A 113,759-nucleotide genomic window follows, 5' to 3' on the forward strand; every position below is an offset into this window, starting at 1 on the left:
AAACAGTGTCGAGTCCCAGCGGGATAAGACTTTCCCTACTTCATCAAGGCCCGCGCACGGCGCGGGCGCGCGCCGCCTCTACGGCGCGGCCCGCCTCCTGTCTTCGCCCCGGCTGGCCGCGCCCGGCGGCGCGCTCGGCGGCTGCGGGCATGAAGCGGGGAGACACCCTCTGTGGCTGGGACGGTCGGCTCCACGGCGACCTCTCTAGTCGGGCAGAAGGCCGGGAATCGTGGGGTTGGCTAGACCGCGTGAGCGTGAGAAATAGACCAGCCAACCCTTAGAAGTCATTTCGATCGAACGACGACGCTGGTCTGATTCTTCCCGACTACTTGTGACCAGTCCGAACCGTTCGAGATCCACGACATTTTTGCGCATGTGCGTGCGGTCATTGAAGCCAAGGTCTTGGTGATCACCCGGGGAACATGCCCCACCGATACCGGCGAGATCGTCGAGCAATCGCCACATTCGCGGCTGAAGGCGAATATCCCGTTCGTATTTCATCGCCAAACTGGCTAGCCACTCTCTCGCAGCTGACTCAATTTCGTCAGGTGCACTTTCAAGGAAAAATTCCGGCTCCAGGCCGAACGAAAAGTCCTGGGAATAGCTCAATGAGTCCCGTAGATTCTGGTGGCTCACTTCGTAGATGTGCTCGAAGGCTTTCGCAGAGACTGGCGCAGAAGCGGAGTCGCCAACACTGTAGTGTCGAAGTCGGGCCTCGATGAGCTGCGGAATGTAGGAGTCTGGAACGGGAGAGATATCGATAGGATCAGACAGGACGCCGTTCATCCGAGGCGTCGCAGCCACACTGCGTGCAATCCCACGAGCCCCGCAGATAACCCAGCGCGTACCAGGCAGCTGCAGGACTGGATCCCGGATCTCCTCCATGACACGTTGAGCTTCGCTGGAGACGTCGATGAGCTCCAGGTTGTCAATGAGCCCTACAAAGCCCCCAGAGCCGTCAGGAAAAGCATCGCCGAGCCACCTCTTGACCGCCGATCTAAATCCTGCCTGAGTATATCCCTGAGACGTATTAGCAGCAATTCCAGCCGATCCAGTGAGCCCCCCGAAGGGGCTACTGAACCCACCGCCGCGGGCCCTGAGGACGGGTGAGTTCAGCCAAAGGTTGAGATCTTTAGTGCGAGGCACCGAACGTCCGGCGTTCTTTAGCGTCTTCTCATGCTCAAGAAAAGCTCGCGCAATGCCGAAGTAGCAGGAACTAACGAACTCTTCCGCATCCTCTTTGACCTGAAGGGGTTCAGGTAAGGGCAGATATAGCTGTTGGCTTCGTCCTCGCGTGAAATCCTCGCTCGCAACCCATGTGGCGACCGATACGAGACTGGTCTTACCTACGCCGTTTGGGCCTTCCAGAACAACATGCATGTCGCTTTCCCGGATCCGACGCAGAAGCGCACGAAGTTCTACGTCTCGCCCGACGAGGAGCTCCCGTCCATCTTCGCTGCCCGGGAGGGGCTTCACGACGTACGGATTACCTTTGAAGCCCAGGCTGAGCCAGAAGTCCAACGGGCGCTCCTCTCGCGCGGACCGGGGCCCCATTCTATGCGGTGCCTACCGGAGTTGAGGGGCAAACCGATTGGCTAGTGGACCGGAGAACGTGGCCGCGCGCGATAGACACGAGCGCCCTCCCTGGGGCCGTCTCCGGGCCGTGGAAGGGCGCTCAATGGTGACCAACGTCGACAGCTGCCGACAGTTCAGCAGCAGGCCACGGCGTTGATCCATCAGGTGGCCGCAGGTCACGGCCGCCGTTGATCAGTTGTGGCTGCGCTGAGCCAGCCAGCACACAGGTCCGTAGGTGTGGACGACTCTGTCGCGGCGAACCGCCCCGACTGGCTAAAGGGTGTTGCAGAAAGCCGTGATCAGGCAGGCCGGAGCGGGTGTCCGGGCCTGTGCGGTCATGCGGCGAGGGCGAGGTTGTGCATGCGCGCGACGGCCTGGACGGCGTGGTGGAGGCCGTCGCCGCGTTGCCGGCAGTCGCGGAGGATCTTGTAGTTCTTCATGCGGGAGAAGGTGTGCTCGACGCGGGCGCGGACCTTGCGATGCTGCGCATTGTCCTCCTCCTCGCCCTTCAGCAGGGGCCGTCCGGGGCGTTTGCGGTGCGGGACGATCAGGCCGGTGTTGATGTAGGCGCCGTCGCCGAGGACCGTCACGCCTTCGCAGTGCTGGGCCAGGCCGGAGTCCCGCCAGGCTTTCGCGTCCGCGGTGTTGCCGGGCACCGGCCGGGCGGTCGCCACCACCAGCCGGGTCTCGGCGTCCACGATGACCTGCACGTTCGCCGAGAACCGGTAGTTACGGGAGGACGCTCCGACCGTGCGGTCGCGGACCGGGACGAGGGTGCCGTCGACAATCCACAGCCGGTCGGTGGCATCGGCGGGAGACCGGGCCGGCTCGAGTGCAAGCAGCGGGCCGAGCCGCTGGATCACCCGGCACACGGTCGCGGGCGAGATGCCGAACAGCGGGGCGAGTTGCCGCATGGTGAGGTTCGTGCGGTAGTACACGGCCACCCCAGCACCCGCTCGGCCAGCGGAAGCCGCCACGGACGACCCCAGCCACATCCCTCGCCACCGCGTTCCCGGACTGCTTTCAGCAGCCGACCGAACTGGTCCGTCCGCAGCCCCGTGAACGTCTCCACCCACACCCGCTCGGCCCTCAACACCCCAGCCATGCAACGGATATGCCCAGATCACGGCCTTCTGCAACACCCTTTAGGCCTCCCGGAAAGTCTAAGGACGCGATCTGGTCCACCCGCCGAGGCCGCCGTGCTACAGCCATGTCGGTGGTTGCCGTATGGCTAGGAAATAGTCACGCGCGACTGCCAGGGGATCAGTCGTGGGTGGCCCGCGCCGCAGGAGTGACGGCGCGTACGTGCCGACCAGACGCCGCGCTCGGCGCGCTGGATTGATTCTGTCGGACCTAGATCACGCGCGAGGGTTGCGCGCATCAAGGACGAATGGAGCCCAGCTGACGCGCTTCTTGACCTCTCGATCGTCTAGCCAGTCCTTAGCACTGAATAGTCCACCAAAGGCCGCTCCTGCGCCTGGGATAATCTGGTTCAGAATCGCAACTGCCGTGGGGACGCCATAAGTTCTCAACTTACCCTTACCCTTGATGAAGCGATCAAGAACGTCGCGCGCATGCCGATCAGCCTGCGCTGCCACTTCTGCCGCTAGGGCTTTGAGGTCTTTGCCCTCAACGTCGGTTTCCGCGAGCAAGTTGCGGAACTCGGCGATGCGTTCGTGAGATCGGAGATCATTAATACTCTCATGGAAAGCCCCCTGCGGGCCTAGATGATCCAAAGTATGGATGCCGGTGATTTGCTCCGCCAAGACTAGTCGATCCCCCACTCGAGGGTTTTCTTGAATTAACCCTGCCGCTCCTGACGCGTAGCTGTTGAAGATCACGTCAATGTTGAAATCCAGCGCTGCTGCAATGCCAATATCTGCAACTACGTTTTCGAAGCGCAGTCCGGAAGCGTTAAACGCCCGCCCGGAGAGGCGGAAGGTGGCGAGCTGTTGACTGTGGTGATCGGGCGTGAACTCAAATGGAACCGCTTGGGTGATACGTTCTATCGCCCGATGCATTCCTCTGTTAGCGATTCTATCCCGCCGAATCATCTCGCCTTCGGGGATCCCATGCGCCATATGCGTGAATTGCTCCAGCGCGACGCTGGCGCGCTCCATGAGGAGTGGCTCATCCTCGATGAACTTAATGAAGTGTTCATTCTGGAGATCACTCGGGCATAGCTCCCTACAGATAAACCAAATCTCATCGTAAGAGAGAACCAGGCCGGTGACGTTCTCTAAAACCGGATTAGGGAATGCACCTGATGGAATATTCAGGTGATTCTTGTAGTCGTAACAAACCGGTCCTGTGAGCCCCACCAATGCTCGCTTCACTCGCGCCTCCCTAACTGTAATGAGCCTCCCACTACCGTGCAGACGCGCGTGCGGCGTTGCCGGTTCCCCGTCACGGCGGTGCTCGCTCACGCTGCGGCCCACGGCAGTGACGGCAGCGTTGAGTACGTGGCGATGCCTTGAAGAACAGCCCGACGATGGCGGCGACAACGCCCAGCACCGTGCCGATAGTCGCGCACAGCGCGTTCGTGCTCCGCTATCCGAGGTAGCCCAGAGTGACGATCAGGGGCGCCAGCGGCTACGCCGCCACAGCGTCCGTACGGCAGGTGTCGCGCATCCCGAGCCGCCGGCGTTCCGCATCAAGGGAGCCGTACTCCAGAGCGGCATGTTGCCCGACAACAGCTGCAAGGCCGATTGCGACGCCCCTCCCGGCGGTTGATCGTCCGTCCGTGCGCCTGGGCGGCGACCCCGAACGATCGACTGGTGGACCCACGGCAGTGACGGCAACGACGGCGGACGGCAGCTGGGCAGCCGGGCATGGTCGCAGCAGGGTGCCATTGGCCCGCACCACCAGGGCATGCCCGCATCTTCTAAGCACTTGGTCAACGACCACGCGGCCACAACCGACCGAGGCCGTGCCAGGTGCGTGCCAGATCGTGCGGGGAACGACGGGAAATGGCGGGGGCCAAGCCGGCGGTCAGGCAGGCCGCTTTGCCACTTCGCCTCAGGTCAGTGCAGCAACTTCCGCCAGAGGACACAAGCTTCCCAGGTTGAGGGCTCAGACCCCGTGATCGCGGGCCAGCCTCCGCGGCTTGTTGAGGAGCTCGTCGTGGAATTAGCCAGTCGCCATGCGCCCAGTCGCTCGCAGAACATACGCAATTACTGAGGCAAGTCGCACGAACAGGTAATCCACAGCAGCGTCGTTGGGTATGGCAATTTGACTGTGCTCATGGTGCCTGATACCGAACTTGTTGCCGATATCCGTCAATCTTCTAAACTCCGCCTCAAGTTCATCACGGTACGGCGCAGAGCCAAAGGATGATCTGTCCAGAAGCTCACTAACCGATGTCTTTTTATCCTTGCTCGCACCAAACTCCAGGGTCTTCAGTCGTTCGAATCCATCCCATAGTTTTTCAACCGCATCGCGCCGATGTTCCGGGCGCCTCGAAGTAAAGCGGACCATCGCATCAGTCAGTTTGGCATTCAGCTCGGGGTCTTCGGTCTCTGGCCGGAATTCGGAGATCACGCTTCGTGCTTCCGGCGGTGCGATTCTCCGGACCTGCAGATCATCGTCTAGCGTGAAAGCTATTCCGTTCCTGGCGAAGAGAAAATTTACACTGCTCTGGAACTCGCCTTGCCCTTTGGATCGGCCGCGAGAGCGATCACTGAAGGAGTAATGATGGTGCTCGCCATTCCATGGGTGCAGCGAACGGTGAGTCGGATCTTCAATATGGTGAGAAATGAACTCAACTACGTCTAGTGCAGTGGCAGTATCTGGCACCCAACCGGTCGCTAGAAGGTCCGTCATGCGGAAAGGATTTACGCTACTGCGAATCTCCATTCCGAATAGATCATCATCACCGGTGCACTCCATTGCGCAGGAGACGAGATCGGGAACGTGTGCGGTTAGAGAATCAAGGAAAGCCTGCTCGTTTACACCGGTAATTACGCTATGTCCAGTACGATCGTCCGAGCAGTCGTAAGCAGGAAAGGCTCGTGCGAGATAGCCATCGCCGATGTATCGGCGGATCAAAGCTACAAGGCCTCGCCACGTCGCGTGCGAGATCTCCTCGGCGACGCGCGGTTTGCCGCGCCCTATACGGTCGGAGTAGAAGGTCCCATCAGCCATGGCCCAACCATGCCAGCAGTCGTCGCCAGCCTTCAACGAAGATGTGCCTCCGGAGCCGTTGCCGTGGCGACTGTCAGTAAGAGGAACTGACGAGATGCCGCGTTTCTGCCCTGCTGGGGACCTTCCAGTCTCAGACTGTTAGAGGTGCTCTTCACGGGCCGCTCAGAGCCAGCCGGGCCGAGGGGGAGCCACCGTTGGACAAGGATGCACACCTGGGGGAAGGCCATGAGCGAGTGGATCGTTGCTTACAACCTGAACGGCGGAGACCCCGCCAATCCCTCGTACTACGACGATGACGAGTTGGACCCGGAGGAGGCCGAGGCTCGTGCGGAGGAGCGTCGACAGAAGGACGGTCATGATGATGCGCTCCGACACCAGCGCGAGCTCCGCCGAAACGGACTGTTGTGACAGAGAGACGTCGCGGACGCTGCATGCCAAGCGCGCATGGGTTGTTCAGCTCTGCCGTCCGTGAGTGTCTAACTGCGTGACAACGCCGACGCACGCCGGAGAACAGGCCCGGACGCTCATGGACCATCAGCGCTGCTGAGGAGCGGGCCAGCCCAAGGCAGCGCCCCCGCCCAAGTTGCTTCGGGACGAAGAGGTCTCTTCCTTTTTGGCTGGTGGAAGCCGAGGGCGGATCGTGGGCCGTCCCGGCCGTCCACGGTCACCCGACACTGACCGGCAGCGACAGACGCCCACGGCATCTGAACTGGTCAGAACCGTGGGCTTCTTCAGTCCCGCTGGCCAGCGGAGCCGGTGATCAGTAGACGGGCTTCTGAGCACTGACAGGAGGGCCACCTCAGGGACGCCGCCTTGACCATGCCCTTTAGGACTGGAGTTCGCTCACCGCCAGGAGATGACCGCGGCTGGTTGCCAGGCGGACCACGTCTCGTAGGGCTCGGGTCACTTCGGTCAGCATGAGCCGCAGGTCATCGCGGCCGGCGTCCTGGTCGCCGAGGACTCCCGCGGCCCGTTCCAGAAGATCGGTTGCCATCCCGAGCTGTACCGCTTCGATGTTGTCCGCCAGGCGGGACATGTAGCCGCCGCTGTCATCGGTGCTCAGGTAGCAGGGCTTACCGTCCGGGCCCGACCACGGGAGGAGTCGTAGTTCGTTCTGCGGCGTCATCTGTGCGCCCGCCTTTCTTCGATCACGTGGTGGGTGCTGAAGACGGCGTCGACACGATCCCCAGGGAACACCAGTAGTGCCGCCTCAATGACTCGCCCGGTGTTGTCTGCCGCAACGCGGGTGATCGCGAGAACGGCCAAGGCTGTGTTGATCCGCAGGGTCGACGCCTCATCCGGCGTTGGGAGACGGGCGGACACCATCTCGTGCACCTCGGCCGGCGGCGGGTCCGGCACACAGAAACTGGCCTCCGCCCACGCCCGTGAGGACCGGTTGCTGCGCGCCGTAGTCGGTGTTAGGTCTCGCGGTACGTAGACGCGGGCCAGGCTGTGCGGGGACTCTCCCTCGTAGCTGAGTCTGAGGAATTCGGTCAGTGGGCTTCCGTCGTCCACCTTCAGCAGCGCTGTCAGGTGGCCCCGCGCGGGCAGCACCGTAGTTCGGACCGTCACGCGCAGGCCCACGTCTGCGGCAGTCCGAGGATCCAGCGTGCCCCATCCACCGACGTACGTGACCTTGCGCAGCGGGCGGCGGACGAAGTTGCCCTTGCCGTGGATCTTCTCGACGAGGCCTTCTCCCTGGAGTACGGCCAGAGCGCTTCGCAGTGTGGCCGTGCTGACCTTGTACCGGTCGGCCAGGTCGGACTCGGACGGGAGCCGTTCACCGGGTCCGATTCGGCCGGTCGTGATCTGGCGTCTCAGGTCGTCAGCGACGACGAGGCGGCGTGACGTCATGGGCTGGGTCACCGCCTTCTCGTCATCCGCACGGCGACGAGCCGGGTTCGCCCGTTTATGGTCAGCAGCTCTCCCGACTCGAACAGGAGTTGCTTCGCGCCCTGGGGAAGCTGGAAGAGGTCGCTCACCCGGCAGGCCCGACCACCAACTTGGATGATGTCGCCCCGCAGAACGGTGGCCGCCGTGATCTCGACGTTGGATGCCAGCGCACCCCCCGGAACCCAATTGCTCACCGCTTCACCGCCGGTCGCGTGCAGTGGTCCGGCGCAGGGTGGCAGGAGCAGACGCAAGCCTCGTAGATCACCGGCAGGTCGACCGGTGCAAGGGATGGCGACGCTTCCGCGCAGGCTGTGTGGGTGCCGACCCGGCATGCGGTCGACAGGTAGGCAGCAGCCGCGGTTTCCGAAGCGTGGAGGCGTTGACGACTCGGCATCAGCGAACACCTGCCAAAGCCGAGAAGGCCTCCGCCGACAGTCGCGGCGCCACGACCACGGAACGCTGGAGTACACGCTGGCGCTCCCAGGCCAACACGTACGGACGGACGAGCACGTTGTCCTCGCCCAGGAGCAGGTGAAGGCGGTCAGCGGTGTCCGGCATCCAGCCCGGGACGGCCGGCGGTTCTACGGCGAGCGCGGGAGGCGTCGCCACAGCCGTTCGGGACGGCGTTAAGGCTCGGCGGTGCCTGCCCTTGGGGAAGTACCGCGCTCTGGCGAGCGAGACGGCACGACGGATACGGTTGAGCACGCTGCTCAGCTCCTATCGCTGATAGCTCGGTCCCCCGACATCGCCCGTCGTGGGGGCCGCTTTGCGTACGACCGCCCAAAGGGTGCGGCCGTTCAAGCTGGTGGCGTGGAGCCCGAATCGATCGGCCTCCGCCAGGATTTCCAGGACCTCCCGCCATGACTCGGCGGAGAGCGATTCCGGCACCTCCGCCTCCACCGACATGCACCGGTCGTGCTCCTCCACACGCGTGGTGAGCCCGACCGCCGATAACCGGGCGGCGATGGCCTCCGCGCTCACTCGCGAAGCGGGCACAGGGAAGCCTCCGTCACTCGGCGATCACTTTGAGTGAAGCTAGTTAACTAGATTAGAGCTAGTGGACTAGATTTTCCATATGCCTGAGCAGCCGCCCTATCTCCGCATCGCCGACGAGCTACGGCAGCGGATCGCGGAGCACGTGTGGGAACCGGGGGACCGGCTTCCCTCCCGCGCGCAGATCGGCCAGGAGTACGGCGTAGGCGAGAACGTCGTCCGCAGGGCTCAGGAGCTGCTGATCTCCCAAGGCGTCTTGGAAGGCCGAGCCGGTTCGGGCACCTACGTCGCCGAGCCCCGGCAACGCGTGCGCGTGGTGCGGTCGTCCGCGCGCGAGCAGCCCGAAGGGTCGCCCTTCCGGGCGGACATGAAGGCCGTCGGCAGGCAGGGCGACTGGGAGAGCAGGACCGACGCCAAGGTGCCGGCCCCGGCGGAAATCGCCGCCCGGCTTGGGATCGGCGAGGGCGAGCTGTGCGTCCGGACCGCGTACGAGTTCCTGGCCGACGGCAGGCCCGTGCAGCTCTCGACCAGTTGGGAACCGTACGACCTCACCGCCGGGACTCTCGTCGTGCTCCCCGAGGGAGGACCGCACGCAGGCGCGGGCGTCGTGAACCGCATGGCCGCGATCGGCATCACCATCAGCCATGCTGTGGAGCAGCCGGAGCCCAGGCAGGCGACCGCCGAGGAGGCGTCGCTACTCGGCATCCAGAAGGCCGCGCTGGTCACACACATCCGACGGACGTACTACAGCAACGAAGGCCGGCCCGTCGAAACGGCGGACGTCGTGGTGCCCGCGGCTCACTGCGAGATCGTCTACGAGATCCCGATCAACCGCTAGCCCAGCCTTGGGTACGCCGTATGGCCGACGACGCCCAGCTCTGTCCCGAGTGCAGCCAGCCACTGAAGTCCGGCGGTCTTGTGCTGTCCAAGCAAGACGACGACGGCCGGAGGGCCTGCCGGTCTCTGTGGCAGTGCATCGACCGGCATACCTGGTGGCAGTGGGCGGATCGGCCGGAGGAGGCATTGGAGGTCTGTTTAGTCCCGGAGCTGTTTCGCTGACATCAACGAGGCCGGACGGCGGCATACAGCAGCGCCCCCGGACGACCGTCGGACCAGCCGCCGATGGTCCCAGGGGCGGGCGTAGATCGAACTCCTAAAGCGGGTGTCGCAGGTTCGAATCCTGCCGGGGGCACAGAGAAACACCTGGTCAGAGGCCCTGTCGTCCTAGTTGACGGCAGGGCCTCCGGGTTTTGCAGGCCGACCCGACGCGGGTACGACGACATGATCGACCGACCGTCTCGGGGCCTTGGTGAGAGCCCCCCGTCCCGGCCCCTCACGCTCCAGGTCGGCGGGCGCCCACCAGCCCGGTCTCGTAGGCGACGATGACGAGCTGGGCGCGGTCGCGCGCACGCAGCTTGGTGAGCAAGCGTCCGATGTGGGTCTTGACCGTGGCCAGGCTCAGGTGGAGGTGTTCGGTGATCTCCGTGTTGGACAGACCTCGCGCGATCAGGCCGAGCACCTCCAACTCCCGGTCGGTGATTCCGTCCAGTGAGCGGACGGGCGGGCGCGCAGGCTCTGGGCGGCGGGCGAACTCCGCGATCAGGCGGCGGGTCACCGAGGGGGCGAGCAGCGCCTCGCCCGCTGCGACGACGCGGATGGCGGTGAGGACCTCGGGCGGCGGGGTGTCCTTGAGCAGGAAGCCCGCGGCGCCGGCGCGCAGGGCGGCGTAGACGTACTCGTCCAGGTCGAAGGTGGTGAGGATGAGGACGCGGACGCCGGACAGGGCCGGGTCCGTGCAGATCTGCCGGGTCGCCTCGATGCCGTCGAGGTCCGGCATGCGTATGTCCATCAGCACGACGTCCGGCCGTTCGCGGCGGGCGAGTTCGACGGCCTCCACTCCGTTCGCGGCCTCGCCCACGGCCGTCATACCGGGAGTGTGATCGACGAGGACCCGGAAGCTGCCGCGCACCATTGCCTGGTCGTCAGCGATCAACACCCGGACGGGGGGCACGACGGTCGTGGTCATTGGTTCCCTTCGGCCGGCAGGCGGACGGACACGGCGAAGCCGCCCTCCGGCCGGGGGCCCGCCTCGAAGCTGCCGCCGTACATCATCGCCCGCTCCCGCATCCCCAGAAGGCCGTGCCCGCCCGAAAGTCCGTGGGCCGCCGGTCTTGGTGCGGACGGTTTCCCCTCGTCCGTGATGTCGATGCGGACCTCTCGCCCTTCCACCTCCACCGTCACCCGGCAGCGGGTCGGGGCTGCGTGCCGGACCACGTTGGTGAGGGCCTCCTGGACGATCCGGTAGATGGTCAACTGTGTCCCCTCGGCCAGGCCCTCCACGGCGCGCACCGTCAGATCGACGTCCACCCCTGCCCGGCGTGCCTCCTCGGCCAGCAGGTCGAGTCGGTCGAGATCCGGTGCGGGTCCCAGGGGCGCGCCCTGGGTGCGCAGCACACCGAGCGTGCGCCGCATGTCGGCCAGCGCGGAACGACTCGTCTCCTCGATGACCTTGAGGGCGGCCCGTGCCTCCCGCGGGTCGGCCTCCGCCACATGCCCGGCGACGCCCGCCTTGACGGCGATCAGGCTGAGGTTGTGCGAGACGATGTCGTGCAGCTCGCGGGCGATCCGCAGACGTTCCTCGTCCAGTGCGCGCTCCGACCGGCGCCGCTGTTCCCGGGCGGCCTCGGCCCGGCGGCCGCGCACGGTGAACCCCATGCCCCAGGCCCCGCCGATCACCAGGAGTACGAGCCCGGCCACCCCTACGGCGCCACGCCAGTCCTCGGCGGGAGTGACCACCGCTTCCCCGAGGTAGACAGCACCGCACGCCACCGGCAGCGTCACCGCGAGCGCGGGCACGGACCGGCGGGCGGGCTCGGCCAGTCCGACGAGATAGGCCGCGAGCCCGGCGGCGGCGTACGGCTCACGGGGGATGTCGAGGAGCGATGCCGTGGCCAGGGCGGCCAGTACGGCCACCAGGACCGCGAGCGGCCATCGGCGGCGTACGGCGACCGGCAGGCCGACCATGGCCGCGATCAGACAGCCGAGCCAGAACGGGCCTGTGTAGACGGGCTGGCCGTCGTCGGCGGTCAGCCGGGCGAAGCCGATGTACACGGCGGTCAGGGCCAGCGCCGCGCCGAGGTCGAGGGCGTGGAGATGGCGCTGCCGCTTGGGCTTCATCGTCCGACCGTACTTGGACATGTGCACTCAACCGGCCTGTCCCAGCAGCACCATCAACCCAAGCGTCACCAGGATCAGCGGCATCCAGCGGAGCACCGCTGCCCGGCTGGGGCGGGGCGCCGCACACAGCAGGGTCAAGCCCAGCGGCACCAGTGCGGCGCACAGTCCGGCCAGGGCCACCAGTGACAGCGGGGTGGTCCCCTTGAGTACTCCGAGGGGCAGTGCCGCGGTGAGACCGAGTGCGGCGGCGCGGGCCGGGCCGAGCACCCGGGTGCGCCAGGCGCCGAGGGCAAGGACGATCCACCCGGCGAGGATGGCGAGGTTCAGCGTGGCGAAGACGTGGAAGGCCCCGTAGCCGGCAGAGACCGCTTCGGTGGCGGGCCCGACCCCCTGGGAACGCACCAGCTGAAAGGCCAGATGGTCCACCCCCGCGTGGAAGGTGCGCGCGAACAGTCCGAGCATCACCAGAACCCCGCCCCACAGGCCCCAGCCGGCGCTCCGCACCCCGATCCGTGCGGCCAACACCGCCACTGCGGGCCAGAGCAGCAGGCTGCCCGCCGCGAAGAGGCCGTATGCGGTGGCCATCAGGGTGGGGTGCCGCTCGTACGCGGCGAGTTGGTCGGGGTAGAAGAAGTGGAAGCGGGCCCGCAGCAACGCGCCGGTCAGCATCAGGAGTGGGCCGAGCACCATGGCGGTGCCGCCCACCCAACGTCCGGGGAAGCCGGTGGCCTCCCACCGCTCCACAGGCAGCGCGCCACGCAGGCGGGCGCCGATCGTTGTGACCGGGGCGGCCATGGACGTCGTCGGGTTCGTCATGCTGACGACGATGCCTTCGCCGTCCCCCGCAGGGCGTCGGACCATGAGCTGAACCGCGGGGTCAGACCTGGGTATGACCCTTCGGGTCACCGAACAGGCACCTGCTCCGGTCCGGCGCGTGTGCGTGCCGTGCTCCCGAGCGGCGGCGTCGCTGACATCAGCGACACCTGTCCCTGCGTCAGGGGGCGTTGCCAACGTCCGCGGTGTCGCTGAGCCGCCCGGCGGATCCGTACGGGGCTCAGGACGTGCTTCCCCGGCACACCGTCCCCGCGGCCGGGGTGCGGCCCGTGCGGAGGTATGTGTCGACCGCCTTCGTGACGCAGCGGTTCTGCGGATAGGTGCCGTGGCCCTCCTCCTCGGCGGTCAGGAGGACCCCGACGCCGTCGCCCAGGGCGCGGGCCATGTGGCGGGCGCCGGGGTAGGGGGTGGTCGGGTCGCCGGTGCCGCCGACCACCAGGACGGGGGCAGCGCCTTCGGCGTTCACCTGGAGCGTGGCGCGCTCGCCGTCGAACGGCCAGTCGTAGCAGAGGTAGACGCCGGCGGACCAGGCCTCGCCGAAGACGGGCGAGGCGGCCTTGACGCGGGCCTCGTCCCGGTCGAGGCGTTCGAAGCCGGGGCGCAGGCTGGAGTCCGCGCAGGTGATCGCGGTCCGGGCGACGCGGCTGTTGTCGCGCGGGGTCGCCGCCCGGTCGGCGGAGCCGGTGTCGTCCGCGCCCTTGCTCAGCGGACGGCCGTCGTTGTCGTCGATCAGCGCGGTGAGGGCCTTGGCGAGCGGCTCCCAGCCGTCCGTGCCGCGGACGAGGTGGTCGCCGACGGCGTGCGCGAGGTCGTCGGCGTCGAGGTTCCTTCCGGCGCCGGCCGGGGCGGGCTTCTTCTTCAGGCGGTCGGCCAAGCCCGCCATGCGCCGCTCGGCCTCCTCGGGCCCGTCGCCGGTCGGGCAGTGGCGGATACGGGCCGCGCAGTGCGCAGCGAACCGGTCGAACGCCGCCTGGACCGCCTTGACCTGCGACACCTGCTGCTCGCTGAGGTCCTCGGTCGGATCGACGGGCGCTTCCAGGACGAGCCGTCCGACGTGCGACGGGTACAGGTGGGCGTAGACCGCGCCGAGCGCCGTTCCGTACGAGACGCCGAAGTAGTGCAGCCGTTCGTCGCCGAGGAGGTAGCGCATCAGGTCGAGGTCGCGCGCGGTGTGCGAGGTGCCGATGAACGGGAGGATCGCCCCGGAGTGCTCGGCGCAGGCGTCGGCCCCGGCGTAGCCGGTGTCGTCCGCGGTCTTCCCGCAGCGCACGGGGATGGTCGCGCCGACGCCGCGCGGGTCGAAGGAGACCAGGTCGTAGCGGTCGAGGAGCGGCTCGTACTGCTTGAGGCGTTCGGGCAGTCCGCTCACGCCGGACACGCCGGGGCCGCCGAAGTTGAGAACGAGCGAGCCGATGCGCCGGGCGTTCGGGCCGGTGGCCTTGCGGCGGATCAGGGCGACGTCGATCGTCCTGCCGTCCGGCTTCCGGTAGTCGAGGGGGGCCTTCATGGTGGCGCAGTCGTAGCCGGTGCGCGCGGTGGGCGGCGAGGTGCAGCGGGACCAGCGGAGGTGCTGGCCGGTGGTGAGCGCGGTGGGCAGACCGGCGGGCGGGTTGCTCGCGGTGAGCTCCGTACGCGGTTGCGCACTCCGGCCGGGAGCGTCGTGCTGGAGCCAGGCGCCGACGGCGCCGATCGCGGCGAGGAGGACCCCCGCGACGACGAGTGCACCGGCCGAGAGGCCCGGTCTGCTGCTTTTCGTCGGATGTGCGCCACTCATCGAAATCCCCGCGCTCCCGCCCCTGGACGCCCGCCCCGTGCCCGCACGCCCGTACCCGTACCCGTACCCGTGATCGTCCGACCGTCCGATCGTCGAATGCGTGCAGGCTACAAGCCGCCTCCGACAGCACGGCCGACGCCCGGCGTTCACGGGGTCATGCCGTCGGTGGTCAGTAGTGGCTCGTCACTACGACGTAGAGGCAGGCAACGGCCGCGGCCGTGCAGAGGAGGGCGACGGTGATCAGCGTGCAGCCGAGTGCTCCGGTGGTCCAGGCGATGGTCGACCAGGCGCGCCGGGTCGCTCGGGCGGCTCGCCGGGCTGCTTGCTGGTATTCGCTGTCGTCGTCCATCTCCGGGTCAGGAGAGCACGCGAGGGCGTGAAAGTCACCTGGGTGCTCGCCCCGGGTGAGGCCCCGCGCTTTCGTGGTACCGGGCACGGGCCTTCCTCACGGCGTCGAGTGCGGCGCCCGCGCTCGCGCCGTCGACGTTGAGCGGGGGGTTCAGCCGGGAGATCAACTCGCGTTCCACCGGGAGCGGGTCGGGGTGTTCGGCCCACGTGAGGGTCAGGTGCTCGTGCATCCATGCGGTGAGACGTTCCTCGTCCTCCGGGACGAGGACCACCCGGTCCGTCCGCACCGTCCGGTAGCCCTCCGTGGGCATGAGCAGGCCCGCCAGTGTGCGTCGCAGCGTGGAACTGCCGGAGTGTCGCAAGTGGTTGGACGTGATCCGGCTGCGCAGGCGGGTGGCCTTGCCGAGGTACAGCAGCCGGCGCCCGGGATCCGCGGGGTTCACCGGTCCCGGGAAGGAGGGGAGCACGCTGGGCGGGGCCCACCAGGCGTACAGCCCGGCGGTCCTCGGCAGGGCGGCCGCGGCCTCGGACAGTGACCGCGGTGAGGTGAACAGGGCTTCGCCGGTCGGTCGTACGGCTGTTTGCTCCGACATGGCCGCAGGATACGGGCGCGGGTGGAGGCTTACGGAGGTCTTCTTCGGATCAGGTCTCACTGCCTGCTCAGCGCCCGCGACACCCCCGCCGTCACCGTCGTCGCCAGGATCCAGCCGGATGCGATCAGGGTGTACGAGAGCCACTGGCCGGGGCCCCGGGGGGCGAAGGCGGGTTCCTGGCCGAAGGTGACGATGGGGACGAGGAGGTCGAGGGTGTAGAAGACGGCGTTGAACGGGGGTGCCTTGCCGGGGTCGAGGGGGTCCGGGGTGTGCAGGGCGAAGTAGAGGGCGCCGCCGGCCAGTAGGGCCAGGAGCCAGAGGCCGGCGCGGAGGGGGCGGTAGCCGTAGCCGACGGCGGCGTCCTGGACGTGGCCCCAGAGGCGGGTGTGGGCGGGGAGGCCGGCGCGGCGGTGGCGTTGTTTGGCCAGCAGGACCGTGCGGGCCTCGTCGTCGTGGCCGAGACGCCGGTAGGCCGCCGCCAGTTGCTCGTAGGGCTGGGGGAGGTAGCCGCCGGGTGAGCGGCGGATCCAGCGGATGCGGTCGGTGGCCGGCAGGGGGGTGGCCAGCGTGTCGTACGTCGTGTCGGTCAGGCGGAGGTCGGCGGGCCAGGTGTCCCGGTCGTCGTGGAGCGTGCCTAGGTGGGCGCCGCGGGCGTCCACCGTTCCGTCGACCGGGCGCCGGGTGCGCAGGTCCGTCTCCCGGGCCTGGACCGCCCGCAGGGACAGGGCGGTGCCGCCCGGGTGGGTCAGTTCGGCGTCGCGGAAGCTGAGTTCCGTGCCGACGCGGGTGCCGTCGAGTTTCACGGCGCCGTCGACCGTGAGACCGAGGCCCAGGTCGAAGTTGCGGGCGACGGTGACGTCCACCGCCTCCAGGGCGACGTCACCGGTGTTGCTCAGCCGGGCGCCGCAGAAGCCGATGGCCGCCCCGACCGTGGCGCCGGAGAGGATGAGCCGGCCCTCCGCGCTGAAGCCGGGGTGGCAGGTGAAGTCCTCGGTGACGCGCACGTGGTAGGCGTCCAGGGCGTGGCGGCCGGGGGCGTGGAGCGAGACGCCCTCCAGGTCGAACTCGCCGTCCACGGCCGCGCCGGACAGCCGGAACGTCCCCTCCACGGCCAGGCCGGTGCACAGTGCGTCGCCTCCCACCTGGGCGTGGACCGCCGATATCGCCTCGCCGTCGGGGAAGGAGATCTTCGTGTGGCGCAGGTCCAGGTCTCCGTTGATCTGGGTGCGGGAGAGGACCAGGGGACCCGTGAGGCGGCAGTGGGTGAGGGTCAGTCTCGCGTCGATCTGTGCCGTGTCCGCCACGAGTCCGGGCAGGGTGCAGCCCGTCATGGCCAGTTCCCGGGTCCGGGCGCCTTTCAGCAGCGGTGCCTCGTCGAAGCGGCAGTCGGTCAGGACGACCGGTGCCGTGATCTCCGTGAACCGGAGGTCCAGGAGGCCCGTGATCCGCGCACCGGTCAGCCGGAGTGCGGGGCGGTCGCCCGGCCCGCCCGCGTCGTTGGCGCCCAGCAGCAGGGCCGCGACGACTTCGGACCGGATCGTTCGGTCCGGTGCCGCCGGGTCGTGCGGGGCGCCCGGGGCGTTCGACGCACCCGGGGCGCCCGGAACTTCGACGGGGCGGCCTTGCGGGTAGGCGTCCCACAACCGGCGTTCGTGGGCGTTGAGTTCGTTGAGGCGCACGAGTGACGATCTTCCTGGGGCCGCTGCCCGCCGGGCAAGCCCCCTTTTCTCCCTTCCGCCGCCTCGCCGGTCCCGTCAGACACTCATCCGCCCCGTCAGGCCCTCGCCCGCCCCGTCAGGCCCTCGTCCGCCCCCTCAGGCCCTCGCCTGCGCGCCCACCGTCACGTGCTCGCCCGGTGCGCACCGCAGCAGGCGGGAGGTGTGGCCCCTGCGGCCGGCCTCCGTGAGGAAGTCCTCCAAGGGGAAGCGGAAGACCGTGTAGTCGTTGTAGTGGACGGGCAGCGCCTGGCGCGGGCGGAGCAGGTCGAGCAGGCCGGCGCCCTGCTCGGCGTCCATGGTGACCACGAGACCGCCGGGCAGGGTCGTGCCGCCGAGGTGCAGGACGGCCAGGTGGATGTCCGGGTGCCGTACGGCGATCTCGCGCAGGCCGTCGTACATCAGGGTGTCGCCGGAGAGGTAGAGGACGAGGCGGGTCTCGCCCGTCCGGTCGCCGAACTACAGCAGGCTGCCCATCACCGGCGGCAGCAGGAAGCGGGCGGAGCCGGGCGCATGGCGGCCGGGGAGCGCGGTGACGCGGACGGTGGAGTCGCCGCGGTACACGGTGTACCGCTGCCAGGTGTGCAGGCCGGCGGCGCGGCGGAAGCCGTACAGGCCCTTCAGGAGGCGGGAGCCGTGCGGGGTGGTGATGAACGGCAGACCGCGGTCCAGGCCGCGGCGGGCCACCCGGTCAAAGTGGTCGCCGTGGAGGTGGGAGAGGACCACGGCGTCCAGGTCCCCGTGCGGCAGTTCCGTCACGTCGAGGGCCGGCTCGGTGACCCGGCGCGAGACCAGCCCGTAGCCGAGGTGGGCCCGCTGGCCGCGGTGGAGGAAGTTGGGGTCCGTCAGGAGGGTCAGGTCGCCGTAGCGGATCAGCAGGGTCGCGTTGCCGATGAACTGGATGTCCGCGACGCCCTTGGGCGGCTTCCCCGGCGTCGGCGGGTTCCCCGGCTCCGGCGGGTTCCCGGGTTCCGGCGGCTTCCCCGGCACCGGCGGGGTGGGTGAGTGGTGCGGCACGGCCGGCTCCTTCCGTCGCTCGCGACTCCCCCGGGTACTGCCACGGGTGCTCGCAGGGCCCGGAGTCACACTTCCGGTCGGGCCGGATCGCACGTCTCCCGGGTCAGGCGGACCGCCCCCGGGTCAGGCGGACCGCCGAGGCCAGGAAGAAGACGCCGCCGAGGAAGGCGTAGCCCGCGAGGCTGCCCAGCGACGGGTCGTCGGCGCCCGCCCGCGTGACGAACGAGATGCCGGCGAGTGTCGAGATGGCGCCGCTGACGATCATCGGCCACTGACCGCCCAGCCGGCGGCGGACGGCACCCGCGACGAGCTGGACGATGCCCGCGGTGACGGCCCACGCGCCCCAGACGCGCAGGACGGCCGGGATGCCCGAGGTGGCGGCGAGGGCGAGGGCGAGGACCGTCAGGGAGCTGATCGCGATGTTCGCGTACAGGGGGCCGGCCGGGCCGCCGTTCGCCCGCGCCGACCGGACGTCGACGATCGCGGCGCCGACGTCGAACAGCGGATAGACCAGCAGGAGCGTGGTGCTGAGCGGGCCCAGTGTGTCGGCGGTGGCGAAGAGCAGGGCGGCCCATACGGCGGCGAACGCGAAGCGGACGAAGTACAGCTTGCGCAGGGTGACGGGGACGCCGGCGGGCGGGGCGGCGGCGATCGGGGGTGCGGTGTCCACGGGAGTGCCTTTCGGTGAAGGAGAGAGAGCGAGGTAGAACGTTCGGTCTTGTCGTGCAGTCAAGGGCCTCCCGCCACCCCTTGTCAAGACCGAACGTTCTACCTCGCCACCTTGATACGGTGGTCCCATGAGTCCGAGCGCGGAAACCCGTCCCCCCTCCGAAGCGCGAGCCCGGCTGCTCGGCACCGCCACGAAGATCTTCTACTCGGAGGGCATCCACTCCGTCGGCATCGACCGGATCACCGCGGAGGCGCAGGTCACGCGGGCCACGCTGTACCGGCACTTCTCGGGCAAGGAGGACCTGATCCTCGCCTACCTCGACCAGGCCGACCGGGGGATCCGGGCGCAGGTGGCCGCGGCCGTGAGCGGTACGCCCTCGGCCGCCGGGCAGGTCCGGGCCGTCGCGCGGTCCATCGTCGACGGGATCCGGTCCCCGGGTTTCCGCGGCTGCGCCTTCCTGAACGCCGTCGCCGAGTACCCGGACCCGGAGCACCCCGTGCACCGGGCGGTGCTGGCCCACCGGCAGTGGTTCCTGGACACCGTCACCGGGCTGTTGGCGCGGGTGGGCGAGGGCCGGGCACCCGTGGACGCCGCCGGACGGCACCTGGTCATGCTGCGGGACGGCGCGATGGCGGCCGGGTGCCTCTTCGACCCCGAGCTGATCTCCGAGACATTCCTGCACGGCGTGGAGGGTGTCCTGAGAGACGTCTCGGAAAAATCTTCCGCCTGACCCCTCCCGCCGTGTCGAGAACGCGCGTCCGGCTCCGTCCCAGGGGTGAAGGCGGCCACAATGGGCCGCATCAGCACCGAGGAGACGACGCATCATGGCCAAGTACCTGCTGCTCAAGCACTACCGAGGCGCCCCGGCACCGGCCAACGACGTGCCGATGGACCAGTGGACGCCGGACGAGGTCTCGGCGCACATCCAGTACATGAACGACTTCGCGGCCCGGCTCGAGAAGACCGGCGAGTTCGTCGACGGGCAGGCACTCGCCCCCGAGGGGACATGGGTGCGGTACGACGGTGAGGGGCGGCCGCCGGTCACCGACGGGCCGTTCGCCGAGACCAAGGACCTCATCGCCGGCTGGATGGTGATCGACGTCGACGACTACGAGCGCGCCGTCGAGCTGGCCGGGGAGCTGTCCGCCGCCCCGGGCGCGGGCGGGAGGCCGATCCACGAGTGGCTGGAGCTGCGTCCGTTCATGGGCGCGCACCCGACCGTCACGGAGTGACCTCCCGATGGACGCGGCTCCGGCGGACGGGGATTCGGTGGACGAGGCTCCACCGGACAGGGCTCCGATGGACGAGGCCCTGATCCGGAGCCTCACCCCCGGCGTGCTGACCGTCCTCGTCCGCCGCGGGGCCGACTTCGCGGCGGCCGAGGACGCGGTCCAGGACGCGCTGGTCGAGGCGGTCCGCGGCTGGCCGGCCGACCCGCCGCGGGACCCGAAGGGATGGCTCGTCACCGTGGCCTGGCGGCGGTTCCTCGACGCGGCCCGCGCCGACACCGCCCGCCGGCGGCGCGAGGACCGCGTCGAGGAGGAGCCCGCGCCCGGACCGGCACCGGACGCGGACGACACGCTCCAGCTGTACTTCCTGTGCGCGCATCCCTCGCTGACCCCGTCCTCCGCGGTCGCGCTCACCCTGCGCGCCGTCGGCGGGCTGACCACCCGGCAGATCGCGCGGGCGTACCTGGTGCCCGAGGCGACGATGGCGCAGCGGATCAGCCGGGCCAAGCGCACCGTCGCCGGTGTCCGGTTCGACCGGCCCGGCGATGTCGCCACCGTGCTGCGCGTGCTCTACCTGGTCTTCAACGAGGGCTACTCCGGTGACGTCGACCTGGCCGCCGAGGCCATCCGGCTCACCCGGCAGCTCGCGGCCTCCGTCGACCATCCCGAGGTGGCGGGGCTGCTCGCGCTGATGCTGCTCCACCACGCCCGGCGCGCGGCCCGGACGGCGCCCGACGGCAGCCTGGTGCCGCTCGCCGAGCAGGACCGCGGCCGTTGGGACACCGCGTCGATCGCCGAGGGGGTGGAGATCCTTCAGGCGGCGCTCGCCCGGGACCGGCTGGGCGAGTTCCAGGCCCAGGCCGCGATCGCCGCCCTGCACGCCGACGCGCCCACCGCCGGGGAGACCGACTGGGTGCAGATCGTGGAGTGGTACGACGAGCTGGCGCGGCTGACCGGCAACCCGGTGGTCCGGCTCAACCGGGCGGTCGCCGTCGGGGAGGCCGACGGCCCGCGCGCCGGGCTGGCGGCGCTCGCCGGGCTGGACGGGGCGCTGCCGCGTTACGCGGCGGTGGCGGCGTACCTGCACGAGCGCGACGGCGATGTGGACACGGCCGCACGGCTGTACGCCGAGGCGGCCCACAAGGCGCCCGACCTCGCCGAGCGCGACCATCTGACGCGGCAGGCCGCCCGCCTCAACTCCCGGCGTCGTGAGGACCGGTGACCGGCCCGGGCGCGGTCGCCGCGCGGGCACCGGTCTCGTCGGGAGGCGTGTGCACGTCCTCCGCCCGGCCGCCCGGGTGGCGCAGCGCGCAGAAGTAGCCGATCGCGAGGGCGACGGACATGCCGTAGAAGACCCACTGGTTGGCCTCGGCGAAGTCGAGGCGGATCGCGGGCATCGCGTCCCGCATGGCGGTCTGCGTCGGGCCGTCGCCCGTCGGGGTGCGGGTGTCCGCGTTGCCGGTGATCGCCTCGGTGACGTCCCGGGCCATGGGGCGCTGGGCGTCGGGCGGTACTCCGCGGGTGCTCAGGGTCTCCTCGACCCGGTCGGTCATGGAGTGCGTCAGCAGGGTGCCGAAGACGGCCAGGCCGACGCTGGCGGCGTAGTTGCGGACGGTCTGGGTGATGCCGGTGACCTCGCCGTAGGAGGAGCCGATCGAGCGGTTGACGGCGTCCGTCGACGCGGGGGCGAGGACGAAGCCGATGCCCGCGCCGGCGAGGGCGGCGTAGGGCCACTGGTCGTGCATGGACAGGTCGGTGAGCTTGCCGGCCCACAGCGCGAAGCCGACGGCGCCCAGGGCGCAGCCGATCCGCAGCGCCGGCCGGGCGCCCCGCCTGTCGAGGATGCGGCCGCCCCACTGGGAGGCGAGGGCGAATCCGGCGAAGAAGTACAGCAGGTACAGGGCGGCCTGGTTGGGCGAGGCGCTGAGCGAGACCTGGGCGTAGACCGAGGCGAAGAAGAACAGCGGGACGAACGCCAGCATGGCGAAGAAGAGCACCAGCGCGTCCACGGCGAACGCGCGGTCGCGGAAGACCGCGAGGTTGACCAGGGGGTGGCGGGTGCGCAGTTCGCGGCGGCAGAAGACGTGGAGGACGGCGAGGCCGCCCGCGATGCAGGCCCAGGTCGCCGCGTTGTCCCAGCCCCAGGTCGCCGACTGCTGGAAGCCGAGCACGCTCAGTCCCATGCCGGCGACGATCAGCAGGGCGCCCTTCACGTCCAGCGGCTCCTCGCGCCGGCGGTCGGGGATGCCGGCCAGCGCGGTCAGGACCAGTGCCGCGATCGCCACGGGGACGTTGACCCAGAAGATCGACCGCCAGGTCCACGCGGTCAGCCAGCCGCCGAGCAGCGGGCCCACGGCGGTCAGGGCGCCGGTGAGGCCGAAGAAGAGGGCGAGCGCGCGGCCCCGGCGCCCGACCGGGAACACCGCGACGACCACGGCGAGCGCGGCCGGGAAGAGCAGCGCGGCGCCCAGGCCCTGGACGGCGCGGAAGACGATGAGCCAGGTCAGCGCGTAGTCGCCGGAGGGCACGCAGCCGCACAGGACCGAGGCGAGGACGAAGACCAGGGTGCCGACGACGACCACGCGGCGTGGGCCCCACAGGTCGGCGAGGCGGCCGCCCAGGGCGAAGAAGGCGGCCAGGGCCAGCAGGTAGGCGTTGATCACCCACTGCATGCCGGAGGCCGACAGGCCCAGTTCCGAGACGATGTCGGGGGCGGCGATCGAGACGATCGTCTGGTCGATGAACGTCATCGCCACCGCGAACATCATGGCGGCGAGGGCCAGCGACTGGGAGGGAGGGCGGCCACCCGGCGTGCTCGGGTCCCGCTCCGTCTGCGATCCGCTCACCCGGCCAGTCTGCGTCCGCGCGGGTGACCGCGCATCCGGGCGCCGGACCGCGCCGGACCGCGCCGGCAGGGCCCGTACGACACCTCCTAGGCGCGGCGCCCGTACTCCGCGAGGGCCGGTGTCAGCAGGTCGAAGGCGCGGGGCGCCTCCCGCGCCAGCACCTCGGCGATCTCCGGGCCGGCGCGCCCCGACAGGGTCAGTTCCTGGATGCGGGCGAACAGGACGCGGTGGACCCCGCCGAGCAGGGCGGCGGCCGTGCGGGGGGTGATGTCGTCGGGCGGGGTGCCGGTCGCGTCGGCCAGGGCGGCGGCCAGTGCCTCCTCCCGCCGGTCGTGGAGACCGCGCAGGCACACGGTGAGGGTGGGGCTGTCGGCGATCATGCGGGTGAACGCCTCGCCGGCGAAGCCCGCGACCGGGTCCTGGGCCGCCACGGCGGCCAGGAAGGCGCGGCGCAGGGCCGACAGCGGCGTCTCGCCGGCTCCGCGTGCCGTCACGGTGGCGGCCGGGGCGGCGACGAACTCGTCCTGGTGGTCCAGGGCCAGGTCCTCCTTGCGCGGGAAGTAGTTCGTCACCGTCTTCTTGGCGACCCGGGCGGCGTCGGCGATCTCGGCGATCGTCGTGTGCTCGAAGCCGCGCTCGATGAACAGCCTGGTGGCGTGGTCGGAGATCAGCTGCCGCGTCTCGCGCTTCTTGGTCTCGCGCAGGCCCAGCGGCGGGGTGTCGTTCAGGTCCATGGGGAGAATTTTACCTCCGTAGCAATTTTATGTTGATTAACAGGATCGCCTCGGGGTAACTTTACTCTCGATGAACGAAATCAACGAGAGTCACGACACCGGCTCCGTACGGGAGTTCACCGTGAGCGACGCGGACGCCGGTCCCTACGCGCTCACCGAAGGACCGGACGGCGCCCTGTGGTTCACCCTCGTCCACCGGGGCGCCGTCGCCCGCAGGGGCCCGGACGACGGACTGGTCACCGTCCACCCGGTCGGCGACGGGCCGACCGTGATCACGGCGGGCCCGGACGGCGCCCTGTGGTTCACCGAGTACCGGGCGCACCGCATCGGCCGCCTCACCCCCGAGGGCGACTACGCGTCCTTCGCGCCCCGCACGCCCGGGGGCGGGCCGTTCGGAATCACGGCGGGACCGGACGGCGCGATGTGGTTCACGCTCTCCTCCGCCGACCGCGTCGGCCGCGTCACCGTGGACGGCGAGGTCACCGAGTACCCGGCGCCCGGCGCCTTCCCGTCCGCCCTCACGACCGGGTCCGACGGCGCCCTGTGGTGCACGCTCAACCAGGGCAACGCCGTGGGACGGCTGACCACCGACGGCCACGGCACCGCGTACCCGCTGCCGACCGAGGGTGCCGGGCCGGTGGGCATCGCCGCGGGTCCCGACGGCGCCCTGTGGTTCACCGAGATCGGGGCCGGGCGGATCGGCCGGATCACCGTCGACGGCGCCGTCACCGAGTACCCGCTGCCCGACCCCGCGGCCAGGCCGCACGCGGTGACGGCCGGGCCCGACGGCGCGCTGTGGTTCACCGAGTGGGGCGGTGGCCGGGTCGGCCGGATCACCGTCGACGGCGACATCACCTCCTACGCGCTCTCCCGCACCGACTGCGAACCGCACGGCATCACCGCACACGACGGCGCCCTGTGGTGCGCCCTGGAAACCGGCTCCCTGGCCAGAATCGAGGTCCGGCCTTGACCGACTCCGCCCCCGAGCCCGCGCCCGCTCCGGGTGCCGCTCCCGACCCGGACGTGCTGCATCCCCTCGCGCAGCACCCGCGCGTCGTCCTGCTCAAGCCCCTCGTCACCGACGAGCGCATCCAGGTCGGCGACTTCACCTACTACGACGACCCCGACGACGCCACCGCCTTCCAGACCCGCAACGTGCTCTACGCCTACGGTCCGGAGCGGCTGATCATCGGCAAGTACTGCGCGATCGCCACCGGCACCCGGTTCCTGATGGCCGGGGCCGAGCATCCCACCATGGGCGTGTCGACGTTCCCGTTCACCATGTTCGGCGGCGCCTGGGCCGAGGCCACGCTCGACCTGGTCACCGGCATGCCCAGCCGCGGCGACACCGTCGTCGGCAACGACGTGTGGTTCGGCTACGGCGCCACCGTCATGCCCGGCGTGCGCATCGGCGACGGCGCGATCATCGCCGCCGGGTCACTGGTGACCGGGGACGTGCCGCCGTACACCGTGGTCGGCGGCAGTCCGGCCCGGCCCATCCGTACCCGGTACGACGCCGAGGACGTCGCGCGGCTGCAACGGGCCGCGTGGTGGGACTGGCCGGTCGAGCTGGTCACCCGCCACGTGCGGACGATCATGTCGGGCACCCCGGCCGGGATCGAGGCCGTCGCGACGAAGGAGCTGCCCTGACCGCTGCCACGCCGTCCCCCGCCGCCCGTACCCCGGACCGATCCGCCGCAGGACCCACGGAAGGAAGCACCCGCTTGACCGACCCGACGCACTCCCCCGCCTCCGACGCCGCCGCCCCCGTCTTCGACGCCGCCGCCGAGTTCGACCGGCAGGTCCGCACCCTCGTCGCGCTCGGCTATCCGGCGCTGTCCGGCCACTCGCCCGAGCGGTTCACCGAACTGGTCGCACCGCTGCGCGCCGAGGCCGTGGCCCGCACGGACTCCGCGGCGTCCGCGGGGACGTCCGCGGCGTACGACCCCGCCGTCACCGGCCGGGTGCCCTTCGTCCTGGTCGTGGGACGCGAACGGGCCCCGATCGAGCGGACCATGCCCCTGACCGCGCTGCACGGCGGCCGGCTGCCCGGGTTCGTCGACCGCAGCTTCGAACCGGGCTCCCTGGAGCGGTTCGTCGCCACCGAGCCGGCCCGGCCGCCCGGGAAGGACGGCGTCCACCTGCTGTTCGACGTCGAGCGCGGGGAGGAGTTCTGCGGGGTCGTGCCGGGTGACGCGATGGCCACCGTCGCCGGGCGGGGCCGCACCTTGCTCACCATCGAGGAGGGCATCGCCCTGCTGACCCACGTCCCGGAGATCCTGGTCAAGAACAAGTGCTTCTCGATGGGCGGTTCACGGTGCGGGGACCGCCGGGTCCCGGCGCTCTGGATCAGCAAGCGGGCCCCGAAGCTCGGCTGGTGCTGGGAGGGCAACCCGCACACCTGGCTCGGTATGGCCTCCGCCGGGGCGCGTCACGCCTGAGCACCGTCCCGCCCGGGTGCCGCCGTCACACCGCGGCCTCCGGCCCGCCCGGGTGGTGGCGTCACGCCGCGGCCTCCGGCCCGCCGCCGTCCGGCGCCTGGTAGCGCAGCAGCAGCATCGCCGCGTCGTCGTGGTGGGGGCCCGCCGCGTGCCGTACGAGGTCCTCGCGCAGGGCGTCGAGGGCGCGGTGGGCGTCGGGGTCCTTCAGCAGGTGGGCGCGGTCGGCGAGCGGGTAGAAGTCGCCGCGCTCGTCGCGGGCCTCCGTGACGCCGTCGGTGTAGAGGAGCAGTTGGTCGCCCGGGAGGAAGGGCACCGGGAAGGGGTCGGGGCCGGGGCCGCCGTGCGCGGCGAGGCCCAGCGGGAGGGCGTGGGCGGGCGGCTCCGGGAAGTCGGCGGTGCCGTCGCCGTGGACGAGCAGCGGCGCGGGGTGGCCGTAGTTGAGGAGGACGGCGCGGTGGTCGTGGCCGATCTCGGCGAGGATGGCGGTGACGAACTTCTCGTCCTCCAGCTCCCGGGCGACGCTGCGCTCGAGCCGCTCCCCCAGTTTGACCAGGTCCTTCTCGTCGTACGCCGCCTCCCGGAAGGCCCCGAGCACACGGGCCGCGGTTTCCACGGCCGCGAGGCCCTTGCCCTGGACGTCGCCGACGATCACCCGGACGCCGTGCGGCGAGGCCACCACCTCGTACAGGTCGCCGCCGATCCGGGCCTCCGCGACCGCCGAGGTGTAGGAGACGGCCGCGTGCAGCGGGCCCGCGGTCAGCGGGACCGGGCGCAGCAGGACCCGCTGGGCCACCTCCGCGATCGAGCGCACGCTGGCCAGCTCGGCCTCGCGGCGCGAACGCATCACGGCCGCCGCGATGCCGACGCCGGTCACGCCGGCCACCGACATCATGGCGGTGTAGCCGCGGGGGCGGTCGAAGAGCCCGTTGTACATGCCGAGGCCGACACAGAGCAGGAGCGCGACCAGTCCGATCACCGCGGTGCGCCGCCAGCCGCCGACCAGTCCGGCGAAGGCGGGGCCCAGCGACACCAGGGGCAGCAGCCCCACCCCCGGTCCGGCCGTGACGTCCACGACGGCGACCACGGCCATGGCGGCGGCGGGCATCCAGGACAGCAGCACCGCGGAACCGGACGGCGTCTTCTCAACGGTCATGACTACTCCGGTGTCGCAGCGCTCAAGAGCCGCCCTCTCCCTGTCCTCAGGCGCCCTCCCCAGCCTCTCACCCTAGGCAAGGGGCGGAACGAACAGGAGTTTCCCGGCGCTCCTTAACCCAATCGAGGCCGAGCCGCAGCCGCCGCCCGCGTCGGCAGCAGCCCGCCGTCGGGCGCGTTGCGCCTGCTCACCACCGTCAGCGTGAGCGTCACCGTGAGCGAGGCGAGCGCCATCACGGTCATGGCCGTCGCCGGTGAGGTGAACTGGGCGACCGTGCCGGCCAGCGTCGCGGCGACGCCCTGCATGGTGAGCATCCCGGCGGAGTGCAGCCCGAGGGCGTGTCCGGAGAGGTCGTCGGGGGTCAGGGTCACCAGGCGCTCCTGCTGCACCAGGCTCGCGCCGAAGCCGACGGAGGCCAGGGCGACCAGTACGGCCGTCAGCGGCAGCGGCGGACGCAGGAACAGGACGAGGTACGGCGTGGCCAGCAGCACCAAGAGCGGGACGCCGAGGCGTGGGCGCAGCCGGACCGGGAGCAGCCGGCCGACGGTCACGTCCCCGGCGAGCATGCCCAGCGCGGCACAGGCGAACAGCGTGCCCGCGGCGCGGGGGTCGTAGGAGACGTACAGGGACTCGCAGCCGACGACGAGGCCGTTGGGGATCCACAGGGCCAGGTACACGTGGCGGCGCGGGCGGGCGGACCACAGGCGGGAGTTGGCACGCCAGGTGGCCCGTACGGAGGGGCGGCCCGCGGTGCGGGGCGGGCGCCGGGTCAGCCGCAGGGCGACGCAGGTGGCCGTGGCGTACAGACCGGCCGCGAGGAGCAGGCACAGGCGCGGTGCCAGCAGGGTCAGCAGGACGCCGCCGACCGCGTAACCGGCGATCTGGAGGACGCCGTTCATCATGTTGAAGAGCGAACGCCCGGTCAGGTAGCCGTCCTTGGCGAGGATCTCGGTCAGCAGCCCCCAGCGGACCCCGCCGCCGACGGAGGCGATCAGGCCCTTGACCAGGACGAGGGCGAGCATGCCCCACACCGGCAGGCCGGGCAGCGCGAGCGCCGCGGTGATGACGGCGAAGGCCGCCGAGAGGCCGGCCAGCGTGGCACGCGGGGGCAGCCGGTCGGCGCCGGAGAGGAAGAACATGGCGCCCAGCACCTGGGCGAGCGCGGGGCCGAACATGCTGAGCGCGGAGAGCAGCGGCGAGTCCGTCGCGCGGTACACCAGCGTGCCGAGGGCGAGGCCGCTCACCGTCTGGGCGGCGAGGTTGGCGGCGGAGGAGAGGAAGAGGGGGCTGAACTCCGGGGTGCGGAAGAGGTCCGCGTAGCTTCTGCGGCTGGTGTCGGGCATGCGGGGAGTGTGGGGCGCCCGCCGGACCGGCGGTTAATGTTTCGCGCGGACGCGAAAGGTGGCGGGAGGGGGCGGGCCATGGGCTGGTGGGAGGTCAACGCCGACACGCTCGCCCGGAGCCGTTTCGTCGTGTCGCCGCTCGACGAGACCCTCGCCTGTCTGAAGCTGCTGCACGCCGGGGTGGCCGCACATCCCGGCGAACGGGCGTGGCTCGACACCCACCGGCCCGCCCATCTGCGCCGGATGGCGGCCGACCCGGTGACCGCGCTGCTCGTCGACGCGGGTCTCGGCCGGGGCTGGAACGCCGACTTCCTCACCCCCGTCCCGGTCGAGGGCCTCAGCTTCGAGGAGGGCGTGGCGCGGATCCGGGCGGCCCGCCCCGACGAGGCCCGCGCCGGTCTGACGGTCTCCGTCGGAGGCCCGCTCCCGGCCGCCCTGGACCGCGACGACCTGCCGGAGCGGGCCGCGGCGCTGCTCGAGGAGGTCTGGGCGGAGGCGGTGCGGCCGGACTGGGACCGGCGCCGCCGGGTCCTGGAGGCGGACGTCGTCGCGCGGACCGCGCAGGTGAGCCGGGGCGGCTGGGCCACGGTGCTGGACGCCCTGCGGCCCGGCACCCGCTGGCTGGGCGACAACCGGCTCCAGATCAACCTGAGGCCGTACCCGCCGCGCGAGCTGTCCGGGGCGGAGCTGCTCCTCGTGCCGATCACCCCGCAGCGGCACGGCTGGGTGTCGTGGAAGGAGCCCGAGCGGTACGCGGTGGTCTACCCGTGCGCGGGCACCCTCGCGGACGACGGCGCCCGGCGCGTGCCCGCCGCACTCGGCGCGCTGCTCGGACCGGCCCGCGCGGCCGTGCTGACGCTGCTCGCCACCCCCATGAGCACCAGCCAGCTGGTCGGCGTGACCGGCCAGCGCCTCGGCTCGGTCGGCCGGCACCTGCGGGTGCTGCTCGACGCGGGACTGGTGGAGCGGCGGCGCGCGGGCCGGTCGGTGCTGTACTCGCGGACACCGGCCGGGGAGGTGCTCGTCGAGGCGGGCGGCGGGGGCCGTAGGGGGCCGGACTAGCATCCGGTGCATGACGACCTCACCGAACACGCGGAACGACGACAGCCTTCCCCTCGACGTCGAGATCGGCGCCCTCCAGGGCGGGACCGCAGACCTCTCCCAGTACGCGGGGCGGGTCGTGCTGGTGGTGAACGTGGCCTCCAAGTGCGGGCTCACCCCGCAGTACTCCGGCCTGGAGCGGCTGCACGAGCGGTACGCGGAGCAGGGGTTCACCGTGCTCGGCGTGCCCTGCAACCAGTTCATGGGCCAGGAGCCGGGCAGCGCCGACGAGATCGCCGAGTTCTGCTCGGCGACGTACGGCGTCACCTTCCCGATGACCGAGAAGGCGGAGGTCAACGGGGAGGGCCGGCACCCGCTGTACGACCGGCTGACCGGCTTCGCGGACGCCGAGGGGCACAGCGGGGACATCCGCTGGAACTTCGAGAAGTTCCTGATCGGCCGGGACGGGAAGGTCGCCGCCCGGTTCTCCCCGCAGACCGAGCCGGAGGCGGCCGAGGTCGTGGCGGCCGTCGAGGCGCGCCTCGCCGGTTGACCTTCCCCCTGGGGCAAGCCCGAGTGTCTGCGTCGCCGGGCGGAACAGCCGCCCGGTGACGGAGGATGACGACGTGGACGACGGCATGGGTGACGGCGTGAGCGAGGTGCACGGGGAGGCGTTGCTGACCATCGGCGCGTTCGCCGCGCGGGCCCGGCTGTCGGCCAAGGCACTGCGGCTGTACGACCGGCTGGGTCTGCTGGCGCCCGCCCACGTGGACGAGACCACGGGCTACCGCTACTACCACGCCGGGCAGGCCGAACACGCCCGGCTCGTGGCCCTGTTGCGCCGGCTGGACATGCCGCTCGCGCGGATCGCCGAGGTGGTCCACGCGGACGGCGACCGGGCCGCCGGTCTGCTCGACGTCTACTGGACGGACGTGGAGGCCCGGGTGGCCGCGCAGCGCACGCTCGTCGACTACCTCCGTGGACGGCTGACGGGAAGGGATTCCGACGTGTACGGAAAGTTCGTGGTCGAGACGGTGGACGTGCCGGAGCAGGTACTGATCAGCGAGACCCGGCACCTGCTGGCGGACGAGCTGCCGACGTGGATCGGTGCCTCACTGGGGCGTCTGGAGGAGGCGGCCCGGGACTGCGGGGGTGTGGCGGCGGCGCCGTTCGTCGTCTACCACGCCGACGTGTCGGCGGAGAGCGACGGTCCCGCCGAGTCCTGTGTGCCGGTCGCCGACGAGGCGGCGGCGCGGGCCTGGAGCCAGGAGCGGGGACGGGCCCGGCAGTCGCGGGTGCGGGTGGAGCCGGCCGGGCGGCTGGCCTACACGCGGATCGCCAAGGCCCAGGTGGAGTATCCGCAGATCCTGGCCGCCTTCGGGGCGGTGGAGGAGTGGGTCGCCGCGCAGGGCCTGACGGTGACGGGGCCGTGCCGCGAGGTGTACTTCGCCGACTGGGAGACGGCGGGCCCCGAGGACCCGGTGTGCGACGTGGCGTTCCCGGTGAGGTGACGTGAGGTGAGGTGACGGGTGCCCTCTCGGCAAGGTCGGCGAACTGGTCGAGAGGGCACTGCCGTCGGTACGGCCCGGTGACGCGCGGCGGCGCTACTCCTTGACCGAGGTCACGAAGGTGTTCCACGCGTCGGCGGGGAACGCGAGGACCGGGCCGCCGGTCACCTTGGAGTCGCGTACGGCGAGCGCCGCCACGACCGGTGACCGGACCTCGACGCACGCGCCGTTTCCTCCGGAGTAGGAGGACTTGGTCCACGATTCCTGGGCGCCCTGAAGAATTGCCATGTCTGCTCCGATGGCGAGTCGCGGGTGTGGTTCACGCCAATGACGTTTGATCTTTGGCGTGATCGACGCTACTCGCTGGCCTCCGCGGACGGAGCAGCCATTCACTCGACCGGATGACATGTTCCAGGCGAGTCTTCCAGTACATCGTGGCAGGGGTGTACTGTGCCGCACCGCTCAGCGTGCGTACTCCTTCGCCACGTCCTCGATGCGCTGCCGCGACTGCTCCACGTTCAGCGCCTGGGCCCGCAGATGCTCGTACATCACCGTGTACTTCTGCACGTCCGGCGCCTTCTCCAGGTACAGGTCGCTGGTCACGCCCTCGATGTACACCACGCTGGAGTCGGCCGTGTCGGCGAACTCCAGGATGGAGTACTGGCCGTTGATGCCGGGGTGCGCGCCGACGTCGAACGGCAGCACCTGCACGGTGATGTGCGGCAGCTGCGACATCTCGGCGACGTGTTCCAGCTGTTCCCGCATCACCTGCTTGCCGCCCACCACCCGGCGCAGGCTGGCCTCGTCGAGGACCACCCACAGCCGCAGCGGGTTGTGCTCGGCGGAGATGCGCTCCTGCCGCCGTATGCGGACCTGCACCCGTTTCTCCACGTCGGCGACCGACGTCTCGGGCAACGCGCCCTGGATGAGTGCCTCGGCGTAGGGGCGGGTCTGCAACAGGCCGGTGATGATCTGGGGTTCGTAGGTGCGCAGCGACTCGGCGTCGGTCTCGAGGCCGATGTACACGCTGTACGGGATGTCCCCGAAGGCGTGCCACCAGCCCTGCTGGCGCGAGTCCTTCGCCATCTGCATCAGCGAGTCGACGATCCGCTGGTCCTCGACCTCGTACACGCCGCACAGGTCGCGGACGTCGCGCTGGCTGATGCTGCGCCGCCCGTTCTCCAGGCGGCTGATCTTCGACTGGGAGACGAGCAGCCGCTCGGCGACCTCCTCGGCCGTCATGCCCTTCTGCTCGCGGAGCCGGCGCAGCTCCTGGCCCAGCCGACGCCGCCTTACGGTGGGATTGACACTCGACGCCACGGGACGTGCACCTCCGGCTGGGTGACTCGTACTTGCCACTTTGTGTATCTGCTGCTGAGCAGACTGCCACCAAGGTGCTTTGTACCGCTGGGAAACGGTCGATATGCGCCGCGTACACGCCAGTTCGGGGCACCACCCCCGCATGCGGCCGCGCGGGGCGGCGGAACCTTTCCGCAGTCCGGGTGGGCCGGACGTACGGTCGGTCCCGCCGCCCCGCGCGGACCTCTGCGGCTCCCGTGACCGGGCTTGGGGACTGGCGGTGCGGCGGTGCTGTGGTGCGGTCGTGCGGTGCGCCCGTCGGGCTAGTGGGCCACCGCCCGCGCCATGGATCCGTGGCGCGGCTGCGCCGGAACACCGCGGGCGGGTTCCGGGGCGGGCCTCGCCCCCGGTCCCGGGGCCTGGCGGCCGGCCGGGGCCGGACTGCGGCGTGGCTGTGCCGCAGCGCCGTTCTGGACGTCCATCACCGCGTGCGCCACCAGGCCGCCCATGGGGTCGTGCCGGATGAGGTCCCGCAGCCGGGACCGCGACGAGCGTCCTTCGTTGCCCGGGTAGAGGTGCTTGCCGAGTCCGACCGCGTGGGCCAGCGCGGCGAGCGCCGCGGTCCGCGGGTCCGGCGGTACGCCGGTGCGGATCGCCGAGTCCAGCCGGGCCTTGATCTCCCTGCTGATCGCCGTGTCCGTCGCCTGGTAGCGAGTCGTCGGCAGCACCCCGCACATCTGGCCCTCCACGGCATGCACCATGCCGCATCGCTCCAGATGCGAGAGATAGGTCTGGCGCAGCCCCAGGCGGGGTCCGCCAATCCAGTTGACCGCCCGTACCGGAGCGCCACGCCTTCGCAGCAACTCCAACGCGCAGTCCAGTGTTGGATCTCCTGTCGGCCGTGGGGCCACCACGGCGATACGATCCCCGTCTGGGGCTATCCGTCCGGCCAGCGCCAGCTCCACCAGCTGTGCTCCGGCCAGACCGAGGTCGAGCGACTGCGGCTGTGCGGTGGTACCCGTGGTCGGGTCCAACGCCAGCAGCAGAAGCTCCTCCGGAAGTGTTCTGCGGCTCCTGCCCATCCATGCCTCCCCGCGTGGATGACAGACAGGGTGACCCCTCTCACATTGGTCTGTCGAGGGTGCGTGACCGGTTCGTAGTGGAACCAGTAGGTATGTCGTTCTCGTCTACCGCGTGGGTTCCCCCCGTACCCAGGACACTGGTAGATGGTTTCGGTACGGGTTCGGTAGCGCGCACAGGTCGTGCGGCGCATGGAGGAGGCATCGGTGGCGGGCGAGTCCCCCGACAGGTCGAAGCAGCGCGAGTCGTCGGAAGAACCGACGTCGGGGAGCGCGGGTCCGGTTCCCGAAGCCAGGACCGGGGCGAGCGAGACGCGTGATCCGCGGCTGGCCGTGGCACGGGAGGACACGAAGCGCTCCTCGGGGTCCGCCGGGTCCGGTTCCGGTGGCGGCGTCGACACGGCGACCCGGGTGCTGTCGGTCCGCGAGCCGGAGCAGGAGGCGGAGACCTCCGGCGAGGACGACGCCGGGGCGTCCGCCGCCCCGGAGACGTCCGAGGCCGCCGGGGGCGACGACGCGGTGCCCGCCGCCGGGAACCACGGCCGGCTCAGGGACGCCGTCGCGGCCTGGGTGGCCACCGCGGACGAACGGGCCGCCGCCAACGCGCGGCTCGAGGACGAGCGGGACCCGGAGGAGCCCGCACGGGACGGCGGCAAGGACGCCACCGCGGGCACGGCGGCGTCCGGCGACGGCGCCTCCCGCACGGACTCGGACACGGACTCGGACACGGGCTCCGGGGCCGACGCGGCCTCCGGCACGGACGCGGGCTCGGCATCGGACGCCGACGCCGACGCGCCCGCCGACTCGGACGAGCCCTCGGCTCCCGGCGGGAACACCGACTCGGAGCCGGGCTCCGGCTCCGGCTCGGACGGCGACGCGGACTCGGTGTCCGGCTCCGCCTCGGGCAGGGACGCGGCTCCGGACACGGACCCGGAGTCGGTCCCCGGCTCCGACGCCGACGCACCCTCCGGCTCGGACGCGCCCTCGGCACCCGGCAGCGACACCGACTCGGGACCGGCCACGGACGCCGGCTCCGCTGCCGTCTCGGACTCGAACTCGGTGCCGGACTCCGGCTCCGACGCCGACGCTCCCCCGGCTCCGGACTCGGCACCCGGCAGGGACTCCGCCTCGGACCCGGCATCGGACTCCGGCTCCGACGCGGGCTCCGCGTCGGGCGGGGACAAGGAACCGGCCGCCGACGCGGGACCGGCCACGGCCGCCGGCTCCGCTGCCGTCTCGGGCTCGGACTCGGGCTCGGGCTCGGACTCGGGACCGGCCCCGGAACGGAAGCCGGGCCCGAAGCCCCGCCCTGAGCCGGACCCCGGCTCGGACGTGAAGCCGGACTCCGGACGGGACGGCGACGACGGCGACCGCGGCAGCGACGGCGGCCGTGGCACCGACGGTGACGACGGCGACCGCGGGGACAGCGCGCCGCCGGTGGATCAGCCCACCGCCGTGTTCAAGGCGCCGAAGCTGGACAAGCCCGCCGTGGACCAGCCGACGACCATGCTGAAGCTGGGGGACGCCGCCTCCGCCGCCGGGAAGGCCGGGCAGCAGGGCGACGCGCCCGCGCGGTCCGAGGGTGACGCCGAGCGGACCAGCAAGTTCGTGGCGCTGCGGAATCCGGACGACCCGGCGAACCGCAAGCCCCCGCAGGCCGCCCAGGCCACGGAGGCGCCCAAGGCCCCCTCCTCGGGGCCCAAGCCGCCGCAGGCGCCCCGTACCGGGGTCACCGCCGCCAGGCCGCACGTCGGTCCCGACCGGACCACCCAGCAGCCGCTGCCGCCCAAGCCGCCGCTGGACCTGCTGGCGGAGCTGACGAACACCCCGCCGCCCCCGGAGACGCCGCTGCGGACGACGGTGCGCCGGGTCAAGATCTGGACGCCGCTGGTCGCCCTGCTGGTGATCATCCTCGGCGTCGTGCAGTCCATGCGCCCGCTGCCCGCGCCGACCCTCGACCTCACGGCACAGGACAGCTTCACGTTCGACGGAGGCAAGCCGCAGATTCCGTGGCCCGAGAGCGGTCAGGCCGCGCTCGACGTGCAGGGCATCGGCTCGTTCGGCTCGTCCGGCGACCAGAAGCCGGTGCCGATCGCGAGCGTGGCCAAGGTCATGACCGCGTACGTCATCCTGCGCGACCACCCGCTCAAGAGCGGCGCCGAGGGTCCGAAGATCAAGATCGACCAGGCGGCGGAGGACCAGTCGGACGCGGGCGACGAGTCCACCGTCAACGTCTACGCCGGTGACTCGATCTCCCAGCGCGAGGCCCTCAAGGCCGTCCTGATCGCGTCCGCGAACAACGTGGCGCGCCTGCTGGCCCGCTGGGACGCCGGCTCGGAGAAGGCGTTCGTGGAGAAGATGAACACCGCCGCGAAGGACCTCGGCATGACCAACACGACGTACACCGACCCGTCGGGGCTGAACAACACGACGGTGAGCACGGCCGTGGACCAGGTGAAGCTGGCCAAGGCGGCGATGAAGTCGCCCGCCTTCCGCGAGGTCGCCGCGATGATGTCGTACAACGACTACAAGGGCGTCAACCACGGCAACTGGAACCATCTGGTCGGCCACAACGGCGTCGTCGGCATCAAGACCGGCACCACCACCTCCGCCCTCGGCAACCTCGTCTTCGCGGCGAAGAAGGAGGTCGGCGGGGAGACCCGGACCATCGTCGGGGCCGTGGTGCGCCAGCCTGACGTCGGCGGGGGCATCCTCGACGCCGCGCTGGACGCGAGCGACGAGCTGATCCGGGCCGCGCAGGACACCCTCCAGTCGTCGACGATCCTGAAGAAGGGGAGCGTCGTCGGGTACGTCGACGACGGCCTCGGCGGCCGTACGCCGGTCGTCGCCACGAAGGACGTCAAGGCCGTCGGCTGGGGCGGGCTGACCGTGAAGCTGACCTTCGACGCGGACGAGCTCCCGCACGCCGCGAAGGCCGGTACCAAGGTCGGCACCCTCACGGTCGGCGACGGCGGCACCAGCGGCGCCGTGAAGGTGCCGGTGGCGCTGCGGGACGACCTCGTCGAGCCCGGCCTCTCGGACAAGCTGACCCGCCTGGGCTGACGACCGGCCCGCCGGGCCGGAGCGACGCCCCCGTCCCCGACGCCCCCGCGGCCACCCGGCCGCGGGGGCGTCCGCTTCCGCCAGGACCGGGAGGGTCCCGAAACGGAGGAGGAAACTGTGCGGGGCCGCGTGCTAGCGTCACGAAACGGGGCAGTCGCCGGTCGTGGGAACGGGACACGGCCCAAAGCAGAAGACGGGACACGGGGAGTGCCTTCAGGTGGCCACTGCGGAGCCGACACGCGCCGACGACGCCGATCCGGGCCCGGGAGCCGGCCCGCGACCACGCGTACCCGAGCCCCGCAGGGACGACGGTGAACCCCGCCCTTCCGGGGACGGTCCTCCCGGGTCCGGGGCTTCCGGGTCCGGCTCTTCCGGGTCCCGGCCGGCCCGGCCCGAACCCGTCGGGCCGAAGGCGGAGTCGGCCGTGAACACCGCACTCATGGCCCTGCGCGAGCGCATGCTGCGCCACCCCGTGCTGTCCGTGACCGCCCTGGCCGGGGTGCTCCACATAGTGTGGTTCTTCACGTTCGCGAACAGCGGCGGCGACCTCGCGGCGCAGGACGCGTGGGCCGAGTTCGTCGGCCGGCACCCGGACTCGGCGTACAACCTCGCCTGGTACGGCGGCATGCACCCGGTGTCGTACAGCGTGATCTCGCCGTATCTGATGTCGGTGCTCGGCGTGCGCACGACGATGATGATCGCGGGGACGGTGTCGGCCGGGCTGCTGACGATGATCCTGATCCGCAGCCGGGTGGTCCGCAATCCGCTGTGGGCGTCGCTGGCGGGCCTGTTCGGGCTGCTGGCCAACGCGGTGTCGGGCCGGGTGACGTTCGGGCTCGGCATGATGTTCGGGCTCGGCGCGGTCGCCGCCGTGTTCTGCTGGCCCTACCGCTGGCGGCACGAGCGCTGGGCCAAGGGACTGTGCGCGGCGCCGCTGGCCGCCCTGTCGACCATGGCCTCGCCGGTCTCGGGACTGTTCGTGGGCCTGGTGGCGGTGGCCCTGTTCCTCCAGAAGCGCCGCCCGGGTGCCTGGTCGCTGGGCGTGGCGCCGAGCGTGGTCGTCGCGCTGTCGGCGGTGCTGTTCCCCTTCTCCGGCACGCAGCCGATGGGGTTCGGTTCGGCGGTGCTGCCGATCCTCTACGCGAGCCTGGTGTACTGGTTCGTGCCGCGCACCTGGACGACCGTGCGGATCACGTCGGCGGTCTACGGCCTGGCCGTGCTGCTGGTCTGGCTGATCAGCTCGCAGATCGGCTCCAACATCACCCGGCTGGCGATGCTCTTCGCCGGGGTGGCGCTGGTGGCGGCGTTGCCCTTCACGGTGCCGAAGTCGCGCAAGTGGTACGCGCTGGTGGTCTCGCTCGTCGGCTTCGCGGGCTGGATCGGCTTCAAGTCGGCCGACGACGCCATCCACACCCAGCCCGCCGCCTCCTGGGCGCGCGAGCTGGCGCCGCTCGTGAACGAGCTCCAGAAGGTCGGCGCGGAGCAGGGCCGGGTGGAGGCCGTGCCCGCCCGCTCCCACCGGGAGGCCTCGGCGCTCGCGCCGTACGTGAACCTGGCCCGCGGCTGGACCCGCCAGGCCGACATGGAGCGCAACCCGCTCTTCTACGACGACACGCTCAACTCGGCGAACTACCACGAGTGGCTGCGGCGCTGGGCGGTGCACTACGTGGTGCTGCCCAAGGGCGAACCGGACGGCGACGGCGGCAAGCGCGAGCGGGAGCTGCTGCAACGGGGCCTGCCGTATCTGAAGCAGGTGTGGGGGGACGCCAACTGGCAGCTGTTCAAGGTGACCGACCCGACGCCGCTGGCGGAGCCCGACGCGATCGTCCGGCGCGCCGAGCAGGACGAGTGGGTCATCGACGTGCAGGAGCCCGGACGCATCCTGGTCCGGATGCCGTACTCGCCCTGGCTCAGCCTCGTCGACGAGGAGGGCAACAAGCTGAAGCCGCCGCAGGAGACGGAGGCCTCCAAGAACGCCCCGGAGGGCACGCCGAAGACGTACGACAACGTCAACGGCTGTGTGACGGAGACCGAGGAGACCGCCGACGGCGACGTGTGGACGACGCTCGTCGCCCCCGAGGCGGGCACGTACCGGCTGTCGGCGCCGTACGGGCTGAAGCGGGGCACGCCGTGCCCCGACGAGCTGAAGTAGCGCACCGGGCGGCCTCTTCGGAGGCCGCCCCATTGTTCATGTAGGTGAACGGCAATCAGCAAGCCGAACCTTTTTACTTCCTCTTGACGTTCCGCTTCCTTGTCGTGCCCGCGTCGGCGCACTCACGATGAGCGGGCACTTCGCGGCCTGCCACGCCCTTACCCCGCTCAAGCGAAGTGCCAACCGGCTGAGCGGAGTTCACAAGGCGGACCCCGGAAGGGGGCACATGAACGGTCTCGACTGGTCCGTGCTCATCGGCTACTTCGCCGTCATGGTGGCGATCGGCGTCTGGTCGCACAAACGCGTGGACGACGTCAGCGACTTCTTCACGGCCGGCGGCAAGATGCCCTGGTGGCTGTCCGGCATCTCGCACCACATGTCGGGCTACAGCGCGGTGATGTTCACCGGCTACGCCGGCATCGCCTACACCTACGGCGTCACGTCCTTCGTGACGTGGTCGTTCCCCATCGCGCTCGGCGTCGCCATCGGCTCCAAGCTGTTCGCGCCGCGCATCAACCGGCTGCGCTCGCGGCTGCACGTGGCCTCGCCGCTGGAGTACCTGAAGAACCGGTACAACCTGCCCACCCAGCAGGCGCTGGCCTGGTCCGGCATGCTGCTGAAGATCGTGGACGTGGCCGCGAAGTGGGCGGCCATCGCCACGCTCCTGTCGGTCTTCACCGGCATCACGCTCAACCAGGGCATCCTGATCACCGGCGTCATCACGGGCATCTACTGCACGATCGGCGGCCTGTGGGCGGACGCGCTGACGGAGCTGGGACAGTTCGTCATCCAGCTGCTGGCCGGTGTCGCGATGTTCGTGGCCGTCGTCATGAAGCTCGGCGACCACGGCGGCTTCTTCGGCGTCTGGGACGAGCCCGCCCTCCAGGGCCACGGGAAACCGCTGGTCGGCCCGTACGGGACGGTGTTCCTGCTCGCGTTCCTCTTCATCAAGCTCTTCGAGTACAACGGCGGCATGCTCAACCAGGCCCAGCGCTACATGGCCACGGCCAACGCCCGCGAGGCGGCGCGGGGGGCACGCCTTTCGGCGGTGCTGTGGCTGGTCTGGCCGGTGGTGCTGTTCTTCCCGATGTGGATGTCGCCGCTGCTGGTGGAGTCGCAGAAGGCGGACGGCTCCGACTCCTACGCCCTGATGACCGAGCAGCTGCTGCCGCACGGGCTGCTCGGGCTGGTCATCGTCGGCTTCTTCTCGCACACCATGGCCATGTGCTCCTCGGACGCCAACGCCATCGCGGCCGTCTTCACCCGTGACGTGGCGCCGGTGCTGTCGAAGCGGGCGCGCGGCTGGGGACAGCGGTCGGGGCTGCTGGCGGCCCGGCTGACGACGGTGATCTTCCTCGGTCTGTCGATGGCGGTGGCGACGCAGGTCGACTCGCCGACGTTCAAGGACATCATCACCGTCGTGATCAAGTGGGTCGCCGGTCTGATGGGCCCGATCGCGATCCCGATGATGCTCGGCCTGCTGCGGCCCTTCCGCCGCTCGGGCCCGACGGCGGCGCTCACCAGCTGGGGCCTGGGTCTGGTCGCCTTCTGGCTGGTCAACTACCCGATCAGCTGGAGCGTGGAGGGCGGGGTGCCGCTGGAGTACCAGGTCTCCATCCCGCTGGCGGTCTCGCTCGTCCTCTACATCGTGGTCGGCTACCTGAAGCCGGAGGACACCCCGGAGCGGCTCGCGATCATCGAGCGCGTCAACACCGACGGGGACGGCGACGACGCCTCCGGCGCGGCGGCCGCGATCCCGACGCCGGCGGGCGGGGTGGACGACGCGGTGGGCCGCAGCCGGGTGGGCGACTAGGGCCTGTCTCAGGACCTGTCGCGGGACCTGTCGCGGGACCTGTCCGAGAGACGCGTGCGGCCGGTGGCCACGGGGGTGGTCATCGGCCGCGTCGCGCTCAGCGCAGTTCCTGGATGCGGATCTGGTTGCCGGCGGGGTCCCGGAAGGCGCAGTCCCGGATGCCGTACGGCTGCTCGGTCGGCTCCTGCACGATCTCGGCGTTCCCGGCCCGCAGCTTCTCGAAGGTGCCGTCGAGGTCCTTGGTGGCCAGGAGGATCCAGCCGTAGGTGCCCTTGGCCATCATCTCGGCGATGGTGCGGCGCTCGGTGTCGGTGATGCCGGGGTCGGCGGCGGGCGGCGCGAGCAGCAGCGAGATGTCCGGCTGACCGGCCGGCCCGACGGTGATCCAGCGCATCCTGCCGTTGCCGACGTCCTGGCGGACCTCGAAGCCGAGGACGTCCCGGTAGAAGACGAGAGACGCGTCCGGGTCGTCGTGCGGAAGCACGGTGGTGTGAATGCTGATGTCCATGGCGGCCACGCTAGCCGCGACCCGCGGGACGGCGCTTCTCGAAACGTGACTCCTACGCCCGCGGGTACCGCGACAGCCAGCCGGGGGACGAGCCCGCCGGGCCGTGCAGGGCGGGGCCCTGGGTCATCTCCATGGCGAAGTCGTCGGCCAGTTCCAGGAGGGTCGGGCGGCCCTCCAGTTCGGCCAGCCAGGCCGGGGGCAGGGCCGTCTCGCCGTGCAGGGCGCCGAGCAGGCCGCCCGTCAGCGCGCCGGTCGCCGCCGAGGGGCCGTCGTGGTTGACGGCGAGCCGCAGCCCGTGCCGTACGTCCTCGCCGACGAGGGCGCAGTACACCGCGGCGCCGACCAGGCCCTCCGCGGTGCCCGCGCCGAGCAGCCCGGTGACCCGCGCCGGGGTCGGCAGCCCCTGCCGCACCGAACCCAGCGCGTGCTGGAGGGCATCCGCCACGGGCTCGTGTCCCGGCCGGGCGGCGAGCAGCGCCAAGGCCCGCTGCACGGCGGCGTCCAGGCTCTCGCCCCGCGCCAGCCCGTGCACGATCACCGCGTACGCGCCCGCCGCCAGGCAGCCCACGGGGTGGCCGTGGGTCTGCGCCGCGCACTCCACGGCGAGCTGGGCGACCAGTTGCGGCTCCCAGCCGACCAGGAGCCCGAACGGCGCCGAGCGGGCGGCGGCCTCGGGGCCGCGCTCGTCGGGGTTCTTCGGCGCCTCGGGCGTGCCCATCGTCTCGTCGCCGAGGCCGAGCAGCAGCGAGCGCGGGGCGTCCCGGCGGACGTACAGCCACTCCTCGTGGGCCAGCCAGCCGTCGTCCTTGCGCCGCAGGTCCGGTCCCCAGTCGCGCTGGGTGGCGGCCCAGCGGCGGTAGGCCCGGTGCAGGTCGGTCGGCGGGTGCCAAGCGCCGGTGTCGCGTCGTACCTGGGCGCGGATCAGCCCGTCCACGGAGAACAGGGTGAGCTGCGTGAGGTGGGTGACGGCTCCCCGCCGGCCGTGGGCGGGGGCCAGGTCGGACAGCCCCTCCGCACCGTGGGCCTCCCGGATCGCGTCCAGGGCGAGGGAGTCGACGGGTGCGCCGAGGGCGTCCCCGACGGCCACGCCGAGCAGGGTCCCGCGCACCCGGCTGCGGAAGTCCTGCTGCTCCGCACGCCCCCAGACGGCACCGGTCGTCCCGCCCACCCGGACCTCCCCTCGGCACTGTCCACACCACTGTCCGTACGTACGACGTCCAGCACTGTATGCGAACAGAAGTGGTCGGTCAGGGTCGGAACGGTGTGGAAACGTTCACGTGCCCTCGCACACCTCGCGGCAGCAGCGGACGAAGTCCTGGACGACGGGGTCGGCGTCGTCGGCGCGGGCCCAGGCGACCGCGACCCGGCTGGGACCGATCCCGGTGACGGGGCGGTGGACCACGCCGGGGCGGGTGTAGAAGCGGGCCGCCGACTCGGGGGCGAGCGCGACGCCGTAGCCGTTGGCGATCGCGGTGAGCCAGTCGTCGGGCTGCTCGGTGACCGCGCCGATGCGCACGGGGTGGTCGTCGCGCTCGTCGGCGGCCAGCCAGTACTCACGCCAGGGGCCCGTCTCGGGCGGGGCGGCCACGAAGGGCTCGTCCCACAGCTCGCGGAAGTCGATCGTCCCGCGCCCGGCCAGCGGGTGGTTCTCGGGGAGTGCCACGCAGCGGGGCTCGCTGAACAGCTCCACCACACGCAGCGTCTCCTGCCCGGGGAACGGCAGCCGCACCAGGGCGACGTCGACGTCCGAGTCGGCCAGCCCCGCCGTCGGGTTCGACCACGCGGCCTGCCTCATCTCGGCCCGCCAGTCCGGACGGCGCCGGGCGAACTCGGCGATGATCGGCTGCGTCGCCTCGTTGGCGGCGCTGGCGAGGAAGCCCACCCGCAGGATCCGGTCCGCCCGGCGCGCGGCGGACCTCGTCTCGCGCAGTGCCGCCTGCCACCCGGCGAGGAAACCGGGCACCCGCGCCGCGAGCGCCCGGCCCGGCTCGGTGAGGGCCATGCCGCTGCGCGAGCGCGTGAAGAGGGGCACCCCCAGTGCGGACTCCAACTGCCGGATCTGCTTGGTCAGCGCGGGCTGGGAGACGTACAGCCTCCCCCAGTGCCTGAACGGCCTGGGGGGACCCCCATCGCCGCCCGGGTCAGGCTGCCTTCCTCCGCCACGGTCGCGAAGTACCGCAGCAATCGGGTGTCGACATCCATTCCACCAGGTTATAGAAGCAGGTATTGGACGTCGCGGTGGGCGCCGGTGAGGCTGGAGGAACACCACTGGAAGGAAGCGAGCCCGTGTACACCGCCTACGTGACCGTCACCGTCGTGGCGATCGTCGCCCATGCCGGGATCGCCGTCGCGGACCTGCTGCGCGCCCCGTTCGTCCTCGCCAACTCGGCCGAGGTGGGGGTCCCCGCGTCGTGGCTCCCGTGGCTGGCCGGCCTCAAGGGGGCAGGAGCCGCCGGGCTCCTCGTCGGCCTGCTGGGCGTCAGGCCGCTCGGCGTCGCGGCGGCGGCCGGCCTCGTCCTCTTCTTCGTCGGCGCGGTCGCCGCACACCTCCGCGCCCGGGTCTTCCACAACATCGCCTTCCCCCTCGGATACCTGGCGCTCGGCACCGCGGCGCTCGTCGTGGGGGCGGCCGCGTGACGGACCGGCCGCCGGGCCGGGCCGGCCGCCCGCCGGACAGCCGGTCGGGGGTGGAGGAAGGTACACCCCGTTTCCGCCGCCTGGCCCCATCGAGCGGGCGGCCGGTTCGCGAAAGGCTCAAGGCGTTCCGAGAGCAGCCTTGTTGAGAGGATCCCCGTGTCCGACCGTCTTTCCGCCTCCGCCTCCGCCTCCGCCTCCGCCTCCACCCCCGCTTCCGCCTCCGTCGCCGTCCCGTCCGGGCCGAGGAAGCGGCGCGGGCGCGTGCTGTCGGCGGTCGCCGCGCTCGCGGTCCTGGGCGGCGGCCTCGCCGTGACCGGTTCCCTGGCCTACGGCGCCCAGGGCCACGCCGGTCACCGCGACGCCGTGCGCGAGGGTGCGAAGGACCTGGTGCGCGAGGACGGGTTCCCCGCCGCACTGGTCGCCGACCAGGGACGCGACGGACGCGTCCGCGACTACACGGCCGGCACCGGCGACCTGGAGACCGGCGCGTCCGTGCCGGTCGACGGACAGGTCAGGGCGGGCAGCAACACCAAGGCCCTCACCGCGGCGGTGGTGCTCCAGCTGGTCGGCGAGGGCAAGGTGAAGCTGGACGAGCCGATCGAGACGTACCTGCCGGGTCTGGTGCGCGGCGACGGCATCGACGGCGGCCGCATCACCGTGCGGAACCTGCTCCAGCACACCAGCGGTCTGCCCGACTACGTCCAGACGCTGGGCCCGGACCCGTTCGAGGTCCGCGACACGTACTACAACCCGCGTGACCTGATCGACCTCGCCCTGAGCCAGAAGGCGGCGTTCGAGCCCGGCGCGAAGTGGCAGTACAGCAACACCAACTACGTCCTGGCGGGCCTGCTCGTCGAGAAGGTCACCGGCCGCCCCTTCGGCGAGGAGATCACCGGCCGGATCATCCGCCCCCTCGGCCTGAAGGACACCTACTGGCCGAACGTCGGCGAGCGCGGCATCCGGGGCGCCCACCCCAAGGGCTACGCCGCCGCCACCCCCGGCGCGCCGCTGGCGGACATCACCCGCCTCGACCCGTCCCAGGCCTGGTCCGCCGGGCAGTTGGTCACCACCCCGCGCGACCTGAACCGCTTCTTCTCCGCCCTGCTCGACGGCAAGGTGCTGGAGGCCGCCGAGCTGAAGGAGATGCAGACCACGGTCCCGGTCACCGAGGGCGCCCCCGCGCCGGGCACCGGATACGGCCTGGGCCTCTTCCGCACTCCCCTGTCCTGCGGCGTCGAGCTGTGGGGCCACGGCGGCTCCATCCACGGCTACGAGACCTACGGCGGCGCCACGCGGGACGGCCGCGCGGCCACGGTGGCGACGACGGCCCTGTCCAGCTCGGTGGCCGCCGAACCGGCCGACATGATGGCGGCCCACCAGCACGTCTTCGACCTGGTGGACACGGCGGTGTGCGAGTAGCTGCCGCCACGGACCCGGTCCGCCTGCCCCGGGGGCACGCGGGCCGGGTTCAGCGGCGCAGCGACTCGCGCCAGGCGTCGGCGAGCGCGTCGAGGTCCCTGCGCCGCTCGTTCCGCAGGTTCCGCGCCTCGTCGGTCCCGGGGTCCAGGAGGTGGCCGAGGGGCCTGGCACGGCGCCGGAATCCGACGCTCTCCCACAGCGCCGCGATCTTCTCGACCGCCCGCCGGTACTCGGCCTCGGGCCTGGGACGGTCCGGGAACTCCGTGGGGTGGGTGTCCGTGATGACGGCGCTGCAACCGTCGGCCAGGGTCCACACGGCCTCGGCCGCGAGGACCGGCCCGAGGCCGAAGCCCCGCCAGGCGGGATCCAGCCGCACGTCGAAGAGGACGAGCAGGTCGCCGTCGCAGGTCGTCATGGTGTCCCGGAACTCCTGGCGGTATCCGCCCCGGCCGAGGTCGTAGACGCCGAGGACCAGGTTGGACAGCTGGGTGTCGTAGGCCTCCGCGTCGGAGAACGGGAACGGGCTGAACCTCTCGTCCATCCGCAGGCGGAAGAGCCTCATCCGGCCGATCTCCGGGAACTGCCCCCACCGGATGGACACATCCCATTCGTCGAAGCCGTTCTCGTCCCCCTCCGAGCTGACGAAGTGCGACGACTGGTACTCCAGGTTCAGCTTCCGCGGGTTGCCGGGCAGCTCGTCGACGGAACGCTTCGAAGAGATCACGTTCCGGGACCCTACCTACTCGCCCGGTTCCCGGCTTGGGGATAGTGCTGCCATGACCAACATCCCCCGCAGCACCCTGTTACTCGCGTCCACCGTGCTCACCGCGGTGCTCGCCCTCTACATCGCCCTCGTGGCCCTCGGGAACATCACCGACTTCGACAACAACCAGCAGTACGTGCACCACGTCCTCGCCATGGACACCACGTTCAAGGACGACGACCTGATGTGGCGGGCGATCACGAGCAAGGGGCTCCAGGACACCGCCTACGTGGCGATCATCGTCTGGGAGACCGCCGCCGCGCTCGTGCTGATCTGGGCGACCTGGCTCTGGATACGCCGGCAGCACGCCCCCGCGCGGCGCTTCACCACGTACGGCACGCTCATGCTGATGCTGCTGTTCGGCGCCGGGTTCCTCGCGATCGGCGGGGAGTGGTTCGCGATGTGGCAGTCGGAGGACTGGAACGGCCTGGACGCGGCGACGCGGGTGCTGCTGTTCAGCGGCGTCGTGCTGATCGTGGCCCACCTGCCGTCCGGCGAGGCGGAGACCACGAACCCACAGTGACCTACGCGACCACGGTGACCGTCGTGCCGGACGTGCCGAACTCCCACAGCGCGTCGCCGTCCGCCTTGGGCAGCCGTATGCCGCCGGTCTTGGCACCGTCGGCGGGCGGCGGCGGCGAGGACCCGTCCACCGCGTTGGAGAAGGCGACCCAGACGCCGTCCTCCTGGGTGAAGTACATGATCTGCTCGACCTGAACCCCGTCGGAGCCCGTCGTCGGATCCTGGCGGCGGGTGCCGACGCTGTACTTGCCGGGGTCGGGGTCGACCGTGCCCGGCCACACCTTGAAGGAACGCCGGGTGGCGTCGCTGGCGTCGACCAGCCACACCCGGTCCTTGCCCACCGAGTAGACGACGCGCCGCCCGGTGCCGGAATCCGCCGGTACCGGGGCCGGGGCGGTCTCCTTCGGCGTGGGGTGCGCTTCCGCCGACGCCGACGGCTTCGGTTTGGTCGCCGCGGCGGTGGGGTGGGGTCCCCGGTCCGCCTGTACGGCCAGGACGGTCACCGCCGCTGTCGCGCCCACGGTCAGACCGGAGACCCACGCCCATGAGGGAAGTCGGGCAGGCACGGGCACGCATCTCCTCAGCTACGAGAACCCCGACACACCGGGGGCCCGATCATCGTACTGCGCACCCGCCGCACTCCCGAAGCGCGCGCCCCCCTAGTCCAGGACCGGCAGCAGCTCCGGCAGGTGCCCGTCCGAGTCCCGCGCCGCCCGCTGCCGCTCCTCGGGGACCGGGCCGTACAGGGTGGTGCGCGGCTTGGCCGGGCGGCCGGCCGCGTCGGCGACCGCGATCAGGTCCTTGACCGATTTGTACGACCCGTAGGACGAGCCCGCCATGCGGGAGATCGTCTCCTCCATGAGGGTGCCGCCCAGGTCGTTGGCGCCGGAGCGGAGCATCTCCGCCGCGCCCTCCGTGCCCAGTTTCACCCAGCTCGTCTGAATGTTGGGGATGTGCGGGTGCAGGAGGAGGCGGGCCATCGCCGTGACCGCGCGGTTGTCCCGGAGGGTCGGGCCCGGCCGCGCGATACCGGCCAGATACACCGGGGCGTTGGTGTGGATGAAGGGGAGCGTCACGAACTCCGTGAAGCCGCCCGTGCGCTGCTGGATCCCGGCGAGGGTGCGCAGGTGGCCCAGCCAGTGGCGGGGCTGGTCGACGTGGCCGTACATCATCGTGGACGAGGAGCGGATGCCCAGCTCGTGGGCCGTCTCGATCACCTCGATCCAGGTGGCCGCCGGCAGCTTGCCCTTGGTGAGGATCCAGCGGACCTCGTCGTCGAGGATCTCCGCCGCCGTGCCCGGGACCGAGTCCAGGCCCGCCTCCTTCGCGGCGCTCAGCCACTCCCTGATCGACATGCCGGTGCGGGTCGCGCCGTTGACGACCTCCATCGGCGAGAACGCGTGCACGTGCATGCCGGGGACCCGGGCCTTCACCGCCCGCGCGATGTCGAAGTACGCGGTGCCCGGCAGGTCGGGGTGGATGCCGCCCTGCATGCAGACCTCCACCGCGCCCACGTCCCACGCCTGTTGGGCGCGGTCGGCGACCTGGTCCAGGGAGAGCGTGTAGGCGTCGGCGTCCGTGCGGCGCTGGGCGAAGGCGCAGAAACGGCAGCCGGTGTAGCAGACGTTGGTGAAGTTGATGTTGCGGGTGACGATGTACGTGACGTCGTCACCGACCACCGACCTGCGCACGTCGTCGGCGACGGAGCACAGGGCGTCCAGCGCCGGGCCGTCGGCGTGCAGCAGGGCGAGCGCCTCGTCGTCCGTGAGCCGCGTCGGGTCGTCGGCCGCCGTGGCCAGCGCGGCGCGCACGTCGGTGTCGATGCGCTCGGGTGCCATGCCGGGGGCGGCGGCCTCGCGCAGGGCGCCCCAGTCGCCGTACACCTCGTCGAAGTCGTCGCGGCGGTCCGAGGTACGGCCCTCGGTGTCGATGGTGGCGTGCAGGTCGGTGCGGCCGGTGGCGGTGAAGGCCTCGTCCGGTTCCTGCCAGGCGTGTCCCTCGACCACCGCGTCCTCGCGGGCGAGACCGGTCTCCGGGTCGGCGAGCGCGGCGACGTGCGGGCGCAGCCGCGGGTCCAGCCAGGGCTCGCCGCGCCGCACGAACTCCGGGTACACGCAGAGCCGTTCACGCAGCTCGAAGCCGGCCGCCCGGGACGTCGCGGCGAGTTCGTCGATCTGCGGCCAGGGGCGCTCGGGGTTGACGTGGTCGATGGTGAGCGGGGACACGCCGCCCCAGTCGTCGATGCCCGCGCCGATCAGCCGCTCGTACTCCGCGTCCACCAGGTTGGGCGGGGCCTGGAGACAGGCGGAGGGGCCCATGATGTGCCGGGCGACGGCGACCGTGGCGACCAGCTCGTCCAGTTCGGCGTCCGGCATGCCGCGCATCGCCGTGTCCGGCTTGGCGCGGAAGTTCTGGATGATCAGTTCCTGGACGCCGTGGTAGGCGCGGGAGACCTTGCGCAGCGCGAAGAGGGACGCGGCCCGCTCCTCGTACGTCTCGCCGATGCCGATGAGGATGCCGGAGGTGAAGGGGACCGAGGAGCGTCCGGCGTCCTCCAGGACGCGCAGCCGTACGGCGGGCTCCTTGTCGGGCGAGCCGTGGTGCGGGCCGCCGGGCTCGGACCACAGGCGGGTCGCGGTGGTCTCCAGCATCATGCCCATGGACGGTGCGACGGGCTTGAGCCGCTGGAAGTCCGTCCAGGTCATGACGCCGGGGTTGAGATGCGGGAGGAGGCCCGTCTCCTCCAGGATGCGGATGGAGATCGCGCGGACGTAGGCGATCGTGTCGTCGTAGCCGTGCGCGTCCAGCCACTCCCTGGCCTCCGGCCAGCGCTCCTCGGGCTTGTCGCCGAGGGTGATGAGGGCTTCCTTGCAGCCGAGGGCCGCGCCCTTGCGCGCGATGTCCAGGACCTCGTCCGGCGACATGAACATCCCGTGGCCGGCGCGGCGCAGCTTGCCGGGGACGGTGACGAAGGTGCAGTAGTGGCACTTGTCCCGGCACAGCCGGGTCAGCGGGACGAAGACGCTCTTGGAGTACGTGATGACGCCGGGCCGCCCGGCCGCCTCCAGTCCCGCGTCCCGGACCCGGGCGGCGGAGGCGGTGAGGGCGTCGAGGTCGGCGCCGCGCGCCTGGAGCAGCACGGCGGCCTCGGACACGTCGAGGGCGACGCCGTCCCGGGCGCGTTTCAGGGCGCGACGCATGGAGTTCTCGGTGGGGCCGGTGGGGTCGGCGGGTCCGGTTCCGGAGGTCGCGGAGGTCGTCATCCTTCGAGCATACGAGCGGCGTGATCAGCACGGGGCCCCCGTCCCGGCGAGCGGCACGCCCGTCCCGGCGGGCCACCGCGCCGTTCCCGGTCCTCAATGACCCCTCAATGCGCCGACCCCCTTCCCTTGTCCGGGAGTTCACGGCTCAATACCAGGGTTGCACGCACCACCCCTGCACCACCGACGTCACGTCACCGACGGCACACGACGACGACACCTGGAGCAGCAGCATGTGCGAGGACGACCACGAGGACGGCCACGAGCAGGACCACGCCGGGATCGGCAGACGCGCGGTGTTCGTGACGGGCGCCGCCGCCGCGCTTACGTTGGGAAGCGTGAGCTTCGCCGCCGCGGCACCCAGGGAACAGCGCACCAGAACCGTGCGGGGCACCCTCCCGCCCGGCTCCCCCGACTTCGTGTACGTCCCGGTCGAGGTCCCCCGGGGCGTGCGCGAGATCCACGTCGCCTACACCTACGACCGCCCCGCCGTGCCGGCCGGCACCCAGGGCAACGCGCTCGACATCGGCCTCTTCGACGAGCGCGGCACCGAGCTGGGCGGCCGGGGTTTCCGCGGCTGGTCGGGCGGGGCACGCACGGAGTTCTCCGTCCGCGCGGACGCCGCCACGCCGGGCTACGTCCCGGGGCCGGTGCGCGCGGGCACCTGGCACATAGCGCTCGGCCCGTACACGGTGGCACCGCAGGGGCTGTCGTACGAGATCACCGTCACGCTGACCTACGGCGAGGAGGACCGGGCGCCCCGGCCGGTGTACCCGCCCGAACGCGCCAAGGGGCGGGGGCGGGCCTGGTACCGGGGCGACTGCCATCTGCACTCGGAGTACTCCGACGGCCGCTACACCCTCGCGGAGATCGCGGAGCTGGCGCGGGCGGCGGGCCTGGACTTCATCAACTCCTCCGAGCACAACACCCACTCCGCGCACGCGCACTGGGCGGACCTGGCCGGGGACGACCTGCTGATCCTGCTCGGCGAGGAGGTGACCACCCGCAACGGCCACGTCGTCGCGCTGGGCACCGACCCCGGCACCTTCGTCGACTGGCGCTACCGGGCCCGCGACAACCGCTTCGGCCGCTTCGCCCGGCAGATCCGCCGCGCCGGGGGCCTGGTGGTGCCGGCCCACCCGCACGCCACCTGCATCGGCTGCAACTGGAAGTTCGGGTTCGGCGAGGCGGACGCGGTCGAGGTGTGGAACGGCGCCTACACGCCCGACGACGAGGTGGCGCTGGCCGACTGGGACGGCATGCTGGTCGCCGCCGCGAGGGACGGGGGCCGGGGCTGGATCCCGGCGATGGGCAGCAGCGACTCCCACCGCTCCCCCGACGTGATCGGCCGCCCGCAGACCGTCGTCCTCGCCGACGACCTGACCCGCGAGGCGGTCCAGGAGGGCATCCGCGCCGGGCGGTCCTACGTCGCCGAGTCGTCGAAGGTGTCCCTGTCCCTCACCGCGTCCGGCGGCCGGGGCGAGCACGCCGGCATCGGCGAGCGGCTGCGCGTGGACCGCGACTCCCCGGTCACCGTCCGCCTGGAGGTGACGGGCGCCCCGCGCTGCACGGTGCGGTTCGTCACGGACCAGGGCGTGCTGTTCACCGGCGGTCCCCTGCCGGTGTCCGGCGCGGGCACCGTGGAGTGGCGGACGACGGCCTCGTACGCGGCGTACGTGCGCGCGGAGGTGCGGCACGAGGCGGCGGCGGGTCCGCTGCCGGGAGCGCTCGCGGCGTTCACCAACCCGGTCTTCCTGGGCCGCTAGCCGGGGCGGGGCCGTCCCCGGCGGCGGCCAGGTCCGCGACGACCGCCGCGTGGTCGGAGGGCCAGACCCCGTCGACGGGGCCGGCGCCGGCCCGCCGCACCGCCAGGACCCGGCCGAGTCCGCCGGGCCCCGGCGGGCCCACGTGGACGTAGTCGATCCGTACGCTCGGCTCGCCGTCCGCGTGGGCCACGTACGGGTTGGCGGTGTCCCAGGTGCCGGACGGCTCGCCCGGCGCCGCGTGCTCCCAGGCGTCGCGCAGTCCCCCGGCCCGCAGCAGGCGGACCTCCGGTGCCTCGGGGCGGGCGTTGAAGTCACCGGTGACGACGGGCGGGTGGGCGGTGCCGTGCCGGTGCGCGGCCACGAACCCGGCGAGGGCGGCGGCCTGTTCGCGGCGCACGGCGCCGACGGGGCCGCCGCCGGAGGTCAGGTGGACGGTGAAGAAGGGGATCCGGTGCCCGGGCGCGTCCAGCCGGGCGTACGAGGCCAGCCGCCCGTCGTCCAGTTCGGCGGGCGCGGGCAGCCGCAGCACCGCCCGCTCCACGACGGGCCAGCGGCTGAGCACCGCGGTGCCGACGCCGACCGTGTCGTCCCCGATCCGCCGCTGCCAGCGCTCGGGGGCGGGCGAGGGCGACCAGTCCCAGTGCAGGCCCAGGTCGCGGGCGAGCGACGCGGCGAGGTTCTCCCCGCCGTCGACGGCCCACACCTCCTGGAGGCCGACGACGTCGGGCGCCAGCTCCCGCAGCACGGCGAGGATCGCCTCCCGCCGGTCGGCCCACGGCCCGAACCGCCACCACAGGTTCCACGTCACGACCCGCACGCCCCACCACCCGTCTCCCGGCCGGGTCTCCCGGCCCCGTCCACACCTTCCCCTCCGAGGTTTTCCGGGAACATGGAGGCCCGCGAGAAGGGAGCGTGAACGAACGATGTCGTCCTACGCCGAGACCAAGTACCGGGCCGTGACGGCCTTCCAGCGCCGGCTCAACGCCGTCGTGCGCCGGCTGCCCGGCCAGACCCTGCTGGAGACCACCGGCCGAGTCTCCGGCCTGCCCCGCCGCACCCCGGTGGGCGGGCGCCGGACCGGCGACTCCTTCTGGCTGGTGTCGGAGTTCGGCGAGCGGTCCCAGTACGTCCGCAACATCCGGGCCGATCCGCGCGTCCGGGTCCGGCTGCGGGGCCGCTGGTACCCGGGCACGGCCCACGTCCTGCCCGACGACGACCCGCTCGCCCGGCTGCGCCGCCTCCCGCGCGGCAACAGCCTCGCGGTGCGGGCGATGGGCGTCGGGACGGGGCTGCTCACAGTACGGGTGGAGCTGGAGGGGCAGGGGACGGAAAGCTGATGAAGAACCTGTGATCGGCGTCGCCCACGGCTGACGTGGTCGGCATGAACAAGGCAAACTGACCTGGTTGCTCAGGATGTCTAGGGGGACGGCATGGACGGTGGACCGCGGGTTCCGGAGCAGCGGCGTCCCGGATACCCGGCGGAACCGGACGGGTCGGCCGCGCTCCGCTTCGGCGTGCTCGGACCCGTGCGCGCCTGGCGCGGCGAGGAGACGCTGGCCACCGGCTCACCCCAGCAACGCGCGCTGCTGGCCGCCCTGCTGCTGCGCGAGGGCCGTACGGCCACCGCGGCCGAGCTGATCGACGCCCTGTGGGGCGAGGAGCCGCCGTCGCAGGCGCTGGCGGCGCTGCGGACGTACGCGTCCCGGCTGCGGAAGGTCCTGGACCCCGGGGTGCTGGCCAGCGAGTCGGGCGGGTACGCCGTGCGGGGCCTGGCCGACGGGGCGTTGGACCTGACGCGGGCGCAGAACCTGGCCGCGGAGGCCGAGAAGGCCAGGAGCTCCGGGGACCTGTGCCACGCCCGTGACCTGCTGCGCCGGGCGCTGGCCCTGTGGGACGGCGAGGTCCTGGCCGGCGTGCCGGGCCCGTACGCCCAAACGCAGCGCGTGCGGCTGGGCGAGTGGCGGCTCCAACTCCTCGAGACCCGGCTCGACATGGACCTCGAGCAGGGCTGCCACGCCGAGTCCGTCTCGGAACTGACGGCACTCACGGCGGCCCACCCCCTGCGCGAACGCCTGCGGGAGCTGCTGATGCTGGCCCTGTACCGCAGCGGACGCCAGGCGGAGGCCCTCGCGGTCTACGCGGACACGCGGCGCCTGCTCGCCGACGAGCTGGGCGTCGACCCGCGCCCCGGCCTCCAGGAACTCCAGCAGCGCATCCTCCGGGCCGACCCGCACCTGGCCGAGCCTCCCGCACCGGACGCGGAGACGGCGCCGCTCCTGGTACGTCCGGCGCAACTGCCTGCCACCGTGCCCGACTTCACCGGCCGCGCGTCCTTCGTGCGCGAGCTGAGCGACGTCCTGTCCGCGGCGTCCGGGGGCACGGCGACGGACCGGGTGATGGCGGTGTCGGCACTGGCCGGCATCGGCGGCGTCGGCAAGACGACCCTCGCGGTGCACGTCGCCCACCGGGCGCGGGCCGCCTTCCCCGACGGGCAGCTGTACGTCGACCTCCAGGGCGCCGGCGCGCGGGCCGCGGAACCGGAGACGGTGCTGGGTTCCTTCCTGCGCGCCCTGGGCACCGCCGACTCGGCCGTCCCGGACACCCTGGAGGAGCGGGCCGCCCTGTACCGCTCGGTCCTCGACGGCCGCCGGGTCCTCGTCCTCCTGGACAACGCGCGCGACGCCGCCCAGGTGCGGCCCCTGCTGCCGGGCACGGAGGGCTGCGCCGCGCTGGTGACGGCACGGGTGCGGATGGTGGACCTGGCCGGGGCGCACCTGGTCGACCTGGACGTGATGTCGCCCGAGGAGGCGCTGGCCCTCTTCACGAAGATCGTGGGCGAGGAGCGGGTGGCCTCGGAGCGGGAGGCGGCGCTCGACGTGGTCGGCGCGTGCGGTTTCCTGCCGCTGGCGATCCGCGTCGCCGCGTCCCGGCTGGCGGCCCGCCGCACGTGGACCGTCTCCGTCCTGGCGGCGAAACTGGCGGACGAGCGACGCCGGCTGGACGAGCTCCAGGCCGGTGACCTGGCGGTCGAGGCCACCTTCGAGCTGGGCTACGGCCAGCTGGAACCGGCCCAGGCCCGCGCCTTCCGGCTGCTGGGCCTGGCGGACGGCCCGGACATCTCCCTCGCGGCCGCGGCGGCGGTCCTGGACCTCCCGGCGCAGGACACGGAGGACCTCCTGGAGTCCCTGGTGGACACGTCGTTGCTGGAATCGGCGGCGCCGGGCCGCTACCGCTTCCACGACCTGGTCCGCCTCTACGCGCGTGCCTGCGCGGAGCGGGACGAGCAGCCGCCCAGCGAGCGGGCGGCGGCGCTGTCGCGGCTGCTGGACTTCTACCTGGCGACGGCGGCGGGGGTGTACGCGATCGAACGGCCCGGGGACCGGACCGTGGACCACCTCGAACGCACCGAGTTCGCGGGCATGGAGTTCCGGGGGGACACCGCCGCCCTCGACTGGCTGCATTCGGAGGCCGCGTGCATCCTGGCCTGCGTCCGGCAGTCCCTGGGACCGCGCACCCTGCGACGAGCGGTGGACCTCCTCCTGGCGTCGAAGGACCTGGCCGAGTCGGGAGCGAGCTCACTCAGCTACGAGACGGCCGCCTTCGCGGTGCGCGACGCCACGAGCGCCTCGGACGACCCCCGGGCGGAGGGACGGGCGCGCACGACGCTGGCCCAGGTCCTCAGCCGCGCCGGTCGCTTCGACGAGGCGCATACGGAGGCCGAGCGTGCCATAGCACTGGGAAACCGGACCGGAGACTCCTGGACCCGGGGCAACGCCCACAACGAGCAGGGCATCATCGCCAACTGCAAGAACCAGCACGAGGTGAGCGAGACCCATCTGCGCGAAGCCGTCAGGGCGTTCCGTGCGGACAGCAACCGGGCCGGTGAGGCCAGCGCCCTGTGCAACCTGTCGCGTGTCCTCGTGTCCGTGGGACGCACGACCTCGGCGATCGACCTGGTGCGCCAGGGGATCGCCCTGTACGACGATCTCGGCCTGACCTTCCGCCTGGCCAACGCGCGGTACGCGTTGGGCATCGCGCTCAGTCACGCCGCCCGCCACGCCGAGGCGCTGCGTGAACTGTCCACGGCGTTGCAGACCTTCGTGGAGAACCGGCAGCGCCTGTGGGAGGGGGCGACCCACTTCCGTATCGCCCAGGTCCACCTGGCGGCGCGGCGGCCGGCTCAGGCCGCCCAGCACGCGGAGCAGGCGTTGACGACCGGGAGCATCGGCGGTGACTGGATGCGCGCCAACATCCTCACGCTCCTGGGACGCTCGCTCGGGGACCTCGGGCAGACGGATCGCGCGCGTGCCTGCTGGCGTGACGCCCTGTCCATCTACGAGGCGTCCGGGGCACCGGAGTCGGCGGAGCTGCGGGCGCTGCTGGATCCCATCGAGGCGGCCTGAGCGGGCGGGCACGTTCATCGGACGTTTATGGGGCGGTGCCACGATGAGGACACGATCCGTCGCGTCGGGGGGCAGGCGGGTCGCAGGGGCCTCATCTGTAGGGTGAACGGCCCTGGAACGCCCGTTCGGCGATCCTCGGGGGAGTCGCTGAACGGGCACCCCAGACCAACGTCCGCTCCACTTCATGGGGGTTCACACACGATGAGCAACACCACGAACAGCAACGAGGACGCGGTGGACGGCACCGACGCCATCACCACGCTCGACAGCCACATGCCGGCCCCTCCGAAGGACGGCACCGCCACCACCCAGGACAGTCACATGCCGGCCCCGCCGAAGGACGGCGTCACCACGCTCGACAGCCACATGCCGGCTCCGCCCGCCCTGGACCTGGACGGCGACGGCAAGTAGACCTTTTCCGGCACGGGGATCGGCCGCGGCGGCGCGGAGGGGACGCCGCCGCGGCCGCCGTATGTCCGGGGCGATTCAGAGGACCGGCGACGGAATCGTCGTGTCCAGTTCGCAGTGGTCCGGGGTGCCGGACCCGTCGAAGGGCACGCGGACCGCGGCCACCCCGTCCGCCGGGACGGTGACCTGCTCGCTGCGCTCGGAGATCGTCGTGCCGTCCGCGTCCTTGAAGAGGACCGTGACGGGGAACGTGTACTCGCCGCCGTTCGGGTTGGCGGCCTCGACGGTGGCGTACGGCTGGGATTCCTCGGCGCAGGCGACCAGTGTCAGGGTGGCGGACTCGATCCCTCCGGTGCCGCCGCTGCCGCCCGTGCCGTCGTCGGTTTCGTCGTCGTAGTCGTGGTGACCGCCGCCGCCGCTGCCGTAGGTGTCGTCGTCGTCCTTGTAGGTGTCGCCGCCGCCCGATGCGGACGACGAACCGTCGTGGTCCTGGCCGGAGCTGCTGCAGCCGCCGCCCCCGTCGCCCCCGTGGCCGTGGCGGCCGGTCGAGAAGCCGGTCAGGCAGAGGACCACCAGTGCCGAGATCGCCGTGTACCTGAGTGCTCGCCCCCGTGGTGTCATGACGATCACGCTAGGGGGCGCATGTCACGGACACGTCACCGGTCGGGTACGGCCGCTCACGCCGCCCCGGGCCGGTGCCCCATGGGCGCCCTCACGTCGTACGGGCCGTCCCCGTGCCCTTCTCCGCGTCCAGGGCGTACACGCAGCGGTCCTTGCTGCACGCGTACACGATGCCGTCGCGGACGACCGGGGAGCCGGTGATCTCGCCGCCGGTGGCGAGCTTCCAGCGCAGGCGGCCGTCGTCGGCCTTCAGCGTGTAGAGCAGGTGGTCGCTCGAGCCGAAGTGGATGCGGCCCTCGGCGACCGCGGGCGCGCCCACGATGTCGCCGCCCGCCTGGAAGCGCCACTTGGGCGTGCCGGTGACCGCGTCCAGCGTGTAGAGGCCCTTGCCGCTGCCCACGTGGACGTGACCGGCGGCGACCAGGACCGGGTCGGTGGAGGAGCGGGCCTCGGTCGCGATGCGCCAGCGGTCGCGGCCGTCGGTGGCGTCGAGGGCGTAGACGGTGCCGAGGTAGTCGGCGAGGTAGACGCCGCCGCCGGTGACGGCCGGGCCCGGCACGAAGGTGGGCGGGGCCAGGAAGACCGCCGGGGCCTCGAAGTGCCAGCGGACGTGGCCGGAGGCGATCTCCAGGGCGAGGACGCGGGTGCCGGCCGCGACGTACACGTAGCCGTCGGGACCCTGGGTGAGGCGGACCGGGACGCCGCCGCAGGAGGCCGCGTCGCCGATCGGGTACGACCATCTCTCGTCGCCGGTACGGGCGTCCAGGGCGCGCAGGCGGGCGTCCTGCCAGACGTAGGCCGTGCCGTCGTGGAGCGCGGCGCCCGCCTCCGGGGACTCGAAGTCGGTCTGCGCGCCGGTGACCTCCCAGAGCTTCTGGCCGGACGAGGCCTCCCAGGCCTGGACGCCGCCGCCGCGGGTGGCGGTGAGGACGGTGCCGCGCTCGGCCTGGAGGGAGTACACCCAGGCGTCGGTCTGCACGCGCCACAGGTCGGCGCCCTCGCGGGCGTCCAGGGCGAAGAGAGTGGGGCCGTCGGAGGCGTGGATGCGGCCGTCCGCGACCGCCATCGACCAGGCGACGTCCCGGGTCTTGAAGCGGCGCCGTCCGGTGGCCACGTCCAGGGCGTGCACCTCGAAGGAGGTGACGTAGACCAGGTCCTCGGCGACCCGGGGGGTGCCCCAGACGTCGTTGGACATGCGGAACCGCCAGGGCCGCCAGCCGGCCGGCGACGCCTCCGGGGTGGGGGACGGCGCGGGCGACGGGGCCGGTACGGCGGGGTCGGCGCCGTTGACGCCGGGGCGGGGGCGGGACCAGGACGCGGCGAGGGCGGACTCCGGCGGGGGCGCGGCGACGGCGGCGGCACGCATGTCGGCGACGCGCGGTCCGGGGCCGATGGGCACCGCGGCGCCGGGCAGCCGGACCGGCCCGCCGTCGGGGGCACCGACGGGAACGGGCACCGCCGGGCCGTGCGAGGGCGGCGCCGGTACGACGGGGTCGTGGGCGGGCGGGGGCGGCAGCGGGGGCGCGTGGGCGGGCCCGCGGGCGCCGGACGGGCCCGGTCCGCGGCCGCCGCCCGTGGTGGCGGGCTTGACCGCGGGGCGGCCGCCCCGGCGGCCCTCGATGAGGCTCACGGCCCGCTCGGGCAGCCAGGCCGACGCCGTGCCGCTGTCGTCGGAGCCGGAGCCGAAGAGGTGCGGGGCGAGCTGGGCCTGGAGGTCGGCCGGGTTGGGGCGTCCGGTGGCCTCCATCTGCATGCAGGACTCGATGAGCGGGCGCAGCTCGTCCGGCAGGCCCTCCAGGTCGGGGCCCTCGCGCAGCAGCATGAAGACCGTCTCGACCGGGTTGGCGCCGTGGAAGGGCGGGTGTCCCGTGGCGGCGAAGACCAGCATCGAGCCGAGCGAGAACACGTCACTGGCGCCGGTGACGCTGCGGGAGTCCTTCGCCTGCTCCGGTGACATGTAGGCGGGGGTGCCGACGGCGACGTTGGTCATGGTCAGCCGGGTGTTCGAGACGCCGGACGCGATGCCGAAGTCGATCACGCGGGGGCCGTCCTCGACGACGAGGACGTTGGACGGCTTGAGGTCGCGGTGGACCAGGCCCGCGCCGTGGATCGACTGGAGCGCCTCCGCGACGCCGGCCGCCAGCCAGCGCACCGCCTGGGCGGGCATCGGCCCGCACTCGTTCACTATTTCCTCGAGGGAGGGTGCGGGCACGTAGGCGGTGGCCAGCCACGGCACCGCGGCGCGCGGGTCGGCGTCGACCACGGCCGCCGTGTAGAAGCCCGAGACCGCGCGGGCCGCCTCCACCTCGCGGGTGAAGCGGACGCGGAACAGCTGGTCCTCGGCCAGTTCCGTGCGCACCGTCTTGATCGCCACGCGCCGCCCGGACGCCGAGCGCGCGAGATAGACCAGCCCCATGCCGCCGGCGCCGAGCCGGCCCAGCACCTCGAACGGCCCGATCCGCCGCGGATCGTGCTGCGTCAGCTGATCCACCACTTGCCTGCCACCTCCCCGTACGGGCCGCGCCACCCACTTATGCACGCGACCGAAGTGCAGCGTCTCACCACCGCACCTCCGTGGCGCCACGCACCCCGATTCTTCCTGTCCGAGGCGCTGGTGGCGAACCTGGCGACAATCGGGGTGTCTTGCCTGATTCCGGGCAAAGGGTGAGTGTGCGGCACCCGCCGCGTGCCCCCGCCCGGCCCCGTTCAGCGTTGCAGCAGCGCGAACGACGCCCCCTGGCCGTCCGAGACCACGGCCACCCGCCCGTACGACGCCTCGAAGGGCGGGACCCGCACCCGACCGCCGAGCCGGGCCACCGTCGCGAGCCCGGCCGTCACGTCCTCCACCAGGAAGTGGACGAGGAAGTGCGGCGGCATCTCGGCGGGGAAGACGTCCGAGACCCGGGCGCGGCCGAAGTCGGGCGAGGCGTCCGGGCCGAAGAGCGCGTCGTGGAAGAGGTCGCCGTAGAAGGCGTTGGCGGCCTCCGTGTCCCGGGTGTACAGCTCGGCCCAGGCGAAGGCGCCCGGCTCGCCCCGGCGCCCGAAGCCGGTACGGCGGCCCGGCTGCCAGAGCCCGAAGACCGCGCCGTCGGGGTCGGCGGCGAGGGCGGCGCTGCCCAGGTCGCCGACCGGGTGGGGCGGGGTGACGACCTGACCGCCGCCCGCCCGGATCCGCGCGGTGAGGGCGGCGGCGTCCGGGGTGTGGAAGTACACGGACCACACGGTGGGCATCCGGCCGTCCGTCTTGCGGACCAGCGCGGCCACCGGCTCACCGTCCAGGCACGCCCGCACGGATTCCCCCGCCGCCGCCTCTTCCTCCGTCTCCGCGTCCTGGAAGGTCCAGCCGAACAGCTCGCCGTAGAAGCGTTTGCCCGCCTCCACGTCGGAGAGATGTGCGTCCACCCAGCAGGGGACGCCCTCTCGCCTCTTCTCGAATGCCCCGTTTTCGGCCATGCCGTCAAAATAGCCGCGCGGCCCGCACCGCGCAGACCCGGCGCACCCGTCTCTCTCCGCTCCCGCACCCCATTTGCAGTCGGCCGAATCGCGCTCGGATCACCCGTCGGTAAGCTGACGGCATGACAGGACAAGTGCGTACCGTCGACGGCCGCGTGGCCGGTCGACGTGGGCAGGCGACCCGGCAGAAACTGCTCGACTGCCTCAGCGAAATGCTCAGCTCCTCCCCCTATCGCGATGTCAAAGTCATCGATGTCGCCCGCCGGGCGGGCACCTCGCCCGCGACCTTCTACCAGTACTTTCCGGACGTCGAGGGTGCCGTCCTGGAGATCGCCGAGCGCATGGCCGCCGAAAGCACCTCGCTGGCCGAGCTGACGGCGGGCCGCTCATGGGTCGGCAAGGCGGGCTGGCAGACGGCACAGGAACTCGTCGACGGATTCCTGGACTTCTGGCGCAAGAACGACGCGATTCTGCGCGTTGTGGATCTCGGCGCCGCGGAGGGCGACAAGCGGTTCGCCAAAATCCGCATGAAGATCCTGAATTCGGTGAACTCCTCCCTGACGGATTCCGTCGCCGATCTCCAGGCAAAGGGCAAGGTCGACAAGGACGTGAACCCCGCGGCGATCGCCGGGTCACTCGTCGTCATGCTCGCGGCCGCCGCCTCGCACCAGAAGGGGTTCTCCTCCTGGGGCGTGAAACAGGCGGAACTCAAGCCGCATCTCGCCCTGTTGACGTATCTCGGCGTCACCGGAAAGAAGCCCGCCAAGTAGTACGCCGCGCGGCAGCCTGTCATTCCCCGCTCCGCCGCGTCGCCTCCCCGCACATCCCGCCTCCCCCCGCACCTCCGGCCCCCGCGCCGCCCCGTCGGCCGCCCGCTCGAACTCGGCGACCGTGCCCCCGGCCCTCCGGCCGCGCCGCACGATGTCCAGCGCCTCGAAGTTCGGCCCGCGACGGCCCCGGACGGGGAGCGACCGGGGAACAGCCGCCCACCCGGCCGACGTTGTGCCCGGCATCCGTACCCGCATCCGCTGGAGGAGACCACCGTGGCCCTGACCCGCGAAGAGCGTGAGACGTTCCTGGCCGAACCGCACATCGCCGCGCTCGCGGTCGACGCGGGAGCGGGCCGCGCCCCGCTGACCGTGCCGATCTGGTACCAGTACGAGCCCGGCGGCGAGGTGTGGATCACGACGGGCCTCGACAGCCGCAAGAACGACCTGATCAGCAAGGCGGGCCGGTTCTCCCTGATGGTCGACCGGCTGGAGCCCACCATCCGCTACGTGTCGGTGGAGGGACCGGTCGTCGAGACGGTCACCGCGACCGAGGAGCACGTGCGGGAGATGTCCGCGCGCTATCTCCCGGCCGAGAAGGTCGACGGCTACGTCGCCTTCGCCCTGGCGAACCACGGCGAGCAGGTCGTCGTCCGCATGCGGCCCGAGCGCTGGGTCTCCTCCGACCTCGGCTCCGTGTGAGCGGCCTGCCCGAGCTGCTGAGGTCGCTGCGGGTGTGGGACCCCGCGGTGACCGAGCTGCCGCCCCTCGACCCGGCCGGTGCGCCCGGCGACCCGCTGGAGCTGTTCACCCGCTGGTTCGCCGAGGCGGCCCGGGCCGGCGAGCGCGAGCCGCACACGGTGTCGCTGGCGACGGCGGACGCCGAGGGCCTGCCGGACGCGCGCGTCGTCATGCTGCACGGCGCCGACGCGGACGGCTGGGCCTTCGCCACCCACGCCGACAGCCGCAAGGGCCGCCAGCTCGCCGCCCGCCCGTACGCCGCGCTCGTCTTCTACTGGCCGGTGCTGGGCCGCCAGGTGCGCCTGCGCGGCCCGGTGACCGTCGCCCCGGGCGACGAGGCGCGGGCCGACCTGCACGCGCGCTCGACCGGCGCGCTGGCCGCCGCGCTCACCGGCCGGCAGAGCGCGGAGCTGGGCTCCGCCGACGAGCTGGCCCGCGCCTCCGAGGCGGCCTGGGAGCGGGCCGGACGCGAACCGGACGCCCCGGTCCCGTCCTGGACCCTGTACCGGCTGCGCCCCGACGAGGTGGAGTTCTTCCAGGGCGAGGCCCGCCGGCGCCACGTACGGCTCGCCTACCGGCGGACGGAGGACGACGGCTGGGAGCGGCGGCTGCTGTGGCCGTGAACCGCGCTCACCGCGCGCCCGGCGGCGCCGGCTCCTCGTCCGTCGCCAGGCGCGCGTGCAGGTGCACGTCCCGGAACGCGTCGTGCCGCCCGGCCTCGAACATCGCCTCGCGCAGGGTCCCCTCGGCGCGGTAGCCGCTGCGTTCGGCGACCCGGCAGGACGCGTCGTGCCCCACCGCGTGGCCCAGTTCCAGGCGGTGCAGGCCGAGTTCGGCGTAGGCCCAGCGCGAGGCGAGGAGCAGGGCACGGGTGGCGACGCCCCGGCCCCGGGCCTCGGGGAGCACCCAGTAGCCGATCCTGGCCACCTTCATCTGCCGGCTGATCTCGTTGAGGCCGATGTGTCCCAGCGTCGTACCGCTCTCGTCGTCCGTGATCCGGAACGACGCGGACCTGCCGTCCGCCGCGTCCCGGGCCCGCCCGCGCAGCGACTCGCGGGCCCCGGCGAGGTCGGTCCACAGCTTGAGCGGCGTGTTCCAGCGCTGGAACTCGGGGTCCGTACAGCCGCGCAGCCACGTCTCCGCGTCGGCGTCCGAGGCGGCGTCCCAGGCGCGCAGGCGCAGTCCGTGCCCGCGGGGTTCGGGATGGGAGAGGGAGGGGTCGAGGGTGTACATGCGTGTGTGGGCCATCCGGTCATTCAACCCGACCGGATCCCACCCCGCCGGTCCCAGTCGTGACCGATCCGCAACCGATTCCGGTCTTGACCGAGACCCATCAACCTGGGGCGCGATTACGCTCGCCGCATGGCCGACTCCACAGCGTCCGCTGAACCGCCGCAGCCCGCCCACCCGGCGGGCCGCCCCGTGTACGTCATAGGCGCCGGTCCCGGTGGTCTCGCCGTCGCCCACGCGCTGCGCGCCCGAGGTCTGCGGGCGGTGGTCCTGGAGCGCGCCGACCACGTCGGCGACTCCTGGCGGCGCCACTACGACCGGCTGCGGCTGCACACCACCCGCCGCCTCTCGGCCCTGCCCGGCCTGCCCATGCCGCGCCGCTTCGGACGCTGGGTGGCCCGCGACGACGTGGTGCGCTACCTGGAGAAGTACGCCGAGTACCACCAGCTGGAGATCGTCACCGGGGTGGAGGTCTTCCGCGTCGAGCGCGCTCCCGACGGGGCCGGGTGGCTGCTGCGCGCCTCCGGCGGCCGGGAGCTGACCGGCGCCGCGGTGGTGGTCGCCACCGGTCACAACCACACCCCGCGGCTCCCGGACTGGCCCGGCCGGGACGCGTACACCGGTGAGTTCCGGCACGCCGCCGAGTACCGCTCCCCGGCCCCGTACGCCGGCCGGGACGTCCTGGTGGTCGGGGCCGGCAACACCGGTGCCGAGATCGCTGTGGACCTGGTGGAGGGCGGGGCTGCCCGGGTCCGGCTCTCGGTGCGCACGGCGCCGCACATCGTCCGCCGGTCGACGGCGGGGTGGGCCGCCCAGTACAACGGCGTCCTGGTCCGGCGCCTGCCGGCCGCGCTCGCCGACCGGCTGGCCCGTCCGCTGGCCCGGATCAGCACGCCCGACCTCTCCGCCCACGGGCTGCCCCGCCCGGAGACCGGCCTGCTCACCCGTGCCGCCCAGGGCGCGATCCCGGTGCAGGACGTCGGCCTGATCGACGCGGTGCGGGCGGGTCGCGTGGAGGTCGTGGCCGCCGTGGAGGGCTTCGAGGACGGCAAGGCGGTCCTCGCCGACGGCACCCGCCTCGCCCCGGACGCGGTGATCGCGGCCACGGGGTACCGGCGGGGCCTGGAGGGGCTGGTCGGCCACCTCGACGTCCTCGACGGCACCGGCAGGCCGGTCGTGCACGGGGGGCGTACGCCGTCCGGTGCCCCCGGCCTGTACTTCACGGGGTTCACCAACCCGATCAGCGGGATGCTGCGGGAGCTGGCGATCGACGCGGAGCGGATCGCCGGGGCGGTCGCGAAGAGCGCGAAGAGGGGGGCGGGGCGGGTGTCGCGGCTGCCGGGCTAGTCGCGGGTGAGGATGCGCAGGTCACCGGAGTCGGGGTCGCCGAACCGCACGAACAGCTCGGGGTCCCGCTCGGTGCCGCCGATCCTCCAGTACGTCTGCTGGCCGCACGCGCCGTCGAGGCGCACCAGGACGCCGTCGCGGTCGGTGTCCTGCAACTCGCTGTCCCGTTGGAGGGTCCACGTGCCGGTTCCGTCGCACAGCGAGAAGTCGCCCTCCTCGTCGGCGTCGTTGTGGGCCGGTACGCCGGTCAGCTCGGCCCGGCCGCCCGGGGCCAGCCGCAGCACGCCCCCGTCCTCGCCCCGCCACTCCCCGGCGAGCTGGGCGGCGGACAGCCGAGGGGGTTCGTAGTCACCGGCCAGGGAGGCAGCCGTCGCCCCGCACACCGCGAGGAGGACGAGACTCGCGCCCGCCGAACGGAGCCAGAAGCCGCCTCCCGACCACGGCCGGCCGCGCAGGGAGTGCAGGACCAGCACCGGCAGGACGCCGACCCCGGCGCACCACGGGAGGGTGTCGCCGACCGGCCACCCCCGCAGCACCTGCCCCAGCACCGACCAGCCGGCGCCGATCAGGACGGACCCGGCCAGGTGCCAGACCCACTCGGGGCCCGGAGCAACGCGGGGCCGCAGGCGGGCCAGGAACATGGCGGGGGCGATCTGCACGGCGGCGTGGAAGAGGCCGACGAACGGCAGGAGCAGCGGCACGCAGCAGATGCCCAGGTAGCCGCCGCCCCCGTAGTCGTAGTCGTCCCGGCCCGCCTCCATGGCGAACCACCAGGCCAGCCACACCAGCGGCACCTGCGCCGCGCACAGCGCGATCGCCCGGTTCCATTCGTCGTTCGGCCGCACGGGCCGCCGGTCACCGGGATTCCCCGTCCTCCCCCACCCCATGCCCGCACCCTACGACCTGCTCATGACAGCGCGGCCACCGGAGTCGGACGCCGCCGGATCACCAGCGCCATCAGCGCCGCCGCCGCGCACAGCGCACCGGAGGCGATCCAGACCACGTCGTAGGAGCCGAAGCGGTCGCGGGCCACGCCGCCGAGGAAGGCGACGAGGGCGGCGCCCACCTGGTGGGAGGCGAGGACCCAGCCGAAGACGATCGCGCTGTCCTCGCCGTAGTGCTCGCGGCACAGGGCGAGGGTGGGCGGGACGGTGGCGACCCAGTCGAGGCCGTAGAAGACGATGAAGAAGAGCATCGGCGGGTGGACGCTCGGCGCGAGCAGCATGGGGAGGAAGAGGAGGGAGACGCCGCGCAGGGCGTAGTACACGGCGAGCAGGCGGCGCGGTTCGAAGCGGTCGGTGAACCAGCCGGAGGCGATCGTGCCGACCACGTCGAACACGCCGATGACGGCGAGCAGCGAGGCCGCGGCGGTGATCGGCATGCCGTGGTCGTGGGCGGCGGGCACGAAGTGGGTCTGGATCAGGCCGTTGGTGGAGGCGCCGCAGATCGCGAAGGTGCCGGCCAGGAGCCAGAACGGGCCGGTGCGGACGGCGGAGAACAGGACCGTCACGGCGCGGCGGGCGGCGCCGGGCACGGGGGCGGGCTTGGGCACGAACTCCTGGGCACCGTACGGCTTCTGGCCGACGTCGGCCGGGTGGTCGTGCAGGAGGAGCCAGACGAAGGGGACGACGGCCAGGGCGGCGAGGGCGACGGTGACGGCCGCCGGGCGCCAGTCGTACGTCTCGACGATCCAGGACAGCAGCGGCAGGAAGATCAGCTGGCCGGAGGCGGAGGCGGCGGTGAGGACGCCGGTGACCAGGCCGCGCCGCTCGGTGAACCAGCGGTTGGTGACGGTGGCGGCGAAGGCCAGGGCCATGGAGCCGGAGCCGAGGCCGACCAGCAGGCCCCAGCAGAGGATGAGCTGCCAGGCGGAGTCCATCCACACGGTCAGGCCGGAGCCGAGCGCGATCACCAGCAGGGCGACGGCGACGACCCGCCGGATGCCGAAGCGGTCCATCAGCGCGGCGGCGAAGGGGGCGGTCAGCCCGTAGAGGGCCAGGTTGACGGAGACGGCCGCGCCGATCGTGGCGCGCGACCAGCCGAAGTCGGCGTGGAGCGGGTCGATGAGGATGCCGGGCAGGGAGCGGAAGGCGGCGGCCCCGATGATCGTCACGAAGGTGACGGCGGCGACCCACCAGGCGCGGTGCACGCGGGTGCGGCGGCTCGGTCGGGTGGGCTCCGGCTGGTTCACGGGAGCCGCTGCGGCTGCGTCGGTTGTCTGGGTCACGTCACTGAGTCTCCGCAGCGGGCCACGCCCGGACGAGTGGCCCGGAGGACAGCGTTCGCTAGGATCGGGCCATGCCTCTCGCCCCCGCCGGGACCCCCGACCGCGCCCCCGCCGACGCCACCGACCACACCCGCACCCCCGCCCCCACTCCCGGCACCGGCACCGGCACCGGCACCGGCACCGGCACCGGCACCGGCACCGGCACCGGCACTGCCGAACGGCCGCACCGCGTCGCCGTCCTCGCCCTCGACGGTCTGCTCCCCTTCGAGCTGGGCATCGCGCCGCGCATCTTCGGCCTCGCCCGCGACGAACGGAGGCGTCCGCTGTACGAGGTCGTGACCTGCTCGGTCCGGCCGCCGGGCCCGGTCGCCACGGACGCGGACTTCGCGATCATGGTCGAGAAGGGCCCCGAGGCGCTGGCCACCGCCGACACGGTCGTCGTCCCCGCCTCCTACGAGCTGGGCCCGGTCTACGAGGAGGGCGTGCTGACCGGGGAACTGGCCGCCGCGCTGGCCCTCGTGCGGCCCGGCACCCGGCTGGTCGCCATCTGCACGGGCGGGTTCGTACTGGCCGCCGCCGGCTACCTCGACGGCCGCCCGGCGACCACGCACTGGGCCTCGGCCGAGCACTTCCAGCGGCTGTTCCCGAGGGTACGGGTGGACGCCGACGTGCTGTTCGTGGACGACGGCGACGTGCTCACCTCGGCCGGGGTCGCGGCCGGGATCGACCTGTGCGTGCACATCGTGCGCCGGGACCACGGCACCGCCGTCGCCAACGAGGTGGCCCGGCGCACCGTCGTACCGCCCCACCGGGACGGCGGGCAGGCGCAGTTCATCGAGCGGCCGGTGCCGGACCCGCAGCAGTCCTCCACGACGCGCGCCCGCGCCTGGGCGCTGGGCCGCCTGCACGAGCCGATCCAGCTGCGGGACATGGCCGCCCAGGAGTCGATGTCGGTACGCACCTTCACCCGCCGTTTCCGCGAGGAGGCCGGCGTCAGTCCGGGCCAGTGGCTCGCCCGGCAGCGCGTGGAACGGGCCCGGCACCTGCTGGAGTCCACCGCCCTGTCGGTGGACCAGGTCGCGCGGGACGCGGGGTTCGGCACGGCCCAGTCGATGCGGCAGCATCTCCAGGCCGCGCTCGGGGTCACGCCGACCGGGTACCGGCGCACCTTCCGCGCGGAGTTGTCCACAGCCTGTGGACGATGAGTCCTCGTTGACCGGCGGCGCGGCGCTGTCCGCCCCGAGCACGGCATCGCGCGCCGCCGGCCGACTCCGGCGCCTCCCGCCCGGCTCCCGTCGCCCCGGGGGAACCGCCGCCGACACGACCCACGCTCGTCGAGGGCTCCGTCACCGAGCCCTCGTCGTCCCCTCGCGGCGAATCGTGGCTCCCAGCGTGAGGAAGCGGTCACGATCCGTCAACCGACGGGTGGGCTTTCCTCGCGTGTGTACCGGTTCGCCGGGGACGCGCACGGGAGCAGACCCCGGCGCACGGGCGTCACACGACTTCGTAGGCGAACCCCTGGTACGCCACCGCGCCACCGCCGTCGCCGCAGGCGGGTCCGGCGTCCCCGCCCCCGGAGGAGCGGTCCAGCTCGCACCAGATGCGCTTGCCGGTGCCCTCCCTGCTCCAGCCCCACCGGTCGGCGAGTCCGTCCACGAGGGCGAGGCCCCGGCCGCCGGTCGCCTCGCCGCCGGCGCACCGGGGCACCGGGGCCCGGTCGCTGGCGTCGTCCACCTCGAGGCGGACGGTGGCGTCCTTCGTCTCCTCGGTCACCGCACCCGGCAGCACCAGCCGCAGCACCGCCGAACGGCCGGTGTGCACCACGGCGTTGGTGACGAGCTCGGAGACGAGCAGGACGAGCGTCTCGGCGAGTGGCTCATCGGCCCGTATCCCCGACCCGGCGAGGCGTGAACGCGCCCAACGCCGGGCACGCCCCACTTCCGAGGGGTCTGGACGGACCTCCAGCTGCACTTGAAGCACCTGCACCGCTCACACCATCCGAACCGGCGGACACAAAGGCTCGCGCCTCATGAGGGCCACGATCGTAGCCATTTCCAGCATGGCCAGAACAACGGCCGGGGCGGGGATCACCGAACGTGATTCCCTTGTGGAACAGCATGGTTGACGGACAGTCACGTCAACAAGCGCTTCGGGCATATTCCAGCGCGAAGGAGTACGCGTGCGCCATACTGTGCGACGCACATTCCGGGGAGTCGAACAGGCGGCGGCCGACGGCCGTTCCACCCTGCGGGGCGCGGCACACACCGTCGGTTCCGGAGCCGCCCCGGGGGCAACTCCGGCACGGCTGGCGCTCGGGACCACTCGCATCCACCACAAGGTACCGGAGCGTGGCACCGACTCCGCGCCGTAACGGGTCGTGCGGCGGACACAACCCGGTATCAACGCTCCGTGATACCGCACTGCCACGATCCGCGACACTCGGGCGGACGCCGCTCCGCTGCGCGCTACTCCGGCACGGTGAACCAGCGGGCGAAGGCCGGGACGATCTCCGTCTCCCCCACCGTGCCGTCGCCGTCCGCGTCGAGCGCGGCGGCGACCGACCGGGCCACGTCTCCGGGCACCCCGAACACGGTCAGGGCCCGCGCGGTGTCCGCGACGGTGACCGTACCGTCGCCGGGGCCGGCGACGGCGAGGGCGGCGTGCAGGAAGGGGCGGGCGATCTCGGCGAACCGGTCCGGCTTGTCGCGCAGCCGCTTGACCGCGGCGGTGACGAACTCCTCACGGGTGATGCGCTGGTCGCCGTCCCGGTCGGCGATGCCCGCGAGTCCCTGCCAGAGCGCCTCCGCACCGCCGTACAGGGCCTGCCCCCGGTCGGAGCGGGCGGCGACGCCGAACTCGGCGAGCAGGGCCTTGGCCGCCCCGCTGAAGTCGGAACGGTCGATGTGGCCGTTGCCGTCCTGGTCGAAGGTGGTGAACCGCGCGGCGATCCTGCGCTCGTACTCGCTGTTGACCATGGTTCTCTCCGGCCGTCTCACGTCGGTGTTCGGGGCACGTCTCGCCCGGAGCGTACGTCGCCGGACGCGGCCGCGGGCGGGACTTGCCGCGATGTCCCGCGCGGCCTACGCGGAAAGGGGGCGCGGCTCGTCCCCGGTGGCCGAGGCGAGGTCGGGGTGGCAGTCGAAGAGCCGGCGCACGCCCAGCGCCCCGAGGACGCGGTTGACGTGGGAGCCGTCGACGGCGCCCTGGGCGGGCAGTATCAGCCGCAGCCTGCCCTGGCAGGAGCGGATGAGCCGCCGGGAGGCGATGAGGACGCCGACCCCGCTGGAGTCGCAGAACAGGACCTCGGAGAGGTCCAGGACGAGGCTGTGCCGCCCCTCGGCCACCTCGTCGTGCACACGCTGCCGCAGCACCGGTGACGTCACCAGGTCCAGTTCGCCCGACACCTGGAGCACGGCCCATCGGCCCCGCTCCCCGCCGGTCACGTTGAACGTCACCACCATGCCCTTCATCCGTCGGAGCGCCGGAACGCCTGGATTCACCCGAAACGGAAGCCGTACCTACGCTTCCTGGCGGCGCGCCTGCCCACCGGCCGTTCCCGCAAACGCCGGGGCGGAAACGGAGACCGGTCGGAAGAGGCTTGTTTCAGACGCTTTCGATCTCGTTCGATCGATTTCGGTCGCACGATAGAGGGTAGTGGAGGCCCATATCACCTCCGGCCCGTCGGGAGCGCACATTGGAGCAAAGGGGCGTGCGCTGTCGGACGTGCCGACTACATTCGAGGAGAGGGTGGCCGCGGGCCGGGTCCGACGAGGGGGTGGAGGAGCCGCATGGCGAAGAGGGACGTGCCCCTGCGCTGGGACCGCAAGATGCAGCAGCGGCTCGCGCGCGGCGAGGCCGCCGCCCTGGGCGAGCTGTACGACCGGTTCGCCTCGCTGGTGCACGGTCTGGCGCACCCTCGGGGAGTGCGACGCCTGCGCCGAGGAGGCGCTGCGCCTGCGCGAGGCGGTCACGCTGCTCCAGCGGCCGGAGAGCCTCGACCTGGACCCCGCCCTGCGCACCCGGGTGCTGGACGGCTGCCTGGAGCGGCGTCCGCCCCGCATCCCGGTGCCCGAGTGGGCGGCCCCCTACGACGCCGAGACCGCGCGCCTGGACGCGCTGCTCCAGGACTTCGGGGACGCCGAGTGGCACGCCCCGGTCCGGCTGCGCTGGTACGAGGACGACGGCGCCGCGAGCCGGCGTACCACCGTCGCCGGGGTCATCGCGCACCTGCTGACGGTCGACGGGACGGTCGCGGCCGCCCTGGGCCTCGACGACCCGCTGGGTGACATCGCGGCGCCCGGCCAGGCGCCGGCCGCCCGCACGGAGGCGTACTGGCGGGCCTCGCACTGCCCGCCCACCCGCGCGGAGCGGGCGTCCTGGCGCCGGCAGACCCACGACATCGTCCGGACGGTGGCGTTCACCGGCGACGCGGGCGGGATGCCGGTACCGTACGGCGGCCTCGAGCTGCCCCTGCGGGACGCGATGCTGGACCGGGCGTTCGAGTGCTGGGTGCACGCGGAGGACATCGCCGAGGCGGTGGACTACCCGTACAACCCGCCGTCCGCGCGCCACCTCAACGGCATGATCGACCTCGCGGCCCGGATGCTGCCGGGGGTCCTCGCGACCCGCCGCCGGGCCGGTCTGGCCGCTCCCGGCGACCGTCCGCACCTGGTCGCCGCGGGTGAGCCGGGGCGCAGCCTGCGGCTGGAGATCGAGGGCTCGGGCGGCGGCGAGTGGCTCATCCCGCTGGACTCGCCCGGCGCGGTGGGCTCCTCCGACCACGAGGTGGCCCATGTCGCCCTGGACGGCGTGGAGTTCTGCCGGCTGGCGGCGGGCCACGTGCCTCCGGCGGAGGCGGCGGCCGGTCAGGTGGGCGACCGCGACGCGATCAGGGACGTCCTGTTCGCGGCAGCCGCCCTGAGCCGGATGTAGCCTCGCCGCCGGACGTAGCCTCGCCGCCGGTTGCGGCGTCGCCCTCCCGGGGGGCGACGGGGGCCGTGTGAAGGACCTCGCGGGCCTGGTCCGCGGCCCGGACGATGCTCTCGGAGATGAAGTCGAGGAAGCGGGCGATGTTCTCCAGGCGGTCGGCGGCCGGGGTGCCGGAGCCCAGGACGGCCACGCCCTGGCGTGCGGTCTCGGCCACCAGGAGGGTCCCGCGGGCGCTGGCGACCATGGACTGGTACCAGACGTCGTCGTCGATGACGTAGCGCTCGCGGCGCGACGCGTCGCGTTCCCGGCGGACGAGCCCCTGGCCGTCGAGGAACGCGACCGCCTTGGAGACGGACGCGGGACTCACCCGGAGGCGCTGGACGAGCTCGGCCGCGGTGAGGCTGCCGGTGTCGCTGACGCAGAGGCACGCCATCACCCGGGCCATCATCTTCGGCGTGCCCTGCTGTATGAAGACCGTGGTCAGCGTCTCCTCGTAGGCGCGCACGGCCTCGGCGTCCCGGCCGTGGGCCGGCGGTGCCTGCGGCCCCCGGGGCGTCGCCTGCCCACGCCGGTGGGCGCGCCGCTCGGTGGCCCGGTGGGCCAGGTCGGCGCGGTACGCGGTGGGGCCGCCGTTGCGCATCACCTCGCGCGTGACGGTCGAGGTGGGCCGGTCGAGGCGTCTGGCGATCTCCGCGTAGGCGAGGCCGTCGGCCAGCCCCAGGGCGATCTGCTGACGTTCCTGCTGGGTGAGCCTGCCTCCCGGCATCGCCCTTCCTCTCCCTCGCACTCCGCTGACGGCCCGACCATAGCGTTCACCTCCACTTCATTGCAACGCCCGGCAGGGCTGACGTTGCATTACCCAGCACACCGTTGCAACGAAATATGCCGTCTGAACTGCGCTGATTTACTTAGAACGCAACAACGTTATTGAGCATTCCATGAACGCAACGTAGCGTTTCTCCTGTCAGAAACACCGACGAACACAGGAGACCACCATGCAGACCTTCCCCACCCCCGCCCCGCTCTCCGCCGTCCTCGACGTCCCCGCGGGCCGCGTCCAGGTCATCGCCGCCGACCGGGCCGACACCACGGTCGAGGTCCTGCCCGCGGACCCCTCGAAGGGACGGGACGTGCATGCGGCCGAGCAGACCAGGGTCGAGTTCGGCGACGGCGTGCTGCGCGTCGGGACTCCGGCGAAGAACCAGTTCATGGGCGCGTCCGGCGCCGTCGAGGTGACGGTCCGGCTGCCCGCCGGCTCCCGCATCGAGGCCAGGACGGCATCGGCCGAGTTCCGGGGCGTCGGGCGGCTCGGCGACGTCGACTACGAGGGCGCGCACGGCCCGGTCAAGCTCGACGAGGCGGCGGGCGTCCGCCTGACCACCGCCGCCGGCGACATCTCGCTGGGCCGTCTCGACGGCCCCGCCGACATCCGCACCGAGAAGGGCGACATCCGGATCGCCGAGGCCGTGCGCGGCCGGGTCGTCCTGCGCACCCGGTCCGGCGACATCTCGGTCGGTGCCGCCGCCGGGGTCTCCGCCTCCCTGGACTCCGGCACCTCCTACGGCCGCGTCCACAACGCGCTCAGGAACACCGGCACCCCCGAACTGACCGTCCACGCGACCACCGACCACGGCGACATCACCGCCCGCAGCCTCTGAGGAGCATCAGCCATGACCGACCTGGCCATCGCGGCGAACGGACTGCGCAAGTCCTACGGCGACAAGACCGTCCTCGACGGTGTCGACCTGGCCGTCCCCGAAGGAACGATCTTCTCCCTGCTCGGCCCGAACGGTGCCGGCAAGACCACCGCCGTCAAGATCCTCTCCACCCTCGTGACCGCCGACGCCGGTGACCTCCGCGTCGGCGGGCACGACCTCGCCGTCGACCCGCAGGCCGTGCGGGCCTCGATCGGAGTCACCGGCCAGTTCTCCGCCGTCGACGGGCTGATCACCGGCGAGGAGAACATGTGGCTCACGGCGGACCTGCACCACCTCTCCCGCGCCGAGGGCCGGCGGGTCGCCGCCGAACTGCTGGAGCGCTTCGACCTCGCCCAGGCCGCGAAGAAGCCCGCCTCCACCTACTCCGGCGGCATGAAGCGGCGCCTCGACATCGCCATGACCCTGGTCGGCGCCCCGCGGATCATCTTCCTCGACGAACCGACCACGGGCCTGGACCCCCGCTCCCGCCACACCATGTGGCAGATCATCCGCGAACTCGTCACCGACGGCGTCACCGTCTTCCTCACCACCCAGTACCTGGAGGAGGCCGACGAACTCGCCGACCGCATCGCCGTGCTCAACGGCGGGAGGATCGCCGCCGAGGGCACCGCGGAGGAACTCAAGCGGATCGTCCCCGGCGGACACGTCCGGCTCCGCTTCACCGACCCCGCCGCCTACCGCGACGCCGCCACCGCGCTGCCCGCGAGCACCGGGGACGACGCGGCCCTGGCCCTCCAGATCCCCAGCGACGGCAGCCAGCGTGCGCTGCGCACGGTCCTCGACCGGCTGGACGCGGCCGGCGTCGAGGCCGACGAGCTGACCGTCCACACCCCCGACCTCGACGACGTCTTCTTCGCCCTCACCGGCGGTGCCGCCGTCCCCGCCCAGACCGACCCGCTGAAGGAGACCGTCCGATGAGCAACCTCTCCCTCGCCGTGCGCGACTCGTCCACGATGCTGCGCCGCAACCTCCTGCACGCCCGGCGCTACCCGTCGCTCACCCTGAACCTGCTGCTCACGCCGGTCATGCTGCTGCTGCTCTTCGTCTTCGTCTTCGGCGACGCGATGAGCGCCGGCATCGGCGGCGGCGACCGCTCCGACTACGTCGCCTACCTCGTGCCGGGGCTGCTCCTGATGACCATCGGCTCCACCACGATCGGCACCGCGGTCTCCGTCTCCAACGACATGACCGAGGGCATCATCGCCCGCTTCCGGACCATGGCCATCCACCGCGGCTCCGTCCTCGTCGGGCACGTCGTCGGCAGCGTGGTGCAGTCGGTCATGAGCGTGGTCCTGGTCGGCGCCGTCGGCGTGGCCATCGGCTTCCGCTCCTCCGACGCCACCGCCCTGGAGTGGCTGGCGGCCTTCGGGCTGCTCCTGCTGTTCACGCTGGCACTGACCTGGATCGCCGTCGGCATGGGCCTGATCAGCCCGAACGCCGAGGCCGCCAGCAACAACGCGATGCCGCTGATCTTCCTCCCGCTGATCTCCAGCGCCTTCGTGCCGATCGACGCCATGCCCGGCTGGTTCCAGCCGGTCGCCGAGTACCAGCCGTTCACGCCCGCCATCGAGACGCTGCGCGGCCTGCTCCTCGGCACCGGGATCGGGCACAACGGATGGCTCGCCGTCGGCTGGTGCCTCGCCCTGACCGTGCTCGGCTACCTCTGGGCGACCTCGAAGTTCAACAGCGACCCGAAGTAGCCCTCGTGACCACGGTCCTGGGACCGCCGGACCCTAGGCGAAGACGACCGTCCGGCGGCCGTTCAGCAGGATCCGCCGCTCCGCGTGCCACTTCACGGCACGCGCCAGCGCCTGGCACTCCACGTCACGCCCGACCGCCACCAGCTGGTCGGGCGTGACGTCGTGGCCGACCCGCTCGACCTCCTGCTCGATGATCGGCCCCTCGTCGAGGTCGGCGGTCACGTAGTGCGCGGTCGCGCCGATCAGCTTCACGCCCCGCGCGTGCGCCTGGTGGTACGGCTTCGCGCCCTTGAAGCTCGGCAGGAACGAGTGGTGGATGTTGATGATCCGGCCGCTGAGCGCCTTGCACAGGTCGTCCGAGAGAACCTGCATGTAGCGGGCCAGGACGACGAGTTCGACGTTCTCCTCGCGCACGATCTCCAGGACCCGGGCCTCGGCCTCCGGCTTGGTGTCCTTCGTCACGGGGATGTGGTGGAAGGGGATGCCGTAGGACCCCACCAGCTCGGCGAAGTCGGTGTGGTTGGACACCACCGCCGCGATCTCCACGGGCAGCGCCCCGGTCCGCGCCCGGAAGAGCAGGTCGTTCAGGCAGTGCCCGAACCTGCTCACCATGAGCACGATGCGCATCTTCGCGTCGGCCCGGTTGATCTGCCAGTCCATGTGGAAGGCGTCGCCGATGGCGGTGAAGCTGGCCCGCAGCTTGTCGACGGTCACCGGCTCGACGGCCGAGAAGTGGACCCGCATGAAGAACAGACCCGTGTCGTGGTCCCCGAACTGCTGACTGTCCTCGATGTTGCAGCCGGTCATGAACAGGTAGCTCGACACGGCGTGCACGATGCCCTGCTTGTCGGGGCAGGACAGGGTGAGGACGTACTGGTCGGCCGGGACGGCGGCCGGGGGGACGGCGGCGGAGGACTGCGGATTCATGCAGCACAGGGTCCCATATCCGGCCTCCCGGACCGCGTGCCGTCCCGTCAGGCGGACCGGGTGAGGATGTGCAGCACCTCGAGCGTGCGCGGCTCCGTCTCCGGGTCCTCGCCGTCGCCGTTGGCCAGCCGTACGTGCGCGTCGCGCGCCGCCCGCACCGCCTCCGGCCAGTCCGCGTGCTCCAGGTACGCGGTCACCGGCGCGTCCGGCCCGACCTGGTGCATGATCCGCAGGACCCGCAGCACGGCGGTGTCGACCAGCGCCGCCTCCTGCGAGTCGCGGAAGACCGTGCCCACGTACTTCTCGGCCGACCAGTGGTCCAGCCAGGTGTCCTCCACCAGGCGGTACACGGCGTCGGTGACGTCCCCGTAGCCGTCGACGCCGGCCAGCCAGACGTCCCGCTGGAACGCGGGGGCGGAGAGCATGTGCAGCGCGGAGCGCACCTGACTGCGCCAGCGCCACCACGGCATGTCGTTGAGAGGCATGCCGCCCATGGTGGTGGAGCGACGGCCGCGACGGGAAGAGTTCTCCGAACCTTGCACGGTCATCGATCCTACGTTCCTCTCCTGCGCGCCCCGCCGGCCCCCGTAATTCACCTCCGCGTCACCACGCGTTGACCGCAGGTCACACCCGGGTTGGCCGGGTGACGGAATCGTGCGGGGACATGACCGGCAGGCGACCCATCCGCAGCACTTCCCCCGACGGCCCCCGCGGCCGTTCCCGGGCCACCCGCACCGCCGCCCTGTCCGCGGGCGCGCTGGTGGCGTGCGCGTCACTCGCCGCCGGCTGCGGGGTCGTCCCCGGTGCCACGGGGGGCTCCGGGGACGACGGCCCGATCACCGTCATGACCTGGGCGCCGCAGGACACCGGCGCGACCAACAAACCCGGCATGCCCGCGCTCGCCCAGGCCTACGCCCGCTCGGTCAACGCCCAGGGCGGCCTCGGCGGCCGCAAGCTCAACGTCCTGACCTGCAACGACCACAACGACAGTGTGGACGCCGCGAAGTGCGCCCGCCGTGCCGTCAAGGAGAACGCGGTCGCCGTGCTGGGCTCCTACAGCCAGCACGCCGACTCGTTCTTCCCCGTCCTCGAGGGCGCCCGCATCCCGTACATCGGCGGATACGGCCTCACCAACACGGAGTTCACCAGTCCCCTCTCGTACCCGGTCAACGGGGGCCAGCCGGCGCTCCTCGCGGGACTCGGCAGCGCCCTCGCCGACTCCTGCGGGCCGGTCACCCTGGTCCGCCCCGACACGATCGCGGGCGACCAGCTGCCGCCGCTGCTGGACGCGGGGCTGGTCACGGGCGGGCACGAGCGCTCCCACGACCAGCGGGCCGCGGAGGACGCCACCTCCTACGACGACCAGTCCGGGCAGGCACTGGCGCGGGAGGGCACCGGCCGGGCGAAGGCGGGATGTGTCGTGCCCGTCCTCGGGGACCGCACCGGCACCTTCATGGACTCCTTCCGGCGCGCCCGCGAGGACCACCCCGGCGTACGGACCGCGACGGTCCTCGGCAGCGTCGACCAGACGACGGTCAACGCGAGCGGCGGGGCGTCCGGACCCTACGAGGGGGCGTACGTCACCGGCTGGTACCCGTCGGTGGGCGACCCGGCCTGGGACGGGCTGAAGAAGCTGATCAAGGAGCAGGCGTTCGGCGACAACGACGTCGACGCGGCGGACGCCGGGGTGCAGACGACCTGGATCGCGTACACCGTCTTCAGGCAGGTCGTCGAGTCGCTGGGCGACGGCGAGGTGAGCGCCGACACCGTCCGGCGGGCCCTCGACGACGGCCTGGAGGTCGGTACCGGCGGGCTCACGCCCGACCTGCGCTGGACCTTCGCCGACAAGCTGGCCTCGGTCGGCTTCCCCCGCCTGGTCAACGCCGAGGTCACCCTCCAGGTCGTCCGCGAGGGCCGCCTGGTCTCGGCCCGCGAGGGCGCCGTGGACACCACCAAGACCCTGCAGAACGCGGACGTCGCCTAGCGGGTGCGCCGCGGCCCGCCCGCAGCGGCGGGCCCGCCCGGTCACAGCTGGGTCGGCTGCCGCTCGGTCAGGCCGTACTTCTTGGCGATGGCGTTCCAGAGCTTCGCGGCCTTGGCCTTCTCCTTGCTGGCCGTGCCGCTCGCCCGGTTGGCCGCCGACGGCTGGGTGGCCGCCTTGCCCTTCTTGCAGCCCTTCTTGCCGGCCGTCCGGTCGGCCCAGGCCGCGTAGTGGTTGTCGGCCGACGCCGAGGCCTGCCACGCCTTGGTGAGCGCCGTGGTCAGCTCGGTGTGCCGGGGCAGCTTGTCCACGGAGAGCTTGCCGAGGCTGTCGACGAGACCGCTGCGCTGCTTGGCGGCCTCGCGCAGGTCCTTGGCCGCCTGGGGCAGGTTGTCGCAGGTCTTCACGTCGCCCACCGCGTTGATCACCGTGGTGCGGCCGGTGCCGCTCTCGGCGAGCAGCTTGTCCAGCTCGACGGCCTGCTGCTCGGCCGGGTCGGCGGACGGCGACGCGGACGCGGAGGCGGACGCCGACTCGGAGGCGGGTGCCGTGGCGGACACCGTCTGGTTGCCGCCCTTGTCCTCGTCCTTCCCGCCGCCGGCCATCATCGCGCCGGCGCCGACCCCGACGACGGCGATGCCCACGCCGACGGCCGCGATGAGCGGCAGCCGCGAGCCGGTACGCCCGCCCCGGCCGCCCCGGCCGCCGTCGTCACCGCCCCCGCGCCGCCTGCCGCCGCCACCGCCGCCGCTGCCGGGTCCCTGCGGGGCGTACATGGCCTGGTCGCCGGGGTACGGCGCCTGGGGCGCGTCGAAGCGGGGCATCTGCTGGGTGGCCGAGGCCGGGCCGTCCGCACCGGGCGCGCCGCGGAAGAGGTTGTCGAACTCGGCGGGCGGCTGACGCCCCGCGTCGGCGCCGGGCGCCGCGCCGAACGGGGCACCGGCGGGACCGCCGGGCACGGGCGCGATGTACTGCGTGGCCTCCGCGTCGGGATGGGGCACGGGAGCGGGCGCGGGCTGCGCGGGGTACTGCGGTGCCTGGCCGAGGTACTGCGTCGACTCGGCGGCGTGCGGCTGCGCGGGGCTCTCCGGGGGCAGCGCACCGGGACCCGCGGGCGGTATGTGCGGGATGAACTGGGTGGCGCCCTCGTCGGCAGAGGCCGCGACCGGGGGTATGAACTGCGTGGCCCCCTCGTCGGCGGCCGGCAACGGCGCGGCCGCCCCGCCGTACTGCTGCGGGTGCTGGTGAGGGTGCTGCTGGTGCTGCCCGTACGGCGGCTGCGCGCCGTAGGACGGGTCGCCCGCCCCGTACGACGGGCCCGGCGCGCCCTCCGGCGGCAGCGGTCCCGGGCCCGCCTGGGGCGGCAGGGCGCCGGGGGCCTGGCCGGGGTCGCCCTGGGCGGGCGGCCAGGCGGACGGCTGAGGGGTCTCCGGAGCGCCCCACGGCTGCGCGGCGGGCGGAGTGGGCCAGCCCTGGCCGGCGGGCGGGCCCTGCTGCTGCTCGGGGCCCCACGGCCGGTCCCAGGCCTGGCCGCCGGGCGGTGCCGATGCGGGCGGGCCGCCGGCCTGGGGGCCGACGGGCGCGTCGGCCAGACCGGGCAGCAGGGGCTCGCCACCGTCCGAGGGCAGCACGATGCCTTCGCGCGCTTGCCGCGCCGAGGGCTCCTCGCCCTGTCCACTCTGCGTCACCGGGACTCCTACGAATGGGGGACCTTCGGAATCGTCGGCTCACGCTACCGGGTCCCAGGAGCCCGCTGCCACGCCGCCCGGGGCGTCAACTCCTTCCCTGTGACGGCAGTAACAAAACCAGGCCGCGGCGCGCTGTTGATGTCCCTTTCCGCTCACCACGGCGCGGTTTCACGCCCGTTCACTCATCCGCTCCCCCTCCGTTCACGCGGCGGCCTGGAGGTCGAGGCGGGCGCCGAACTCCCTGACCACGGCTTCTTCCCGGTACGGCTCGAGCCGGGCCTGGAAGTCGTCCAGGTACTCGGCGCCCCGGTTCGAACGCAGCGTCTCCAGGAGTTCCACGGCCCTGGTCGCCGTGTGGCAGGCCTGTTCGATCTCGCGCTGCTGCACCTGGGCCGTGGCCAACAGCACATGGCCGATGGCCCGCCTGCGCGCCCGGGACTCGGGATGCCCCTCCAGCGACTGCCGTGCGTAACGCGCCGCCGCGTCGGCCTGGCCGAGGTCCCGGTGGCAGTGCGCCAACTCGTCGGCCAGGTAGGCGCCGTCGAAGTGCGCGATCCACACCGGGTCGTCCCCGGAGGCCGGATCGGCCGACTCCATCGCCCCGACCGCCCGTCCGGCCGCCTCGTGGGCCGCCCGTACGTCGCCGAGGAGCGCGTGGCCCCGGGCCTCGGCCGCGTGGAACATCGACTCCGCGCGCGGTGTGACCCGCCCGCGTGCGCCCTCCTGCGCCGCCCGCGCCAACTGGGCGATCTCGCGCGGGTTCCCCAGCTGCGCGGCGAGGTGGCTCATGGACGCGGCCAGCACGTACCCGCCGTAGCCGCGGTCCCCGGCCGCCTGTGCGAGCCGCAGCGACTGGATGTAGTACCGCTGCGCGAGGCCCGGCTGGCCGGTGTCGACGGCCATGTATCCGGCCAGCTCCGTCAGCCGCGCGACCGTGGCGAACAACTCCCGTCCGACCGCCTCCCGGTAGGAGCCGGCCAGCAGTCCGGAGACCACGCTGTTCAGGTAGTGCACGAGGACCGGGCGCACGTGCCCGCTCCCGTACTGGTGGTCCAGGTCCGTCAGGGCCTGCGTCATCGCGCGCACGGCCGCCACGTCGGACTGGCCCACCCGCGGCCCCGCCGCACGCGACACCTGCGGGTCGGGGGCGGAAATCAGCCAGTCCCGGCTGGGCTCGACGAGCGCGGAGGCGGCGACGGAGGACCCGGACAGGAAGTCCCGGCGCCCCACGTCGCTGCGCCACAGCTCGCAGACCTGCTCGATGGCTCCCAGTACCGTCGGCGAGAACTGGAGGCCGACGCCGGACGCGAGGTTCTTGCCGTTGGCCATGCCGATCTCGTCGATCGTGACCGTGCGGCCGAGCTTGCGGCCGAGCGCCTCGGCGATGATCGCGGGTGCCCGGCCCCGCGGTTGCTGTCCGCGCAGCCAGCGGGCCACGGAGGTCTTGTCGTACCGCAGGTCGAGACCGTGCTCGACCCCGCACACGTTGACCCGGCGGGCGAGGCCCGCGTTGGAGCAGCCCGCTTCCTGAATGAGCGCCTGCAGTCGTTCGTTCGGCTGCCGCGCGACGAGCGGCCTTGCGGCCATGGCGTAACCCCCATGCGGTCTCATGCGGTCTCGATGCTGTCCCGGCGGATCGTCGGACGAAACGGACGATCCGGCCGTGAAGATCAATGCCCAGTCGATGTGCCGACAATGCGAGACTTGCGAAGCTTGCGATGCTTACGAGGATTGCCGGGGCAACGGCCGGTGCCGGCCCCAGTCCTGGCTACCCAGCTCCCGCGGTGAATCCTCCTGCGCGCCCCCACGTATGCACCCATGCGCCCCGAATGCGGCTTCGATGCACCTCCTCCGCGCACGGCACCCCCGTAACCCCCGGTGAGCCCGGGAGTTGAGGTTCCCGTGGAAGAGACCATCCCCGGCACCGAAGCCGCCCAGATCCCGCAGCAGCGCGGCACCTCGCTGCTGGAGACCGCCGTTCGCTACGCCGAGGAGCGTCACTGGGACGTGTTTCCCGGCACCTGGCTGGTGCCCGGCGACGGGGTGCAGCGCTGCTCCTGCGGGGACCCGGCGTGCGCCGCGCCGGGCGCGCACCCGGCGGGCGAGGACTGGGCGGCGCAGGCGACGGGCAGCGCGACGGCCGCCCGGCGGATGTGGCAGAAGCAGCAGACGGCGTCGATCCTGCTGCCCACGGGGCGGACGTTCGACGCGATCGACGTCCCCGAGAGCGCCGGGTTCCTGGCGCTGGCCCGGATGCAGCGGATGGAGCTGACGCTGGGGCCGGTGACGCTGGCGCCGGACCGGCGGATGCGGTTCTTCGTCCTTCCGGGTGCGGGGGCGAAGGTGCCGGATCTCGTGCGGCGGCTGGGGTGGGCGCCCCGGGCCCTCGATCTGGGCGTGCTCGGGGAGGGCGCGTACGTGGCGGCGCCGCCCACGCGGTTCGGGACGCGGGGCGCGGTGCAGTGGGCCTGCCGGCCGACCGCGGTGAATCGGTGGTTGCCGGATGTGGAGGAGCTGATCTCGGCGTTGGCCTATGCGTGCGGGCGGGATCGTTAGGGGGCGCCCCTTCGTCTGCCGGGTTGCTGTGTTCTGGCGGCTGCCGGCCGTACGTGGTTGATCGCGCAGTTCCCCGCGCCCCTTCGGGGCGCTTTCCCCCCGTAGGGTGCGAAGTTGACGGAGGGAGACGTGGTGAGTACTAGCGCCGTTCGGGTTCGGGGGCTCTGGAAGCGGTTTGGGCAGCAGGTGGCCGTGGGTGGGGTCGATCTGGACCTGCCGGCGGGGAAGTTCATCGGGCTCGTCGGGCCCAACGGGGCCGGGAAGACCACCACGCTCTCCATGGTGACCGGGCTGCTGCGGCCGGATCAGGGGTCGGTCGAGGTCGTCGGGCACGACGTGTGGCGCGATCCGGCCGAGGTGAAGGCCAGGATCGGGGTGCTGCCCGAGGGGCTGCGGCTGTTCGAGCGGCTGTCGGGGCGGGAACTGCTCGGCTACACGGGCCGGTTGCGCGGCCTGCCCGGCGACGAGGTCGACAAGCGGGCCACGCAGCTCCTCGACGTCCTCGACCTCGCGGGCGCCCAGCACAAGCTGGTCGTCGACTACTCGACCGGTATGCGCAAGAAGATCGGCCTCGCCGCCGCACTGCTGCACTGCTGCACAACCCTGAAGTGCTGTTCCTGGACGAGCCGTTCGAGGGCGTCGACCCGGTCTCCGCACAGACCATCCGGGGTGTTCTGGAGCGCTACACGGCCTCCGGCGCCACCGTCGTCTTCTCCTCCCACGTCATGGAGCTGGTGGAGTCGCTGTGCGACTGGGTGGCCGTCATGGCCGCCGGCCGCATCCGCGCCACCGGAACCCTCGCCGAAGTGCGCGGCGGGGCGGCCTCGTTGCAGGAGGCGTTCCTCGAACTCGTCGGTGCGGGCGGCCGGGACGCCGGGTCCGACCTGGACTGGCTGGGCGGCGGGTCCCGATGAGCGCGCCGACCGCACCGGACGCCTCGGCTCCATCTCCGTCGGGTGCGTCGGGCGGATCCGTTCCGTCCCTCACCTCCGTGTTCGTGCGGCTGAAGCTGTCGCTCCTGCGCAACGGGCTGCGGCAGTCCGGCGGGCGGCGGGCCGCCTACATCGCCTCGGCCGTCGTCGTGCTGCTCTTCGCCGCGCTCCAGCTGATCGGCCTGATCGCGCTGCGCGGGTACGCGCACGTGGACTCGCTGGTCGTCCTGCTCGCCGCGGTGCTCGCCCTGGGCTGGGCGGTGATGCCGCTGTTCTTCCCCGGCGGCGACGAGACACTGGACCCGACCCGGCTGGTGATGCTGCCCCTGCGGCCCGGCCCCCTGGTACGGGCCCTGCTCACGTCCTCGCTGGTGGGCATCGGGCCACTGTTCACGCTGTGCGTGTTCGCCGGATCCGTGGTCGCGGTCGCCCACGGCGGGGCGGCGTACGCCGTCGGGGTCGTCGGCGCGGTCCTCGCGCTGCTGGTGTGCGTGACCCTCGCGCGGGCCGTCGCCGCGGCCAACGTACGGCTGCTGACCAGCCGCAAGGGACGCGACCTCGCGGTGCTCAGCGGGCTGGTCGTCGCGGTCGGCGCGCAGCTCGTCAACTTCGGCGCGCAGCGGCTGGGTTCGTCGGGACTCGGTGAGCTGGACCCGGTGGCCGACGTGGTGCGCTGGGTGCCGCCGGCGTCGGCGGTCGGCGCGATGGACGCGGCGAGCGACGGGTCGTACGGCGTCGCGCTGGCCCAACTGGCACTGACCGCCGCGGCGCTGGTGCTGCTGCTGCGGGTGTGGGCCCGGCATCTGACGCGGCTGATGACGGCGCCCGACGGCTCCACGCTCCAGAGCGACGCCGGGGCGGTGCGCGAACGCGGCTCGGCCGGGCCCGCCCGGTGGCTGCCCGCGGGCCGCACCGGCACCACCATGGAACGCACCCTGCGCTACGTGTGGCGCGACCCGAAGACCAAGGCGGCCTGGGTGACCTCGCTGGCCATCGGTCTGATCGTGCCGGTGTTCAACGCCTGGCAGGGCACCGGCTCGGTCTACTTCGCCTGCTTCGCCGCCGGGATGCTCGGCATCCAGATGTACAACCAGTTCGGGCAGGACACGTCCGCGTTCTGGATGGTCGCGATGACGATCTCCTCGACCAGGGACGCCTACGTCGAGCTGCGCGCCCGCGCGCTGGCGCTGCTGCTGATCACGCTGCCGTACGCGACCCTCGTCACCGTCCTGACCACCGCGATGCTCGACGACTGGCGGACCCTGCCCGAGGCGCTCGGCCTGTCCTTCGCGCTGCTCGGGGCGATGCTGGCGACCGGCGCGTGGACCTCGGCGCGCTTTCCGTACTCCATCCCGCAGGACGGGTACAAGAACGTCGCGCCCGGTCAGGTCGGGCTGGCCTGGGTCTCGATCTTCGGCGGCATGATCGGCGCGGCCCTGCTGTGCGCACCCGTGATCGCGCTGACGATCTGGGTCAACGTGAGCGCGGGCGCCGGGGACACGGGCTGGCTGCTGCTGCCGGTCGGCGCGGTGTACGGGGCGGCTCTGACGCTGCTGGGCCTGCGGCTGGCCGCGCCGCGTACGGCGGGGCGGCTGCCGGAGATCCTCACGGCGGTCAGCAAGGGGTGACGGGCGCTCAGGCGTCCCCGAGGGCGTTCAGGAACGGCTCGATGGCCGCCCGCCACGCCTCCGGCTGGTCGTAGTGGACTAGGTGGCCGGCGTCGGCGACCTCCGCGTACTGGCCGTCGGGCAGGACGCGGACCATCTCCTGGGCCTCGGCACGGCCCAGCTCGCCGTCGAGGCCGCGCACGACCAGGGTGGGGCAGCGGACCTGTGCCAGCTCCTCCCAGTGGGCGTCGTACACCCACGTCTCGCGGGAGCGCAGCATCTGCTCGGGTTCGAAGACGGGGCGCCAGCCGTCCGGGGACTCGGCCATCACCTCGGCGTAGAACGCGCCGCGGGCCGGGTTCGGGCGCTCCACCCAGGGGTCGTCCTCGCCGAACCACTTGCGGACGTCGGCGAGCGTGGCGAAGGGGACCGGCCAGGCGCGGAACCACTCGGTCCAGGTGTGCTGGGAGGCGGCGCCGAGGGCGGAGGCCCGCATGTCGCAGATGATCAGACCGCGGACCAGGTCGGGGCGTTTGGCGGCGAGCTGCCAGGCGGTCAGGGCGCCCATGGCGTGGCCGACGAGGACGGCCGGGCCGAGGCCGAGCTGCTCCAGGGCGGCCTCGACGTCCCCGACGTAGGCCTCCCGGGTGTAGGCGGCCCGCGGGGGCTTGTCGCTGCGGCCGTGACCGCGCTGGTCGAGGGCGACGGCACGGTGGCGGGCGGAGAGCCAGCGGGCCGTGGGGGCCCAGTGCGAGGCGCGGCCCATCAGGCCGTGCAGTAACAGCACGCCGGGCAGGTCCGAGGCCCCGGACGCGAGGTGTTCGTCCTGCGTGCGGTGCGTCCGGTCGGTCTTGGGAGGGTCGCCGAACTCCCAGGCGGCGAGGCGTACGCCGCCCGCGCCGGTCACGTCGATGCGCCGCACCATAGGTCCTGGCACCCCCAAGCTCCGCTCGGACCCGCCCGCCTCACGAGCCGGCCGATCCTGTGAACCGTGAACCCTGTCCTGCCTGCCTGCCTGCCTGCCTGCCTGCCGTGCAGAGTACCGAGATTATCGAATACTCATTCGAAAGAGCCGTCCCGCCGGGCAACACCCCTCATTCGAGTGACACCACTCAGGGATTGATCGCCGCCGCCCAGGGGAGATCTTCAACGGGAGGCGGACCGCTCGGGGAAACCGGTCCGAGGGGATTGACCTTGAGAGCTCGGGGCTCCAGGTCAGCACAGGGGAGGACAGGCCCCGGCGCCACACGGCGCCGGGGCCCTCTCCGTCTCTCCGGCACGCCCTCCCCCTCTCCGGCCCGGGCGACATCGCTGTCGGCCACGGCCAAGAGCCCCTCGCGTCCACTGCCTCACGCCACAGCCTGGCACGCGAAGCGCCCGGCCGCTGCGATTCCGCGCACCGCGACCCGGAACCAACGGGTCCCCCGGGTACGCGGTCAGCGCTTGGCGACGAACACGTGGGAGGCGGTGTCCGCCTCCAGCTCCGCGGCCTCTCCACCGCTGCCCACCAGGACCCCGCCCGCCGACTCGGTCACGCTCACCACCGAGCCGGGCTGCACACCGGCCCGGCGCAGCGTGTACATCAGCTGCGCGTCCGTCTGGATCGGCTCGCCGATACGGCGCACGACGACCGTCTTGCCCTCGGCCCCCGGGTCGAGGTCGGCGAGGGACACCATGCCCTCGTCCAGGAAGGGGTCGGCGCCGTCCGTCTCGCCCAGCTCCTCCAGGCCCGGGATCGGGTTGCCGTACGGCGACTCGGTCGGGTGCCGCAGCAGCTCCAGCACCCGGCGCTCGACGGCCTCGCTCATCACGTGCTCCCAGCGGCACGCCTCCGCGTGCACCTGCTCCCACTCCAGGCCGATCACGTCGACGAGCAGGCACTCCGCGAGCCGGTGCTTGCGCATCACCCGGGTCGCCAGCCGCCTGCCCTCGTCGGTCAGCTCCAGATGCCGGTCCGCCGCCACGGACACCAGCCCGTCGCGCTCCATCCGCGCCACCGTCTGGCTGACCGTCGGACCGCTCTGGTCGAGCCGCTCGGCGATCCGGGCGCGCATCGGGACCACACCTTCCTCCTCCAGCTCCAGGATGGTGCGGAGGTACATCTCCGTGGTGTCGATCAGTCCGGACATACGTGCCCCTTGATGAGATTGCCGGAGGCTGCGGCCCACCGGCGCGTGCGCTGGCCCTGCCACCAATTCTGACGCATACCACCGACAACCGTGCCGCGCCGCGAAAAGCCGGGCCCGCCCGCGCCCGCCCGGACCCGCTCCCGCCCGCTCCGACCGCCGTCCGACCGCGTTGACGCCGTATTGACACCGCACTGGTCCAGACCGCACCGTGATCCGCGACGCAGCCACTCCGAAGGGGCCCCGCATGAGCGACCACAAGCCGGCCGGTCAGTTCCTCGACGCGGCGATCGACCTCCTGCGACGCGTCCGCGACGAGGAGGCGGACAGCGTCGAGGCGGCCGGGACGCTGCTCGCCGACACCGTGCAGAACGGCGGCCGGCTCTTCGCCTTCGGCGCCGGCCACTCCTCGCTCGCCGCCCAGGACGTCGTGTACCGCGCGGGCGGACTCGCCCTGATGAACCTGCTCACCGTGCCCGGCGTCGTCGGCGTCGACGTGATGCCGGCCACGCTCGGCTCCGCCCTGGAACGCGTCGACGGCCTCGCGAGCGCCGTACTGGACTCCTCGCCGCTGCGCGAGGGCGACGCCCTGGTGATCATCTCCCTGTCCGGGCGCAACGCCCTGCCCGTGGAGATGGCCATGAACGCCCGTGCCCTCGGCGTCCGGGTCATCGGCGTGACCTCGGTGGCGTACGCCTCCGAGACGACCTCCCGGCACGCCTCCGGCACGTTCCTCAAGGACCACTGCGACATCGTGCTGGACTCCAAGATCGCCGTCGGCGACGCGGAACTCACCCTGGACACCGTCCCCGCGCCCTTCGCGCCCGCCTCCACGGTCGTCACCAGCGCCCTCATGCAGGCCATGACGGCCACCGCGGCCGCCACCCTCGCCGACCGCGGCATCGAACCCCCGCTGCTGCGCTCGGGCAACGTGGACGGCGGCCACGAATGGAACGGCCGCGTGCTGGAGCAGTACGGGGACCGGATCTTCTACCGGCGCTGAGCGGACGCGGCCACGCACGGTCAGGGGTCCTGGTGCATTGATCGTCCCCGCACCGCTCGCCTACGGTTCGCGCATGATCAGACGCCAGGGGGCCCCGCCGGTCAGGCGGGCGATAGTCAGTGGGTCGACGTTCGAGGAGCGGATCGGGTACGCCCGCGCCGTCGTCGACGGGGACCGGGTGCACGTATCGGGGACGACCGGGTTCGACTACGCGTCGATGACGATCTCCGACGACGTGGTGGAGCAGGCCGAGCAGTGCCTGCACAACATCGGGGCCGCACTGGCCGAGGCGGGGTGCACCTTCGCGGACGTGGTGCGGGTGCGCTACCTGCTGCCCGCGCGGGAGGACTTCGAGCCCTGCTGGCCCGTGCTGCGGCGGACGTTCGGCCGGGTGCGCCCGGCCGCGACGATGGCGGTGTGCGGGCTCGCGGACGAACGGATGCGCATCGAGATCGAGGTGGACGCGCGGCGGGGGACGGTCGGGGCCGGTCCGGGCTCGGCGCTGCGGATCGAGACGGTGGCCGGGGACGCCATGGTGGAGGAGTGGCGGCACGTGCACAACGTGATCGTGCCGCCGGCCGCCATGACCCCCGACGAGGCGCGGGAACGCGTCGGGCGCAACCGGCTGGCCAACGCCTACCTGGGGGACGTCCTGGTCGGCTGCTCCACCGTGCGGCCGCCCGGCGGCGAGGAGCGGGTCGCGACCGTGATCGCACGGACGCTGCCGGCGTACCGGGGGCGCGGGATCGGTACGGCGCTCTACGAGGAGGGGCTGGCGCACGCGCGCGTGCTGGGCGCCGGGGCCGTGGAGACCGTGGTACTGGCGGCCAACGCGGACGGGTTGCGGTTCGCCGGGGCGCGTGGGTTCGTGGAGAAGGAGCGGTACGTGCTCGACGGCGAGCACGACGAGTGGGTCGATCTGAGGCTCGCCGCCCGGTCGGCGTGACACCCGCCGTGCCCCGTCGTACGGCCCCTGTCATGCCCCGTCATGACGGGGGCGTATGCCGAGTTTCCGCAGTACAACGATTTCCGCGAACTTGTGGGAACCCGGTGTGTGCTGCATCACGTTCGAGTTGAATGAAGGCCAGTGAGCGAACCGACGTACCGTACGGCGGACGCAGCCTGCAGGGGGTCCAGGTGAGTGCTTCGCGGCGTAGTGGGACCACCGACGAGCTGGGGCCGGACGAGCCGGAGCAGCCCGAGCGGGACGGTGCCGACCTGTTGGCCGCGCTCCTCGACGGCATGGACGCGGCCCTGTGCGCCTTCGACGCGGACGGGGTCGTGACCCACTGGAACCGCGAGGCGGAGCGGATCCTGGGCTGGAGCGCGGCCGAGGCCGTGGGGCGGCAGGGCTTCGCCGGGTGGGCCGTGCGCAGCGCGGACGCCGGTGAGGTGGAGGACCGGCTGCTGTCCGCGATGCGGGCGCCGGGGCGCCAGGTGCACGAGTTCGCGCTGCTGACGAAGGACGGCGGCCGGGTGCTGGTGCGCACCCAGTCCGCGGCGGTCCGCGGTCCCGACGGGAAGCCCGCCGGGGTGTACTGCGCGTTCAGCGAGGTGCACGCGCAGATCGACCTGGAGCGGTCCATCGCCCTGAGCGAGGCCCTGCTGGAGGACGCGAGCTGGGGTGTCGTCCTGGTGGACGCGGATCTGCGGCCCGCCGTGGTCAACACGCACGCGGCGCGGGCGCTGGGCGCCGGACGCACGTCCGTCCTGGGGCGGCCGCTCGGCGATCTGCTCGCCCAGGGCGTCGAGGAGCTGGAGAACGCGCTGACGCACGTCCTCGCCGAGGGCGCGCCGCCCGCGCCGGCCGAGGTGTGGGTGAGCCTGCGCACGCCGGAGGGCGAGCGGCGCCGGTGCTGGCGCAGCGGGTTCGTGCGGCTGGCCTCGCCGCTGGCCGAGGAGCCGGTGCCGCTGGGCGTCGGCTGGCTGTTCCAGGACGTCACGGAGTCGAAGCAGGGCGAGCAGGAGGCGGCGCTGCTGCGCTTCCGGGCCAATCAGCTGCACCGGGCGGCGCGCGCCGCGGCCGAGTGCGAGGACCCGGCGGAGGCCGCGATCGTCCACCTGGACTTCGCGCTGGCCGGATTCGCCGACCACGCCCTGATCGACCGGGTCGTGGGCGGCGCGGCGTCGGACACCGACGCGGCCGGGCCGGTGCGGCTGGTCCGGGTCGCGGCCACCCCGTCCGGCGCGCCGGGGCCCAGCGTGCCGTCCGGGACGGCCGGGATGCCGGTGCGCTACGGCGAGGGGCACCCCGCCGTGCAGTGCGTGGAGCGGGCGGGCTCGGTGCGGGCCAGCGCCGGGGTGCGGACGGTGCCCGAGGAGCAGGTGCGGCGGTGGGCGGCGGCCCGGCAGTGGCCGGCGGACACGGTGCACGGCCTGTGCGCGGTGCTGCGCAGCCGGGGCCGGACCCTCGGCGTCGTCACGTTCCTGCGGGGCGCGGGGCGCACCGCCTTCGAGCGGCAGGATGCCATGTACGCCGAGGACGTGGCGGTCCGCATCGCGACGGCACTGGACCTGGCCGGCGCGATGCAGCGGAACTAGGCAGCCTTCCTTAGCACTACCCCCTGGTAAAGGCCGGGAAGTTGCCGACTACCCACACCAATAGGTGATCATTTTCTTCGTGTCCCTCTTTCCGTTCACCCGGCACTAACGTCACGGGCACCACAGAAGGGAGGTCACTCGCCCCCCGGCCGCAAGGTCGCCGAGTGACCAGCCCGAGGCATCGTGATCGAACAGATCAGGGAGGTGCACCGATGACTACGTTCTTTACAGGTGAGCAGACCCACCAGGCTGTGCTTCCTCAGCAGCCTGCTCTGGAATTCGTGGGAGCAGACACCCCCGGGGGCAGGGACGAAACGGCTCACGGATCCCCCGGGAAGGACCGGGACACCGGTAGGGAACATGGGCGAGGGGAGACCGGCGAGCGAAGCACCGTCACTCGTCGGCGTCACGCCAAGAGCGCAGCCACGGCTGCGAAGGCGGCAGAGAACGGGAGCGGTGACGCTCCCACACCTGATCGGGACTACGCGGCGGGCGCCGGCGCGGCCAGGGTCTTCGTATTGTCGTCGGACGGAAAGCCCCTCATGCCCTGCCACCCGGCTCGTGCCCGCGAGTTGCTGGCACGTGGCAGGGCCGTGGTCGCCCGCCGAGTGCCTTTCGTCATCCGGATGAAGGACCGCACCCGCGCCGAGTCCGGCGTTCATGGCCTACAGCTGCGCATCGATCCCGGCTCCGAAGGCACGGGGCTCGTTCTCACCGACGAGAAGACGGAAGTCGGCGAGCGCGGTGCCGTCGTCACAGTCCGCCGCGGCCTCTTCGCGATAGAGCTCCGGCACCGCGGCGATCAAATCCGCACGTGCATGCAGCAACGCGCGGGGTATCGGCGTAGGAGACGGTCGGCCAACAATCGCTACCGAGCGCCACGCTCGCGCAATCGCACCCACCCCGCCGGATGGCTGTCCCCTTCCGTTCGCCACCGCGTTGACACCACCTTCTCGCTGGCTGCCCGCCTGAGCCGCTACGCCCCCGTCACCGAGATCCATGTCGAACGCGTGGCCTTCAGCATGCGCCAGGAAGAGCATCAGACCCGGGGGACCGTCCGCACGCGTCTCCGAGCCAAGTGGAACAGCACGTGCGCGTACTGCGGTGCCACTGGCGTCCGTCTCAACGTCGAGCACGTGAGACCCCTCAGCCGAGGAGGCTCGAGCCGGATCTCCAACCTGGTCCTCGCCTGTGTGCCCTGCAACCGGGCCAAGGGAAGCGAGTCCGTGGAGGACTTTCTGGCGCACCGGCCCGAGCAGCTCGCGACGGTCCTCGGACAGATCGAATCGCCGCTCGACGATGCCGCAGCCATGAATGCCCTCTCGCCCCGGCTCTCGGAGGCACTGAATGCTCTCGGCAAGCCGGTGCACTGCTGGTCCGGCCGTCTCACCAAGACAAACCGTGACTTCTGCGGGATGCGCAAGACGCACACGTTGGACGCCCTCTCGGTCGGTCGTCTTGATCGCGAGAGTGGGGATCGGATCGTCCGGTTCGCCGGACGAGTACTCGTGGCCAAGGCCACCGGGCGCGGTTCGTATGCGCGGACGACTCCGGATCGATACGGATTTCCCCGCCTGCGACGATCACGCACCAAGCAACACTTCGGCTTCGTCACTGGGGACCTCGTGCGGGCAACCCTGCCCACCGGCACGTGGGCGGGGACCTGGACGGGCCGAGTCTCGGTCCGCGCCCGGGGACAGCACAGCGTCACGGTTCCGGTCGGTCGGATCAACGTGTCCCACAAGCATCTGAGCCTGCTGCAACGGGGCGATGGATACCAATACTCCGCATGTGCCGAAAGCGGTGCGCTTCCCCTCTCAAAAAAAGAGGTTGATCGGAGCCCGGTGCGTTCCTAATGTGGGCCCCACACCGAAAGGAGGTGATCCGGCGAATGTATGACATCCGGACGCGTGAGGTGGCTGCGGGCTAGCGGCCCGGCACCACACGGAGTGCGGCGCCGGACCAGCGCGTGAAAGACGCGTGCAGCCGGCCCAATCCCAATGCAGTCACCCGACCCGCGAGTCGCCGGTACGTCCGGCCGGCTCCTCCACGGAGGAACCAGACTCGCGGGTCGCCTGCGTTTCGGGGGCGGTCAGCCCGCGATGTCGGCGTAGCCCTCGATCTCGCGCGGGTCGCGGGTGCCCGGGCCCGTGTAGCGGGCGGAGGGGCGGACCAGGCGGCCGGTGCGCTTCTGCTCCAGGATGTGGGCGGACCAGCCGGCGGTGCGGGCGCAGGTGAACATCGAGGTGAACATGGGGGCCGGGACCTCGGCGAAGTCCAGCATGATGGCGGCCCAGAACTCGACGTTGGTGGCCAGCACCCGGTCGGGGCGGCGGGCGTGGAGTTCGGCGAGGGCGGCCTTCTCCAGGGCCTCGGCGACCTCGTAGCGCGGGGCGCCCAGTTCGCGGGCGGTGCGGCGCAGGACGCGGGCGCGGGGGTCCTCGGCGCGGTAGACGCGGTGGCCGAAGCCCATGAGGCGTTCGCCCGCGTCGAGGGTCTTCTTGACGTAGGCCTCGGCGTCGCCGGTGCGCTCGATCTCCTCGATCATGTGCAGGACGCGGGACGGGGCGCCGCCGTGCAGCGGGCCGGACATGGCGCCCACGGCTCCGGAGAGGGCGGCGGCGACGTCCGCGCCGGTGGAGGCGATGACGCGGGCGGTGAAGGTGGAGGCGTTCATGCCGTGCTCGGCGGCGGAGGTCCAGTAGGCGTCGACGGCGGCGACGTGCTTGGGGTCGGGTTCACCGCGCCAGCGGATCATGAAGCGTTCGACGACGGACTCGGCCTTGTCGATCTCGCGCTGCGGGACCATGGGCAGGCTCTGGCCGCGCGCGGACTGGGCGACGTAGGACAGGGCCATGACGGCGGCGCGGGCGAGGTCGTCGCGGGCCTGGGCGGTGTCGATGTCGAGCAGGGGTTTGAGGCCCCAGGCGGGGGCGAGCATGGCGAGGGCGGACTGGACGTCGACCCGGATGTCGCCGGAGTGCACGGGGATGGGGAAGGGCTCGGCGGGCGGCAGGCCGGGGTTGAAGGCCCCGTCGACGAGCAGTCCCCAGACGTTGCCGAAGGAGACGTGCCCGACGAGGTCCTCGATGTCGACGCCGCGGTAGCGCAGGGCGCCGCCCTCCTTGTCGGGTTCGGCGATCTCCGTCTCGAAGGCGACGACTCCCTCTAGCCCGGGTACGAAGTCGGACATCAGGCGGCTCCTCGTGATCAGTGGTGTACGGCGACCTGGCGGAGACGGTGCGGCGCCCCCATGGATCCACGGTCGTGTTCCGACTCGCGGTCCTGCCGGGTCACCCCTGTGATGCCCCGCGCGGCCGTCGGTCATCCGGCCGGAGCGGGACCAAGAACCATATCCCCGCGTGCCGCGCTTGGGGAGTGGGTGCGGCACTCGGTGCCATCCGGGGCCGGGGGGTGGAGGGGATGCGGCAGGATGGGCGGCGTGACCGATCGCGAAGCCGATTCCGCCGTCCCCGCCGCCGACTCCGTTCCCGCCCCAGTCCCGTTCGATCTGGCCTCGATGCGCAAGCAGTACCGGGCCGAGGGGCTGTCCGAGACCGAGCTGGCGGCGACGCCCGTCGAGCAGTTCGCGCGCTGGTTCAAGCAGGCGGCGACGGACGGCGGGCTGTTCGAGCCGAACGCCATGGTGGTGTCCACGGCGGACACCGAGGGGCGGCCCAGCTCCCGGACGGTGCTGCTGAAGCACTTCGACGAGCAGGGGTTCGTGTTCTACACCAACTACGACTCCCGCAAGGCGCGCGAGCTGGACGCGAACCCGTACGTCTCGCTGCTGTTCCCCTGGCATCCGATGGCCCGGCAGGTCGTGGTCACGGGTGTGGCGCGCCGCACGGGGCGGGACGAGACCGCCGGGTACTTCCGGACCCGGCCGCACGGTTCGCAGCTGGGTGCCTGGGCGAGTGTGCAGTCCTCGGTGGTGGCGGGGCGGCGGGCCCTGGACTCGGCGTACGCCGAGCTGGCGGCGCGCTATCCGGAGGGCGAGCAGGTGCCGGTGCCGCCGCACTGGGGCGGGTTCCGGGTGGTGCCGGAGGCGGTGGAGTTCTGGCAGGGCCGCGAGAACCGGCTGCACGACCGGTTGCGGTACGTGGCGGAGGGCGCCGGGGGCTGGCGGGTGGAGCGGCTGAGTCCGTGACCGGGCAGGCACCCGGGCGGGCCGGACGAGCGGGGTGACCGGGCGGGCACCCCGGCGTGCGGGCGAGCGGGGTGACCGGGCGGGCACCCCGGCATGCGGGCGAGCGGGCGGCGCCGTCACCGCCTGAGGCGGCGGAGGAGGCAGGGCCTCACAGCTTGCCCCACACCAGCCTGGTGCGGTGGCCGCCAAGAGCGCGGGAGAACCGGGACTGGAAATCCGGTGTGAACTCGGGCCAGTTCCAGAACGTGAAGCCGAGGTGGGCGAAGGCGAAGTAGTCGTCGGCCCAGCGCCACTCGGGGAGCGGGACGGGCTCTGCGCAGGCCGGACACGCGACCTGCGCCGATCCGGTCCGCTGCCACTCGTCCATGGCGCCGCCGAAGGGCCGCCAGATCTCGTCGATCGGCTCCCAGCCGTCGGTGACCAGGGAGGTGGTGGCGGCGCAGCGCGGGCAGGTCACCGCCTCCGGTTCGCCCTGGCCGCCGTCGAAGACCGTGCGCCCCACCTCCACGGCCAGTCCGTCCGACGGCTTCCAGTCGGTGTCCTCCTCCGCCACGGCGCGGTGCCAGTTCAGCCCGGGCGGATGTCCGAGCGGCTCGCCGAGGACACAGCCGGTGCGCTCCGCCAGGACGATGCCCTCGGCCACAAGCCACCCGACCGCGCGGTCGGCGAGCGGTGCCGCCTCGTCGGCGCCCGCGTCGAGGTCGACGATCGTCTGGAAGTAGTCACCCATGGCCGAGAGGGTAGCGGCGGGCACCGACAGTGCCCCGGTGCCGGACGCCGGTCACGGTGCCAGCGCCGCGTCCAGCAGGCGTGCCCACTGCTCCACCACCCGTTCCCGCCGTGCCGCGTCGTCGGTGAGGAGGTTGGCCAGGCCCAGGCCGCGGGCCATGTCGAGGAGGCCCTGGACGGTTTCGCGGGCGCCGGGGCGGGTCTCGTCGGCGCCGAGGAGGTCGACGGCGATGCGGTGGGTCTCGCGGCCGACGCGGGCCTCCAGTTCGGTGACCCTCTCGCGCAGTTGCTCCTCGTTGGAGGCGGCCACCCACAGGTGCAGGGCGGCGCGGAAGAGCGGGCCGGTGTAGAGGTCGACGAGGGCGGCGACCACCGCGCGCCGGTCGTCGGCGGCGGCGCCCTCGGGGAACAGGGCGCGCAGGGCGACGGAGCGTTCCTCGGCGACGTACTCCACGGCCGCGGTGAAGAGGTCCTCGCGGGTCGGGAAGTGGTGCTGGGCGGCGCCCCGGGAGACGCCGGCGTGTTCGGCGACGACGGAGACCGTGGAACCGGCCCAGCCGCGTTCGGCGAGGCAGGCCACGGCTGCTTCGAGGAGCCGTTGCCGGGTGGCCCGGCTGCGGTCCTGCTTGGGGACGCGCTCGGCGCGGTCGGCCGCGTTCACGGCGCCGCTCACACCACCCATTCCGGATCCCGTCGTTCGAGGAAGGCCGTCATCCCCTCGCGGGCCTGCGGGGAGGCGAACAGCCGGGCCGAGAGCGCGGTGAGGTCGGCCGCGTCCCGGTCGAAGGCCTCCAGCACCCTAGCCGTGAGCAGCCGTTTCGTCTCGGCCAGGCCCTGCGGTGAGGCACGGCGCACACCGTCGAGGACGGGTTCGAGTACGGCGTCCACGTCGTCGCCGGCCGCGGTGACCAGGCCGGTGCGGGTGGCCTCGGCGGCGTCGAAGCGTTCGCCGGTGAGGTAGTAGCGGGCGAGGGCGCGGGGGTCGGTGCGGGGCAGCAGGGTGAGGGAGATGACGGCGGGTGCCACGCCGATGCGGACCTCGGTGAAGGCGAAGGTCGACTCGGTGGACGCCGCCGCGATGTCGCAGGCGGCGACGAGGCCGAGGCCGCCCGCGCGGACGTGTCCGGCGACGCGGGCGATCACCGGTTTCGGCAGCTCGGCGATGCGCCGGAAGAGGCCGACCAGGGCGTCGGGGTCGGGCGGGTCGCGCAGGTCGGCGCCGGCGCTGAAGGTGTTGCCGGTGTGGGTGAGGACGACGGCGCGGACGCCGGGGTCCTCACCCGCCGCGGTGAGGGCGTCGGTCAGGCCGCCGACGAGGGTGGCGGACAGGGCGTTGCGGTTGTGCGGGGAGTCGAGGGTGAGGGTCTCGACGCCCCGAGAGCGCGCGCGGTCGACTCGGACGGTGTGGGCGGTGTGGGCGGTGTGGGCGGTGTGGGTCACTGCTGCTCCCTCAGCTGTCGGCGCAGGATCTTGCCGGAGGCGGCGCGGGGGACGGAGTCGACGAGCGTGACCTTGCGGACGCGTTTGTAGGGGGCGACGCGTTCGGCGACGTACATCATGATCTCGCCCTCCGCGAGGCCGGGTGCGGCCGGCTGGCGGACGACGAAGGCGTGCGGTACTTCGTTGCCGTCGTCGTTGTACTCGCCGATGACGGCGGCGTCGGCGATGCCGGGGTGGGTGAGCAGGAGGGCCTCGAGTTCGGCGGGGGCCACCTGGAAGCCCTTGTACTTGATCAGTTCCTTGACGCGGTCGACGACGAAGAGCCAGCCGTCGGTGTCGACGTGTCCGACGTCGCCGGTGTGCAGCCAGCCCTCCTCGTCGATCAGGGCGGCGGTGGCGTCGGGGCGGCCGAGGTAGCCCTTCATGATCTGGGGCCCCCGGATGAGGATTTCCCCGGACTCGTCGGCGGGCAGGTCCTTGCCGGGGTCGGTGAGGGAGACGATCCGCATCTCGGTGCCCGCGATGAGCTTGCCCACGGTGCCGGGCGGCGCGTCGGCCATGGCGTCGAGGGGGACGACGTGGGTGCCCGGGGACAGTTCCGTCATCCCGTAGGCCTGGCCGACGGGCGGCAGGCCGAGCCGCCGGGAGCAGGCGGCGGCGAGGCGCGCGTCCAGGGGTGCGGCGGCGCTGACGATGTACTTCAGCGAGGAGAGGTCGTAGTCGGCGACCAGGGGGTGTTTGGCGAGCGCCAGGACGATCGGCGGGGCGACGTACAGGCTGGTGATGCGGTGGTTCTGGATGGCGGCGAGGAACTGCTCCAGGTCGAAGCGGGGCAGCACGACGACGGTGGCGCCGAGCCTGAGCGGGGCGTTCATCAGGGCGGTGAGGCCGTAGATGTGGAAGAACGGGAGTACGGCGAGGACGCGGTCGCCGGGTGCGGCCGGCATGAGGGGTTCGAGCTGGGCGAGGTTGGTGGCGATCTGCCGGTGGGTGAGCATGACGCCCTTGGGGGTGCCGGTGGTACCCGAGGAGTACGGCAGGGCGGCGACGTCCTCGGCCGGGTCGATCGCGACGGACGGTTCGGGCGCGGTCGAGGCCAGCATGTCGACGAGTGAGCGGTGACCGGGCGCGCTGTCGCAGACCAGGATCTCCTGGACGCCGCCCGCGAGTTCGGCGGCTCTGCGGGCGGTGGCGAGGAGCGGTGAGACGGTGACGATCCAGCGGGCCGCGCTGTCCTTCAGCTGCTTGGCGAACTCCTCGGCGGTGGCGAGCGGGTGCACGGTGGTGACGGAGGCGCCCGCGCGGGTGGCGGCGTAGAAGGCCAGCGGGAAGGCCACGGTGTTGGGGCTGTGCAGGGCGAGGACGTCGCCCTTGCGCACGCCGGTCTCGGCGAGGGCGGCGGCGACGCGCCGGTGGAACCGGTCCACCTGCTCGTAGCTGAGGGTGGTGCCGTCGGTGCCGTCGATCAGCGCCGGGGTGTCCCCGAAGGCGGCGGCCCCGCCGAGCACGGCATCGTGGATGGGCAGGTCGACGGGCGGGACGTCTGCGTACTCGCTGCGGAACACGGTTCCTCCAACGCGGGCTGGTTGCGGCCTCGTACTGGCCTAGTACGACTTGGGCAGGCCCAGGGTCTGGTGGGAGACGTAGTTGAGGATCATCTCCCGGCTCACGGGTGCGATACGAGCCACGCGCGAGGCCGTTATCAGCCGGGCGAGCCCGTACTCGCGGGTGAGGCCGTTGCCGCCCAGGGTGTGCACGGCCTGGTCGACGGCCTTCACGCAGGCCTCCCCGGCCGCGTACTTGGCCATGTTGGCGGCCTCGCCCGCGCCGACGTCGTCGCCCGCGTCGTACAGGTGGGCGGCCTTCTGCATCATCAGGCGGGCGAGTTCGAGGTCGATGTGCGCCTGGGCGAGGGGGTGGGCGATGGCCTGGTGGGCGCCGATGGGGGTCTTCCAGACGGTGCGCTCGCGGGCGTAGTCGAGGGCGCGGGAGAGGGCGTAGCGGCCCATGCCGATGCCGAACGCCGCCGTCATGACGCGCTCGGGGTTGAGGCCCGCGAAGAGTTGCAGGAGGCCCGCGTCCTCGTCGCCGACCAGGGCTTCGGCGGGCAGCCGTACGTCGTCGAGGGTCAGCTCGAACTGCCGCTCCACGGCGTTGAGTTCCATGTCGATGGCGCGGCGCTCGAAGCCGGGGGCGTCGCGCGGGACGATGAACAGGCAGGGCTTGAGCTTGCCGGTGCGGGCGTCTTCGGTGCGGCCGACGATCAGGGTGGCGTCGGCGATGTCGACGCCGGAGACGAACACCTTGCGTCCGGTGAGGACCCACTCCCCGGTGGCCGCGTCGCGGCGGGCGGTGGTGGTGATGCGGTGGCTGTTGGAGCCGGCGTCGGGTTCGGTGATGCCGAAGGCCATGAGGCGGGTGCCGTCGGCGAGGGACGGGAGCCACTCGCGCTTCTGCTCCTCGGTGCCGAAGCGGGAGATCACGGTGCCGCAGATCGCCGGCGAGACGATCATCATGAGGAGCGGGTTGCCCGCGGCGCCCAGCTCTTCGAGGACGAGGGCGAGTTCGGTGATGCCGGCGCCGCCGCCTCCGTAGGCCTCGGGGAGGTTGACGCCTATGTAGCCGAGCTTGGCTGCGTCCTGCCAGAGGCGTTGGTTGTCCTCGGCGTTGAGGGTGTGGGGGTGGGCCTGGGCGAAGGCGGATACCGCTGCGCGGAGGGACTTGTGGTCTTCGGATTCGATGAGGGTGGTCACGGGGCTCCTTCGGTCGCTGTACGAGTGCGGGTCCGTTGTGGCTGGTCGCGCAGTTCCCCGCGCCCCTGGGTCAGTCGGACTCGACGACCGCCAAGAGGGCGCCCATCTCTACTTGTCGTCCGAGGCCCGCCGGGAGTGCGGTCAGCCTCCCTGTCACCGGGGCGGTGATCCTGTGTTCCATCTTCATGGCCTCCAGCCACAGCAACGGCTGGCCCGCCTGGACGGTGGTGCCCTCCGTCAGGCCCTCCGCGACGCGGACGACCGTGCCCGGCATGGGGGCCAGGAGGGAACCCGGGGCGTGCTGGGTGGTGGGGTCGGGGAAGCGGGGCAGGGCGGTCAGCGCGGTGGTGTTGACGTGGATGCGGTCGCCGTAGCGGGCGACGTCGAAGCGGCGTTGTACGCCGTCCGTTTCGAGGACGACCCGGTCGGGGCCGGCGTGGACGACGTGGACGCCCTCGGCGGTGAGGCCGTCGCGGGTGTGGTGGTAGCGGACCTCGTGCTCCTCCCCCGCCACCGCGTACCGCTTGACCTGCGGCTGGGAGGGCAGGTTGCGCCAGCCGCCGAAGCGGCCCGCGTGGGTGGCCGCGTCGGCGAGGGCGGCGGCCAGCGGGGCGAGGGGGTCGGGGGCGGACCGTGTCAGGTCGGCCAGGTGGCGGTCGTAGAAGCCCGTGTCCATGCGGCCGGACGTGAACTCCTCGTGGCGCAGTGAGCGGACGAGCAGGTCGCGGTTGGTGACCGGGCCGTGGATCACCGCCCGTTCCAGGGCGCCGGCGAGGCGGCGGACGGCCTCCGCGCGCGTGGGGGCGTGGGCGACCGCCTTGGCGAGCATCGGGTCGTAGTGGACGCCGATGTCGTCGCCGTCGGTGTAGCCGGTGTCCAGGCGGATGCCGTCGGGGACGGTGAGGCGGTGCAGGCGGCCGGTCTGCGGGGCCCAGCCGCTCGCCGGGTCCTCGGCGTAGAGGCGGGCCTCGACGGCGTGGCCCCGCGCGCGCGGGGGGTCGGCTTCGAGGGCGTGCCCTTCGGCGATCCGGAGCTGGAGGGCGACGAGGTCGATGCCGAACACCGCTTCCGTGACGGGGTGTTCGACCTGGAGGCGGGTGTTCATCTCCAGGAAGTGCGCCCTGCCGTCGGCGACGAGGAACTCGACGGTCCCGGCGCCGACGTAGTCGACGGCGCGGGCGGCGCGTACGGCGAGGTCGTGGAGTTCGGCGGTGAGTCCGGGGGTCAGGCCGGGCGCCGGGGACTCCTCGATCACCTTCTGGTGGCGTCGCTGGAGGGAGCAGTCGCGGGTGCCGAGCGCCCACACCGTGCCGTGGGTGTCGGCGAGGATCTGCACCTCGACGTGGCGGCCGTTCTCCAGGTAGGGCTCGACGAAGACCTCGCCGTCACCGAAGGCGCTCGTGGCCTCCGCGCGGGCGGCGGTCAGTTCGGCGTCGAGGTCGGCGAGGCGGCGTACGACGCGCATGCCGCGTCCGCCGCCGCCCGCCGCCGCCTTGACCAGCACCGGCAGGTCGGCCTCGGTGACGAGGGCGGCGTCGGTGAGGGGTGCGACGCCCATCAGTTCCTTGGCGCGGGTCTTGGACGCCATCGCCTCGATCGCCTCGGGCGGCGGCCCGATCCAGACCAGCCCCGCGTCCCGTACGGCGCGGGCGAAGTCGGCGTTCTCGGAGAGGAAGCCGTAGCCGGGGTGGACGGCGTCGGCTCCGGCGGCGACGGCGGCCTTCACGATCAGGTCGCCGCGCAGGTAGGTGTCGGCGGGGGCGGCGCCCGGCAGGCGTACGGCGGCGTCGGCCTCGCGCGTGTGGAGGGCGTTCGCGTCGGCGTCCGAGTGCACGGCGACGGTGCGGATGCCCCACTGGCGGCAGGTGCGGAAGACGCGGCAGGCGATCTCGCCCCGGTTGGCGACGAGTACGGAAGTGATCACTGGTCTCTCACCCTCACATGCGGAAGACGCCGAAGCCGCCGCGCGCGCCCTCGTAGGGGGCGGTGTGGACGGCGGACAGGCACAGGCCGAGGACGGTGCGGGTGTCGCGGGGGTCGATGACGCCGTCGTCGTAGAGCCGCCCGGACAGGAACATCGGCAGCGACTCGGACTCGATCTGCTGCTCCACCATGGCGCGCAGGGCGGCGTCGCCCTCGTCGTCGTACGGCTGCCCCTTCGCGGCGGCGGACTGGCGGGCGACGATGGACAGGACGCCGGCGAGCTGCTGCGGGCCCATGACGGCGGACTTGGCGCTGGGCCAGGCGAAGAGGAAGCGGGGGTCGTAGGCGCGGCCGCACATGCCGTAGTGACCGGCGCCGTAGGAGGCGCCGAGGAGGACGGACAGGTGGGGGACGCGGGAGTTGGAGACCGCGTTGATCATCATGGCGCCGTGCTTGATGATGCCGCCCTGTTCGTACTCCTTGCCGACCATGTAGCCGGTGGTGTTGTGGAGGAAGAGCAGCGGGATGTCGCGCTGGTTGGCGAGCTGGATGAACTGGGCCGCCTTCTGCGACTCCTCGCTGAAGAGGACCCCCTGGGCGTTGGCGAGGATGCCCACCGGGTAGCCGTGCAGGCTCGCCCAGCCCGTGGTCAGGCTGGTCCCGTACAGGGGCTTGAACTCGTCGAAGTCGGAGGCGTCGACGATCCGGGCGATCACCTCGCGCGGGTCGAAGGGTGCCCTGAGGTCGGCGGGGACGATGCCCAGCAGGTCGTCCGGGTCGTACTTGGGCGGCTCGGCGAGGGGCGGGTCGGCGTACGCCTTGCGGTGGTTGAGGCGGGCGACGACGCGGCGGGCCTGGCGCAGGGCGTCCGGTTCGTCGGCGGCGAAGTGGTCGGCGAGGCCGGAGGTGCGGGCGTGCATCTCGGCGCCGCCCAGCGACTCGTCGTCGCTCTCCTCGCCGGTGGCCATCTTGACCAGCGGCGGCCCGCCGAGGAACACCTTGGCCCGCTCCTTGACCATGATGGTGTGGTCGGACATGCCGGGGATGTAGGCGCCCCCGGCGGTCGAGTTGCCGAAGACGACCGCGATCGTCGGGATGCCGGCCGCCGACAGCCGGGTGAGGTCCCGGAAGATCGCGCCGCCCGGGATGAAGATCTCCTTCTGGGAGGGCAGGTCGGCGCCGCCGGACTCCACGAGGCTGATGCAGGGCAGCCGGTTGGCGAGCGCGATGTCGTTGGCGCGCAGGGCCTTCTTCAGCGACCAGGGGTTGCTGGCGCCGCCGCGCACGGTCGGGTCGTTGGCGGTGATCAGGCACTCGACGCCCTCGACGACGCCGATGCCCGTGACGAGGGAGGCGCCGACGGTGTACTCGCTGCCCCAGGCGGCGAGCGGGGACAGCTCCAGGAAGGGCGTGTCGGGGTCGAGGAGCAGCTCGATGCGCTCGCGGGCCAGCAGCTTGCCGCGCTTCCGGTGCCGGGCGACGTACTTCTCGCCGCCGCCCGCGAGGGCCTTGGCATGTTCGGCGTCCAGCTCGGCGAGCTTGGCGAGCATGGCCTCGCGATTGGCGCGGTGGTCGGGGGCGGTGGGGTCGAGGGCGGAGGCGAGGACGGTCACGGCAGGACCTCCGGGGCGGGCGTGTACGGCGGGACGGTCAGCAGCAGCCCCTCCGGGACGTACGGCGGGACGGTCACAGCAGGGCCTCCGGGATGTCCAGGTGCCGGGCGCGCAGCCATTCGCCGAGCGCCTTGGCCTGCGGGTCGAAGCGGGCCTGCGCGGCGACGCCCTCGCCGAGGATGCCCTCGACGACGAAGTTGAGGGCGCGCAGGTTGGGGAGCGGGTGCCGGGTGACGGGCAGGTCGCGGGCCTCGGGGATCAGCTCGCGGAACCGGTCGGCGGTCAGCTCGTGGGCGAGCCAGCGCCAGGCGTCGTCGGTCCGCGCCCACACGCCGACGTTGGCGTCGCCGCCCTTGTCACCGCTGCGGGCACCGGCGACGAGGCCGAGCGGTGCACGGCGGACGGGGCCGGGCGGGAGGGGCTCGGGCAGGGGCGGTTCCGGTACGGCGCGGAGTACGGCGGTGTCCTGCGCGGCCGGTACCGGGACGCGCCGCCCGTCGTGGAGCACGGCGACGTGGTCGACGGCGTCCTGCGGGACGTGGGCGGCCTCGAACACGCCGTAGGGCGCGCCCTTCCCGGGAGGCGCGAGGACGTGGAACCCGGGGTAGCTCGCGAGGGCGAGTTCGATCGCGGCGCCGCTCAGCGCCCGCCCGACGGCCTCCTGGTCGGCGTCCCGGACGACGAGCCGCAGCAGGGCGCCGGCCGTCTCCTCGGTGGGGGCGTCGGGCCGGTCGGTGCGGACCAGGTCCCAGCGGACGTCGGAGACCTTGCCGAGCGCCGGCTCCATCTGGTCCCGCACCAGCGCGGCCTTGGCCTCGATGTCCAGGCCGGTGAGGACGAAGGCGACCTCGTTGCGGAAGCCGCCGAGGCGGTTGAGGCCGGCCTTGAGGGTGGGCGGCGGTGCCTCGCCGCGCACGCCCTCGACGCGGACCCGGTCGGGGCCGTCCTGGCCGAGCCGTACGGTGTCCAGCCGGGTGGTGACGTCGGGCCCGGCGTACCGGGCGCCGCCCGTCTCGTACAGCAGCTGTGCGGTGACCGTCCCGACGTCGACGAAGCCGCCGGTGCCGTCGTGCTTGGTGATGACGGAGGTGCCGTCGGCGTGCAGTTCGGCGAGCGGGAAGCCGGGGCGCCGTACGTCGCCGTCCTGGAAGAAGGCGTAGTTGCCGCCGGTCGCCTGCGCGCCGCACTCCAGCAGGTGCCCGGCGACGACCGCGCCCGCCAGCCGGTCGTACTCCGTCGGCGCCCAGCCGAAGTGCGCGGCGGCGGGCCCGGTGACCAGGGCGGCGTCGGTGACGCGGCCCGTGACGACCACGTCGGCGCCCGCGCGCAGGCACGCGGCGATGCCGAAGCCGCCGAGGTAGGCGTGGGCGGCCAGCGTTCCCGGGTGGGCGGCGGTGAGGTCGTCGCCCTCGACGTGCGCGACGCGGACGGGGATGCCGAGCCGGCCGGCGAGCGTGCGTACGGCGTCGGCGAGCCCGGCGGGGTTGAGTCCCCCGGCGTTGGCGACGATCCTGACGCCCCGCTCGTGGGCGAGTCCGAGGCACTCCTCCAACTGCCGCAGGAAGGTACGGGCGTACCCGGCGTCCGGGTTCTTCAGCCGGTCCCGGCCCAGGATGAGCATGGTCAGCTCGGCGAGGTAGTCGCCGGTGAGGACGTCCAGCGGGCCGTCGGTGAGCATCTCGCGCATGGCGGAGAAGCGGTCGCCGTAGAAACCGGAGGCGTTGCCGACGCGGAGCACGCTCACTGCGGGGTTCCCTTCGCCGGGCGTCCGGCTCCCGGCGGTCCGGCGAAGGCCTGGGCGATGTCCAGCCAGCGGTCGGCGTCCTCGCCCTCGGCGGTGAGCGCGAGGTCGGCGCGGTGGGCGCGCTGGGTGGCGAGGAGGCAGAAGTCGAGCGCCGGGCCGGTGACGCGCTGCGGGGCGTTCTCGGGGCCGTACGTCCACAGGTCGCCGCCGGGGCCGGTGAGTTCGACGCGGAACTGCTCGGCGGGCGGGGTGAGTCCGTGGGCGGCGTAGGCGAAGTCCCGGGCACGGACGCCGATGCGGGCGACGTGGCGCAGGCGGTCGGTGGGCGGGCGGGACACGCCGAGGGTCGCCGCGACGTCGAGGCCGTGGGCCCAGGTCTCCATCAGGCGGGCGGTGGCCATGGAGGCGGTGGCCATGGGCGGGCCGTACCAGGGGAAGCGTGCACCGGGGGCGGCGGCGCGCAGTGCCTCGTCCAGGGCGGCGCGGCTCTCCCGCCAGGCGGCCAGCAGGTCGGCGGGGGCCTGCTCGGCGCCCTGCTCGGCGGCATCGTCGACGTATCGGTCGGGGGCGGCGAGGGCCTGCTCGACCAGCGCCTGGAAGCCGTTCGCGTCGGTGACGGCGACCAGGGCGGCCCGGTCGGTCCAGTACAGGTGCGCGATCTGGTGGGCGATCGTCCAGCCGGGTGCCGGGGTGGCCAGCCGCCACTCCTCGGGCCTCAACTTGGCGACCAGTGCGTCGAGTTCCTCGCTCTCCTCGCGCAGGTCGTCGATCACGGGCGTCGGGTCGGACACGGGGCGCTCCCCTCGGGCACGGCGATGTGCGGGGCGGTGTGGGGGGAGCATGGCAGGGCGGGGATTAACAATCAAGCGTGCTTGCATGATTTTTGCAGCGGTGAAAGCGAGAGCGGCCCGACATCAGTGTGTCAGGCCGCTGGACCAAGGTGCGGTCTCAGTTCTTCACGCCCGGCCAGACCGTCGTGTCCATGGTGACGAAGGCGGCCTCAGGCAGGGCAGTCGACTTCACCTGGACGACGAACAGGACGATGTCGCCGTTGTCCCGCCTGACGCAGATCTCCGTTCCGGCGGACGCGGCGGCCAGCGGGAGGCGGTGCGCGTCCTGGTCGGCGGTCATCCGACGGCACTCCTCGTAGTCGGCGCCCGGGTCACCGAGCAGGATGGTGAAGACGCTGGTGTCACTCTCCAGGGCGCAGCTCGCGTTCGCGCAGTCGAAGCGGATGTCCCCCTTGCGGTCCTCGCGCATCGTGCCGTCGGTGAGGCTGAGCGAGTTGTCGCTGTTCACCAGCAGGGCGCCGTAGGCGTGGGCCCTCGGCGTCGTACCGGCAGCGGAGCCGTCGGCCCCCGCGCCCGGCCGCCCGGCCGACGAGTCGTCCCCCGCCTCGGGCCCCGACCCAGCCTCCCCGCCCGCAGCAGACCCCTCCGCCGCCGGACGGGGCGTACCGGACGCGGACTCGGGCGCTGCCGCGGACTTGGACGCCGCCGCCGACGCGGCCGCGTCCCGGGCCCGGTCGAGGCCCCGACCCGCCGCGTCGAGGAGCATCGACCCCGCCAGGATCACCAAGCCGCACGCGACGACGGCGGCGGCCGAGATCAAGGCGGTGCGTCTCCTGCGGCGCTTGCGCTCCTCCGGCCCGGCCGGCGGCCGCGGCACGAACGGCCCTCCCGGTCCGGCGGGGGCCTGCCAGGGCATCGGCGCCGTCCCCTGCGGGGGAACCCACGGCGCCGTGTGCGCCGCGGTCGGACCCGGGGCCGGGACCGGAGTCGCGGCGGTCGCCGCCCCCGTGGCCGCGACCGGCGGCGGAACCGTCACCGGCGGTCCGGCGATCTCCCGCCACACGGCGGGCCCCGTGTCCTCCCCCGCGTCCCGGCCCAGTTCCCGGCGGCACCACTCGACGATCTCCGCCGGGGTCGCCCGTTCCCCGGGGTCGGCGGCCAGGCACCGGGCGAACAGGTCGCGCAGGCGCTCGGGCAGCCCGGACAGGTCGGGTTCCGAGTGGACGATCCGGTACAGCACGGTGGCGGCCGGGCCGTCACCGTAAAGGGGCCTGCCCAGGGCCGCGAAGGCGGCCGTCTGGCCGAGCGAGAAGACGTCGGTGGCCGCCGTGATGGCACCGGCGGAGGCCTGTTCCGGCGCCATGTACTGGGCCGTGCCGATGGTGGTGCCCGTGGCGGTGTGCGCGGTGCTGTCGGCGGCGAGCGAGATGCCGAAGTCGATGACCCGCGGCCCGTCGTCGGCCAGCAGGACGTTCGCCGGCTTGAGGTCGCGGTGCACGATTCCGGCGTCGTGGATGGCCTGGAGCGCCTCGGCGACCCCCGCCATCAGCCACAGCACCGCGGGCACCGGCAGCGGTCCGCTCCGGGCGACGGCGTCGGACAGGGAGGGGCCCGGCACGTACAGCGTGGCCAGCCAGGGCGGGGTGGCGTCCGGGTCGGCGTCGATCAGTTCGGCGGTGTAGGCGCCCTTCACCTTCCGGGCCGCCTTGATCTCGCGGCTGAAACGCCGCCGGAAGGTCTGGTCGTCGGCCAGTTCCGACCGTACGACCTTGATGGCCACGGGCCGGCCGCCCCGGGTGTGGGACAGATAGACCCGGCCCATGCCGCCCGCGCCGAGCCGGGCCGCGAGGCGGTATCCGGCCACCGTGCGCGGATCGTCGTCCTGCAAGGGCTGGAAGACCTCGGCCGTGTGATTCATCGGTTCCCTCCCCATGATCCCGATGAGCTGACCAGGTACGCAGCCTATGCGTTGCGGCCGTCGCCGGGCGTCGGGGGGTCCGCTCCCACGCGGCCTCGCGGTCGCCCTCCGCCGGCGGGGCGATGCCTAGGACAGCTCGGGAAGCGTCTTCGTCCGCCGTCGGCCCACCTGGGTCCGCACCGCGCCCATGCTCGCCGCGATGACCAGGGCGATCGCGGCGGACTGGGTGGCGGACAGGGCCTGGTCGAGGATGAGGAAACCGGCCGCCGCGGCGATGGCGGGTTCCAGGCTCATGAGGACGGCGAAGGTCGGCGCGGGCAGGCGGCGCAGGGCGAGGAGTTCGAGGGTGTAGGGCAGGACGGAGGAGAGCAGGGCGACCCCGGCGCCCAGCGCGAGCGTCATCGGGTCGATCAGCTTCGCCCCCGACTCGACGATGCCCAGCGGCAGGAACAGCAGCGCGCCGACCGCCATCGCCAGGGCCAGCCCGTCGGCCTGCGGGAAGCGGCGCCCGGTGCGGGCGCTGAAGACGATGTACGCCGCCCACATCGCGCCCGCCGCCAGGGCGAAGGCGGCACCGGCCGGGTCGAGGGCGCCGAAGCCGCCGCCGCCCAGCAGGAAGACGCCGGCCAGGGCGAGTCCGGCCCAGACCAGGTTGACCGCGCGGCGGGAGGCGAAGACGGACAGGGCGAGCGGGCCGAGCACCTCCAGGGTGACGGCGGGGCCGAGCGGGATGCGGTCGACGGCCTGGTAGAAGAGGCCGTTCATACCGGCCATGGCGATGCCGAAGACGACGACCGTGCCCCAGTCGGCCCGGGAGTGGCCGCGCAGCCGGGGCCGGCAGACCAGGAGCATGACCACGGCGGCCACGGCCAGCCGCAGGGTCACCACGCCGAGCGCCCCGGCCCGCGGCATCAGGCTCACCGCCAGCGCCGCGCCGAACTGCACGGAGAGCCCGCCGGCGAGGACCAGACCGACCGGGCCCAGGGAACCGAACCGTCCGCCCGGCGCACCGTCCGGCACGGACGCGTGACCGACGGCGGGCGCGACGGCGGGCGCGGCGGCAGCCGGGGACGGGGTGCCGGGGGTGGCGCTTGGGGTACTCACGGGGGCTCCGGGACGGTGTGCGGGACGATGTCGTTCAGCGTACTGCACTGCACAGTCCAGAGTAATGGACTTTGTCAGGCACGTAGCGCTTTTACGCAACTGTCAGGTCCGGAACCTGCGGCTGTCAACGCACGTCCGTCAGGCGGGCCGGGACCGCCCGCCCGCGGCCCCGCACCGACCGGGTAGCGTCCGCCGTGTGAGACGACTCCTGACCCGCCTCTGGCGCCTGCTGCGCCCCGTGCAGAGCCGCGTGATGTGGCTGATGAACGCCAAGTTCGTGGTCGGCGTGACCGGCGTCGTGCGGGACGGCGAGGGGCGGGTCCTGATGCTGAAGCACCGGATGTGGGCCCCGGGCCGCCAGTGGGGTCTGCCGAGCGGCTTCGCGCACAAGGGCGAGGACTTCCGGCAGACCGTGGTCCGCGAGGTGAAGGAGGAGACCGGCCTGGACGTGGAGGTGGGCCGGCTGGTCATGCTCAACAGCGGCCTGCGCACCCGCCTGGAGGTGGCGTTCGAGGCCCGCCTGCTGGGCGGCGAGCTGCGCCTGGACCCGTTCGAGATCCTGGAGGCCCGCTGGTGCCGCCCGGACGACCTCCCCGAGGACGTCCAGCCGGTGTGCCGCCCGCTGGTGCGGGGCGAGACGGCGCCCTGACCGGGCCGGTCATCCCATGCTCTTCGCACCGTCCAGGGACTCCCGGATGATGTCGGCGTGGCCCGCGTGCTGGGCGGTCTCGGCCATGATGTGCATCAGCACCCGGCGTGCCGACCACTCGGTCTCGGCCTGGAACCACGGCGCCTTCGGCAACGGCTGCGTGACCCCCAGGTCGGGCAGGGTGGCGACCAGCTCGTCGGTCAGGCGGGCCGCCTCGGTGTAGTCGGCCAGTACGGCGTCCAGCGTGTCACCGGGCAGCATCCGGAACTCGTCGGCCCGCTGCGCCCAGTCGGCCTCGGTCATGGCCGTGAAGTCGCCCATCGCGGACGGTCCCTCCAGGATGAAGTTCCGCCAGCCCCGCTCGACCGCGGTGACGTGCTTGATCAGACCGCCCAGACACAGCTCGCTGGCGGTGGTCCGCAGTCCGGCCTGCTCGTCGGTGAGCTCACGGGTGGTGAAGCGCAGGAAGTGCCGGTGCTTGGCCAGCATCTCCAGCAGGTCGGCGCGCTCGCCGGTGACGGCCGCGGCCTCGGCCGGCTCGCGGGTGGTCGGCTCGCCGGTGCTGTGCTCGGTGGTGCCGCGCTCGGTGGTGGTCATGGTCTCCGCCTTCCGGTGTTCCTGCTCCGTCGGTCGAGGACCACGCTACGGACCGTCTAGGTCAATACGTGTCCTAGATCGAGGAGCCTGGACCAGTTGGACCAGTTGGACCAGTAGGACCAGTAGGACCAGTGGGGCCAGTGGGGCCAGTGGGGCCAGTGGGGCCAGTGGGGCCAGTGGGGCCAGTGAGGCCGGTCGGACCAGTTGGACCAGTGGGACTAGTGGGCGACCTCGCCACCGCCCATCAGCAGGCCCAGCCCCTCGGTGTCGTCGAAGGCGTCCCCGGACAGCCGGGTGGCACCCGCGACGGAGGGACCGTCGGCGGTCCCGGGCAGCAGGTGGGCGACGCCGTCGACCGTGTCGCTGCCCGGCGCGGTCACCACGAGGTCGGCACGGCCGTCGCCGTCCAGGTCGGTCAGGCCCACGGCGCTGCCGAAGTCGGCGTCCCCGCCCGGCGCGGCACCGAGGTCGTCCCCGTCGAACAGCCGGGCGCCCTCGCCGCTGAGCCCGTCCGGTCCGCCCGACAGGAACAGCACCTGTTCCGGCCCCGGCTCCCCGTACACGTCCCAGCGGGGAGCCCCGGCGACCACGTCCGCGTACCCGTCGCCGTTGACGTCCCCGGTGTCCAGACTGGTGAAGACGGCGTCCACGTCCTGGGGCTCCTCTCCGGGCACGCCGGAGGTGTCCCGGTCGACGGTCGTCGTACGCGCACCCGGGCCGCCCCGCGACCCGTACACCACCGTCACCGAACTGCGGCTCGCGTCGCCGCCCCGGGGGCTGAGGACCAGGTCGTCGACGCCGTCGCCGTCCACGTCGCCGATCGCCCCCTCGCCCGCGTCGGGAATCGAGGTGCCCTCGGGCTGGATGAATCCGTCCCGGCCGCCGCGCAGGTGACTCACCGGCCGGTTCAGCTCGGCCCAGGACGCCTCGGGGTCCGGGTCGGCGGTGTGGAAGGCGACCAGGTCGTCGATGCCGTCGCCGTCGAGGTCCCCGGCGAGAAGGTCGCCGTAGTTCGCGTTGGCGACCTCGGGGGAGGGCCGGCGCGGGGCGGGGACGCGGCCGGTCCCGGCGGGGGTGCCGTCCCGGCCGAAGGGCCCCTTGAGCAGCCCCTTGTCGGAGCCGAGCCCGAAGACCAGGTCGGGGTGCCCGTCCCCGTCGAAGTCACCGGCGGCGAGCTGCTCGTCCAGGATCGGATCGTTGTCCCACGCCACGTGGCTGACGTCGGTGCCGGGTACCCGGGTCGCGCGCTTCAGCCCGTCCTCGGACCCCCACACGATGATCACGCTCGGCTTCCAGTCGAAGACGGAGGCGGCGAGGTCGGTGTACCCGTCCCCGTCGAGGTCGCGCGCCACGACGTCCGTCCCGAAGAACGCCTCGTCCCGGTTCTCGCCCGGTATCCCGGCGTCGTCCTGCGTCAGGTACTGGCACCGGGCGATCCCCGTCCCGTCCCCCGCCCCGTAGGCGACCTCGACACTCCCTCCACCGGACCCGCCCGCCACGCTCCCTCCCGACCCGAGGGCCAGGTCGGGATGCCCGTCCCCGTCGAAGTCGGCGGCGCCCTCCGGGGCGGACGCGGCGGCCGCGGCGGACGCGGTGCCGTGGGGGGTGCCGCTGGCGCATCCGTACGGCGCGGCGATGTCGTCCGGTCCGCCGTCGGCGATCACCAGCCCCGCGGCGACCGCCAGGACGACGACGGCCGCACCGCCCCCGATCACCCGGGGCCGCGTTCCGAACCGCCGTCGCGGCGGCGCCTCCACCTGATCGTCCGAGCCGTCCATACGGACGATCACGCACGGACCGCGCCACCCGGTTCCTGTCAACGACTCGGGCCGGCATGCCCGTCCACCGTCGTCCGGGGCCGACGGGCGCGGCCGACAGCTCGGTCCCCGACGGACCCCGGGACCGGCACTGATCCCACGGTGCCACCCCGCCGCCGGCCGTCAGTCCTCGGTCGTACACCCAAGTAGCGCTCCGCTCCGATGTGTCGGAGGGTGCGCGGCGCCTAACTTCGGGTGCATGACCGACAGAGCGACCACTTCGCGCAGAACCGTCCTGACCGCACTGCTCGCCGGGGCCCTGTCCGTCCCCCTCCTGGGAGCCGCACCCGCGTCCTCGGCCCCCGCCGGCCCGTTGGCGCTGCCCCGGCCCACCGGCCCCCACCCCGTGGGCCGCCGCACCCTGCACCTCGTCGACCGGCGCCGCACCGACCCGTGGGTGCCGTCGGCCCGGGGCCGGGAGCTGATGGTGTCCGTGTTCTACCCGGCACGCTCGTCCGGCGGGACCCCGGCGGCGTACATGACCGAGGGCGAGGCGCAGCGCCTCCTGGACGCCAGGGGACTCGGCGGAGTCGTACCCGCAGCGACGGTCGCCGGAGCGCGCACGCACGCGCAGGACTCCGCACTCCCCGCGCCGGGCCGCTTCCCCCTCCTGCTGCTGTCTCCCGGTTTCTCGATGCCGCGCACCACGCTCACCTCGCTCGCCGGGGAGCTGGCCTCCCGCGGTTACGTCGTCGCCGCCGTGGACCACGCCTACGAATCCGTCGGGACGGAGTTCCCCGGGGGCCGGACACCGCCCTGCGTGGCCTGCGACCGGGTCGGCGCCGACGGCGGGGAGGCGGCCGTCGTGACGGGCCGGGCGGCGGATCTGTCCTTCGTGATCGACGAGTTGACCGACCCCCGGAGAGCGGGGGCGCTCGCGGGCGTGATCGACGCGTGCCGCGTCGGGGCCGCCGGGCATTCGATCGGCGGAGCGGCCGCCATGGCGGCGATGGCCGCCGACGGCCGCGTACGGGCGGGGGTCAACCTCGACGGGGACCACTTCGTACGGGACGCGGGAGACGGGCTCGGCCTGCGTCCGTTCATGATGCTCGGCGCCGGGTCCACGCACAGCCCCGGCAGTCCCGGCACCGACTGGCCCACCACCTGGGACCGCCTGCACGGCTGGAAACGCTGGCTGACCGTGGCCGGGGCCGGGCACTACTCGTTCACCGACCTCCCCTGGCTGGCGGGGCGGCTGGGGCTTGCCGACCCGGCGATTCCGCTCCCGTACGAGCGGGGTTGGTACATCACCCGCGACTTCGTTCGCGCGTTCTTCGACCTCCACCTGCGGGGCGTCCCGCAGCCACTCCTCGACGGTCCCACGGCCTCGCGCCCCGAGGTCGATTTCCACCGGCCGTAGCGGCGGCGCAGGCGGCGGGCGTCACCGGCGGCGCTCTCGCTCCAGCCCCTCCGCGAGCACTTCCGCCAGATGCCGCCCCCGCACTCCCGCCAGCTGCTCCAGCTGGGTCCGGCACGAGAAGCCGTCGGCCAGGACCACCGCACCGTCCGGTGCCTCGCGCACCGCGGGGAGCAGCCGGTCCTCCGCGCAGGCCGCCGACACCTCGTAGTGGCCGTCCTCGAAACCGAAGTTGCCCGCGAGGCCGCAGCAGCCGCCGGTCAGGTCACCGGCCAGGCCCGCCGACGCGCGCAGGCGGCGGTCGGCCGCGTCGCCCAGGACCGCGTGCTGGTGGCAGTGGGTCTGGCCGACCGCCGGACGGTTCAGGGCCGGCGGGGCCCAGTCGGGGGCGTGGCGCTCCAGCACCTCGGCGAAGGTCAGCACCCGCTCCGCCAGCCGGGCGGCGCGCGGGTCGTCGTGCAGCAGCTCGGGCAGGTCCGTGCGCAGGGCCGCGGCGCAGCTGGGCTCCAGCACGACGACCGGCGCGGCCGTCTCAAGGACCGGGGCCATCAGGTCCAGCGTGCGGCGCAGCACCGCGCGGGCGCGGTCCAGTTGGCCCGTCGAGACGTACGTCAGGCCGCAGCAGACCCGGCCCCGGCGGGCCGCCAGCAGGGACAGGGCAGACCTCGACGTGCCGTCCCCGACCACCGCCCGCCCCCGCAGCGTCGGCGGCAGCGCCACCCGCAACCCCGCCGCCTCCAGCACCCGTACGGCCGCCCGGCCCACGGAGGGGGAGAGGTGCTCGGTGAACGTGTCGGGCCACAGCACCACCAGGTCGCCGTCCCCGGCCGGTCCCCGGCGCCGCCCCCGCCACCACGCGCTGAACGTCTCCCCCGCCAGCCGCGGCACGTCCCGCTCCGCCGCGATCCCGCCCAGCCGCTTCGCCACGGCGGCCAACGGCCGGACCGACGCGAGTGCGTTG

Annotated in this window: 98 protein-coding genes and 6 pseudogenes (1 of these 104 running past the window's edge); 42 read left to right on the forward strand and 62 right to left on the reverse strand. The window is 72.6% G+C overall.

The features are described 5' to 3' along the window. Positions 1-204: 204 nt before the first annotated feature. The 4 genes and pseudogenes from Sco07f_RS39815 to Sco07f_RS39825 all read right to left on the reverse strand — a co-directional run bounded on the left by Sco07f_RS39815 (position 205) and on the right by Sco07f_RS39825 (position 5,718). Complete coding sequence (locus Sco07f_RS39815) at positions 205-1,521, reverse strand: MarR family winged helix-turn-helix transcriptional regulator (protein ID WP_159106985.1); 1,317 nt, start codon at positions 1,519-1,521, stop codon at positions 205-207. A 389-nt stretch (positions 1,522-1,910) separates the two neighbouring features. Then, positions 1,911-2,680: pseudogene (locus tag Sco07f_RS25835) on the reverse strand (transposase family protein). Between the two features lie 253 nt (positions 2,681-2,933). Then, complete coding sequence (locus tag Sco07f_RS39820) at positions 2,934-3,911, reverse strand: hypothetical protein (protein ID WP_159106986.1); 978 nt, start codon at positions 3,909-3,911, stop codon at positions 2,934-2,936. A 793-nt stretch (positions 3,912-4,704) separates the two neighbouring features. Further along, entirely contained in the window at positions 4,705-5,718 is a 1,014-nt protein-coding gene (locus tag Sco07f_RS39825; RefSeq protein WP_159106987.1) for a hypothetical protein, read from the reverse strand. A gap of 225 nt (positions 5,719-5,943) precedes the next feature. On the opposite strand from Sco07f_RS39825, the gene Sco07f_RS25840 reads away from it, so the two are divergent. Then, positions 5,944-6,126, forward strand: coding sequence for a hypothetical protein (locus Sco07f_RS25840; RefSeq protein WP_159106988.1), 183 nt, complete (start codon positions 5,944-5,946; stop codon positions 6,124-6,126). 418 nt (positions 6,127-6,544) lie between these two features. On the opposite strand, the gene Sco07f_RS25845 is transcribed toward Sco07f_RS25840, so the two are convergent. From Sco07f_RS25845 to Sco07f_RS40795, 4 genes are all read right to left on the reverse strand, one after another. Continuing rightward, a complete protein-coding gene (locus Sco07f_RS25845; protein ID WP_108989336.1) occupies positions 6,545-6,844 on the reverse strand; it encodes a hypothetical protein in 300 nt (99 codons plus the stop codon). Then, the gene (locus Sco07f_RS25850) at positions 6,841-7,572 is read right to left on the reverse strand and encodes a GntR family transcriptional regulator (protein WP_108989479.1); all 732 of its coding nucleotides are present in this window, start codon (positions 7,570-7,572) and stop codon (positions 6,841-6,843) included. The genes Sco07f_RS25845 and Sco07f_RS25850 overlap by 4 nt, the downstream gene beginning before the upstream one ends. 8 nt (positions 7,573-7,580) lie before the next feature. After that, positions 7,581-7,805, reverse strand: a complete 225-nt coding sequence (locus tag Sco07f_RS25855; protein ID WP_108989337.1) for a hypothetical protein — start codon at positions 7,803-7,805, stop codon at positions 7,581-7,583. A gap of 523 nt (positions 7,806-8,328) precedes the next feature. Further along, a complete protein-coding gene (locus Sco07f_RS40795) occupies positions 8,329-8,607 on the reverse strand; it encodes a hypothetical protein (RefSeq protein WP_108989340.1) in 279 nt (92 codons plus the stop codon). Between the two features lie 79 nt (positions 8,608-8,686). On the opposite strand from Sco07f_RS40795, the gene Sco07f_RS25875 reads away from it, so the two are divergent. After that, positions 8,687-9,442, forward strand: coding sequence for a GntR family transcriptional regulator (locus Sco07f_RS25875; RefSeq protein WP_108989341.1), 756 nt, complete (start codon positions 8,687-8,689; stop codon positions 9,440-9,442). A gap of 495 nt (positions 9,443-9,937) precedes the next feature. Here Sco07f_RS25875 and Sco07f_RS25885 read toward each other — a convergent pair whose 3' ends face one another. The 9 genes and pseudogenes from Sco07f_RS25885 to Sco07f_RS25925 form a co-directional block, all read right to left on the reverse strand. Next, entirely contained in the window at positions 9,938-10,630 is a 693-nt protein-coding gene (locus tag Sco07f_RS25885) for a response regulator (RefSeq protein ID WP_108989342.1), read from the reverse strand. Then, positions 10,627-11,781 (reverse strand): sensor histidine kinase, encoded by a 1,155-nt coding sequence (locus Sco07f_RS25890; RefSeq protein WP_108989481.1) that lies wholly within the window; start codon positions 11,779-11,781, stop codon positions 10,627-10,629. The genes Sco07f_RS25885 and Sco07f_RS25890 overlap by 4 nt, the downstream gene beginning before the upstream one ends. A 27-nt stretch (positions 11,782-11,808) precedes the next feature. After that, positions 11,809-12,597, reverse strand: a complete 789-nt coding sequence (locus Sco07f_RS40800) for a hypothetical protein (RefSeq protein WP_239109376.1) — start codon at positions 12,595-12,597, stop codon at positions 11,809-11,811. A 238-nt stretch (positions 12,598-12,835) separates the two neighbouring features. Beyond that, on the reverse strand, positions 12,836-14,389 hold the full coding sequence (locus tag Sco07f_RS25900) for an alpha/beta hydrolase (RefSeq protein ID WP_108989344.1): 1,554 nt from the start codon (positions 14,387-14,389) through the stop codon (positions 12,836-12,838). 169 nt (positions 14,390-14,558) lie between these two features. Then, positions 14,559-14,738: a hypothetical protein gene (locus Sco07f_RS25905; protein WP_007388769.1), complete on the reverse strand. Its 180-nt coding sequence runs from the start codon at positions 14,736-14,738 to the stop codon at positions 14,559-14,561. Positions 14,739-14,772: 34 nt separating this feature from the next. Continuing rightward, positions 14,773-15,330 (reverse strand): GIY-YIG nuclease family protein, encoded by a 558-nt coding sequence (locus Sco07f_RS25910; RefSeq protein WP_108989345.1) that lies wholly within the window; start codon positions 15,328-15,330, stop codon positions 14,773-14,775. Between the two features lie 56 nt (positions 15,331-15,386). Continuing rightward, a complete protein-coding gene (locus tag Sco07f_RS25915; RefSeq protein WP_108989346.1) occupies positions 15,387-17,009 on the reverse strand; it encodes an oxidoreductase in 1,623 nt (540 codons plus the stop codon). Between the two features lie 135 nt (positions 17,010-17,144). After that, a pseudogene (locus tag Sco07f_RS25920) lies at positions 17,145-17,948 on the reverse strand (MBL fold metallo-hydrolase). 217 nt (positions 17,949-18,165) lie between these two features. Next, positions 18,166-18,732 carry a hypothetical protein gene (locus Sco07f_RS25925; RefSeq protein ID WP_174855411.1) on the reverse strand — a complete coding sequence of 189 codons (567 nt, stop codon included), beginning with the start codon at positions 18,730-18,732 and terminating at the stop codon, positions 18,166-18,168. Positions 18,733-18,859: 127 nt separating this feature from the next. Between Sco07f_RS25925 and Sco07f_RS25930 the strand changes: the two genes are divergently transcribed. The 3 genes from Sco07f_RS25930 to Sco07f_RS25940 all read left to right on the forward strand — a co-directional run bounded on the left by Sco07f_RS25930 (position 18,860) and on the right by Sco07f_RS25940 (position 21,183). Further along, the gene (locus Sco07f_RS25930) at positions 18,860-19,462 is read left to right on the forward strand and encodes a TetR/AcrR family transcriptional regulator (protein WP_108989347.1); all 603 of its coding nucleotides are present in this window, start codon (positions 18,860-18,862) and stop codon (positions 19,460-19,462) included. 94 nt (positions 19,463-19,556) lie between these two features. Next, entirely contained in the window at positions 19,557-19,964 is a 408-nt protein-coding gene (locus Sco07f_RS25935; protein WP_108989348.1) for a YciI family protein, read from the forward strand. 67 nt (positions 19,965-20,031) lie between these two features. Then, positions 20,032-21,183 carry an RNA polymerase sigma factor gene (locus tag Sco07f_RS25940; RefSeq protein WP_108989349.1) on the forward strand — a complete coding sequence of 384 codons (1,152 nt, stop codon included), beginning with the start codon at positions 20,032-20,034 and terminating at the stop codon, positions 21,181-21,183. On the opposite strand, the gene Sco07f_RS25945 is transcribed toward Sco07f_RS25940, so the two are convergent. Then, positions 21,155-22,729, reverse strand: a complete 1,575-nt coding sequence (locus Sco07f_RS25945; protein WP_108989482.1) for an MFS transporter — start codon at positions 22,727-22,729, stop codon at positions 21,155-21,157. The genes Sco07f_RS25940 and Sco07f_RS25945 overlap by 29 nt on opposite strands. A 164-nt stretch (positions 22,730-22,893) precedes the next feature. Then, complete coding sequence (locus Sco07f_RS25950) at positions 22,894-23,541, reverse strand: TetR/AcrR family transcriptional regulator (RefSeq protein ID WP_007388673.1); 648 nt, start codon at positions 23,539-23,541, stop codon at positions 22,894-22,896. 70 nt (positions 23,542-23,611) lie between these two features. On the opposite strand from Sco07f_RS25950, the gene Sco07f_RS25955 reads away from it, so the two are divergent. From Sco07f_RS25955 to Sco07f_RS25965, 3 genes are all read left to right on the forward strand, one after another. Further along, positions 23,612-24,511, forward strand: coding sequence for a Vgb family protein (locus Sco07f_RS25955; protein ID WP_007388667.1), 900 nt, complete (start codon positions 23,612-23,614; stop codon positions 24,509-24,511). Continuing rightward, positions 24,508-25,191, forward strand: a complete 684-nt coding sequence (locus Sco07f_RS25960; RefSeq protein WP_007388666.1) for a CatB-related O-acetyltransferase — start codon at positions 24,508-24,510, stop codon at positions 25,189-25,191. The genes Sco07f_RS25955 and Sco07f_RS25960 overlap by 4 nt, the downstream gene beginning before the upstream one ends. Positions 25,192-25,265: 74 nt before the next feature. Continuing rightward, positions 25,266-25,982 (forward strand): DUF5701 family protein, encoded by a 717-nt coding sequence (locus Sco07f_RS25965; RefSeq protein ID WP_007388665.1) that lies wholly within the window; start codon positions 25,266-25,268, stop codon positions 25,980-25,982. A gap of 61 nt (positions 25,983-26,043) precedes the next feature. On the opposite strand, the gene Sco07f_RS25970 is transcribed toward Sco07f_RS25965, so the two are convergent. Then, positions 26,044-27,135, reverse strand: a complete 1,092-nt coding sequence (locus tag Sco07f_RS25970) for a PP2C family protein-serine/threonine phosphatase (protein WP_007388672.1) — start codon at positions 27,133-27,135, stop codon at positions 26,044-26,046. Positions 27,136-27,248: 113 nt separating this feature from the next. Then, the gene (locus tag Sco07f_RS25975) at positions 27,249-28,478 is read right to left on the reverse strand and encodes an MFS transporter (protein ID WP_108989350.1); all 1,230 of its coding nucleotides are present in this window, start codon (positions 28,476-28,478) and stop codon (positions 27,249-27,251) included. A gap of 78 nt (positions 28,479-28,556) precedes the next feature. Between Sco07f_RS25975 and Sco07f_RS25980 the strand changes: the two genes are divergently transcribed. The 3 genes from Sco07f_RS25980 (at position 28,557) to Sco07f_RS25990 (ending at position 31,030) form a co-directional block, all read left to right on the forward strand. Then, on the forward strand, positions 28,557-29,540 hold the full coding sequence (locus Sco07f_RS25980) for an ArsR/SmtB family transcription factor (protein ID WP_108989351.1): 984 nt from the start codon (positions 28,557-28,559) through the stop codon (positions 29,538-29,540). 10 nt (positions 29,541-29,550) lie between these two features. Then, positions 29,551-30,072, forward strand: a complete 522-nt coding sequence (locus tag Sco07f_RS25985; protein WP_007388663.1) for a glutathione peroxidase — start codon at positions 29,551-29,553, stop codon at positions 30,070-30,072. A gap of 85 nt (positions 30,073-30,157) precedes the next feature. Next, on the forward strand, positions 30,158-31,030 hold the full coding sequence (locus Sco07f_RS25990; protein WP_167468237.1) for a MerR family transcriptional regulator: 873 nt from the start codon (positions 30,158-30,160) through the stop codon (positions 31,028-31,030). Positions 31,031-31,123: 93 nt separating this feature from the next. On the opposite strand, the gene Sco07f_RS25995 is transcribed toward Sco07f_RS25990, so the two are convergent. The 3 genes from Sco07f_RS25995 to Sco07f_RS26005 all read right to left on the reverse strand — a co-directional run bounded on the left by Sco07f_RS25995 (position 31,124) and on the right by Sco07f_RS26005 (position 33,408). Next, a complete protein-coding gene (locus Sco07f_RS25995; protein ID WP_007388670.1) occupies positions 31,124-31,315 on the reverse strand; it encodes a DUF397 domain-containing protein in 192 nt (63 codons plus the stop codon). Positions 31,316-31,489: 174 nt separating this feature from the next. Next, on the reverse strand, positions 31,490-32,347 hold the full coding sequence (locus Sco07f_RS26000) for a helix-turn-helix domain-containing protein (RefSeq protein ID WP_007388669.1): 858 nt from the start codon (positions 32,345-32,347) through the stop codon (positions 31,490-31,492). 302 nt (positions 32,348-32,649) lie between these two features. Then, entirely contained in the window at positions 32,650-33,408 is a 759-nt protein-coding gene (locus tag Sco07f_RS26005) for a GOLPH3/VPS74 family protein (RefSeq protein ID WP_007388668.1), read from the reverse strand. A gap of 189 nt (positions 33,409-33,597) precedes the next feature. On the opposite strand from Sco07f_RS26005, the gene Sco07f_RS41365 reads away from it, so the two are divergent. From Sco07f_RS41365 to Sco07f_RS26020, 3 genes are all read left to right on the forward strand, one after another. Continuing rightward, the gene (locus Sco07f_RS41365) at positions 33,598-36,468 is read left to right on the forward strand and encodes a D-alanyl-D-alanine carboxypeptidase (RefSeq protein WP_244942149.1); all 2,871 of its coding nucleotides are present in this window, start codon (positions 33,598-33,600) and stop codon (positions 36,466-36,468) included. A 217-nt stretch (positions 36,469-36,685) separates the two neighbouring features. Further along, complete coding sequence (locus Sco07f_RS26015; RefSeq protein WP_108989353.1) at positions 36,686-38,620, forward strand: DUF8823 domain-containing protein; 1,935 nt, start codon at positions 36,686-36,688, stop codon at positions 38,618-38,620. A 226-nt stretch (positions 38,621-38,846) separates the two neighbouring features. Further along, a complete protein-coding gene (locus Sco07f_RS26020; protein ID WP_042826332.1) occupies positions 38,847-40,433 on the forward strand; it encodes a sodium:solute symporter family protein in 1,587 nt (528 codons plus the stop codon). A 97-nt stretch (positions 40,434-40,530) separates the two neighbouring features. Here Sco07f_RS26020 and Sco07f_RS26025 read toward each other — a convergent pair whose 3' ends face one another. From Sco07f_RS26025 to Sco07f_RS26035, 3 genes and pseudogenes are all read right to left on the reverse strand, one after another. Next, positions 40,531-40,941 (reverse strand): VOC family protein, encoded by a 411-nt coding sequence (locus tag Sco07f_RS26025; protein WP_007450580.1) that lies wholly within the window; start codon positions 40,939-40,941, stop codon positions 40,531-40,533. A gap of 52 nt (positions 40,942-40,993) precedes the next feature. Then, entirely contained in the window at positions 40,994-42,109 is a 1,116-nt protein-coding gene (locus tag Sco07f_RS26030) for an ADP-ribosylglycohydrolase family protein (RefSeq protein ID WP_054103635.1), read from the reverse strand. A gap of 105 nt (positions 42,110-42,214) precedes the next feature. Continuing rightward, positions 42,215-43,143 (reverse strand): annotated as a pseudogene (locus tag Sco07f_RS26035) (LysR family transcriptional regulator). 84 nt (positions 43,144-43,227) lie between these two features. On the opposite strand from Sco07f_RS26035, the gene Sco07f_RS26040 reads away from it, so the two are divergent. Together Sco07f_RS26040 and Sco07f_RS26045 are read left to right on the forward strand one after the other, a co-directional pair. Next, complete coding sequence (locus Sco07f_RS26040; RefSeq protein WP_174855412.1) at positions 43,228-43,578, forward strand: DoxX family protein; 351 nt, start codon at positions 43,228-43,230, stop codon at positions 43,576-43,578. Positions 43,579-43,842: 264 nt separating this feature from the next. Further along, positions 43,843-44,997 (forward strand): serine hydrolase domain-containing protein, encoded by a 1,155-nt coding sequence (locus Sco07f_RS26045; protein ID WP_108989484.1) that lies wholly within the window; start codon positions 43,843-43,845, stop codon positions 44,995-44,997. Positions 44,998-45,046: 49 nt separating this feature from the next. On the opposite strand, the gene Sco07f_RS26050 is transcribed toward Sco07f_RS26045, so the two are convergent. Then, positions 45,047-45,721 (reverse strand): hypothetical protein, encoded by a 675-nt coding sequence (locus Sco07f_RS26050; protein ID WP_108989355.1) that lies wholly within the window; start codon positions 45,719-45,721, stop codon positions 45,047-45,049. A 52-nt stretch (positions 45,722-45,773) separates the two neighbouring features. Here Sco07f_RS26050 and Sco07f_RS26055 point away from each other — a divergent pair, with 52 nt between their 5' ends. Next, the gene (locus Sco07f_RS26055; protein ID WP_007388685.1) at positions 45,774-46,283 is read left to right on the forward strand and encodes a DUF2165 domain-containing protein; all 510 of its coding nucleotides are present in this window, start codon (positions 45,774-45,776) and stop codon (positions 46,281-46,283) included. Position 46,284: 1 nt separating this feature from the next. Here Sco07f_RS26055 and Sco07f_RS26060 read toward each other — a convergent pair whose 3' ends face one another. Together Sco07f_RS26060 and Sco07f_RS26065 are read right to left on the reverse strand one after the other, a co-directional pair. After that, the gene (locus tag Sco07f_RS26060; RefSeq protein WP_007388679.1) at positions 46,285-46,848 is read right to left on the reverse strand and encodes a L,D-transpeptidase; all 564 of its coding nucleotides are present in this window, start codon (positions 46,846-46,848) and stop codon (positions 46,285-46,287) included. A gap of 93 nt (positions 46,849-46,941) precedes the next feature. Beyond that, entirely contained in the window at positions 46,942-49,545 is a 2,604-nt protein-coding gene (locus tag Sco07f_RS26065) for a bifunctional FO biosynthesis protein CofGH (RefSeq protein WP_108989356.1), read from the reverse strand. Between the two features lie 230 nt (positions 49,546-49,775). On the opposite strand from Sco07f_RS26065, the gene Sco07f_RS26070 reads away from it, so the two are divergent. Continuing rightward, on the forward strand, positions 49,776-51,308 hold the full coding sequence (locus Sco07f_RS26070) for a CehA/McbA family metallohydrolase (RefSeq protein WP_108989357.1): 1,533 nt from the start codon (positions 49,776-49,778) through the stop codon (positions 51,306-51,308). Here the strand turns inward: Sco07f_RS26070 and Sco07f_RS26075 are convergent. Beyond that, positions 51,280-52,125, reverse strand: coding sequence for an endonuclease/exonuclease/phosphatase family protein (locus Sco07f_RS26075; protein ID WP_108989358.1), 846 nt, complete (start codon positions 52,123-52,125; stop codon positions 51,280-51,282). The genes Sco07f_RS26070 and Sco07f_RS26075 overlap by 29 nt on opposite strands. Before the next feature lie 106 nt (positions 52,126-52,231). On the opposite strand from Sco07f_RS26075, the gene Sco07f_RS26080 reads away from it, so the two are divergent. The 3 genes from Sco07f_RS26080 to afsS all read left to right on the forward strand — a co-directional run bounded on the left by Sco07f_RS26080 (position 52,232) and on the right by afsS (position 56,122). Next, a complete protein-coding gene (locus Sco07f_RS26080) occupies positions 52,232-52,645 on the forward strand; it encodes a nitroreductase family deazaflavin-dependent oxidoreductase (protein WP_087790570.1) in 414 nt (137 codons plus the stop codon). Positions 52,646-52,738: 93 nt separating this feature from the next. After that, complete coding sequence (gene afsR / locus Sco07f_RS26085; RefSeq protein ID WP_108989359.1) at positions 52,739-55,711, forward strand: SARP-family global regulator AfsR; 2,973 nt, start codon at positions 52,739-52,741, stop codon at positions 55,709-55,711. Between the two features lie 201 nt (positions 55,712-55,912). Next, a complete protein-coding gene (gene afsS, locus Sco07f_RS26090) occupies positions 55,913-56,122 on the forward strand; it encodes a regulatory protein AfsS (RefSeq protein WP_007388689.1) in 210 nt (69 codons plus the stop codon). A gap of 75 nt (positions 56,123-56,197) precedes the next feature. Here afsS and Sco07f_RS26095 read toward each other — a convergent pair whose 3' ends face one another. The 3 genes from Sco07f_RS26095 to kbpA all read right to left on the reverse strand — a co-directional run bounded on the left by Sco07f_RS26095 (position 56,198) and on the right by kbpA (position 60,193). After that, positions 56,198-56,740, reverse strand: a complete 543-nt coding sequence (locus Sco07f_RS26095; protein WP_108989485.1) for a hypothetical protein — start codon at positions 56,738-56,740, stop codon at positions 56,198-56,200. 91 nt (positions 56,741-56,831) lie between these two features. After that, positions 56,832-59,234 carry a protein serine/threonine kinase AfsK gene (afsK, locus tag Sco07f_RS26100; RefSeq protein ID WP_108989360.1) on the reverse strand — a complete coding sequence of 801 codons (2,403 nt, stop codon included), beginning with the start codon at positions 59,232-59,234 and terminating at the stop codon, positions 56,832-56,834. 212 nt (positions 59,235-59,446) lie between these two features. Then, complete coding sequence (kbpA, locus tag Sco07f_RS26110) at positions 59,447-60,193, reverse strand: AfsK-binding protein KbpA (protein WP_108989361.1); 747 nt, start codon at positions 60,191-60,193, stop codon at positions 59,447-59,449. 134 nt (positions 60,194-60,327) lie between these two features. Between kbpA and Sco07f_RS26115 the strand changes: the two genes are divergently transcribed. The 3 genes from Sco07f_RS26115 (at position 60,328) to Sco07f_RS26125 (ending at position 62,324) form a co-directional block, all read left to right on the forward strand. After that, positions 60,328-60,963 (forward strand): TetR family transcriptional regulator, encoded by a 636-nt coding sequence (locus Sco07f_RS26115; RefSeq protein WP_042826336.1) that lies wholly within the window; start codon positions 60,328-60,330, stop codon positions 60,961-60,963. Positions 60,964-61,236: 273 nt separating this feature from the next. Continuing rightward, positions 61,237-61,662, forward strand: a complete 426-nt coding sequence (locus tag Sco07f_RS26120; protein ID WP_007450597.1) for a pyridoxamine 5'-phosphate oxidase family protein — start codon at positions 61,237-61,239, stop codon at positions 61,660-61,662. Then, positions 61,659-62,324, forward strand: coding sequence for a pyridoxine/pyridoxamine 5'-phosphate oxidase (locus Sco07f_RS26125; protein WP_108989362.1), 666 nt, complete (start codon positions 61,659-61,661; stop codon positions 62,322-62,324). The genes Sco07f_RS26120 and Sco07f_RS26125 overlap by 4 nt, the downstream gene beginning before the upstream one ends. Positions 62,325-62,331: 7 nt before the next feature. Here the strand turns inward: Sco07f_RS26125 and Sco07f_RS26130 are convergent, their stop codons facing one another. Beyond that, entirely contained in the window at positions 62,332-62,949 is a 618-nt protein-coding gene (locus Sco07f_RS26130) for a GNAT family N-acetyltransferase (RefSeq protein WP_108989363.1), read from the reverse strand. Between the two features lie 114 nt (positions 62,950-63,063). Between Sco07f_RS26130 and Sco07f_RS26135 the strand changes: the two genes are divergently transcribed. Continuing rightward, the gene (locus tag Sco07f_RS26135; RefSeq protein ID WP_108989364.1) at positions 63,064-64,278 is read left to right on the forward strand and encodes a flavin-containing monooxygenase; all 1,215 of its coding nucleotides are present in this window, start codon (positions 63,064-63,066) and stop codon (positions 64,276-64,278) included. On the opposite strand, the gene Sco07f_RS26140 is transcribed toward Sco07f_RS26135, so the two are convergent. Together Sco07f_RS26140 and Sco07f_RS26145 are read right to left on the reverse strand one after the other, a co-directional pair. Then, positions 64,275-65,123, reverse strand: coding sequence for a hypothetical protein (locus tag Sco07f_RS26140; protein WP_108989365.1), 849 nt, complete (start codon positions 65,121-65,123; stop codon positions 64,275-64,277). The two genes, Sco07f_RS26135 and Sco07f_RS26140, sit on opposite strands and share 4 nt — an antisense overlap. A 62-nt stretch (positions 65,124-65,185) precedes the next feature. Further along, entirely contained in the window at positions 65,186-66,505 is a 1,320-nt protein-coding gene (locus Sco07f_RS26145; RefSeq protein WP_108989366.1) for an MFS transporter, read from the reverse strand. Between the two features lie 71 nt (positions 66,506-66,576). On the opposite strand from Sco07f_RS26145, the gene Sco07f_RS26150 reads away from it, so the two are divergent. After that, positions 66,577-67,710, forward strand: coding sequence for a GlxA family transcriptional regulator (locus Sco07f_RS26150; RefSeq protein ID WP_244942150.1), 1,134 nt, complete (start codon positions 66,577-66,579; stop codon positions 67,708-67,710). A gap of 289 nt (positions 67,711-67,999) precedes the next feature. Here the strand turns inward: Sco07f_RS26150 and Sco07f_RS26155 are convergent, their stop codons facing one another. The 3 genes from Sco07f_RS26155 to Sco07f_RS26170 form a co-directional block, all read right to left on the reverse strand. Next, positions 68,000-68,476: an ATP-binding protein gene (locus Sco07f_RS26155; protein WP_007388695.1), complete on the reverse strand. Its 477-nt coding sequence runs from the start codon at positions 68,474-68,476 to the stop codon at positions 68,000-68,002. 494 nt (positions 68,477-68,970) lie between these two features. Next, positions 68,971-69,480 carry an EF-hand domain-containing protein gene (locus Sco07f_RS26165; RefSeq protein WP_007388696.1) on the reverse strand — a complete coding sequence of 170 codons (510 nt, stop codon included), beginning with the start codon at positions 69,478-69,480 and terminating at the stop codon, positions 68,971-68,973. 105 nt (positions 69,481-69,585) lie between these two features. Next, positions 69,586-69,966: an STAS domain-containing protein gene (locus tag Sco07f_RS26170; RefSeq protein ID WP_007388697.1), complete on the reverse strand. Its 381-nt coding sequence runs from the start codon at positions 69,964-69,966 to the stop codon at positions 69,586-69,588. Between the two features lie 327 nt (positions 69,967-70,293). Here Sco07f_RS26170 and Sco07f_RS26175 point away from each other — a divergent pair. Continuing rightward, positions 70,294-70,419, forward strand: a pseudogene (locus tag Sco07f_RS26175) (RNA polymerase subunit sigma-70); the annotation flags it as partial. Next, positions 70,415-71,437 (forward strand): annotated as a pseudogene (locus Sco07f_RS26180) (maleylpyruvate isomerase N-terminal domain-containing protein); the annotation flags it as partial. The pseudogenes Sco07f_RS26175 and Sco07f_RS26180, both read left to right, overlap by 5 nt. Here the strand turns inward: Sco07f_RS26180 and Sco07f_RS26185 are convergent. Then, the gene (locus Sco07f_RS26185) at positions 71,394-72,200 is read right to left on the reverse strand and encodes a GbsR/MarR family transcriptional regulator (protein ID WP_108989367.1); all 807 of its coding nucleotides are present in this window, start codon (positions 72,198-72,200) and stop codon (positions 71,394-71,396) included. The pseudogene Sco07f_RS26180 and the gene Sco07f_RS26185 sit on opposite strands and share 44 nt — an antisense overlap. A gap of 229 nt (positions 72,201-72,429) precedes the next feature. Here Sco07f_RS26185 and Sco07f_RS26190 point away from each other — a divergent pair, with 229 nt between their 5' ends. From Sco07f_RS26190 to Sco07f_RS26200, 3 genes are read left to right on the forward strand one after another with little or no spacing between them, the layout of a single operon-like run. After that, on the forward strand, positions 72,430-73,092 hold the full coding sequence (locus Sco07f_RS26190; RefSeq protein ID WP_108989368.1) for a DUF4097 family beta strand repeat-containing protein: 663 nt from the start codon (positions 72,430-72,432) through the stop codon (positions 73,090-73,092). Positions 73,093-73,104: 12 nt separating this feature from the next. After that, the gene (locus tag Sco07f_RS26195; protein WP_108989369.1) at positions 73,105-74,070 is read left to right on the forward strand and encodes an ATP-binding cassette domain-containing protein; all 966 of its coding nucleotides are present in this window, start codon (positions 73,105-73,107) and stop codon (positions 74,068-74,070) included. Next, on the forward strand, positions 74,067-74,852 hold the full coding sequence (locus Sco07f_RS26200) for an ABC transporter permease (protein WP_087790557.1): 786 nt from the start codon (positions 74,067-74,069) through the stop codon (positions 74,850-74,852). Before Sco07f_RS26195 ends, Sco07f_RS26200 begins: the two co-directional genes overlap by 4 nt. A 33-nt stretch (positions 74,853-74,885) precedes the next feature. Here the strand turns inward: Sco07f_RS26200 and purU are convergent, their stop codons facing one another. Both purU and Sco07f_RS26210 read right to left on the reverse strand, forming a co-directional pair. Further along, complete coding sequence (gene purU, locus Sco07f_RS26205) at positions 74,886-75,779, reverse strand: formyltetrahydrofolate deformylase (RefSeq protein ID WP_007388699.1); 894 nt, start codon at positions 75,777-75,779, stop codon at positions 74,886-74,888. Positions 75,780-75,826: 47 nt separating this feature from the next. After that, entirely contained in the window at positions 75,827-76,327 is a 501-nt protein-coding gene (locus tag Sco07f_RS26210; RefSeq protein WP_042822402.1) for an SCO4402 family protein, read from the reverse strand. Positions 76,328-76,443: 116 nt separating this feature from the next. On the opposite strand from Sco07f_RS26210, the gene Sco07f_RS26215 reads away from it, so the two are divergent. Beyond that, complete coding sequence (locus Sco07f_RS26215; RefSeq protein WP_108989370.1) at positions 76,444-77,763, forward strand: ABC transporter substrate-binding protein; 1,320 nt, start codon at positions 76,444-76,446, stop codon at positions 77,761-77,763. Between the two features lie 41 nt (positions 77,764-77,804). Here the strand turns inward: Sco07f_RS26215 and Sco07f_RS26220 are convergent, their stop codons facing one another. After that, entirely contained in the window at positions 77,805-79,448 is a 1,644-nt protein-coding gene (locus tag Sco07f_RS26220) for a hypothetical protein (protein ID WP_167468228.1), read from the reverse strand. Between the two features lie 201 nt (positions 79,449-79,649). Beyond that, positions 79,650-81,035 (reverse strand): NsdA family TPR-like regulatory protein, encoded by a 1,386-nt coding sequence (locus Sco07f_RS26225; RefSeq protein WP_007450684.1) that lies wholly within the window; start codon positions 81,033-81,035, stop codon positions 79,650-79,652. Between the two features lie 315 nt (positions 81,036-81,350). On the opposite strand from Sco07f_RS26225, the gene Sco07f_RS26230 reads away from it, so the two are divergent. From Sco07f_RS26230 to Sco07f_RS26240, 3 genes and pseudogenes are all read left to right on the forward strand, one after another. After that, entirely contained in the window at positions 81,351-82,004 is a 654-nt protein-coding gene (locus Sco07f_RS26230) for a bifunctional DNA primase/polymerase (RefSeq protein WP_007450687.1), read from the forward strand. A 114-nt stretch (positions 82,005-82,118) separates the two neighbouring features. Continuing rightward, positions 82,119-82,918: pseudogene (locus Sco07f_RS26235) on the forward strand (ABC transporter ATP-binding protein). Next, positions 82,915-84,564, forward strand: a complete 1,650-nt coding sequence (locus Sco07f_RS26240; protein ID WP_108989372.1) for a transporter — start codon at positions 82,915-82,917, stop codon at positions 84,562-84,564. Before Sco07f_RS26235 ends, Sco07f_RS26240 begins: the two are co-directional and overlap by 4 nt. Before the next feature lie 7 nt (positions 84,565-84,571). On the opposite strand, the gene Sco07f_RS26245 is transcribed toward Sco07f_RS26240, so the two are convergent. Then, positions 84,572-85,468 carry an alpha/beta fold hydrolase gene (locus Sco07f_RS26245; RefSeq protein ID WP_042826358.1) on the reverse strand — a complete coding sequence of 299 codons (897 nt, stop codon included), beginning with the start codon at positions 85,466-85,468 and terminating at the stop codon, positions 84,572-84,574. Between the two features lie 511 nt (positions 85,469-85,979). Beyond that, positions 85,980-86,672 (reverse strand): iron-dependent transcriptional repressor DtxR, encoded by a 693-nt coding sequence (locus tag Sco07f_RS26250; protein WP_007450686.1) that lies wholly within the window; start codon positions 86,670-86,672, stop codon positions 85,980-85,982. 244 nt (positions 86,673-86,916) lie between these two features. Here Sco07f_RS26250 and Sco07f_RS26255 point away from each other — a divergent pair, with 244 nt between their 5' ends. The 4 genes from Sco07f_RS26255 to iscB all read left to right on the forward strand — a co-directional run bounded on the left by Sco07f_RS26255 (position 86,917) and on the right by iscB (position 92,069). Next, entirely contained in the window at positions 86,917-87,672 is a 756-nt protein-coding gene (locus tag Sco07f_RS26255; protein ID WP_007450691.1) for an SIS domain-containing protein, read from the forward strand. 73 nt (positions 87,673-87,745) lie between these two features. Then, a complete protein-coding gene (locus Sco07f_RS26260) occupies positions 87,746-88,618 on the forward strand; it encodes a GNAT family N-acetyltransferase (RefSeq protein WP_108989486.1) in 873 nt (290 codons plus the stop codon). 191 nt (positions 88,619-88,809) lie between these two features. Then, positions 88,810-90,213 (forward strand): PAS domain-containing protein, encoded by a 1,404-nt coding sequence (locus Sco07f_RS26265; protein WP_087792945.1) that lies wholly within the window; start codon positions 88,810-88,812, stop codon positions 90,211-90,213. A gap of 518 nt (positions 90,214-90,731) precedes the next feature. Continuing rightward, a complete protein-coding gene (gene iscB / locus Sco07f_RS26270) occupies positions 90,732-92,069 on the forward strand; it encodes an RNA-guided endonuclease IscB (RefSeq protein ID WP_280524570.1) in 1,338 nt (445 codons plus the stop codon). 236 nt (positions 92,070-92,305) lie between these two features. Here iscB and Sco07f_RS26275 read toward each other — a convergent pair whose 3' ends face one another. Continuing rightward, on the reverse strand, positions 92,306-93,406 hold the full coding sequence (locus Sco07f_RS26275; RefSeq protein WP_007450716.1) for a citrate synthase 2: 1,101 nt from the start codon (positions 93,404-93,406) through the stop codon (positions 92,306-92,308). 240 nt (positions 93,407-93,646) lie between these two features. Between Sco07f_RS26275 and pdxH the strand changes: the two genes are divergently transcribed. Next, positions 93,647-94,363 (forward strand): pyridoxamine 5'-phosphate oxidase, encoded by a 717-nt coding sequence (gene pdxH, locus Sco07f_RS26280; RefSeq protein WP_007450733.1) that lies wholly within the window; start codon positions 93,647-93,649, stop codon positions 94,361-94,363. A 148-nt stretch (positions 94,364-94,511) separates the two neighbouring features. Here pdxH and Sco07f_RS26285 read toward each other — a convergent pair whose 3' ends face one another. The 11 genes from Sco07f_RS26285 to Sco07f_RS26335 form a co-directional block, all read right to left on the reverse strand. Continuing rightward, positions 94,512-95,093 carry a hypothetical protein gene (locus Sco07f_RS26285; protein WP_108989374.1) on the reverse strand — a complete coding sequence of 194 codons (582 nt, stop codon included), beginning with the start codon at positions 95,091-95,093 and terminating at the stop codon, positions 94,512-94,514. 51 nt (positions 95,094-95,144) lie between these two features. Continuing rightward, complete coding sequence (locus Sco07f_RS26290) at positions 95,145-95,774, reverse strand: TetR/AcrR family transcriptional regulator (RefSeq protein WP_174855413.1); 630 nt, start codon at positions 95,772-95,774, stop codon at positions 95,145-95,147. Further along, complete coding sequence (locus tag Sco07f_RS26295; protein ID WP_108989375.1) at positions 95,762-96,532, reverse strand: enoyl-CoA hydratase family protein; 771 nt, start codon at positions 96,530-96,532, stop codon at positions 95,762-95,764. The genes Sco07f_RS26290 and Sco07f_RS26295 overlap by 13 nt, the downstream gene beginning before the upstream one ends. After that, positions 96,529-98,097 carry a 4-coumarate--CoA ligase family protein gene (locus Sco07f_RS26300; protein ID WP_108989376.1) on the reverse strand — a complete coding sequence of 523 codons (1,569 nt, stop codon included), beginning with the start codon at positions 98,095-98,097 and terminating at the stop codon, positions 96,529-96,531. Before Sco07f_RS26300 ends, Sco07f_RS26295 begins: the two co-directional genes overlap by 4 nt. A gap of 39 nt (positions 98,098-98,136) precedes the next feature. Beyond that, entirely contained in the window at positions 98,137-99,285 is a 1,149-nt protein-coding gene (locus tag Sco07f_RS26305; RefSeq protein WP_108989377.1) for an acyl-CoA dehydrogenase family protein, read from the reverse strand. Positions 99,286-99,355: 70 nt separating this feature from the next. Beyond that, the gene (locus tag Sco07f_RS26310) at positions 99,356-101,209 is read right to left on the reverse strand and encodes an acetyl/propionyl/methylcrotonyl-CoA carboxylase subunit alpha (RefSeq protein ID WP_108989378.1); all 1,854 of its coding nucleotides are present in this window, start codon (positions 101,207-101,209) and stop codon (positions 99,356-99,358) included. 13 nt (positions 101,210-101,222) lie between these two features. Then, positions 101,223-102,821, reverse strand: coding sequence for an acyl-CoA carboxylase subunit beta (locus Sco07f_RS26315; RefSeq protein ID WP_108989379.1), 1,599 nt, complete (start codon positions 102,819-102,821; stop codon positions 101,223-101,225). A 73-nt stretch (positions 102,822-102,894) separates the two neighbouring features. Further along, positions 102,895-104,565 (reverse strand): acyclic terpene utilization AtuA family protein, encoded by a 1,671-nt coding sequence (locus tag Sco07f_RS26320; protein ID WP_108989380.1) that lies wholly within the window; start codon positions 104,563-104,565, stop codon positions 102,895-102,897. Then, complete coding sequence (locus Sco07f_RS26325) at positions 104,562-105,356, reverse strand: TIGR03084 family metal-binding protein (protein WP_167468230.1); 795 nt, start codon at positions 105,354-105,356, stop codon at positions 104,562-104,564. The genes Sco07f_RS26320 and Sco07f_RS26325 overlap by 4 nt, the downstream gene beginning before the upstream one ends. 157 nt (positions 105,357-105,513) lie before the next feature. Continuing rightward, a complete protein-coding gene (locus Sco07f_RS26330) occupies positions 105,514-107,274 on the reverse strand; it encodes a serine/threonine-protein kinase (RefSeq protein ID WP_108989382.1) in 1,761 nt (586 codons plus the stop codon). Between the two features lie 126 nt (positions 107,275-107,400). After that, positions 107,401-108,378: an EamA family transporter gene (locus tag Sco07f_RS26335; RefSeq protein ID WP_167468231.1), complete on the reverse strand. Its 978-nt coding sequence runs from the start codon at positions 108,376-108,378 to the stop codon at positions 107,401-107,403. A 196-nt stretch (positions 108,379-108,574) separates the two neighbouring features. On the opposite strand from Sco07f_RS26335, the gene Sco07f_RS26340 reads away from it, so the two are divergent. Continuing rightward, positions 108,575-109,027 carry an NUDIX hydrolase gene (locus Sco07f_RS26340; RefSeq protein WP_108989383.1) on the forward strand — a complete coding sequence of 151 codons (453 nt, stop codon included), beginning with the start codon at positions 108,575-108,577 and terminating at the stop codon, positions 109,025-109,027. Between the two features lie 9 nt (positions 109,028-109,036). Here Sco07f_RS26340 and Sco07f_RS26345 read toward each other — a convergent pair whose 3' ends face one another. Together Sco07f_RS26345 and Sco07f_RS26355 are read right to left on the reverse strand one after the other, a co-directional pair. Continuing rightward, a complete protein-coding gene (locus Sco07f_RS26345) occupies positions 109,037-109,624 on the reverse strand; it encodes a DinB family protein (RefSeq protein ID WP_108989384.1) in 588 nt (195 codons plus the stop codon). A 218-nt stretch (positions 109,625-109,842) separates the two neighbouring features. Further along, on the reverse strand, positions 109,843-111,414 hold the full coding sequence (locus tag Sco07f_RS26355; RefSeq protein ID WP_244942152.1) for an FG-GAP-like repeat-containing protein: 1,572 nt from the start codon (positions 111,412-111,414) through the stop codon (positions 109,843-109,845). 226 nt (positions 111,415-111,640) lie between these two features. On the opposite strand from Sco07f_RS26355, the gene Sco07f_RS26360 reads away from it, so the two are divergent. Next, positions 111,641-112,801: an alpha/beta hydrolase family protein gene (locus Sco07f_RS26360; RefSeq protein WP_108989386.1), complete on the forward strand. Its 1,161-nt coding sequence runs from the start codon at positions 111,641-111,643 to the stop codon at positions 112,799-112,801. A 21-nt stretch (positions 112,802-112,822) separates the two neighbouring features. On the opposite strand, the gene Sco07f_RS26365 is transcribed toward Sco07f_RS26360, so the two are convergent. Next, positions 112,823-113,759: the final stretch of an FAD-binding and (Fe-S)-binding domain-containing protein gene (locus Sco07f_RS26365; protein WP_108989387.1), read on the reverse strand. It continues 1,958 nt past the right edge of the window; 937 of the gene's 2,895 nt are visible here — the last part of the coding sequence; its start codon lies beyond the right edge, outside the window — the gene reads right to left on this strand; the stop codon is at positions 112,823-112,825.

The organism is Streptomyces coelicoflavus (genome assembly GCF_003112555.1).
GTDB lineage: Bacteria > Actinomycetota > Actinomycetes > Streptomycetales > Streptomycetaceae > Streptomyces > Streptomyces coelicoflavus.

What these genes read in the sequence shown, in the direction of transcription:
- Sco07f_RS41365 (WP_244942149.1), top strand. Translation starts at nt 33,598, where the DNA reads ATGGAGGAGGCATCGGTGGCGGGCGAGTCCCCCGACAGGTCGAAGCAG.
- Sco07f_RS25900 (WP_108989344.1), bottom strand. Translation starts at nt 14,389, where the DNA reads ATGAGTGGCGCACATCCGACGAAAAGCAGCAGACCGGGCCTCTCGGCC.
- pdxH (WP_007450733.1), top strand. Translation starts at nt 93,647, where the DNA reads ATGGGCGGCGTGACCGATCGCGAAGCCGATTCCGCCGTCCCCGCCGCC.
- Sco07f_RS25850 (WP_108989479.1), bottom strand. Translation starts at nt 7,572, where the DNA reads ATGACGTCACGCCGCCTCGTCGTCGCTGACGACCTGAGACGCCAGATC.
- Sco07f_RS26260 (WP_108989486.1), top strand. Translation starts at nt 87,746, where the DNA reads ATGATCAGACGCCAGGGGGCCCCGCCGGTCAGGCGGGCGATAGTCAGT.
- Sco07f_RS25890 (WP_108989481.1), bottom strand. Translation starts at nt 11,781, where the DNA reads ATGAAGCCCAAGCGGCAGCGCCATCTCCACGCCCTCGACCTCGGCGCG.
- Sco07f_RS26255 (WP_007450691.1), top strand. Translation starts at nt 86,917, where the DNA reads ATGAGCGACCACAAGCCGGCCGGTCAGTTCCTCGACGCGGCGATCGAC.
- Sco07f_RS26360 (WP_108989386.1), top strand. Translation starts at nt 111,641, where the DNA reads ATGACCGACAGAGCGACCACTTCGCGCAGAACCGTCCTGACCGCACTG.
- Sco07f_RS26210 (WP_042822402.1), bottom strand. Translation starts at nt 76,327, where the DNA reads ATGACCGTGCAAGGTTCGGAGAACTCTTCCCGTCGCGGCCGTCGCTCC.
- Sco07f_RS25905 (WP_007388769.1), bottom strand. Translation starts at nt 14,738, where the DNA reads ATGGACGACGACAGCGAATACCAGCAAGCAGCCCGGCGAGCCGCCCGA.
- Sco07f_RS26275 (WP_007450716.1), bottom strand. Translation starts at nt 93,406, where the DNA reads ATGTCCGACTTCGTACCCGGGCTAGAGGGAGTCGTCGCCTTCGAGACG.
- Sco07f_RS25930 (WP_108989347.1), top strand. Translation starts at nt 18,860, where the DNA reads ATGAGTCCGAGCGCGGAAACCCGTCCCCCCTCCGAAGCGCGAGCCCGG.
- Sco07f_RS39825 (WP_159106987.1), bottom strand. Translation starts at nt 5,718, where the DNA reads ATGGCTGATGGGACCTTCTACTCCGACCGTATAGGGCGCGGCAAACCG.
- afsS (WP_007388689.1), top strand. Translation starts at nt 55,913, where the DNA reads ATGAGCAACACCACGAACAGCAACGAGGACGCGGTGGACGGCACCGAC.
- Sco07f_RS25940 (WP_108989349.1), top strand. Translation starts at nt 20,032, where the DNA reads ATGGACGAGGCCCTGATCCGGAGCCTCACCCCCGGCGTGCTGACCGTC.
- Sco07f_RS25875 (WP_108989341.1), top strand. Translation starts at nt 8,687, where the DNA reads ATGCCTGAGCAGCCGCCCTATCTCCGCATCGCCGACGAGCTACGGCAG.
- Sco07f_RS25910 (WP_108989345.1), bottom strand. Translation starts at nt 15,330, where the DNA reads ATGTCGGAGCAAACAGCCGTACGACCGACCGGCGAAGCCCTGTTCACC.
- Sco07f_RS26070 (WP_108989357.1), top strand. Translation starts at nt 49,776, where the DNA reads ATGTGCGAGGACGACCACGAGGACGGCCACGAGCAGGACCACGCCGGG.
- Sco07f_RS26345 (WP_108989384.1), bottom strand. Translation starts at nt 109,624, where the DNA reads ATGACCACCACCGAGCGCGGCACCACCGAGCACAGCACCGGCGAGCCG.
- kbpA (WP_108989361.1), bottom strand. Translation starts at nt 60,193, where the DNA reads ATGGCCGAAAACGGGGCATTCGAGAAGAGGCGAGAGGGCGTCCCCTGC.
- Sco07f_RS26130 (WP_108989363.1), bottom strand. Translation starts at nt 62,949, where the DNA reads ATGGCCCACACACGCATGTACACCCTCGACCCCTCCCTCTCCCATCCC.
- Sco07f_RS26080 (WP_087790570.1), top strand. Translation starts at nt 52,232, where the DNA reads ATGTCGTCCTACGCCGAGACCAAGTACCGGGCCGTGACGGCCTTCCAG.
- Sco07f_RS26055 (WP_007388685.1), top strand. Translation starts at nt 45,774, where the DNA reads ATGACCAACATCCCCCGCAGCACCCTGTTACTCGCGTCCACCGTGCTC.
- Sco07f_RS26290 (WP_174855413.1), bottom strand. Translation starts at nt 95,774, where the DNA reads ATGGGTGGTGTGAGCGGCGCCGTGAACGCGGCCGACCGCGCCGAGCGC.
- Sco07f_RS26240 (WP_108989372.1), top strand. Translation starts at nt 82,915, where the DNA reads ATGAGCGCGCCGACCGCACCGGACGCCTCGGCTCCATCTCCGTCGGGT.
- Sco07f_RS25985 (WP_007388663.1), top strand. Translation starts at nt 29,551, where the DNA reads ATGACGACCTCACCGAACACGCGGAACGACGACAGCCTTCCCCTCGAC.
- Sco07f_RS40800 (WP_239109376.1), bottom strand. Translation starts at nt 12,597, where the DNA reads ATGACGAACCCGACGACGTCCATGGCCGCCCCGGTCACAACGATCGGC.
- Sco07f_RS25935 (WP_108989348.1), top strand. Translation starts at nt 19,557, where the DNA reads ATGGCCAAGTACCTGCTGCTCAAGCACTACCGAGGCGCCCCGGCACCG.
- Sco07f_RS26065 (WP_108989356.1), bottom strand. Translation starts at nt 49,545, where the DNA reads ATGACGACCTCCGCGACCTCCGGAACCGGACCCGCCGACCCCACCGGC.
- Sco07f_RS26190 (WP_108989368.1), top strand. Translation starts at nt 72,430, where the DNA reads ATGCAGACCTTCCCCACCCCCGCCCCGCTCTCCGCCGTCCTCGACGTC.
- Sco07f_RS26245 (WP_042826358.1), bottom strand. Translation starts at nt 85,468, where the DNA reads ATGGTGCGGCGCATCGACGTGACCGGCGCGGGCGGCGTACGCCTCGCC.
- Sco07f_RS26020 (WP_042826332.1), top strand. Translation starts at nt 38,847, where the DNA reads ATGAACGGTCTCGACTGGTCCGTGCTCATCGGCTACTTCGCCGTCATG.
- Sco07f_RS25990 (WP_167468237.1), top strand. Translation starts at nt 30,158, where the DNA reads ATGGGTGACGGCGTGAGCGAGGTGCACGGGGAGGCGTTGCTGACCATC.
- Sco07f_RS26225 (WP_007450684.1), bottom strand. Translation starts at nt 81,035, where the DNA reads ATGGCCGCAAGGCCGCTCGTCGCGCGGCAGCCGAACGAACGACTGCAG.
- Sco07f_RS26330 (WP_108989382.1), bottom strand. Translation starts at nt 107,274, where the DNA reads ATGAATCACACGGCCGAGGTCTTCCAGCCCTTGCAGGACGACGATCCG.
- Sco07f_RS25950 (WP_007388673.1), bottom strand. Translation starts at nt 23,541, where the DNA reads ATGGACCTGAACGACACCCCGCCGCTGGGCCTGCGCGAGACCAAGAAG.
- Sco07f_RS26195 (WP_108989369.1), top strand. Translation starts at nt 73,105, where the DNA reads ATGACCGACCTGGCCATCGCGGCGAACGGACTGCGCAAGTCCTACGGC.
- Sco07f_RS26285 (WP_108989374.1), bottom strand. Translation starts at nt 95,093, where the DNA reads ATGGGTGACTACTTCCAGACGATCGTCGACCTCGACGCGGGCGCCGAC.
- Sco07f_RS26165 (WP_007388696.1), bottom strand. Translation starts at nt 69,480, where the DNA reads ATGGTCAACAGCGAGTACGAGCGCAGGATCGCCGCGCGGTTCACCACC.
- Sco07f_RS25975 (WP_108989350.1), bottom strand. Translation starts at nt 28,478, where the DNA reads ATGCCCGACACCAGCCGCAGAAGCTACGCGGACCTCTTCCGCACCCCG.
- Sco07f_RS25945 (WP_108989482.1), bottom strand. Translation starts at nt 22,729, where the DNA reads ATGATGTTCGCGGTGGCGATGACGTTCATCGACCAGACGATCGTCTCG.
- Sco07f_RS26150 (WP_244942150.1), top strand. Translation starts at nt 66,577, where the DNA reads ATGCCTCTCGCCCCCGCCGGGACCCCCGACCGCGCCCCCGCCGACGCC.
- afsR (WP_108989359.1), top strand. Translation starts at nt 52,739, where the DNA reads ATGGACGGTGGACCGCGGGTTCCGGAGCAGCGGCGTCCCGGATACCCG.
- Sco07f_RS26135 (WP_108989364.1), top strand. Translation starts at nt 63,064, where the DNA reads ATGGCCGACTCCACAGCGTCCGCTGAACCGCCGCAGCCCGCCCACCCG.
- Sco07f_RS26185 (WP_108989367.1), bottom strand. Translation starts at nt 72,200, where the DNA reads ATGCCGGGAGGCAGGCTCACCCAGCAGGAACGTCAGCAGATCGCCCTG.
- Sco07f_RS26250 (WP_007450686.1), bottom strand. Translation starts at nt 86,672, where the DNA reads ATGTCCGGACTGATCGACACCACGGAGATGTACCTCCGCACCATCCTG.
- Sco07f_RS25885 (WP_108989342.1), bottom strand. Translation starts at nt 10,630, where the DNA reads ATGACCACGACCGTCGTGCCCCCCGTCCGGGTGTTGATCGCTGACGAC.
- Sco07f_RS26005 (WP_007388668.1), bottom strand. Translation starts at nt 33,408, where the DNA reads ATGGGCAGGAGCCGCAGAACACTTCCGGAGGAGCTTCTGCTGCTGGCG.
- Sco07f_RS26170 (WP_007388697.1), bottom strand. Translation starts at nt 69,966, where the DNA reads ATGGTGGTGACGTTCAACGTGACCGGCGGGGAGCGGGGCCGATGGGCC.
- Sco07f_RS26200 (WP_087790557.1), top strand. Translation starts at nt 74,067, where the DNA reads ATGAGCAACCTCTCCCTCGCCGTGCGCGACTCGTCCACGATGCTGCGC.
- Sco07f_RS25970 (WP_007388672.1), bottom strand. Translation starts at nt 27,135, where the DNA reads ATGACCGTTGAGAAGACGCCGTCCGGTTCCGCGGTGCTGCTGTCCTGG.
- Sco07f_RS25845 (WP_108989336.1), bottom strand. Translation starts at nt 6,844, where the DNA reads ATGACGCCGCAGAACGAACTACGACTCCTCCCGTGGTCGGGCCCGGAC.
- Sco07f_RS26215 (WP_108989370.1), top strand. Translation starts at nt 76,444, where the DNA reads ATGACCGGCAGGCGACCCATCCGCAGCACTTCCCCCGACGGCCCCCGC.
- Sco07f_RS25840 (WP_159106988.1), top strand. Translation starts at nt 5,944, where the DNA reads ATGAGCGAGTGGATCGTTGCTTACAACCTGAACGGCGGAGACCCCGCC.
- Sco07f_RS25955 (WP_007388667.1), top strand. Translation starts at nt 23,612, where the DNA reads ATGAACGAAATCAACGAGAGTCACGACACCGGCTCCGTACGGGAGTTC.
- purU (WP_007388699.1), bottom strand. Translation starts at nt 75,779, where the DNA reads ATGAATCCGCAGTCCTCCGCCGCCGTCCCCCCGGCCGCCGTCCCGGCC.
- Sco07f_RS25995 (WP_007388670.1), bottom strand. Translation starts at nt 31,315, where the DNA reads ATGGCAATTCTTCAGGGCGCCCAGGAATCGTGGACCAAGTCCTCCTAC.
- Sco07f_RS26025 (WP_007450580.1), bottom strand. Translation starts at nt 40,941, where the DNA reads ATGGACATCAGCATTCACACCACCGTGCTTCCGCACGACGACCCGGAC.
- Sco07f_RS26095 (WP_108989485.1), bottom strand. Translation starts at nt 56,740, where the DNA reads ATGACACCACGGGGGCGAGCACTCAGGTACACGGCGATCTCGGCACTG.
- Sco07f_RS25980 (WP_108989351.1), top strand. Translation starts at nt 28,557, where the DNA reads ATGGGCTGGTGGGAGGTCAACGCCGACACGCTCGCCCGGAGCCGTTTC.